The 115343-nt window shown below is 50.2% G+C and carries 120 protein-coding genes, 2 tRNA genes and 1 other RNA gene (2 of these 123 cut by a window edge); 84 read left to right on the top strand and 39 right to left on the bottom strand.

What is annotated here, in order from left to right:
* Positions 1-510, top strand: partial view of an endo-beta-N-acetylglucosaminidase gene (locus BN3279_RS23195; protein WP_059054385.1) — the 3' portion only. 2289 nt of this gene lie to the left of the window's left edge; the window shows 510 of its 2799 coding nt (coding positions 2290-2799); the start codon falls outside the window, past its left edge; the stop codon is at positions 508-510.
* 36 nt (positions 511-546) lie between these two features.
* On the opposite strand, the gene BN3279_RS23190 is transcribed toward BN3279_RS23195, so the two are convergent.
* The 5 genes from BN3279_RS23190 to BN3279_RS23170 are packed head-to-tail and all read right to left on the bottom strand — an operon-like array spanning position 547 to position 6724.
* Entirely contained in the window at positions 547-1656 is a 1110-nt protein-coding gene (locus BN3279_RS23190; RefSeq protein WP_059054383.1) for a YheC/YheD family endospore coat-associated protein, read from the bottom strand.
* Between the two features lie 53 nt (positions 1657-1709).
* Positions 1710-2834 carry a YheC/YheD family endospore coat-associated protein gene (locus BN3279_RS23185; RefSeq protein ID WP_059054381.1) on the bottom strand — a complete coding sequence of 375 codons (1125 nt, stop codon included), beginning with the start codon at positions 2832-2834 and terminating at the stop codon, positions 1710-1712.
* Positions 2831-4207, bottom strand: coding sequence for a YheC/YheD family endospore coat-associated protein (locus BN3279_RS23180; protein WP_059054380.1), 1377 nt, complete (start codon positions 4205-4207; stop codon positions 2831-2833). Before BN3279_RS23180 ends, BN3279_RS23185 begins: the two co-directional genes overlap by 4 nt.
* 23 nt (positions 4208-4230) lie before the next feature.
* On the bottom strand, positions 4231-5343 hold the full coding sequence (locus tag BN3279_RS23175; RefSeq protein ID WP_059054378.1) for a YheC/YheD family endospore coat-associated protein: 1113 nt from the start codon (positions 5341-5343) through the stop codon (positions 4231-4233).
* A gap of 13 nt (positions 5344-5356) precedes the next feature.
* Entirely contained in the window at positions 5357-6724 is a 1368-nt protein-coding gene (locus BN3279_RS23170) for a YheC/YheD family endospore coat-associated protein (RefSeq protein ID WP_059054376.1), read from the bottom strand.
* 186 nt (positions 6725-6910) lie between these two features.
* On the opposite strand from BN3279_RS23170, the gene BN3279_RS23165 reads away from it, so the two are divergent.
* The 3 genes from BN3279_RS23165 to BN3279_RS23155 all read left to right on the top strand — a co-directional run bounded on the left by BN3279_RS23165 (position 6911) and on the right by BN3279_RS23155 (position 8879).
* Positions 6911-8074: a DUF445 family protein gene (locus tag BN3279_RS23165; RefSeq protein WP_059054375.1), complete on the top strand. Its 1164-nt coding sequence runs from the start codon at positions 6911-6913 to the stop codon at positions 8072-8074.
* A gap of 38 nt (positions 8075-8112) precedes the next feature.
* Positions 8113-8457, top strand: coding sequence for a YlbF/YmcA family competence regulator (locus BN3279_RS23160; RefSeq protein ID WP_059054373.1), 345 nt, complete (start codon positions 8113-8115; stop codon positions 8455-8457).
* Positions 8458-8585: 128 nt separating this feature from the next.
* Positions 8586-8879 carry a hypothetical protein gene (locus tag BN3279_RS23155; RefSeq protein ID WP_059054371.1) on the top strand — a complete coding sequence of 98 codons (294 nt, stop codon included), beginning with the start codon at positions 8586-8588 and terminating at the stop codon, positions 8877-8879.
* A gap of 86 nt (positions 8880-8965) precedes the next feature.
* Here BN3279_RS23155 and BN3279_RS23150 read toward each other — a convergent pair whose 3' ends face one another.
* A complete protein-coding gene (locus BN3279_RS23150; RefSeq protein WP_059054369.1) occupies positions 8966-9301 on the bottom strand; it encodes a hypothetical protein in 336 nt (111 codons plus the stop codon).
* 18 nt (positions 9302-9319) lie between these two features.
* Positions 9320-9553, bottom strand: a complete 234-nt coding sequence (locus tag BN3279_RS23145; RefSeq protein ID WP_059054367.1) for a DUF2249 domain-containing protein — start codon at positions 9551-9553, stop codon at positions 9320-9322.
* Between the two features lie 235 nt (positions 9554-9788).
* Here BN3279_RS23145 and BN3279_RS23140 point away from each other — a divergent pair, with 235 nt between their 5' ends.
* Both BN3279_RS23140 and BN3279_RS23135 read left to right on the top strand, forming a co-directional pair.
* Positions 9789-10505: a YwiC-like family protein gene (locus tag BN3279_RS23140; RefSeq protein WP_232436935.1), complete on the top strand. Its 717-nt coding sequence runs from the start codon at positions 9789-9791 to the stop codon at positions 10503-10505.
* Positions 10506-10557: 52 nt separating this feature from the next.
* Positions 10558-11892, top strand: coding sequence for a DRTGG domain-containing protein (locus BN3279_RS23135; RefSeq protein ID WP_059054365.1), 1335 nt, complete (start codon positions 10558-10560; stop codon positions 11890-11892).
* A 103-nt stretch (positions 11893-11995) separates the two neighbouring features.
* Here BN3279_RS23135 and BN3279_RS23130 read toward each other — a convergent pair whose 3' ends face one another.
* The 3 genes from BN3279_RS23130 to BN3279_RS23120 all read right to left on the bottom strand — a co-directional run bounded on the left by BN3279_RS23130 (position 11996) and on the right by BN3279_RS23120 (position 13210).
* Positions 11996-12295: a YtpI family protein gene (locus tag BN3279_RS23130; RefSeq protein ID WP_059054363.1), complete on the bottom strand. Its 300-nt coding sequence runs from the start codon at positions 12293-12295 to the stop codon at positions 11996-11998.
* A gap of 91 nt (positions 12296-12386) precedes the next feature.
* Positions 12387-12884 carry a sporulation membrane protein YtrI gene (locus tag BN3279_RS23125; protein ID WP_059054362.1) on the bottom strand — a complete coding sequence of 166 codons (498 nt, stop codon included), beginning with the start codon at positions 12882-12884 and terminating at the stop codon, positions 12387-12389.
* The gene (locus tag BN3279_RS23120; RefSeq protein ID WP_059054360.1) at positions 12881-13210 is read right to left on the bottom strand and encodes a YtrH family sporulation protein; all 330 of its coding nucleotides are present in this window, start codon (positions 13208-13210) and stop codon (positions 12881-12883) included. Before BN3279_RS23120 ends, BN3279_RS23125 begins: the two co-directional genes overlap by 4 nt.
* Positions 13211-13374: 164 nt before the next feature.
* Here BN3279_RS23120 and BN3279_RS23115 point away from each other — a divergent pair, with 164 nt between their 5' ends.
* The 8 genes from BN3279_RS23115 (at position 13375) to BN3279_RS23080 (ending at position 22875) form a co-directional block, all read left to right on the top strand.
* Positions 13375-16902, top strand: coding sequence for a DNA polymerase III subunit alpha (locus BN3279_RS23115; RefSeq protein ID WP_059054358.1), 3528 nt, complete (start codon positions 13375-13377; stop codon positions 16900-16902).
* 149 nt (positions 16903-17051) lie between these two features.
* Positions 17052-17561, top strand: coding sequence for a phosphatidylglycerophosphatase A family protein (locus BN3279_RS23110; RefSeq protein WP_059054356.1), 510 nt, complete (start codon positions 17052-17054; stop codon positions 17559-17561).
* A 132-nt stretch (positions 17562-17693) separates the two neighbouring features.
* Positions 17694-17882 (top strand): hypothetical protein, encoded by a 189-nt coding sequence (locus BN3279_RS23105; protein ID WP_059054354.1) that lies wholly within the window; start codon positions 17694-17696, stop codon positions 17880-17882.
* A gap of 342 nt (positions 17883-18224) precedes the next feature.
* Positions 18225-19118 (top strand): acetyl-CoA carboxylase, carboxyltransferase subunit beta, encoded by an 894-nt coding sequence (gene accD, locus BN3279_RS23100; protein ID WP_059054352.1) that lies wholly within the window; start codon positions 18225-18227, stop codon positions 19116-19118.
* Positions 19119-20228, top strand: coding sequence for an acetyl-CoA carboxylase carboxyltransferase subunit alpha (locus BN3279_RS23095; RefSeq protein ID WP_059054349.1), 1110 nt, complete (start codon positions 19119-19121; stop codon positions 20226-20228).
* A 188-nt stretch (positions 20229-20416) separates the two neighbouring features.
* On the top strand, positions 20417-21838 hold the full coding sequence (pyk, locus tag BN3279_RS23090) for a pyruvate kinase (RefSeq protein ID WP_059054347.1): 1422 nt from the start codon (positions 20417-20419) through the stop codon (positions 21836-21838).
* A gap of 139 nt (positions 21839-21977) precedes the next feature.
* Positions 21978-22397 carry an acyl-CoA thioesterase gene (locus BN3279_RS23085; protein WP_059054345.1) on the top strand — a complete coding sequence of 140 codons (420 nt, stop codon included), beginning with the start codon at positions 21978-21980 and terminating at the stop codon, positions 22395-22397.
* 85 nt (positions 22398-22482) lie between these two features.
* A complete protein-coding gene (locus tag BN3279_RS23080; RefSeq protein WP_059054343.1) occupies positions 22483-22875 on the top strand; it encodes an FxsA family protein in 393 nt (130 codons plus the stop codon).
* Between the two features lie 365 nt (positions 22876-23240).
* Here BN3279_RS23080 and ytvI read toward each other — a convergent pair whose 3' ends face one another.
* The gene (gene ytvI, locus BN3279_RS23075; RefSeq protein WP_059054341.1) at positions 23241-24359 is read right to left on the bottom strand and encodes a sporulation integral membrane protein YtvI; all 1119 of its coding nucleotides are present in this window, start codon (positions 24357-24359) and stop codon (positions 23241-23243) included.
* 411 nt (positions 24360-24770) lie between these two features.
* On the opposite strand from ytvI, the gene BN3279_RS23070 reads away from it, so the two are divergent.
* The 3 genes from BN3279_RS23070 (at position 24771) to BN3279_RS23060 (ending at position 27839) form a co-directional block, all read left to right on the top strand.
* Positions 24771-25883 (top strand): citrate/2-methylcitrate synthase, encoded by a 1113-nt coding sequence (locus BN3279_RS23070; protein ID WP_059054339.1) that lies wholly within the window; start codon positions 24771-24773, stop codon positions 25881-25883.
* Positions 25884-25974: 91 nt separating this feature from the next.
* Entirely contained in the window at positions 25975-27270 is a 1296-nt protein-coding gene (gene icd, locus BN3279_RS23065; protein WP_059054337.1) for an NADP-dependent isocitrate dehydrogenase, read from the top strand.
* A gap of 143 nt (positions 27271-27413) precedes the next feature.
* Positions 27414-27839 carry a hypothetical protein gene (locus tag BN3279_RS23060; RefSeq protein WP_059054335.1) on the top strand — a complete coding sequence of 142 codons (426 nt, stop codon included), beginning with the start codon at positions 27414-27416 and terminating at the stop codon, positions 27837-27839.
* 90 nt (positions 27840-27929) lie between these two features.
* Here BN3279_RS23060 and BN3279_RS23055 read toward each other — a convergent pair whose 3' ends face one another.
* Positions 27930-28286, bottom strand: a complete 357-nt coding sequence (locus BN3279_RS23055) for a helix-turn-helix domain-containing protein (protein WP_059054333.1) — start codon at positions 28284-28286, stop codon at positions 27930-27932.
* Positions 28287-28449: 163 nt separating this feature from the next.
* Here BN3279_RS23055 and BN3279_RS23050 point away from each other — a divergent pair, with 163 nt between their 5' ends.
* A complete protein-coding gene (locus BN3279_RS23050; RefSeq protein ID WP_059054331.1) occupies positions 28450-29331 on the top strand; it encodes a glycosyltransferase family 2 protein in 882 nt (293 codons plus the stop codon).
* A 94-nt stretch (positions 29332-29425) separates the two neighbouring features.
* Positions 29426-30295 (top strand): SDR family oxidoreductase, encoded by an 870-nt coding sequence (locus tag BN3279_RS23045; RefSeq protein ID WP_059054329.1) that lies wholly within the window; start codon positions 29426-29428, stop codon positions 30293-30295.
* Between the two features lie 88 nt (positions 30296-30383).
* Here BN3279_RS23045 and yfbR read toward each other — a convergent pair whose 3' ends face one another.
* Positions 30384-31004 carry a 5'-deoxynucleotidase gene (gene yfbR / locus BN3279_RS23040; protein ID WP_059054327.1) on the bottom strand — a complete coding sequence of 207 codons (621 nt, stop codon included), beginning with the start codon at positions 31002-31004 and terminating at the stop codon, positions 30384-30386.
* A gap of 158 nt (positions 31005-31162) precedes the next feature.
* Here yfbR and BN3279_RS23035 point away from each other — a divergent pair, with 158 nt between their 5' ends.
* From BN3279_RS23035 to BN3279_RS22990, 10 genes are all read left to right on the top strand, one after another.
* Positions 31163-32728, top strand: a complete 1566-nt coding sequence (locus tag BN3279_RS23035) for a fumarate hydratase (RefSeq protein ID WP_059054683.1) — start codon at positions 31163-31165, stop codon at positions 32726-32728.
* A gap of 2 nt (positions 32729-32730) precedes the next feature.
* Positions 32731-34536, top strand: a complete 1806-nt coding sequence (gene pnpS / locus BN3279_RS23030; RefSeq protein WP_059054325.1) for a two-component system histidine kinase PnpS — start codon at positions 32731-32733, stop codon at positions 34534-34536.
* A 155-nt stretch (positions 34537-34691) separates the two neighbouring features.
* Positions 34692-35417 (top strand): response regulator transcription factor, encoded by a 726-nt coding sequence (locus BN3279_RS23025; protein ID WP_059054323.1) that lies wholly within the window; start codon positions 34692-34694, stop codon positions 35415-35417.
* 155 nt (positions 35418-35572) lie between these two features.
* Positions 35573-36769, top strand: coding sequence for a methyl-accepting chemotaxis protein (locus tag BN3279_RS23020; protein ID WP_059054321.1), 1197 nt, complete (start codon positions 35573-35575; stop codon positions 36767-36769).
* Positions 36770-37089: 320 nt separating this feature from the next.
* Positions 37090-37845 (top strand): phosphate ABC transporter ATP-binding protein PstB, encoded by a 756-nt coding sequence (gene pstB / locus BN3279_RS23015; RefSeq protein WP_059054319.1) that lies wholly within the window; start codon positions 37090-37092, stop codon positions 37843-37845.
* 18 nt (positions 37846-37863) lie between these two features.
* Entirely contained in the window at positions 37864-38523 is a 660-nt protein-coding gene (gene phoU / locus BN3279_RS23010) for a phosphate signaling complex protein PhoU (RefSeq protein WP_059054317.1), read from the top strand.
* 142 nt (positions 38524-38665) lie between these two features.
* A complete protein-coding gene (polA, locus tag BN3279_RS23005) occupies positions 38666-41323 on the top strand; it encodes a DNA polymerase I (RefSeq protein WP_059054315.1) in 2658 nt (885 codons plus the stop codon).
* A gap of 43 nt (positions 41324-41366) precedes the next feature.
* Positions 41367-42209: a DNA-formamidopyrimidine glycosylase gene (gene mutM / locus BN3279_RS23000; RefSeq protein ID WP_059054314.1), complete on the top strand. Its 843-nt coding sequence runs from the start codon at positions 41367-41369 to the stop codon at positions 42207-42209.
* 25 nt (positions 42210-42234) lie between these two features.
* The gene (coaE, locus tag BN3279_RS22995; protein WP_059054312.1) at positions 42235-42831 is read left to right on the top strand and encodes a dephospho-CoA kinase; all 597 of its coding nucleotides are present in this window, start codon (positions 42235-42237) and stop codon (positions 42829-42831) included.
* A complete protein-coding gene (locus BN3279_RS22990) occupies positions 42828-43391 on the top strand; it encodes a lytic transglycosylase domain-containing protein (RefSeq protein WP_059054310.1) in 564 nt (187 codons plus the stop codon). The genes coaE and BN3279_RS22990 overlap by 4 nt, the downstream gene beginning before the upstream one ends.
* Before the next feature lie 67 nt (positions 43392-43458).
* On the opposite strand, the gene BN3279_RS22985 is transcribed toward BN3279_RS22990, so the two are convergent.
* Entirely contained in the window at positions 43459-43677 is a 219-nt protein-coding gene (locus BN3279_RS22985) for an alpha/beta-type small acid-soluble spore protein (protein WP_059054308.1), read from the bottom strand.
* 136 nt (positions 43678-43813) lie between these two features.
* Between BN3279_RS22985 and nrdR the strand changes: the two genes are divergently transcribed.
* The 6 genes from nrdR (at position 43814) to BN3279_RS22955 (ending at position 48930) form a co-directional block, all read left to right on the top strand.
* Positions 43814-44281 (top strand): transcriptional regulator NrdR, encoded by a 468-nt coding sequence (nrdR, locus tag BN3279_RS22980; RefSeq protein ID WP_059054306.1) that lies wholly within the window; start codon positions 43814-43816, stop codon positions 44279-44281.
* Positions 44282-44490: 209 nt separating this feature from the next.
* Complete coding sequence (locus BN3279_RS22975; protein ID WP_059054305.1) at positions 44491-45444, top strand: phosphate ABC transporter substrate-binding protein; 954 nt, start codon at positions 44491-44493, stop codon at positions 45442-45444.
* Between the two features lie 83 nt (positions 45445-45527).
* On the top strand, positions 45528-46430 hold the full coding sequence (gene pstC, locus BN3279_RS22970) for a phosphate ABC transporter permease subunit PstC (protein ID WP_059054303.1): 903 nt from the start codon (positions 45528-45530) through the stop codon (positions 46428-46430).
* On the top strand, positions 46427-47314 hold the full coding sequence (gene pstA / locus BN3279_RS22965) for a phosphate ABC transporter permease PstA (RefSeq protein ID WP_059054301.1): 888 nt from the start codon (positions 46427-46429) through the stop codon (positions 47312-47314). Before pstC ends, pstA begins: the two co-directional genes overlap by 4 nt.
* A 12-nt stretch (positions 47315-47326) precedes the next feature.
* Complete coding sequence (gene pstB, locus BN3279_RS22960) at positions 47327-48085, top strand: phosphate ABC transporter ATP-binding protein PstB (RefSeq protein ID WP_059054299.1); 759 nt, start codon at positions 47327-47329, stop codon at positions 48083-48085.
* 221 nt (positions 48086-48306) lie between these two features.
* Positions 48307-48930 carry a DedA family protein gene (locus BN3279_RS22955; RefSeq protein ID WP_059054297.1) on the top strand — a complete coding sequence of 208 codons (624 nt, stop codon included), beginning with the start codon at positions 48307-48309 and terminating at the stop codon, positions 48928-48930.
* Positions 48931-48978: 48 nt separating this feature from the next.
* On the opposite strand, the gene BN3279_RS22950 is transcribed toward BN3279_RS22955, so the two are convergent.
* A complete protein-coding gene (locus BN3279_RS22950; protein ID WP_232436934.1) occupies positions 48979-49212 on the bottom strand; it encodes a hypothetical protein in 234 nt (77 codons plus the stop codon).
* Positions 49213-49401: 189 nt separating this feature from the next.
* Here BN3279_RS22950 and BN3279_RS24320 point away from each other — a divergent pair, with 189 nt between their 5' ends.
* Positions 49402-49530, top strand: coding sequence for a YjcZ family sporulation protein (locus BN3279_RS24320; protein ID WP_222860898.1), 129 nt, complete (start codon positions 49402-49404; stop codon positions 49528-49530).
* Between the two features lie 65 nt (positions 49531-49595).
* Here the strand turns inward: BN3279_RS24320 and BN3279_RS22945 are convergent, their stop codons facing one another.
* Positions 49596-50555 carry a radical SAM protein gene (locus BN3279_RS22945; protein WP_059054294.1) on the bottom strand — a complete coding sequence of 320 codons (960 nt, stop codon included), beginning with the start codon at positions 50553-50555 and terminating at the stop codon, positions 49596-49598.
* A 313-nt stretch (positions 50556-50868) separates the two neighbouring features.
* On the opposite strand from BN3279_RS22945, the gene BN3279_RS22940 reads away from it, so the two are divergent.
* Positions 50869-51849, top strand: coding sequence for a MerR family transcriptional regulator (locus BN3279_RS22940; RefSeq protein ID WP_059054292.1), 981 nt, complete (start codon positions 50869-50871; stop codon positions 51847-51849).
* Here the strand turns inward: BN3279_RS22940 and BN3279_RS22935 are convergent.
* On the bottom strand, positions 51844-53085 hold the full coding sequence (locus BN3279_RS22935) for an alpha/beta hydrolase family protein (protein ID WP_059054290.1): 1242 nt from the start codon (positions 53083-53085) through the stop codon (positions 51844-51846). The two genes, BN3279_RS22940 and BN3279_RS22935, sit on opposite strands and share 6 nt — an antisense overlap.
* A gap of 226 nt (positions 53086-53311) precedes the next feature.
* Here BN3279_RS22935 and BN3279_RS22930 point away from each other — a divergent pair.
* From BN3279_RS22930 to BN3279_RS22915, 4 genes are all read left to right on the top strand, one after another.
* Positions 53312-53387: transfer RNA gene (locus BN3279_RS22930), tRNA-Ala, on the top strand.
* A 6-nt stretch (positions 53388-53393) separates the two neighbouring features.
* Positions 53394-53466, top strand: a tRNA-Lys gene (locus BN3279_RS22925).
* A gap of 154 nt (positions 53467-53620) precedes the next feature.
* Positions 53621-54217: a TetR/AcrR family transcriptional regulator gene (locus BN3279_RS22920; protein ID WP_059054289.1), complete on the top strand. Its 597-nt coding sequence runs from the start codon at positions 53621-53623 to the stop codon at positions 54215-54217.
* A 24-nt stretch (positions 54218-54241) separates the two neighbouring features.
* Complete coding sequence (locus BN3279_RS22915) at positions 54242-54691, top strand: DoxX family protein (protein ID WP_059054287.1); 450 nt, start codon at positions 54242-54244, stop codon at positions 54689-54691.
* 123 nt (positions 54692-54814) lie between these two features.
* Here the strand turns inward: BN3279_RS22915 and BN3279_RS22910 are convergent, their stop codons facing one another.
* The gene (locus tag BN3279_RS22910; RefSeq protein ID WP_059054285.1) at positions 54815-55123 is read right to left on the bottom strand and encodes a hypothetical protein; all 309 of its coding nucleotides are present in this window, start codon (positions 55121-55123) and stop codon (positions 54815-54817) included.
* Between the two features lie 190 nt (positions 55124-55313).
* On the opposite strand from BN3279_RS22910, the gene BN3279_RS22905 reads away from it, so the two are divergent.
* The 8 genes from BN3279_RS22905 to BN3279_RS22870 all read left to right on the top strand — a co-directional run bounded on the left by BN3279_RS22905 (position 55314) and on the right by BN3279_RS22870 (position 59345).
* A complete protein-coding gene (locus tag BN3279_RS22905) occupies positions 55314-55601 on the top strand; it encodes a Dabb family protein (protein ID WP_059054282.1) in 288 nt (95 codons plus the stop codon).
* 88 nt (positions 55602-55689) lie between these two features.
* A complete protein-coding gene (locus BN3279_RS22900; RefSeq protein ID WP_059054279.1) occupies positions 55690-56124 on the top strand; it encodes a DUF86 domain-containing protein in 435 nt (144 codons plus the stop codon).
* Positions 56125-56227: 103 nt separating this feature from the next.
* Positions 56228-56644: a YtxH domain-containing protein gene (locus tag BN3279_RS22895; protein ID WP_059054277.1), complete on the top strand. Its 417-nt coding sequence runs from the start codon at positions 56228-56230 to the stop codon at positions 56642-56644.
* Between the two features lie 190 nt (positions 56645-56834).
* Positions 56835-57653, top strand: coding sequence for a glutamate racemase (gene racE, locus BN3279_RS22890; RefSeq protein WP_187377836.1), 819 nt, complete (start codon positions 56835-56837; stop codon positions 57651-57653).
* 97 nt (positions 57654-57750) lie between these two features.
* Positions 57751-58377, top strand: a complete 627-nt coding sequence (locus BN3279_RS22885) for a TraX family protein (protein WP_059054680.1) — start codon at positions 57751-57753, stop codon at positions 58375-58377.
* 61 nt (positions 58378-58438) lie between these two features.
* Positions 58439-58678: a hypothetical protein gene (locus tag BN3279_RS22880; RefSeq protein WP_059054275.1), complete on the top strand. Its 240-nt coding sequence runs from the start codon at positions 58439-58441 to the stop codon at positions 58676-58678.
* Positions 58679-58767: 89 nt separating this feature from the next.
* Positions 58768-59070, top strand: a complete 303-nt coding sequence (locus tag BN3279_RS22875) for a hypothetical protein (protein ID WP_059054274.1) — start codon at positions 58768-58770, stop codon at positions 59068-59070.
* A gap of 35 nt (positions 59071-59105) precedes the next feature.
* Positions 59106-59345: a YuzB family protein gene (locus BN3279_RS22870; protein ID WP_059054272.1), complete on the top strand. Its 240-nt coding sequence runs from the start codon at positions 59106-59108 to the stop codon at positions 59343-59345.
* Positions 59346-59390: 45 nt separating this feature from the next.
* Here the strand turns inward: BN3279_RS22870 and BN3279_RS22865 are convergent, their stop codons facing one another.
* On the bottom strand, positions 59391-61349 hold the full coding sequence (locus tag BN3279_RS22865; protein WP_059054270.1) for an LTA synthase family protein: 1959 nt from the start codon (positions 61347-61349) through the stop codon (positions 59391-59393).
* 54 nt (positions 61350-61403) lie between these two features.
* A complete protein-coding gene (locus tag BN3279_RS22860; RefSeq protein ID WP_059054268.1) occupies positions 61404-62549 on the bottom strand; it encodes a THUMP domain-containing class I SAM-dependent RNA methyltransferase in 1146 nt (381 codons plus the stop codon).
* A gap of 407 nt (positions 62550-62956) precedes the next feature.
* Here BN3279_RS22860 and BN3279_RS22855 point away from each other — a divergent pair, with 407 nt between their 5' ends.
* Positions 62957-63592, top strand: coding sequence for an O-methyltransferase (locus BN3279_RS22855; RefSeq protein ID WP_059054266.1), 636 nt, complete (start codon positions 62957-62959; stop codon positions 63590-63592).
* Positions 63593-63703: 111 nt separating this feature from the next.
* Here BN3279_RS22855 and BN3279_RS22850 read toward each other — a convergent pair whose 3' ends face one another.
* Positions 63704-64417, bottom strand: a complete 714-nt coding sequence (locus tag BN3279_RS22850; protein WP_059054264.1) for a cupin domain-containing protein — start codon at positions 64415-64417, stop codon at positions 63704-63706.
* Between the two features lie 189 nt (positions 64418-64606).
* On the opposite strand from BN3279_RS22850, the gene BN3279_RS22845 reads away from it, so the two are divergent.
* Positions 64607-65950 carry an APC family permease gene (locus BN3279_RS22845; RefSeq protein ID WP_082673208.1) on the top strand — a complete coding sequence of 448 codons (1344 nt, stop codon included), beginning with the start codon at positions 64607-64609 and terminating at the stop codon, positions 65948-65950.
* Positions 65951-65995: 45 nt separating this feature from the next.
* Positions 65996-67168: an alanyl-tRNA editing protein gene (locus BN3279_RS22840; protein WP_059054262.1), complete on the top strand. Its 1173-nt coding sequence runs from the start codon at positions 65996-65998 to the stop codon at positions 67166-67168.
* Here the strand turns inward: BN3279_RS22840 and BN3279_RS22835 are convergent.
* Positions 67165-68355 (bottom strand): MFS transporter, encoded by a 1191-nt coding sequence (locus BN3279_RS22835; RefSeq protein WP_059054675.1) that lies wholly within the window; start codon positions 68353-68355, stop codon positions 67165-67167. The two genes, BN3279_RS22840 and BN3279_RS22835, sit on opposite strands and share 4 nt — an antisense overlap.
* A gap of 272 nt (positions 68356-68627) precedes the next feature.
* Here BN3279_RS22835 and hemE point away from each other — a divergent pair, with 272 nt between their 5' ends.
* The 8 genes from hemE to BN3279_RS22795 all read left to right on the top strand — a co-directional run bounded on the left by hemE (position 68628) and on the right by BN3279_RS22795 (position 78984).
* On the top strand, positions 68628-69695 hold the full coding sequence (gene hemE / locus BN3279_RS22830; protein WP_059054260.1) for a uroporphyrinogen decarboxylase: 1068 nt from the start codon (positions 68628-68630) through the stop codon (positions 69693-69695).
* Between the two features lie 53 nt (positions 69696-69748).
* Complete coding sequence (hemH, locus tag BN3279_RS22825) at positions 69749-70705, top strand: ferrochelatase (RefSeq protein WP_059054258.1); 957 nt, start codon at positions 69749-69751, stop codon at positions 70703-70705.
* Positions 70702-72135: a protoporphyrinogen oxidase gene (hemG, locus tag BN3279_RS22820; protein ID WP_059054256.1), complete on the top strand. Its 1434-nt coding sequence runs from the start codon at positions 70702-70704 to the stop codon at positions 72133-72135. Before hemH ends, hemG begins: the two co-directional genes overlap by 4 nt.
* A gap of 139 nt (positions 72136-72274) precedes the next feature.
* A complete protein-coding gene (locus BN3279_RS22815; protein ID WP_059054254.1) occupies positions 72275-73606 on the top strand; it encodes a CapA family protein in 1332 nt (443 codons plus the stop codon).
* A 77-nt stretch (positions 73607-73683) separates the two neighbouring features.
* Entirely contained in the window at positions 73684-74325 is a 642-nt protein-coding gene (locus BN3279_RS22810) for a fumarylacetoacetate hydrolase family protein (RefSeq protein ID WP_059054673.1), read from the top strand.
* The gene (locus BN3279_RS22805) at positions 74322-75152 is read left to right on the top strand and encodes a DUF92 domain-containing protein (RefSeq protein ID WP_059054252.1); all 831 of its coding nucleotides are present in this window, start codon (positions 74322-74324) and stop codon (positions 75150-75152) included. Before BN3279_RS22810 ends, BN3279_RS22805 begins: the two co-directional genes overlap by 4 nt.
* A gap of 16 nt (positions 75153-75168) precedes the next feature.
* Positions 75169-77124, top strand: coding sequence for an ABC-F family ATP-binding cassette domain-containing protein (locus BN3279_RS22800; RefSeq protein ID WP_059054251.1), 1956 nt, complete (start codon positions 75169-75171; stop codon positions 77122-77124).
* Positions 77125-77589: 465 nt separating this feature from the next.
* On the top strand, positions 77590-78984 hold the full coding sequence (locus tag BN3279_RS22795) for an MATE family efflux transporter (RefSeq protein ID WP_059054249.1): 1395 nt from the start codon (positions 77590-77592) through the stop codon (positions 78982-78984).
* A gap of 92 nt (positions 78985-79076) precedes the next feature.
* Here BN3279_RS22795 and BN3279_RS22790 read toward each other — a convergent pair whose 3' ends face one another.
* The 5 genes from BN3279_RS22790 to BN3279_RS22770 form a co-directional block, all read right to left on the bottom strand.
* Positions 79077-80117, bottom strand: coding sequence for a M42 family metallopeptidase (locus tag BN3279_RS22790; RefSeq protein ID WP_059054247.1), 1041 nt, complete (start codon positions 80115-80117; stop codon positions 79077-79079).
* Positions 80118-80158: 41 nt separating this feature from the next.
* Positions 80159-80557, bottom strand: a complete 399-nt coding sequence (locus BN3279_RS22785; RefSeq protein ID WP_059054245.1) for a LapA family protein — start codon at positions 80555-80557, stop codon at positions 80159-80161.
* A gap of 89 nt (positions 80558-80646) precedes the next feature.
* Positions 80647-82437: an oligoendopeptidase F gene (gene pepF / locus BN3279_RS22780; RefSeq protein ID WP_059054243.1), complete on the bottom strand. Its 1791-nt coding sequence runs from the start codon at positions 82435-82437 to the stop codon at positions 80647-80649.
* A gap of 260 nt (positions 82438-82697) precedes the next feature.
* Positions 82698-82928 (bottom strand): hypothetical protein, encoded by a 231-nt coding sequence (locus BN3279_RS24110; RefSeq protein ID WP_187377854.1) that lies wholly within the window; start codon positions 82926-82928, stop codon positions 82698-82700.
* A gap of 2 nt (positions 82929-82930) precedes the next feature.
* Positions 82931-83164: a hypothetical protein gene (locus BN3279_RS22770; RefSeq protein ID WP_059054239.1), complete on the bottom strand. Its 234-nt coding sequence runs from the start codon at positions 83162-83164 to the stop codon at positions 82931-82933.
* A gap of 234 nt (positions 83165-83398) precedes the next feature.
* Here BN3279_RS22770 and BN3279_RS22765 point away from each other — a divergent pair, with 234 nt between their 5' ends.
* The gene (locus tag BN3279_RS22765) at positions 83399-83596 is read left to right on the top strand and encodes a cold shock domain-containing protein (protein ID WP_018750471.1); all 198 of its coding nucleotides are present in this window, start codon (positions 83399-83401) and stop codon (positions 83594-83596) included.
* 152 nt (positions 83597-83748) lie between these two features.
* Here BN3279_RS22765 and BN3279_RS22760 read toward each other — a convergent pair whose 3' ends face one another.
* Positions 83749-84396 carry a nitroreductase family protein gene (locus tag BN3279_RS22760; protein ID WP_059054672.1) on the bottom strand — a complete coding sequence of 216 codons (648 nt, stop codon included), beginning with the start codon at positions 84394-84396 and terminating at the stop codon, positions 83749-83751.
* Positions 84397-84497: 101 nt separating this feature from the next.
* Entirely contained in the window at positions 84498-85694 is a 1197-nt protein-coding gene (locus BN3279_RS22755) for an MFS transporter (protein WP_059054238.1), read from the bottom strand.
* A gap of 279 nt (positions 85695-85973) precedes the next feature.
* Here BN3279_RS22755 and BN3279_RS22750 point away from each other — a divergent pair, with 279 nt between their 5' ends.
* The 3 genes from BN3279_RS22750 to BN3279_RS22740 all read left to right on the top strand — a co-directional run bounded on the left by BN3279_RS22750 (position 85974) and on the right by BN3279_RS22740 (position 88400).
* A complete protein-coding gene (locus tag BN3279_RS22750; RefSeq protein WP_059054236.1) occupies positions 85974-87053 on the top strand; it encodes a tetraprenyl-beta-curcumene synthase family protein in 1080 nt (359 codons plus the stop codon).
* Between the two features lie 19 nt (positions 87054-87072).
* Positions 87073-88044, top strand: coding sequence for a 6-phosphofructokinase (gene pfkA / locus BN3279_RS22745; protein WP_059054234.1), 972 nt, complete (start codon positions 87073-87075; stop codon positions 88042-88044).
* Between the two features lie 149 nt (positions 88045-88193).
* A complete protein-coding gene (locus BN3279_RS22740) occupies positions 88194-88400 on the top strand; it encodes a DUF3906 family protein (protein ID WP_059054232.1) in 207 nt (68 codons plus the stop codon).
* On the opposite strand, the gene BN3279_RS22735 is transcribed toward BN3279_RS22740, so the two are convergent.
* The 4 genes from BN3279_RS22735 to BN3279_RS22720 form a co-directional block, all read right to left on the bottom strand.
* Positions 88397-89773: an MATE family efflux transporter gene (locus BN3279_RS22735; RefSeq protein WP_059054230.1), complete on the bottom strand. Its 1377-nt coding sequence runs from the start codon at positions 89771-89773 to the stop codon at positions 88397-88399. The genes BN3279_RS22740 and BN3279_RS22735 overlap by 4 nt on opposite strands.
* An 86-nt stretch (positions 89774-89859) precedes the next feature.
* On the bottom strand, positions 89860-91047 hold the full coding sequence (locus tag BN3279_RS22730) for a putative glycoside hydrolase (protein ID WP_059054228.1): 1188 nt from the start codon (positions 91045-91047) through the stop codon (positions 89860-89862).
* 195 nt (positions 91048-91242) lie between these two features.
* Positions 91243-91443 (bottom strand): hypothetical protein, encoded by a 201-nt coding sequence (locus BN3279_RS22725; protein ID WP_187377835.1) that lies wholly within the window; start codon positions 91441-91443, stop codon positions 91243-91245.
* A 174-nt stretch (positions 91444-91617) separates the two neighbouring features.
* Positions 91618-92445: a YitT family protein gene (locus tag BN3279_RS22720; protein ID WP_059054226.1), complete on the bottom strand. Its 828-nt coding sequence runs from the start codon at positions 92443-92445 to the stop codon at positions 91618-91620.
* 247 nt (positions 92446-92692) lie between these two features.
* On the opposite strand from BN3279_RS22720, the gene BN3279_RS22715 reads away from it, so the two are divergent.
* Positions 92693-94276 carry a degradosome RNA helicase CshA gene (locus BN3279_RS22715; RefSeq protein WP_059054224.1) on the top strand — a complete coding sequence of 528 codons (1584 nt, stop codon included), beginning with the start codon at positions 92693-92695 and terminating at the stop codon, positions 94274-94276.
* A gap of 68 nt (positions 94277-94344) precedes the next feature.
* Here the strand turns inward: BN3279_RS22715 and BN3279_RS23545 are convergent, their stop codons facing one another.
* Positions 94345-94452 (bottom strand): hypothetical protein, encoded by a 108-nt coding sequence (locus BN3279_RS23545; protein ID WP_018750481.1) that lies wholly within the window; start codon positions 94450-94452, stop codon positions 94345-94347.
* Between the two features lie 182 nt (positions 94453-94634).
* Between BN3279_RS23545 and BN3279_RS22710 the strand changes: the two genes are divergently transcribed.
* The 3 genes from BN3279_RS22710 (at position 94635) to BN3279_RS22705 (ending at position 96261) form a co-directional block, all read left to right on the top strand.
* Positions 94635-95438 (top strand): YesL family protein, encoded by an 804-nt coding sequence (locus tag BN3279_RS22710; RefSeq protein WP_059054222.1) that lies wholly within the window; start codon positions 94635-94637, stop codon positions 95436-95438.
* 56 nt (positions 95439-95494) lie between these two features.
* Positions 95495-95683: non-coding RNA, 6S RNA (ssrS, locus tag BN3279_RS23540), on the top strand.
* A gap of 179 nt (positions 95684-95862) precedes the next feature.
* Positions 95863-96261 (top strand): DUF1499 domain-containing protein, encoded by a 399-nt coding sequence (locus BN3279_RS22705; RefSeq protein ID WP_059054220.1) that lies wholly within the window; start codon positions 95863-95865, stop codon positions 96259-96261.
* 72 nt (positions 96262-96333) lie between these two features.
* On the opposite strand, the gene tpx is transcribed toward BN3279_RS22705, so the two are convergent.
* Positions 96334-96855: a thiol peroxidase gene (gene tpx, locus BN3279_RS22700; protein ID WP_059054218.1), complete on the bottom strand. Its 522-nt coding sequence runs from the start codon at positions 96853-96855 to the stop codon at positions 96334-96336.
* Positions 96856-96966: 111 nt separating this feature from the next.
* Between tpx and BN3279_RS22695 the strand changes: the two genes are divergently transcribed.
* Complete coding sequence (locus BN3279_RS22695; RefSeq protein ID WP_059054216.1) at positions 96967-97581, top strand: rhomboid family intramembrane serine protease; 615 nt, start codon at positions 96967-96969, stop codon at positions 97579-97581.
* A gap of 92 nt (positions 97582-97673) precedes the next feature.
* Positions 97674-98582 carry a glutamate biosynthesis transcriptional regulator GltC gene (locus BN3279_RS22690; RefSeq protein ID WP_059054214.1) on the top strand — a complete coding sequence of 303 codons (909 nt, stop codon included), beginning with the start codon at positions 97674-97676 and terminating at the stop codon, positions 98580-98582.
* Between the two features lie 136 nt (positions 98583-98718).
* Here BN3279_RS22690 and BN3279_RS22685 read toward each other — a convergent pair whose 3' ends face one another.
* A complete protein-coding gene (locus BN3279_RS22685; protein ID WP_059054213.1) occupies positions 98719-99399 on the bottom strand; it encodes a zinc metallopeptidase in 681 nt (226 codons plus the stop codon).
* 87 nt (positions 99400-99486) lie between these two features.
* Positions 99487-99927 carry a MerR family transcriptional regulator gene (locus tag BN3279_RS22680; RefSeq protein WP_059054211.1) on the bottom strand — a complete coding sequence of 147 codons (441 nt, stop codon included), beginning with the start codon at positions 99925-99927 and terminating at the stop codon, positions 99487-99489.
* Positions 99928-100203: 276 nt separating this feature from the next.
* On the opposite strand from BN3279_RS22680, the gene BN3279_RS22675 reads away from it, so the two are divergent.
* From BN3279_RS22675 to BN3279_RS22655, 5 genes are all read left to right on the top strand, one after another.
* Positions 100204-101595, top strand: a complete 1392-nt coding sequence (locus BN3279_RS22675) for an ammonium transporter (protein ID WP_059054209.1) — start codon at positions 100204-100206, stop codon at positions 101593-101595.
* Between the two features lie 64 nt (positions 101596-101659).
* The gene (locus BN3279_RS22670) at positions 101660-102751 is read left to right on the top strand and encodes a DUF294 nucleotidyltransferase-like domain-containing protein (protein ID WP_059054207.1); all 1092 of its coding nucleotides are present in this window, start codon (positions 101660-101662) and stop codon (positions 102749-102751) included.
* Positions 102748-103482, top strand: coding sequence for an exonuclease domain-containing protein (locus tag BN3279_RS22665; protein ID WP_059054205.1), 735 nt, complete (start codon positions 102748-102750; stop codon positions 103480-103482). The genes BN3279_RS22670 and BN3279_RS22665 overlap by 4 nt, the downstream gene beginning before the upstream one ends.
* A 175-nt stretch (positions 103483-103657) precedes the next feature.
* Positions 103658-104251, top strand: coding sequence for a TlpA family protein disulfide reductase (locus BN3279_RS22660; protein WP_059054203.1), 594 nt, complete (start codon positions 103658-103660; stop codon positions 104249-104251).
* A 178-nt stretch (positions 104252-104429) separates the two neighbouring features.
* Positions 104430-104765 (top strand): nuclear transport factor 2 family protein, encoded by a 336-nt coding sequence (locus tag BN3279_RS22655; RefSeq protein ID WP_059054201.1) that lies wholly within the window; start codon positions 104430-104432, stop codon positions 104763-104765.
* Between the two features lie 33 nt (positions 104766-104798).
* On the opposite strand, the gene cimA is transcribed toward BN3279_RS22655, so the two are convergent.
* Positions 104799-106418: a citramalate synthase gene (gene cimA / locus BN3279_RS22650; RefSeq protein WP_059054199.1), complete on the bottom strand. Its 1620-nt coding sequence runs from the start codon at positions 106416-106418 to the stop codon at positions 104799-104801.
* Between the two features lie 192 nt (positions 106419-106610).
* Between cimA and BN3279_RS22645 the strand changes: the two genes are divergently transcribed.
* From BN3279_RS22645 to BN3279_RS22635, 3 genes are all read left to right on the top strand, one after another.
* The gene (locus BN3279_RS22645) at positions 106611-107915 is read left to right on the top strand and encodes a DNA polymerase IV (protein WP_059054197.1); all 1305 of its coding nucleotides are present in this window, start codon (positions 106611-106613) and stop codon (positions 107913-107915) included.
* 120 nt (positions 107916-108035) lie between these two features.
* Positions 108036-108278, top strand: a complete 243-nt coding sequence (locus BN3279_RS22640; protein WP_059054195.1) for a ferredoxin — start codon at positions 108036-108038, stop codon at positions 108276-108278.
* A gap of 192 nt (positions 108279-108470) precedes the next feature.
* Entirely contained in the window at positions 108471-109931 is a 1461-nt protein-coding gene (locus tag BN3279_RS22635) for a L,D-transpeptidase (protein ID WP_232436912.1), read from the top strand.
* Between the two features lie 10 nt (positions 109932-109941).
* Here BN3279_RS22635 and BN3279_RS24400 read toward each other — a convergent pair whose 3' ends face one another.
* Positions 109942-110073, bottom strand: coding sequence for a hypothetical protein (locus BN3279_RS24400; protein ID WP_262362546.1), 132 nt, complete (start codon positions 110071-110073; stop codon positions 109942-109944).
* 203 nt (positions 110074-110276) lie between these two features.
* Here BN3279_RS24400 and BN3279_RS22630 point away from each other — a divergent pair, with 203 nt between their 5' ends.
* The 6 genes from BN3279_RS22630 to BN3279_RS22605 all read left to right on the top strand — a co-directional run.
* Positions 110277-111371 (top strand): quinone-dependent dihydroorotate dehydrogenase, encoded by a 1095-nt coding sequence (locus BN3279_RS22630; protein ID WP_059054190.1) that lies wholly within the window; start codon positions 110277-110279, stop codon positions 111369-111371.
* 41 nt (positions 111372-111412) lie between these two features.
* Positions 111413-112228 (top strand): GTP diphosphokinase, encoded by an 816-nt coding sequence (locus BN3279_RS22625; protein ID WP_059054188.1) that lies wholly within the window; start codon positions 111413-111415, stop codon positions 112226-112228.
* Positions 112218-112712, top strand: a complete 495-nt coding sequence (locus BN3279_RS22620; RefSeq protein WP_059054186.1) for a DUF309 domain-containing protein — start codon at positions 112218-112220, stop codon at positions 112710-112712. Before BN3279_RS22625 ends, BN3279_RS22620 begins: the two co-directional genes overlap by 11 nt.
* Before the next feature lie 123 nt (positions 112713-112835).
* Entirely contained in the window at positions 112836-114374 is a 1539-nt protein-coding gene (locus tag BN3279_RS22615) for an RsmB/NOP family class I SAM-dependent RNA methyltransferase (protein ID WP_059054184.1), read from the top strand.
* A 2-nt stretch (positions 114375-114376) separates the two neighbouring features.
* Positions 114377-115168 (top strand): pseudouridine synthase, encoded by a 792-nt coding sequence (locus tag BN3279_RS22610; protein WP_059054182.1) that lies wholly within the window; start codon positions 114377-114379, stop codon positions 115166-115168.
* A gap of 58 nt (positions 115169-115226) precedes the next feature.
* Positions 115227-115343: the start of a Cof-type HAD-IIB family hydrolase gene (locus BN3279_RS22605; protein ID WP_059054180.1), read on the top strand. It continues 699 nt past the right edge of the window; the window shows 117 of its 816 coding nt (coding positions 1-117); the start codon lies at positions 115227-115229; its stop codon lies off the right edge, out of view.

Here is a 115343-nt window from a genome sequence, read left to right as displayed (position 1 = left end):
TCTTGGACTCCGGCTTCATCGGGTAGTACGGACGTGAAGGTGAGTGTGCAATCGCTCGACTGGATTACGACTCCTCAGCCCGTATTCGAGCAAGCGACGGCTCCGGCGGGACAAGCCTCTGTCCTGTTCAGTGGGATGCCAACGAATGGTGACGACTATGTGGTCACTTTATCTTCTATAAGTGGTACCCCCGTCTCGGTAAGCGGCAACTTCATCGATAAAGTGGTGGAGCCTTATGCAGAAGCGTGGTCATGGGAAGGTAACCGATTGAATTTGCCTATGCCGGAAATACGGGATTGGCGTTATTTATACGTCTATGAGGACGGAGTGCTAAGATCGTTCCCGACTACCTACAGCGTTGGCAACAAGGATCGTATCATTCGCGGCAGAACAACCAAGGCTTCCTTAAGCTTTAATTCGACTGCGGCTAATGTCTACGTCATTATGGAGGATTATGCCGGGAACCAATCGGAACCGGTCTATCTAAAAGGTGGAGAGCCTACATCTTGACCGTTCCTTGAAGCACAAAGCAAAAGCCGCTTTCTCCTAAGAGGAGAGGGCGGCTTTTTGCTTATGCATCCATAAGGCGTATTCCAGCGGCTTGACGATGGACTGGCGATATACATCCGGATCGCCTGATCGGTTAAATACCTCTCGGGCTGGCTTCGGATTTACCTCTAACAAATAAATTTGCCCCTGCTTGTTGATGGCAAGGTCCAGCGCAAGCTCACAGAGTGCGCCGAAGGTATCCTCCAGATCGGCTGCAATCTCCAGACTAAGCTTCTCGGCACCCCGTCGGACCTCCTGGCGCCGTTCCTCGCTGGGAATCCATTGCTGGAGCAGCGTGTTCATCGCGACGGCATGCCCTCCCCCATGGAGGTTGGAGGTTACGCTACGCGGGGGACCCACCCGGCCTGCGCAGCCCGTGACCTCCCACTTGCCCTGACCATTCTTCTGGACCAACATGCGGTAGTCGTGTACTCTGCCGCTGGGAAGCATGATCTGAATCCCTTGCTGGGCAAGGAAGCGTCCTTGGCCTCCCTTCCATCCAAGCAGAAAGGCACCAAGCTGTGATTTATGGATTTTACGGGGAGAGACGATGCGGCGATTCTGCCGCCGTCCCTGAATCAGAAAGCGTTCCCGGTCCAGTTGCTCTACTCGCACAATACCGCGTCCCCCCGTGCCGTTAATGGGCTTGACGTACACGGTGGGGTGTTTCTTCAAGAGTCCAAATACATCGCTGCTGCTCTCAAATAGGACGGTATCGGGCAGATGTGGCCGGAAGCGGGCTCTACGGGCCAAGGTTTGATATATCGTCCACTTGTTGCGAAGCGGGCGATTAAGGAACGTGAGATGTCCGTATTTGGCGCGAAATCTCAGTAATTGATCAAATCGCTTGCTGCGTTGAATCCGGCAACGGTCAAAGATCATCTGTGGAAAGCTTCGCCAGCGCCGGTACCATTTTTTTTGCTTGGGGTCATACATGAGGGCGAATATCATTTTCTTCTGGTCGGATACATCCATGGGCGTAAAGACGAAAATATCCAGACCCAGCTTCTGCCCCTCCGTAATCATCTTCTGATAGATATGCCGTTCCTCAAGCTGTTTCTTGTCGTTGAGATACAAGGTCAAGATGCCTAGAACGGGTTGTGACAACAAGATCACCTTCTTTGCTGGGATGGCCGCTACTTTCATTCCAGATCACAGGCTCACGTTCTAACTTTAGGTTGACGGGACAAGAACTGGCTGTATTGAACGATGCGCTCCAATGATTTTTTACGGATATGCGGCTCATCGAATTTCATCGGCTTGGCATTGGCTTCAAAGAACCACAACCGTCCGTCCGTATCGACGCCAAGGTCCATCGACATTTCCCCCAACAAAAATCCGGATTCCTTTTCAATTTGCTTGGCGATGAGGACGGCATTCGATTTGACACGACCCAGCAGGAATTGAGTCATGTCAGAGCCGAAGGCCGGAATCAGCATCTTCTCCGGATCTTCAATACTGCCTCCTTGTGGCACATGGGTGGTAATCCGTTTGGGGCCAGCAAGCCGGGCTCCTGTTCCGGTAACCATCCAGACGCCCTTGCCTGTCTTCTGGACGAGCACGCGAAGGTCGAAATGGCGTCCTTGGAAGGAGGACAATTCAATACCCTCTTGCATGATATACGGCGTACTGCCGGTTTCTGCCTTGATCCGCTTCCAGAGCAACCGGAGCTTGGCGGTTTTGTATACGATATTTTTCCGTTTATCTCCCTGGATGGTCAGACGGTAAGGTTTGGCTTCGCCTTCGTCCAGTCGGACGAGCATAATTCCTTTGCCTGCCTTGCCGCTCTCCGGCTTCAGGTACAGACTGCTATACTGCTGAAGCATGGCTGACAGCGTTTTGGGGCCCAGCATTTTCCTTGTTCCAGGAACAAGCGTTTTGGTTGTTTTGTTCTTCTTCAGCCATTCAAACAAGCGGCGTTTATTGAAGAAGCACGGGTTGAACAGATGGATGGAATCGTGCCGGATGACCTCGTCGATTTTCCGCCTTACCTCGGGTCTTCTCTCATCCTCCCGCAGAGGAATCCGGTTATAAACAACATCAGGTAAGGGGAGCCAATGCTTCCGCCACGACTTATCTTCGGGGTGGAATAGATAGCCTTGCACCCGCTTGGCGCTGAGCTTTAAATCTCTGGCGGTCACGACATAAACGGGGCAATCAAGCTCCTGGCCAGTTTTGACGAGATCTCTAAAGTTGGCACGATTGCCGCGAAATTGTCTGGCCTCGTCATCCACCGTCAATACGGCGACGATAGGCTTCTTCTCGCTCAGGAGCAGAGTGCTCATGAGCCATCCCTCCTCCGAAATTTGCTCAAATAGAGGCAATGTTCAAGTATATGTTCCACGGAGGCCTTGCCCTCCGCCCGTAAGGACGGATGCTTGAAGATGGAGCGGCCTGGCTTGGCATTGGCTTCGAACATCCAGATGCGCTCTTCCCGATCGATCCCGATATCGAAGCCAATCTCCCCGATTAAATGCTGCTGATGGGACTCAATTGCCTCGGCTAGTGTAATGGCGATGGCTTTAGCATTACGAAGGACCTCGTCAGCCCGACTGCCGAAGGTACGGCTTAATGCCTGCTCCGGCGTCAGCAAGGAGCCACCGTTCTTAAGATGCGTGGTTACGCTGCCCTTGCCTGCTTTCTTCGCACCGATGCCAACGACGGCCCACTGATTTCTACCGTTCTTATGCATATGGAAGCGGAAGTCGATGGGGCAGCCGTCAATTTCAATGAGCCGTATGCCTTGCTGAGCGACATATCCGCGTAGCGAGCGGCCGTGGCGGGCCTGTAGTGTTCTCATCAGACTGGCGAAGGAAGAGAAGCGGATTAAGGCATTACGCCCGTTTTTCCGGTATCTGGCATAATATCCGCTCTTGGGGATGTAGGAAAGGCGGTAAATTCCGTTACCCAGACTTCCGCTATTCGGCTTGTAATAAATCAAAGAATGCTGTTCCAGCATCTCCTTGATCTGTTCAGAGGAAGGGCTCATGATGGACTCAGGTACGTAGCGGCCCACAGTGGCATCCTTCTCCAGCAGGCGATATATATCGGATTTATTGAAGAAACTCCAATTGAAGAAAGGAATTCTGCGCCTTACGAACCGTTCTCGCAATTGGTTGATCGGATTGGTCGTCTCGGCCCGGCGGCTGGGCAAACGGTTATACACCACATCAGGCAGCGGCACGCGCTTGCGGATGAATCTCCCCGCTTCGTTCAGGAAGTAGCCGTTAACGGTTTCGTCCTCCCAGTCAATATCCCTTGGAGTGAAAGCGAAAATGTAAGAGGTGCGGCTACCTTGCCGCAGAAGCTGCTTAATGAAGCCGGTGCGTGATCCGAACGGATTCGTTTGCGACGAGGTAGGTCCGTCGGATAGGACACCGATCAGTGGGCCAATTTGTACTTCTCCCTCTTGAAGGCTGCGAAGGTATACGCCACCTGGCTTGGGAATTTTGATGCCCTTGCGAACACCGCCTGCGAGATATAGGTGTTTTCCAGCTTTGTTAATGCGTTTAACCGTGGCGGGAACCCGTTCTCCGCCCAATCTGAGATGAACCGACTTCTTCCCCGACAGCTTGAGGTTTTTCATTAGAGCCCCTGACACGTAGACGACCCGTTCGGGAGCCTGCGTGAAATGGACGTTGCAAAAAGTCAAACTCATGGATTTTATCCTCCTAAACGTTTTCAGGGTTTGCTCTGCAGCAGGTAGCGGGCATAGAAAATGGGGTTTTCCAGCGACTTTCTGGCGCTTTCCGGGTCACCGATACGGAAGAACGAGGACCGCCCGGGCTTGGAGTTGACCTCCAGCACCCACACGCGACCCTGGCGGTCAACGCCAAAATCAAGGCCAAGTTCTGCCAGCCGACCGAAGCGGGTCTCTAGATACTCCGGGATCAAGAGAGACAACTTGCGGATGGCGGCGACGGCGGCTTTTCCTTCTGTCTCGCCGATCTCTCGAATCAGAAACGGCAAGGCTTGATGAGCGGTGCCTCCACCGTGCAGATTCGAGGTGAGGGAGTGTTTTTGGCCCGCGCGTACCGCCATTCCTGTAAGGCTCCAGGTCCCTGTGGCATTTTTCTGCATCAGCACCCTGACGTCAAACGGTTCGCCTCCGGTACTGTTGAGTTGCAGGTAGGGCTGAATTAAGAAAGGGCGTTTGCCGGTAAATCGGTCTACCCATTTCAAGCCTTCCTGCTGCGAAGAGAACCGTCGGCGGAATATCGAATTTCTCCCGCTGCGCCCAATGACCCTAAGTTCCCCGTTCGGATGCTGGAGCTTGGCGTACAAGGTTCGCTTTCCGTGAGTACCATTGCGGGGCTTCAGGAAGACCTCGCCATTATGGGCTTGAAGCCATTCGCTTAATTGAGCAGGGCCTTTGTAAATCTCGGTCTCCGGGAGATAAGGGGCTGCTTCCGGGCATTGGCGCAGGGCTTGGTGAACGGCCCATTTACCTGCGAGTCCCCGGGTCAGACAAATGAACGGATGCTCGTCGGCGAGCCGGGAGAGCAGCCGGTGCTTGCGTAATTGCTGCTTGCGGTCATGGATCAGGCAGCGGTCGTAGATGATATCGGGTCGTGGGAACCGCTTGCGGACCCAGGTTCCGCGCTGGGTGGTATAGCCTTGAATACCTCCCGCATTGCCATCTGTTATCCAGGCCGGACAGAAGACGTATACACATAGCCCCTGTCTTTCGCCGATGGTACATAACTTTCGGCAGAAGGCGGGCTCTGCGAACGGGAACGGGCCTTCGCTTTCGGCTACAAGTATTCCAACGGCACCTTGCGGATGCTTGATCATGAAGGTTCCCTCCTTAGAAGCCTGAGAGGTAGCGGGTATATTCGATCACTTGCTTGACCGAAGGACGAATTTTCCCTTCGCCCATCGGAGTGTTGTCGTTCTTGGACGGCTTGGAATTGACCTCAAGTAGCCATACCCGTCCACTGGTATCCACGGCTAAATCGATGCCGAACTCTCCGAAGTGAGCCGGGATGTGAGTGTCCACGCTTTGTGCAATATCGAGGGCTGCATTTTTTAGCTTCGTTCCGACTTTGCTCTTGACTCCAGCGGGTAGCATGCTGCGTGCAATGGCCTCCTTGACGGTGCTCAGGCTACCCCCGCGGGCCAGGTTAGATACAAAATGCTGACTTCCGGCGATTCGTGCCACGATGGAGGTCGTGTTCCACTTTCCAGACAGATTCTTCTGCACAAGCGCGCGAAAATCCACCGGCCGGTGATCCACTTCGATAAGGTGAAGCCCCTGCTGGATTTGGTAACGGGTAGTTTTCATTTTGCCAGACAACGATTGGAACAGCTTTGTGAGGTTGGGATATGTCTGTCGACGCGTGCCTCCAACTTGAGCGGTCAGGGTTTGGTAGGTGCCTCCCTCAAGCCGGGAGATGCGGATGATGCCTTTGCCCAGACTGCCTCTGATCGGTTTAAGAAAAATTATTGGATACTTGCTGCACATCATTTTCAACATGGCGTAGTTTCGAAACAGGTGAGATTCGGGCAGGTAGCGCTGAATGGAACCGTCCCGCTCGATGGCATCGAATACTTCGGTCTTGTCGAGATACTTCTCATTGAAGAAATGGCTGCCGTAGCGAGATTTTACTTCTTTCATAAAATGCTGTACGCTAGGTTTATTCTCCAGTTTCCGTGAATTCAGCCGGTTGTAGAATACATCTGCCGCCGGCAGTTGAGTCTGCTTCCATCCGTTGCCGTAGACCCAACCTGTCACTTGGCCCGAGCTTGTGCCGATATGCTTGGGGGTGAAGAAATATACGTACACCCCTTGGCGTGAGCAGGCATTGACAAGTTCCCGGCAAAACAGGGTCATCTGCCCGAAAGGTCGTTCCGGGTTGCCCGCAAAGTCCTGGCTGAGCAGGATGCCCAGCAGCGGCCCAAACTGAAGGGTCGAGGAATGGGGACGGTAGATCAGCCGCAGAGTGGCTTTCGGCTGAATGCCCATTTTCTTCGCGAGACCGGAGCTAAGCCGGATTCCATCGGAACGTGATAATGGAACAACCTTGACGCGTTGTCGGAATGATCCGAAGGTAAGCAGGAGCGGAAGATGAGTAGGTATTCTCCATTGCTTGATCAGAATGTCTCCGAGCACAAGAATGTCATCTTCTAGCAGGCCCGAACTCATGATCTGTATCGTTATTTTTCTGGAGGGCATGTAGCGGATCTCCTTCCAAGCTAAGCTGGGGTCCTGGATGCAAGTAAAGATCATCTGCGTAAAATGCATGTAATGTATCATATGAGGACATAGAATCCTTGGTGATTAACCTATGCCCGTTTTTCCCTTAGTCTGGGCGGGGGACGTCACTATTCTTCAGTGTACGAGACAGAAGGAGGAGGAAAGGTGCAGGACTGGCTATACATATTGGTGAGCATCCTGGTAGCGGCATTCGTTGGCGGAGTCACCAATCACTTTGCGATCAAGATGTTGTTCCACCCAAGGAATGCTGTACATATTGGTAAGGTTCATGTTCCGTTTACACCGGGGCTTATTCCCAAGCGGCGCGATGATATCGCTCTGTCGCTGGGGAGGGTGGTGTCTGAATATCTGGTTACGGTAGAAGGCTTGCAGGAGACCGTGCTGCGACCAGCGTTCCGCCAGCGGCTGGAGGACAGAGCGCAGGGGTGGTTCCTGGAGCTAAGCCGTGGTGACTTAACCGTAAAACAAGCGGCTTTGCGAATATGGAGTGAGGCGGAACTGGAAGCGCTGAAGGTCAAGCTGGCAGATGGTGCCCGGCAAGCCGCTTTGCGGGGCTTCCAGTCCTGGTGGGAGCAGTCGGATGCGAAGAGCGTTCCCCTCAAACAATTGGTCCCCGGCTGGTCCGAGGAGAACCGCAAGGTATGGAGTACGGTCTTAGCGGGGGAATTGCTGCGAGTTGCCGAGGAGGAACTTCTATCAGCCAGCGGACAGCGGATGCTCTCCAAGCTGGCAACCGGTATGATGGACAAGACCGGTGGTTTCCTTGGAACGATGGCTGCGATTTTTATGGATGAAGATAAGCTGGTACAGAAAATTACGCCTGGGGCTGTGCAAGCGCTACGGAGCAAGGCAACCTTGGACAAAACGGCACAGGCGATAGAAGCCAGAATGGAGCAGTACGGAGAATTGCCGGCGGCAGAATTGCTGTCCATCATAACGGGCCAGGAGGCCGGGGTATGGCTGGGTGAGCATATTGAGCAGTGGCCGATCTATGATTGGATCACGCGGGTAGAGCAGCTCCGGGTTGGGGCATTTGTTGAACCTTGGCGGGAGCAAGTGGTGGCCGGGATTCCAAGGCTGACCGAACGGGCGTTAACCGTTGCCGCTGGCGTTATTCCGGCGGTGATCCAAGCGGTGGAATTGCCTGTACTTGTTGAGGAACAGGTGAGGAGATTCCCGGTAGAGCGTCTGGAAGAGATTATTCTGGGGGTATCAGGCAGGGAGTTTCGCATGATTACGTGGTTTGGAGCCGTGATCGGCGGCATTATTGGACTGTTCCAGGCCATCTTTATGCTCTGGACCGGGTAGGATTTTTACAAAAAACTATTTATGATGGAGGAGATTACATGAACATTTACGACAAGGCACATGAATTGGCAGCAGCTCTGAAGGATAGCAAGGAGGTAACGGAGATTACGGCAGCCATGAAACTGGTGGATGCGGACCCTGAAAGCAAGCAAATGCTGGATAATTTCCGTACTCGTCAGGCGGAGGTACAGCAACGCATGATGTCCGGAGACATGCCTGCACAAGAGGAAATGGAGCAGATGGAGAAGCTGTTTGAAGTGCTTAGCCTCAATCTCAATATTCGTCGCTTGTTCGATGCTGAGCAGAAGCTTAGCGTCATTATTCAGGATGTTAACAAGATCATTACCGATAGCTTGCAGCATCTGTATGGAGGAGAAGCTTAAGCTGCCGAACCGAAATTCTGGAATAAGATCACAGCTTTCTCTCATATTCTTGCAGATTGGTTCATAGAGATAGAAGAGACAAGGTAACATGGAATCTTCTATTCTATGAAATGAGGGAGCTGTGAAAGATGAAGACCGTAAAGAGAGCAAGTAAATGGAAGAACGTCATTTATTTAATTCTGGCTTTGGCCATGCTGGTGTACGCGTTGCCGTTAATTTCCTTTGAGCCGGGGGCCGGGTTCGTATCCTGGTTTGGAGCCGTATGGGCGGGGTTTGCCTTTCTGGTGATCGGGGCACATCTATACTTCATTCTTGGCGTCAGCGAAGAGAAGCAGCGGGAATTGGATAAAATTCGGCGCGCCAAATACCGGGAATGGCAGCTTCAATGGCAGGAGCGCGGTGAGCAGCGTGAGAATGTGTGAGTCAGCGAGGCCAAAATAGCTGGACATAGCAAAAGCAGCAAGCAAGAGGACGTACCTCTCGCTTGCTGCTTTTTTTGCCACTTCGTCTACTCTGGGGTGAGTGCGCGGCATAGTCTGGCTGCACCGCTAAGCCCCTTCATGCCCCCATACAGCGTGTAGAAGAAGGAGTCGGGCGCATCTAGAGAGAAGGATAAATATTGCTTAGGGTCCATCTCAAGCATCTTCTCGAATAAGGTAGCAGTATCGTAGGCATAGAAGCAGAAGTACGTATACTGAAATTCGGGCATCTTTTTGGCAATCATCAAAATTTCATCGGCATACAGCTCCAAGTGATTTTCCGCTTCTTCCAGCATGGTCAGCGCATCTTCAAGCTGTACGGCAATCTTGATCGTTTTCTCGTCAATCACAGTAATTGTAGCCATAGCGTCGCAACTCCCCGCTTAGTTTTTGCCGATTTTTACTTGGAACATATCTGGTCCCTGCTCGATATATTCCCAAGTGAATGCGCCTGGATGCATGGCATCGAATTGAAAGCGCAGTGGCACCGGATCATGATCATTAACGAGCAGCATAGCCTCACCCGACTGCAACGAATTATAGGCGGCAAAAATCGTTTTATGTTTTAATTGCGGCGGATATTCCGTAGCATTGACAGTTACTTTGTATTGGCTCATATGAGTCCCTCCTGAATGGTTGTATTGGATGATTCGCACTCATTATATCAAGGGGATTAGGTACGAATGTGATACAAATCACAAGAAGGACTATGGCAATATATTTCTCTGCTATGTTTACTTAAGCCGTCAATAATCTAGTGACAGAAGTCACTGGACCGGGGAGGAAAGGCGATTATAATGTCGGTAATTTGTGCTTGCTAACATCTGGAAGGAGCGATCAACCGCTTTGAGAATGAAAGACTATATTCCCAATCAACACGGGGCTTGGGCGATGCTCGTTATTCCATTTCTATTCGGTATGCTGGCCTCGACTCCAGGAGTCGTTCATGTCTGGTTATTTACTTGCTGGCTACTCATTTACTTATTGATGTTTCCGCTTCTCCAATGGGTGCGTACAGGCAAATTTGGCCGCGTTAGGGGGCCTATAATCCTGTATAGCCTTCTGCTGGTTCCCGCAGCCGCAGGGCTGCTATGGATTCGTCCCGGTGTTATCTTAATGGCTCTCCTATTCCTGCCCTTATTTGCTGTTAACGTCTATTACGCCAAGCGAAAGCGGGAGCGTGCCTTGCTTAACGATATGGTAGCTATCGTGCAGTTTAGCTTGATGGTGTTCGTGTCGTATCGGCTAGGAGGTGGTAACGACTACTATCTGGCCTTCGAGCTGTTCCTGATTAGTACGATGTACTTCATCGGTACGGCTTTTTATGTAAAAACAATCATTCGCGAGCGCCATAACAGGCGTTTTTATGGATATTCGGTTAGTTATCATCTCTGTCTAGCATTATCGGCTCTCTGGCTCCCTTCGGCTTTGCTGTCGGTTGTAGCCGTTATTTTGCTGGGCCGTGCCATCGCTCTTCCCCGGACTGGAATCACCGCGAAACAGTCCGGGATGCTTGAAATCTTGTTCTCTCTACTAGTTCTGTCTACGGTCTGGCTGACTTACGCCTGAATGTGTATAATAGAAACAGAGTAGTACAGATTCGGGTAAGGGGGTATAACAGTTGGAGGGGCCGGAAGAGAGCGTAACTAAACACGAGCAGTTGCTACAGCATATCGAAGGATTGAAGATCGGAACGAAGATATCCGTACGTAAGCTGGCCAAGGCGCTGAGCGTCAGTGAAGGGACGGCCTACCGCGCGGTCAAGGAGGCGGAGAATCTCGGTATTGTTATCACGAAGGAACGGATTGGCACAGTTCGTGTAGAGAAGAAACCGAGAAATATTTCTGACCAATTGAGCTTCGGCGATGTCGTAGATATCGTAGAAGGACATGTGCTGGGCGGTGGGGAAGGCCTGGACAAGACCCTGCACAAATATGTTATCGGTGCGATGAAGATCGATGCAATGGCCAGGTACATCGATGCAGGCAGCCTGTTGATCGTCGGGAACCGCGACAATGCGCATTCCCTGGCCTTGGAGCAAGGCGCTGGGGTACTGATTACCGGCGGATTTGGGACAAGCCGTGAAGTCAAGGCGTTGGCCGATAAGCTGGCATTGCCCATTATCTCTTCAAGACACGATACATTTACCGTGGCCTCCATGATTAACCGGGCGTTATTTGACCGTCTGATCAAAAAGAAAATTATGCTTGTCGAGGATATTGTAGCCCGCAAGCCACGCGTCAATATGCTTAAGGCGACGAGCAATATTTCTGATTTTGACCAGCTCTCGCTGGAGACAGGTAGCCTGCATTTTCCGGTGGTGGACGAATGGAATCGGGTCATAGGTATCGTCAGCCGCAAAAATGTTGAAGAGCTGAACGGGGATCAGACTATTGAGAAGTGCATAACCCGTCATCCGATTACTGTCGGCTTGCAGACCTCGCTGGCGTCGGCAGCGCAAATTATGGTCTGGGAGGGGATTGATTTCCTGCCAGTGGTTGACCGTAATCGTAAGCTTGTCTCCTCCGTTACGCGCCGGGAGGTGCTGCATGCGATGCGGGATGTTCGCAACCAGCCGCAGCTTGGCGAGACGTTCGAGCATCTGATGTGGAACGGGTTTGCCGAAGAGCGGGATGCAGAAGGCAAGCTGTTCTTTCGTGGGATGATCACGCCGCAGATGTCCACGGATCTCGGGACCATTTCACACGGCGTTTTGACCTCATTGATGACCCAAGCGGGCTTAAGAGTGGCAAAGGATGCCAGCAGTGGCGATTTCGTAGTGGACAACATAACGACGTATTTCATTCGCCCGGTACAGATCGAGAACCCGGTAATTATCAGTGCGTTGGTGCTGGAAATGAGCCGCCGGGCCTGTAAGCTGGAGATCATGCTGACCTACCAGGAGATGTTAATCTCCAAGGCGGTTATGACCTTGCAATCCATTGACCATGCTTGATCCATAAAATAAGCCTAATTTACAATTAGCGCCCTGTCATTGGTCCCGGAAGGACCTGCTGGCAGGGCGCTTTAAAGTATGATAGCAGAGAGGATAAGCAGGCTTATCCCTGCTTCTGACGAGAATATACGCCATGATTGCGAATGCCGGCAAAGATATTAAACGCTCCGAGTACCATAAATAGCGCGCCGATGACCACGCGAAGGGATGAGCCGCTGAACAGAAACATTTGAATCAATGCCAGAATAATGAGCATAAGACCCATGCTGATGTTCATTTTCGCTCCGGCCAGGGCCCTGGTTACGGGTTCCAGAGATCGACGAGATTTGAAGCTGAAGAATAGAGAACTTAAGCAGGCGACAATTAAGAGACTGTACAATATGTATTGAATTGTATCTATCATTCTGACGACCTCCTTGCAGACTATCCATATTTGCCCTTATTCTAGCATGAAATGCCACGAAGGGACATCCATCAGATAGAACTGCGGGCGGTTAGGGTCGAATGTATGGCCTCATATCCACCCAAACTTGCAATACCCCCTCGCTAACGAGCATTGTTTTAATCTGGATGCTATATTCTTTTTCCCGTACGGTATAGATTTTACGATTAAGCAAGGTTCTCGCCATCTTGGCATCGGAGTCGATATCGAACATATTGCGCCCGCGAAGGACCTCAAGCTCCTCGTGAAGTTGCTTGGCAACCTCCTTGACCGCGAGGGAATCGAGCGGCGGATCACGTTCTTCCACCCGTACCTTAATTTCTTTGATAACGGTGGATTGATTGTTGTATTTCTTCAAGGTACGATTGTCTTCCTCCGCCTGGTGCAACTGGATCGTCAGATCTTTATTTTGAATCCATAGTAAATTGTAGCTGGTTTGGTAGATGACATTGTACGCAACGCTGCCCGCCACCATACCCAGAATAAACACAGAGGCTAATTGCATGAACCGGCGAAATCCGTTAGCCCCCGGCTGTTTGGGCGGCTTCATCCTTTGCCCCCTCCACACATCCAGCGGACCAATTCTGATCCGGAATGAGCGCCCAGAAAGGCGAAGAGCAGATACAATATTTGCTTGATAGCCGGAGATAAATTACCGTCGAAGAAGTTGCTCTCAATGACTCGCATCGGGTCGATGGTTCCGCCTACGGCTGCGGCCAGTGCCCATATTTTGATCCGGTCAGCGATATCGAGCATGGTATGCGTCGGCGGTTGCAGTGAAACGACGGCCCCGATGCCGCCAACCATAGCTCCTCCCACGACAATGCCGAAGGCGATGAAGAAATCCATCACGGATTTGGTCAAAAAGGTGCTCATGTGTCAGTTCCCCTTTCCAGCGGTTTGTCCGATTCCTTGAAGGTCGCATTTATAGAGATCGCACTTATACCATTGTATGGGCGCGTAGTGGACATGTATGATAAAATATTTAGATAGAAGTGCACCAGAAAACGAATTGATTAAAGAGAGGAGGGATCGTCCGTATGAACGGCTTTGTTCATCTGCATGTACACAGCGAATATAGCTTGCTGGATGGTGCGGCACGGCTTGAAGAGCTTGTAGCCAAAGCGGCTGCGTCCGGGATGAAGGCACTGGCGCTCACGGATCACGGGGTAATGTACGGCGCGGTTCCTTTTTATAAATTGTGCAAGAAGTACGGCATCAAGCCCATTATTGGCTGTGAGGCTTACTTTACCTCGGGTTCGCGCAAGGAGCGGGGCAGCCGTCAGGACCAGCCGATTCATCACTTGATTCTGCTCGCCAAGAACGAAGTGGGTTATCGTAATCTGATGAAGCTGTGTTCCATCGGTCATCTGGAAGGATTTCACTACAAGCCACGCATTGACTGGGAGGTGCTGAGCCAGCATAGCGAGGGTTTGATCTGTTTGAGTGCCTGTCTCGGCGGCGAGGTGCCATACCATCTGCTGCGTGGTCACAAAGAGGAAGCAAAGCGTGCGGCTTTGCGTTACCGTGAGGCCTTCGGGGATGATTTCTACCTTGAATTGCAGGACCACGGTCTGCCGGAGCAGAAGAAGGTTAATCCCATGCTTGCCCGGCTGGCCGAGGAGACAGGAATTCCGCTGGTCGTGACAAATGACGTGCATTATCTGGGCGCTGCCGATGCCGAGGTTCAAGACGTACTCATCTGTATCGGGACGGGCAAGACCGTGGATGATGAGCAGCGGCTCAAGATGAACACCAACCAGCTTTATCTCAAGAGCGCTGAGGAAATGGCGGCGTTATTTCCCCATTGGCCGAGTGCCTATGCCAATACGGAAGCTATTGCGGAAGATTGCAATCTGGAGCTTGCGTTTGACCACCATATCTTGCCGGCGTACCGTCCAATTCCCGAAGGCCTGAATGCCGAGAGCTATTTGCTGGAGCTGTGCCGGAAGGGATTGGCTGACCGTTACAGCCATCTGAGCACCTGGCAGGACCCGTCCGAGCGGGAACGTCTGGAGCAGCGGCTAAATTATGAGCTTGGCGTCATTGCGGGGATGGGCTTTTCCGATTATTTCCTGATCGTTTGGGATTTCATTGCCTTTGCCCACCGCAGCGGTATTGTCACCGGGCCGGGCCGGGGTTCGTCCGCAGGCAGCTTGGTGGCTTACGTGCTGCGAATTACCGATGTTGATCCAATGAAGTATAATCTCTTGTTCGAACGCTTCCTGAATCCCGAGCGGATTACGATGCCGGATATCGATATCGACTTCAGTGATGAACGGCGCGACGAGGTTATTGCTTATGTGGTTCAGAAATACGGGACTGAGCATGTGGCGCAGATCATTACCTTCGGGACGATGGCGGCGCGCGCGGCGGTTCGCGATGTAGGCCGTGCGCTAAATGTACCGTTTGGTGAAGTGGACAAGACCGCGAAGCTGATACCGGGAAATCTGGGGATGACCATCGAGCGTGCCTTGAAAGAAAGCCCTGACCTGAAAGCAATGTATGAGTCTTCTGAACGGGTAAAGGGACTGCTGGACATGGCGAAGAAGGTGGAGGGCATGCCGCGTCACGCCTCGACCCATGCCGCCGGCGTTGTAATCTCGCGTGACCCGCTCACGGATGCCGTTCCGCTTCAGGCCGGTGGTGAGCAGATCGCACTGACGCAATATTCAATGGAGCATCTGGAAGCGATCGGCTTGCTCAAAATGGATTTTCTCGGTTTGCGCACCTTGTCGATTATCGAGCGGTCCATGCACTGGATTCAGGAGCAGACGGGGGGAAAGCTGGACTTTCGGGATATTCCCGACAATGATCCGCTGACCTATGACATGCTGGGGCGCGGGGAGACGACAGGAGTATTCCAACTTGAGTCCGCAGGAATGCGCCGGGTATTGAAGGAAATGAAAATGTCGGTGTTTGAGGATCTGATCTCTCTGCTGGCCTTGTATCGTCCGGGGCCAATGGAGTTCATACCTAAATATATCGCAGGTAAGCATGGGCAGATCAGCGTGGAGTATCCACATCCCGATCTGGAACCAATTCTTAAGGATACCTACGGCATCATCGTCTATCAGGAGCAAATTATGCAGATTGCCTCCGGGATGGCGGGCTTCTCGCTGGGGGAAGCGGATCTGCTTCGGCGAGCCGTTTCCAAGAAGAAACGGGAAGTGCTTGATGAACAGCGCGGACACTTCGTTAGCGGCAGCAAGCAACAAGGATATACAGAGGCGGAGGCCGATGTAGTATACGATATGATTGTACGCTTTGCCGATTATGGCTTCCCACGGGCCCATGCTGCCGCTTATGGCGTGCTGGCGTTCCAGACCGCCTATCTCAAGGCACATTATCCCGTGCACTTCATGGCCTCCATGCTGACAGCCGTAATGGGCAGCCACCGGAAGGTGGCGGAATATATTGTAGAGTGCCGAAGAATGGGCATTGTCGTGCTACCGCCGGACGTTAATGAAAGCAAGGTGTTGTTCACGCCGCAAATGCAGGCGGGAGAAGGCTCTATGCCAGAGGGGGAAGCAGATGGCGTGAGCCGTCTAGGGGTCATTCGCTTTGGGCTGGCAGCGATCAAGAACGTGGGTACTCAAGCCATTGAGAGTATCCTCCGTGAACAGCAGGAGCGTCCGTTTGACAGCCTGCTCGACTTCTGCCGGCGGGTTGACTTAAGAACCTGCAACAAGCGGGTCATTGAATCGCTGATTCAGGGCGGGGCCTTCGACTCGCTTCCTGGGCACCGGGCCCAATTGCTGGCGATGCTGGATGAAACGGTGGATGCGGCTCTGAAATGGCGCAAGGAGCGGGATGATTTGCAAATTCATCTCTTTGATATTGTGGAGTCCCCCAATTGGGAGATCGAATATCCTGATATCCCGAAGTTTACCGCCGGAGAGCAGCTTGATTTGGAGCGGGAGCTACTTGGTCTGTATTTGTCCGGGCACCCATTGGACGATTTCAGCGAACTCCTGGAGGGAGAAGGCGTAGAACGGCTGATGGATCTGGCCGAGGCGGCAGACGAGAGCCGCACGGTGGTAGCGGGGATGGTCGTCTCCGTCAAGGCAATTACGACCAAGCAGGGCAAGGCGATGGCCTTCGTGGAACTGGAGGACCAGATCGAGCGCTGCGAGGTGGTGTTGTTCCCTGAGGTGTGGCGGCGCTCAGCCGCTCAGGTCCGCAAGGGGGCTTTGCTCGCGCTGCGCGCCACCGTCCAGTTGCAGGACGAGGGCTTCAAGCTGCTGGCCGACGAAGTGGCCCCGCTTAGCGAGCAAAGCCTGGCGCGGGCTGTACGCGCCGCAGCGACAGCATCCGGCGCGGGCAGTGCGCAGAAGACGCAGCAGCGCGTCTTCATCAAAATCACGGCCGCGGCGGAGAATGCGGGCCTGCTCGACCGGCTCAAGACGCTGCTGGAGCAGCATCACGGGCCGGTCGGGACGGTGCTCTTCTACGAGAGCACCGGCAAGCTGCTAGCCTTAACCGAGCGCTACAGCATCAAGCCTTCACCGGCGTTGTTCCGCGAGATGGAGCAGATGCTTGGCCCGGAAACGGTCAAGCTCAAATAAAGAGCATTCGCCTGTCCTTCCTTCTTCATCGGCAAGGACGGGCTTTTTCACGAACATTTTACCAGACATGCGCATACACTTAGGAACACGATAGAACAGAAGCTGATTATCGTGGGAAAATGTGGCTCCGCCAAGGGAGGAAGATGCGTATGTCATATCAATTAGCCGAAAGCTGGTTGCTTCGTCGGGGCGTAGAACTGGAGGAAATTGCCCGGATTGTGTATTCGCTGCAAATCCCGTATCATCAAGGTCTAACCATCGAGCAATGCCGGGAAAGCGTAAAGGCCATATTGCAAAAAAGAGAAGTTCAATATACATTGTTTACGGGTATCGCTCTGGATGAACTGGCGGAGCAGAGGTTGCTTCCTGAGCCGCTTCAGGCTATCATGGATGCCGATGAGCCGCTTTATGGCGTTGACGAGACGCTGGCTCTGGGTATTACGAATGTGTTTGGGATGATTGGACTGACGAGCTTTGGTTACTTGGACAAGGTCAAGCCGGGAATCATTGGCAGGCTAAATAATAAAGGGGAGCGGATTCACGTCTTCCTCGACGATCTGGTCGCAGGGCTTGCTGCGGCGGCTTCTGCCCGCATTGCCCATAAGAATGAGAATGCGACGGCTTACACTCCGGTTGATCCACCGAAGGCGGCGGATTAACCTGACGGGGCAATGATGTGCATTCTAAACCCATCAGGAAGAGGTTCCTTTGTTGCGGGAAATTTGAAAATTATGTTATCATTACTCTATTATACGGGCTCGAAGATGAGGTTAGGGGGCTTTGAAAAGGGCATGTGGACTGTCATATATATTGCGCCGACCGCTAAGGTTGCCGATATGATTAAAACGAAACTGACGGAAGAAGGATTTCTTGTCCAAACACGTCCTGTCAATTTATCCAAACAGCAGTTTGAGATTCTGGTTCCTTCCGGGGAACTGGAGGAAGTACAAGAAGTATTAAATTCGATATTACATCCTTAAAGAGGTTGTTCAAAAAGTCGTCTTCCCAGGACGGAGTTAATCAAGAAGTAGATTCGACATCGAATCTTGAATTCAGCCGGGCCTTCCGTTGCTCACGTAGATCTGTCTACGCTCCGCTACTCAGTCCCTGACTTCATCCAACCTTCTCGGTCCTGCTAACCCGACTTTTTGAACACGCACTTAAAGAGGCAGATGCATAAGCTTTGACGCTGAAAATCCGACTTTTTCAACAACTTTAAGGATGTAGTTAGGCAAGATACGTGAACGGCAGATTTCAGGAGGCCAAATGCATCCTGCTGCAACAGATGAGGCCTATAAATAAACGGCTGAAGAGGTGTAGTTGTGTTCAAAGATTTGTTCCAGAAAAAAAGAAAATACGCGACCATTCCTTCAGGGCGCACCGGCAGCGAAGACAATACGGCGCCTTCTGACCGTCCCAAACGCGAGGTTCCGGAAGGTCTGATGAATAAATGCAGCCATTGCGGCTCCATTCAATACAGCAAAGAGTTAGAGAAGAATTATAAGGTGTGCCCGGCTTGCGGACACCATATGCGCCTGAACGCACTGGAGCGGATACGATTTACGCTGGACGAGGGTAGCTTTCAGGAATATGATGCCGACCTGATCTCCATCGATCCCCTGGAATTCCCGGGCTATGCCAGTAAGCTGGAGCAGCAGACGCTGAAATCCGGCTTGCGGGAGGCTGTAGTGACCGGAGAGGGGACCATCGGAGGCTTCCCGGCCGTTGTGGCCGTCATGAGCTTCGACTTCTTCTCCGGCAGCATGGGCTCCGTGGTGGGAGAGAAGATTACCCGTGCGGTGGAAGCGGCTACGGAGAAGCGCCTGCCGATGATCATCTTCTCAACCTCAGGCGGAGCACGGATGCAGGAGAGCATTCTCAGCTTGATGCAGATGGCCAAGACAAGCGCTGCCTTGGCCCGTCTGAGTGAGCAGGGAGGGCTGTATATCTCGGTCATTACGGACCCTACCACGGGTGGCGTATCGGCCAGCTTTGCCATGCTTGGTGATATTATTGTGGCCGAGCCTGGGGCTGTCTTCGGGTTTGCCGGAAGAATCGTTATCGAGCAAACCATCCGTCAGAAGCTTCCGGACAATTTCCAGACGGCAGAATTTAATCTGGAGCATGGGCAGTTGGACCTTGTTGTTCATCGCAAGGAAATGAAAGCTACGCTGGCTAAATTACTAGATTTGCACGGCGTGAAGGGAGGGGAATAAATGGCGGGCGAATTGCCTTTTGAAACACCTCTTGTGAAACTGCGCGAGAAGATTCAGGAACTGGAGCAATTTGGCACTGAGAAGGGAATTGACTTCACGGATGAAATCGCGCGTTTGGAAGAGCGCTACCGGCAGTTGGAGGAAGAGATTTATAGCAATATAACGCCTTCCCAAAAGATGCATCTGGCCCGCGACCATCAACGCCCGACATCGCTGGATATGATTAGCCTGATCTTTGAAGGCTTCATTGAGCTTCATGGAGACCGGGTATTTGGCGATGATCTTGCTGTTGTTGGAGGATTGGCCAAGCTTGAGGGAATGCCAGTAACGGTGATTGGGCAACAGCGGGGGAAGGATACGAAGGAGAACATTGCCCGCTTCTTTGGAAGCGCCCATCCGGAGGGCTTCCGCAAGGCGCTGCGTCTGATGCAGCAGGCGGAGAAGTTCCGCCGTCCAATTATTACATTTATCGATACCAAGGGGGCATACCCGGGTATCACGGCCGAGGAGAGAGGGCAGTCGGAAGCGATCGCTCGCAATTTGCGAGATATGGCGATGCTTCGAGTGCCCGTCATTTGTGTTGTTCTTGGTGAAGGGGGCAGCGGTGGAGCGTTAGCTCTAGGCGTTGGCAACCGTGTCCTGATGATGGAGAATGCGATCTATTCCGTGATTTCGCCGAACGGAGCCGCTTCAATTTTGTGGAAGGATGCCTCCAAGGCTGATCAAGCTGCGGAAGCGATGAAGATTACGGCTCAGGACCTGCTCGAAATGGAAGTGATCGAGGAGATCGTTCCTGAACCTCGCGGTGGTGCAGGCCGGGATTACGAGGCTACGGCCGAGGCTATCAAGAGTGGACTGCTGCGGCATCTTGAGGAATTGTCTGTGATGAACCCGGACGAGCTGGTAGAGGACCGTTATCTTAAATTCCGCAAAATCGGTAAGTTTACGGTAGCCCCCAAAGCTGAACCCCCTGTTGCACGACAATCCGAGGAGATCGCTGAAGTGGCGGCCATGCCGGAGGAAGAAGCTGCGGGAGAATTGTCTGAAGCACCGGATGTGTCGAATGCTGCCGATCCTCGTTCGCAGGCTCCGGTTAGCACGGAGCATTGAGGGCTTCCCGGTTTATTTCTGCCCTTATTAGGATATAATGGAGTTCTGGGATAACCCTCGATAAGCAAAATCCACAGAATGTTCGTTAATTTATGATAAACTTCCTATACAAATCGACAAAACTATAGTAAATTTAGTTGTTGGAAAAGACTATACAGAGAGAACTATTTAAAACGGAGGAAACCCAAATGCGCAAAACAAAAATCGTATGTACTATCGGTCCTTCCAGTGAATCGTTAGAGAACATCAAGAAGCTGATTATGGCTGGAATGAACGTCGCTCGCCTGAACTTCTCCCATGGTGATTTTGAGGAGCATGGTAACCGGATCAAGACGATCCGCGAGGCGAGTGCAGAGCTGGGGAAATCAATCGCCATACTGTTGGACACGAAAGGTCCTGAAATCCGTACCGGCAAATTGAAGGAAGAAGCTATTGAGCTTGAGCAGGATGAATTCCTGACCTTGACCACTGAAGAAATTCTTGGCGACAAGGATCGCATTTCCATCACGTACAAGGAGCTTCCTAACGATGTGGAAGTGGGCTCGACCATTTTGATCGATGACGGATTGATTGGGCTGACGGTCGTTGATGTGCAAGGCACTGAAATTAAATGCCGCATTGTCAACGGCGGTACTGTCAAGAGCAAGAAAGGCGTTAACGTACCCGGCGTGAATATTTCCCTGCCAGGCATCACAGAGAAAGATGCTAACGATATTCAGTTTGGTATCGAGCAAGGCATCGATTTTATTGCGGCATCCTTCGTTCGTAAAGCGGCTGATGTGCTTGAAATTCGTCAATTGCTTGAGAAGCAAAACGCCACACAAATTCAAATTATCTCCAAGATCGAAAATCAACAAGGTGTTGATAACCTTGATGAAATCCTGGAAGTTTCCGACGGTTTGATGGTTGCCCGTGGTGACCTTGGCGTGGAAATTCCTGCTGAAGATGTACCTTTGGCTCAAAAACGCATGATCGAGAAATGTAATCGTGTGGGCAAACCGGTTATTACGGCCACACAAATGCTGGATTCCATGCAACGCAATCCTAGACCTACACGCGCTGAAGCCAGTGACGTAGCGAACGCAATCTTTGACGGTACAGACGCTATCATGTTGTCTGGTGAAACGGCTGCCGGGAAATATCCGGTAGAATCCGTATTGACGATGGCTCGCATCGCCGAAAAAGCGGAATCCGCACTGGAATATCGTGAAATCTTCATTAAGCAAAGTAATGCTCAACAAACGACGGTTACTGAAGCAATCAGCCAAGCTGTAGCTAACTCTGCACTGGAACTGAACGCCAAGGCAATCATTACTTCGACTGAAACCGGCTATACTGCTCGTATGGTATCCAAATACCGTCCGAAAGCGCCAATCATCGCGGTAACAACAGCAGATCAAACACTGCGTCGCTTGGCTCTGAACTGGGGAGTAACTCCAGTCAAGGGTGAAGTAGCTGCTACTACCGATGAAATGTTTGACAAGGCAATGAAGGGTGGCCTGGACTCCGGTCTGGTTAAGGAAGGCGACCTCGTTGTACTGTCCGCAGGTGTGCCGCTTGGAAGTTCCGGTTCGACGAACCTGATCAAAATCGGACAAATCCGCAAGTAGTCGATCATTAAGCATATATGACCATCGTCTATGACGATCATAAAAAGGCAATGGGATGCCCGGCGACGGGAACCATTGCTTTTTTTGCCTAAAGGCTGAATATGAGCAATGCGTATATTCCGGGAAGGGAGCGACATGAATGCAGGTCTGTGAAGTGGCCATTGAGCCGAGATATTTTGAATACGATATGATGGGAATCATTTATCACTCCCATTATCTGGAGTGGTTTGAGCTTGGCAGGCTATCGTTGATTCGCCAGCTAGGTTTTGACTATTTCGATATGGAGCAATCCGGTTACATCTCCCCTGTACACGAAATGAAGGTTGAATATAAGCGTGGTATAAGATACGGGGAGAGTGTCTTGCTCAAGACCCGAATCATAGACAACGGTGGAGTCAAGACGGTATACGGCTACGAGGTATACAATGGGGAAGGAACGTTATGTGTGGAGGGTTCTTCATCCCATTACGTAGTGCGGCGTGAAGACTTCAAGCCTGTTCAATTCAAGAAGGTCTTCCCGGAGTGGTATGCAGCATTTGCCGAGGCGGCTACACCATGAATTTTGATTATCCGGCGTTGAAGCGGTAAAATACAATTATCAGGAACAATCACATTCTATTGTTGCTTTCAAAAGGAGTCCTTATATGCGTAAATGGATAGCCGTTCTCATCGTCGTCATTCCAATTGTGGAATTTTGGGGATATACCTTCGTGGGTGAAATGCTGGGAGTTGGCAAAACAATTTTTCTGACGTTAGCGACCACCGTCATTGGCGGGTTAATGATGCAATTCGAAGGCCGTAAAGTGCTGGCAGATGCGAAAGCTCAGATGAGCAGTGGGCAAATTCCAGGACGTATGGTGCTGGATGGTCTTTGTGTATTTGCTGGTGGTCTGTTGCTGTTGATTCCCGGTTTTGTGACCGATATTATCGGTTTTACCATGGTGTTCCCGTTAACTCGCTTGCTATATCGTTTCCCACTCTTGAAGTGGGTGAACAAGAAAATGAAAGACGGAACCATCACTTATTTTCGCAGGTAAGTCTCTCTACTAGTGTGGAACATTCATCCTTGGGGTGCGATTAACTTAGCGGGGAAAAGTCCTGTTATTTATAGATAATCGTAGGATATCACAGATATAGCGGGAAATACTCCCTATAAAATGCTTGAAATCGGCAGTTATCCGTGAATTCAGTCAGATTAGCGGGAGGATTTCCAGCTAAGTGGTCAATTTGATGGGGAACAGCCCGAATATAGGGAGAATTTCCTGTTGATGTGAAAAGGGTGTATAGAGAGTGCTTTGCCCCACATGGGGTACGCGTCCATTCCGTATAAAAACAAGAAGAAGCAAGAGCAGAAAGGGTACGTTTATGCTCCTGCTTCTTTTTTATATAGAATTTGTTGAACTCATCGTAAGCGTCCATGAGTAATATAGTTCTTTAAATCTCTGACCACCCCGGCTCGCACGGCTGCACTCACCAGCACCAGTGTTACAGGGCCAACGATAAATCCAAGAACTCCAAGGAGCTTTAGACCAACGAACATGGCAATCAGGGTAGGGAGAGGCTCCAGGCCTACATTGCTGGCGAGTACCTTGGGTTCGATGATTTGCCGGGCAATTAGAACTACGCCGTACAAGATGGCAAGTCCGATGCCAAGCGTGATATCCCCCGATGCGAAGGCATAAATGAGCCAGGGAATCATGATGGTACCCAGTCCCAGGTAAGGTAGCAAATCGACCAGCCCGATGATTAGGGCATAGGTAAAGGCCGAGTCCACGCCCAGAATGATCAGTCCGATCAGCACGATAAAGGTCGTGATAGAGAGCATGATGAATTGAGCGTGCAAATAACCGGACAAAGCTCGCTGTAAATCTCGCCAGATTTCGCCTGCAGTTCTGCGAAAGGGGGCTGGAACAGCCCCGGCCAGTAAGCGCATATTCCGCTCCCAATGATTGCTGATGAAGAAGGTCGCGAGCAAGACGACCCCGACGATCATACCTAGATGGGGGAGGGAAGAGATCAAATTTACTACAAATTCAAGAATCTGATTCACCAGACGAGAGACGAAGACTCCTACTTTCTCGGCGGTATTATCAATATTTTTGTGAATGGTATTCTCATACCCCGGATTGTTCGCAATGAATCGGTTGATCTCGGCCATGATGGATTGAATGCTTTCGCTTTGGGTCCAGGAGATGAACAGGGCCCTCCATTCGGCAATTCGAAGGTCGAAGGATTCGGTGAGGTGGATAAGTTCCTTCACCAGACGGGTTAGGGCGGCGGAGAGCACGATGACGGCACTTCCAAAGCAGACGCACAGAGATACCGTCACAGCCAGCCATTTAGGCAATCTGGCGTGTTGCTGGAGCCAAAGAACAAAGGGGTTCATGGCGTAGGCTATAAGCCAGGCGATTAGAAAAGGATAAGTCAATGGGAGGAGCCAGTAGACGGCGGCGAAAGCTCCGGCTAGGACGACGCATATCCAACTGCTGCGCAGGACGCGCTTGACAATGACGTGATCCACAGAGCATTTCTCCTTTTTTTAGAGGTTGTTCAAAAAGCTTCGGTCCTATAAACCCGACTTTTTGAACTCGCACTTCTAGCGATACATGTCCTGTTTCTACGATATTACTTGTCCGCTGGGGGTATTCCATTCCTTACATTTTTTAAATAATGTGACATATTTCATTGCATATCCTATTTCTTTTAAAAAAATTCTTTATGATCGTGATAAAACATTTTGATGTAGCCGTCACCGCTCTAGCGGTTCCCATGCTTCTTCAAATCCAGTATGATGGGTAAGTAAGCAGTGATAGCCTTGCTTCCGTTTTCAGGAGCCTCGTGCAAGTGGGTTTTGAACCTTCTAATCCTTTAAATTGAAAATGTTTTCAAGGGTGTATTTGCTCACAAAATGTTAACAAAGGAGAGGTGTATCATGACAGCTACGAAAGGCCTGGAAGGCATTGTCGCGGCAAGCTCTTCGATCAGCTCCATTTATGATGGCGTACTCGCTTATCGTGGCATCAATATTGACGATTTGGCAGAACGTGCAAGCTTTGAAGAAACGGCCTATTTGCTGTGGTACGGTAAATTGCCCAATGTATCCGAGCTTGAGGAACTTCGTCAGCAACTGAGCGATTATGCTGCAGTTCCCGAGGCGGTACTTGAGCAAATGAAATTGTATCCGGCAGATGCTAACACCATGGCAGTGCTTCGTACGGCCGTATCTGCGCTTGCGTTGTACGATGAGAGCGCAAATGATAACTCCCCCGCAAGCAATCAACTGAAGGCCATTAAGCTTCAGACTCAAATCCCTACTCTGATTGCGGCGTTTGCCCGCATCCGTGAGGGGAAAGAACCTGTACACCCACTCTCTGGGGTGTCCCTTGCTCATAATTTCCTGTACATGTTAACCGGGGAGGAGCCCGACGAAATTGCTATCCGTGGTTTGGACCAAGCGCTTGTGCTTCATGCGGATCATGAGCTTAACGCTTCTACCTTCTCCGCCCGCGTAACGATTGCAACCTTATCAGATATATATTCGGGAATCACATCGGCGATTGGCACCTTGAAGGGGCCACTGCACGGAGGAGCGAACGAAGCGGTCATGAACATGCTCGCGGAAATTGGTACTCTGGAGCAAGCCGAGCCTTATATTAAGCAGAAGCTGGCTAACCGGGAGAAGATCATGGGCTTTGGTCACCGGGTTTATAAGCAGGGCGATCCAAGAGCGAAGCATTTGCAGAAGATGTCCCGCCAGTTGAGCTTGCTGAAGGGGGATACCACTCTTTATGATATTTCCGTTAAGGTGGAGCAACTTGTAACGAGCCAAAAGGGCCTCAAGCCTAATGTGGATTTCTATTCCGCATCAGTGTATACTTTGCTGGGTATTCCACGCGATCTGTTCACCCCTATCTTTGCCATCAGTCGCTTGTCGGGATGGACGGCACATATCCTGGAGCAATTGGAGGATAACCGTCTCATTCGTCCTCGTGCAGAGTACACCGGGGTTACCAATCAGCGATTTATTCCTATCGAACTTAGATAAGCAGCTATTTGCGGCATCTCCTAGGAACATTGTGTTAAAATGGAGACCGTGAGACGTAGTAAATTGTGTGAATGAGGAGGAAACCGCTAATATGTTGAAATTGGAAAAATTCTCCCTTCCTACGGAAGGCGAAAAGATTGAGATTCAGGACGGAAAATTGCAAGTGCCTAACCATCCGGTGATTCCTTTCATCGAGGGTGACGGTACCGGCCGTGATATTTGGAGAGCATCGAAGCGTGTATTGGACGCCGCCGTGGAGAAAGCCTACGGCGGTGAGAAGAAAATTGCCTGGTATGAAGTGTTTGCTGGTGAGAAGGCCTTCAATACATACGGGGAATGGCTGCCGGCAGATACACTGACGGCAATTCGCGAATATATTGTGGCCATTAAGGGCCCCCTCACTACGCCGATTGGCGGCGGTATTCGCTCGTTGAACGTGGCGCTTCGTCAGGAGTTGGATCTGTATGTATGCTTGCGTCCGGTCCGCTATTTTGATGGTGTACCTTCACCGGTGAAACGTCCTGAACTCGTGGATATGGTTATTTTCCGCGAGAATACAGAAGACATTTACGCTGGTATCGAATATAAGGAAGGCTCCGATGAAGTGAAGAAATTGCTGGCCTTCTTGCAAAATGAGCTGGGCGTTACGAAGATTCGCTTCCCTGAGACATCCGGTTTGGGCATTAAACCGGTATCGGAGGAAGGCTCCAAGCGTTTGGTTCGCGCAGCGGTGGAGTATGCTATTGAGCATGGTCGCAAGAGCGTCACACTCGTACACAAGGGAAATATCATGAAATTCACCGAAGGTGCCTTCAAGAACTGGGGTTACGAGGTTGCAGAAGCGGAATTCGGCGACAAGGTATTTACTTGGGCTGAGTATGATCGAATCAAGGAGCAATCCGGAGCCGATGCAGCTAATGAAGCACAGAAAGCGGCGGAAGCAGCCGGGAGAATTATCGTGAAGGATGCCATTGCGGATATTGCTTTGCAGCAAGTATTGACGCGTCCTACCGATTTTGAAGTCATCGCCACCCTGAATCTGAACGGGGACTACCTGTCTGACGCACTGGCTGCGCAAGTTGGGGGCATCGGAATTGCACCGGGAGCCAACATTAACTATGTCACCGGTCATGCGATCTTCGAGGCTACTCATGGCACAGCACCTAAATATGCCGACCTGGATGTGGTAAATCCGGGATCTGTCATCCTGTCTGGCGTTATGTTGCTTGAGCATTTGGGATGGCATGAAGCAGCCCAATTGATTTACAAAGGGTTGGAGGCTTCGATCAACAACAAAACGGTAACTTACGATTTTGCGCGCTTAATGGAAGGTGCGACCGAAGTGAAATGTTCGGAATTTGCCGATCAAGTCATTAAGAATATGTAAGTGCCTTAAGGGTTAAACTCCGTTTATATCGTTCCTCCCTGACTTGTCGGGGAGGATTTTTTCATTTGAATTTCTTTTATTTCCCTCTAAAGCTATAATAGATTATAATAAATCTAATTGACGTTGAAAGGGTGGCTATGTTAATGTACCAGGTCATGATTTTCTTGCACATCATCGGAGCTTTGGCATTAGGATTTTATTTGTTCCTCCCGTTCGTATTTGGACGTATTGGCAAATTGTCATTGGCTGCTCGGGAAGGAACCGTATCGGCTGTCAGTTCTTTGAACAGATACGCGCAAATCGGTCTGGTGGTTCAACTGCTGACCGGGGGATATCTGATTGGCAAAGGGGAATATTCGGTACCGTGGATGATTGTCATCGTGGTGTTGTTTCTGGCCATCGGAGCTTTTAGCGGAATCATGGGAAAGCCGCTGCGCTTAATACTGGAAGGTATTCGCCAGAATAAGTCGGTGACTGTAGAGGAAGGTAAGCTTCGTACGCTGAGCGCGTTGTTGTCTGTAACCGTCCTGTTGATTTCATTCTTTATGGTGTTTAGCACCATTATCTAAACTTAGAACAAGCTGATAAATGAACACGACCTGCAGGGCTATAAGCCTTGCAGGTCGTGTTTTTTGCCATGCTATCAAGCAAGCAAAGCCCTATGTAGCAGGGTCTTGTTCCACATTTTGCAATTCATCCAGGTGGGTGAACATGAGCTTCATGATGTCCAGCGCCAACTGTTTCTCTTTTGGCGAACGGTTTATCATAATTTGCTGAACCTGGTTTAAGAAATGGTCATCACTGATTTCAATAGAATCATGAAGCAAGTAATCAACGGTAACCCCTAACTGATTGGCCAACTTGATCAGCGTTTCTAGCGACAAGCTGCGTTCGCCACGCTCAATTTGTCCAATATAGGCGTCCGAAACCTCGATTCGTTCGGCCAGTTTTTCCTGGGTCAAGTGCATTTTATGTCGTTCTTGACGCAGTCTTTTTCCTAATGCCTCGTAGTCCATAACACCCCTCCTGTATTTACCTTAGTGAGAAGCGGAAGGAAAGATAATAAACTACAGGTTTTGTTTTTCTTTACTGAAAGTATGAATTGGGTTATTATGGAACCATATGATTTACTGTTTTGTCTTTGATTGATATTTATATCCAAATTTAAGGAGAACTATGATGCCTGCCGAATCTATTTACGTATCGATTATTATTGCTGTAAAAAATCATGGTATCGACTTGTACACTACGATGGAATCATTGAAGGTCTCTCAGGCTGTCTTATCTTATGAGGTCATCATCGTCGATGAGGGATCGGTGGACGGATGCTGTGACTTTCTTATGAATTATCGATTTGATCATCCGGTGAAGCGAATCAAGGGTGAGCCGGGAGTTTCGGCCCGTCATTTGGGGGCTGCTCATGCCTGTGGAAAGTATTTGATCTTCTGTGGTTCACATTTGTATTACGAGGATCACTGGATGGAGCGGCTGCTCGCGCCTGTGATATCGGGACAGTCCGATAGTGTATCTCCGTTATTTGTCCGAAGCGAGCATTCTCAGCATATCCCGCAGCAGGAGATTAAGGGACTGCTTGGGCGTATTCGCCGATATCCGGCACCGCAAGGGGAGCGGGGAGAGATTCCTTGGCTGTCCTGGGAATGCTTTGCGATCAGCCGGGATAAGTATCATGAGCTTGGAGGGCTGGAAGAGGACTTCTTTGGCAAGGAGATGGAGACGGCAGAGTTCTCTTTGAGAACCTGGCTGCTTGGGGGGAGCTGTTGCCTGGTTCCGGAAGTTACGCTGGTGCAGGTTCTCCGTAAGAATTTTCCCTATGATGATAGTCTGGAGAAATGGGGACGGGATTTGCTGACACTGGCTTATTTGCATTTCGGGTCCTCGCTAATTTCTGCATGTGAGACATTGGTGCAAGAAGTCCCTTCCGCTTGGGCTAGTGAAATTCACGAGCTGAAGGAGCGAACCAGAACACATCGGGAGAATTATTCTGACAGAAGAATTTATGATGATGCCTGGTTTTATGAACGATTTGGGATTGAAGCGTAGCGTTGAGGGATAAGGTGATGGGGTCAGGTCATCCTATTATGGGTAAGGTTGTTTTGAGACGACCGATACCTTAATTGTAAGGAGGATGACTCGCATGACCCAAAGTAAACAAAGCAAACAGACGATGCCTCCCCAGCACCAGAATCAGCAGCCCGGCATTGAGTCTGATATGAATCCGAGGCCGGTGTTTGAAGGCTCCTACAAGGCCGCAGGCAAACTGAAGGACAAAGTGGCGCTGATTACCGGCGGTGATAGTGGAATTGGCCGGGCCGTAGCAGTAGCTTATGCCAAAGAGGGGGCAGATGTATCTATCGTCTACTTGAGCGAGCATAGTGACGCTGAGGTGGTTAAACGGGAAGTTGAGGAGGAAGGGCGGAAATGTTTGCTCATCAGCGGGGATATTGGAGATGAGAGCTTCGCAGCCCAGGCCGTGGAACAAACCGTGAAGGAGCTGGGTGGCCTTGATATTTTGGTGAATAATGCAGCGGAGCAACATCCGCAGAAGGATATAACGGCAATAACATCAGAGCAGCTAGAGAAGACGTTCCGTACCAACATCTTCTCGATGTTCTACCTGACTCAAGCGGCGATGCCTCATCTCAAGAAGGGCAATGTAATCATTAATACCGCTTCTGTCACCGCTTATAGAGGGCACGAGGAACTGCTGGACTATTCAGCAACCAAAGGCGCTATTGTAAGCTTCACCCGCTCGTTGTCCATGAATTTGGTCGGGAGTAAGGGGATTCGCGTGAACGCAGTCGCCCCGGGTCCAATCTGGACCCCGCTAATTCCGTCCACATTCGATAAGCAGCAAGTCGCCGAGTTTGGCGGAAATAGCCCGATGCAGCGTCCAGGGCAACCGGAAGAACTTGCTCCGGCATATGTGTACCTGGCTTGCGAGGATTCCTCCTACATGAGCGGCCAAGTGCTGCATATCAATGGCGGGGAAATCATCAACGGTTAGTGGACCTGCGCACTATCTAGCCCTATAAGAAGAACCCCCTGCACATGAGTTGTTTGGTGCCGGGGGTTCTTGTCGTTTGGCAGCAGTATTACCCGCCAAGGGGTGGTTCTGTCTCCGACAGTTCATCCAGGGTCATCTCGAAGCTTGGAGCCAGATGCTCCAGAAAATAAGCAACCTCGGGAAGAGCGAACTGATTGAGCTTGGCAAGAAGTTGTGTCTTGGCTACGGCGAATTCCCGATTGCCAGCAGCGAGCTCCCACGCGCATTTTAGATAGGTGTCAAGGCTGTCCGCTGCCTTGACGTATAACATCAGTCCGGCATCTCCAGAAGCTGCCGAAGGCTCATTTGGCGATAGCAAAGGTGCATAAGCCTCATGCAGACCAGGAGGGACCATGGACAACAGCCGATCGGCGGCAATTTGTTCCATCTCGCGGAAATTGGCCAAGAGCCGGGGGTTATGATGCTTCACCGGTGTTGGAATATCCCCGGTGAATACCTCCGTAGCATCATGGAACAGAGCCAGGGTTACCGCCCGCTCCGCACTTAACTGCCGGTCGAACAGGGAGTTGCCGATCTCGCACAGGAGATGAGAGAGCAGCGCTACGTGGTAGGAGTGTTCGGCTACATTATCGGGAGCGGTACTGCGCATCAGGCTCCAACGTGAGATGGAGCGCAGGCGGTACATGTATGCTGAGAAGTGATAGCTCATAAGAGATTAACCTCGCTTTTGCACTCATTTGAATAGAAGGGGTCAACGCCCATTGCTTCTTATGTTATTATAAATCTGTCAAAGACGATATGGCTATTTTATCAAGAGCAGATGCTTATAGCATGGAAGATAAACAAAGAGAGGGGATTGTTTGGATGATGCAGCAATTCGAGGAAAGCGCGTACCAATTAATTGTGGAAACTTCGACTCACTTGCCGGGAGACGTACGCCGCGCGGTTAATCGGGGGCAGGCGCTGGAGAACCAAGCAACGCGAGCCGGACTGGCCATGTCGACGATCGCACGGAATATCAAGATGGCAGAAGATCAAGTATCACCGATATGCCAGGATACAGGAATGCCCACCTTTATCCTCCATACTCCGGTAGGCGTGAATCAACTTGAACTCAAGAAGGGAATTCATGCGGCTATCCAGAGAGCCACTAAGGAAGGGAAGCTGCGGCCTAACTCCGTAGATTCCTTGACAGGCGAGAATAGCGGAGATAATTTGGGGCTCGGCTCACCGGTGATTCATTTCGAACAGTGGGAACAGGACTACGTGGAGATGCGCCTCATTCTTAAAGGTGGCGGCTGCGAGAACAAGAATATTCAATATAGTTTACCTGCTGAGCTAGAAGGACTGGGCCGAGCGGGGCGAGACCTGGACGGAATTCGCAAGTGCATTTTGCATGCGGTCTATCAGGCACAGGGTCAAGGCTGCAGCGCCGGATTTTTAGGAGTTGGCATCGGCGGTGATCGGACCACGGGGTATGAACTGGCCAAGCAACAATTATTTCGCAAGGTGGATGATACGAACCCAAATCCCGATCTGAACCGCCTAGAGAAGTATGTGCTGGAAGCAGCCAATCAGCTCGGCATCGGAACGATGGGCTTTGGTGGCAAGGTGACCTTGCTCGGCTGTAAAATAGGGGTTATGCACCGGCTCCCGGCCAGCTTCTTCGTGTCTGTCGCATACAACTGCTGGGCTTTCCGTCGTCAAGGAGTAACTGTGGACGCATCGACCGGAGAAATTCAGGAGTGGTTATATGAGCGGGGCAGTGACGTCCCTATCGATTTGGTAGCGACAGATGGGCAAGCTGCGAAGGTGGATGCTTCAAGCTACCAAGACCAGACCTCCTCTTCCAGCCGGGAGATTGTTCTGCAAGCGCCGGTGAGCGAGGAGCAGATTCGCCAGTTGCGCGTGGGCGATGTCGTCATTATTAAGGGTGAAATGCACACGGGCCGTGATGCCCTTCATAAACACTTGATGGAGCACGATTCCCCGGTGGATTTGAACGGAGCGATTATTTATCATTGCGGCCCCGTTATGCTGAAGGATGAGGAAGGCTGGCATGTGAAGGCCGCAGGGCCTACGACCAGTATTCGTGAGGAGCCTTACCAAGGCGATATCATGAAGAAATTCGGTATTCGTGCCGTGATTGGCAAAGGCGGGATGGGGCTCAAGACACTTGCTGCGCTCGAGGAGCATGGCGGTGTATATCTGAATGCAATCGGTGGAGCAGCGCAATATTATGCCGAGTGCATCAAGCAGGTGAACGGTGTCGACTTTATGGAATTTGGTGTTCCGGAGGCAATGTGGCATTTAGAAGTTGATGGATTTGCAGCAATCGTAACCATGGATTCCCATGGAGATAGCTTGCATGAGGGCATAGAGAAGGATTCGCTGGGCAAGCTAGCCACATTTAAGGAAGCGGTGTTCAAATAAAGATGAAGACTTTTCGTACCCGGCTTACCCTGATTCTGATGGGACTATTGGGCGTATCGATGCTGGCGGCCGGCATCATCATGGCTCAGATGTTTAAGGATTCGCATATTCAGGCACTGGAAGAGAACATGGCCCGTGAGATCAATCTGCTGGAGGCGACATTCGCATTCGTCCCGGTGGAAGGGAACCCGGGCGCGTACTCCTATTATGAGGAGCAGGCTACCAAGCTGGAGGAATTAACCGATTCCCGCGTGACGTTCATTACACTCGAGGGCACGGTGCTGGGAGATTCCGGAGTGGATTCCGAGCGGATGGATAACCATGCGCACCGACAAGAGGTGGAGTCAGCCAAGGACGGAGTGATCGGCAGTGCTATCCGTTATAGCGACACCATCGGTGAGAACATGCTGTATGTGGCTGGCCGGGTAACCTCAGACCAGGGCTTTGACGGATACATCCGGCTCTCCATGAGCCTGGCTGCGGTCGAACAAGGACTGGCCAAGGGTTGGGTCTGGATGTCCGGCGGACTGCTGGTACTGTTCCTGATTGCGGGTCTGGTCAGCTACCGGGTGGCGGCCGGCTTGACACGTCCTCTTGAGCAAATTACCCGTGTAGCCCACCGCATATCCAAATTTGATTATGATGCCCGGGTCAAGCTTAACCGCAATGATGAGATCGGTCAGCTTGGACTAGTCATTAATGGCATGGCTGACAGCTTGCAGCAACAGCTCAAACGCATCAGGGATAATGAGGGCTTGATGCAGAGTGTGCTAGCCAACATGACCGGGGGAATCTTGATGCTCGATGAATCGGGCAAGATTGCCTTGATCAACCGGGAAGCGGAGCGGATCTTGCATATGCGCGGACGTCAGCTCCTGGGAAAACCATATCAAGAGATTAAGCGCAACTATGAATTCACCAAATTCATGGAGGATGGGATTGGACACAAGGAAGCCGTTCAGGAGGAACGCGCCGTATATGACCCTGAGGAGAAAATATTGCTGTTCGACAGCGTGCCGATGTTCGAGGATAATGGCGACTACCGGGGGATGCTGTTCCTGCTCCAGGATGTAACGGAAATCCGCAAGCTGGAACGGATGCGTAGCGAATTTGTTGCCAATGTCTCCCATGAACTCAAGACACCGATTGCGGCGGTCAAGGGCTTTGCCGAGACTTTGCTGGCCGGTGGGGTCAAGGATGAGGAAACGGCCCGTTCGTTCCTGCAAATTATTTATGATGAGGGTGATCGCCTTAACCGCTTAATCGGTGATATTCTCGATCTCTCCAAGATTGAATCCAAGCGAACGCCGCTGGAATATGCACCGGTGCAGCTTAAGGAATTGTTCGACAGTGTATATGAGGTGCTGCTACCCGCAGCGAAGAAGAAGCTGATTAGCATGTCCCATGATGTGCCGGAGCATTTGTTCATTGAAGGGGACGAGGACAGGCTGCGTCAAATCTTCATGAATCTGTTGTCCAATGCGATCAGTTACTCGCTCGAAGGTGGAAAGATACAGGTGCAAGCGGGAATTATAAGTGATGGGGACGAGGAGAAGGTGCGCTTTGTCGTCAGCGATACAGGAATTGGTATTCCGAAGAAGGATTTGCCAAGAATCTTTGAACGATTTTACCGGGTGGATAAGGCAAGGTCCAGAGGGTCGGGCGGGACAGGGCTTGGTTTATCCATCGTCAAGCACCTAGTAGAGCTGCATCGGGGAACGATTCGGGTCGAGAGCAAAGTGGGAGAGGGAACGACATTTGTATTGGAACTCCCCTTGATGCATACTTTAGATGATGATCATGAATAGGTGTTTATACAAACTTTGGGATACGTACGAACATGTGTAAAATGATTTTTAAAAAATTTTACACCGGGTTAACAATGCCGTGATATGCTGAGCTTGTCATCAAGTGATATTGGTTCATGAATATGAACTTGTACCGCAAACAAATGGGGGGTACTATGACACAGCGTTTACTGGTTATAGAAGATGAACCGACGTTATCCAGACTTTTGTCGTACAATTTGACGGGCGAAGGTTACGAAGTTGTCGTAGAAGATCATGGACAAACGGGCTATGAGACTGCGCTGCATCAGGAGTTTGATTTGATCTTGCTCGATTTGATGCTGCCGGGGATGAATGGTTTCGAAATTATGTCCAAGCTGAGAAGTGAGGGAGTAAGTACACCGGTCATTATTCTGACGGCCAAAAATGCCGAGGAAGAGGTTGTACAGGGACTGAAATCCGGTGCGGACGATTATATTACCAAGCCGTTTGGCGTTGCTGAACTGTTGGCACGGGTAGCTGCGGTGCTTCGCCGCTCTAACGGACAGGAAGAACGGGAGAAGCCGGTCAGTCAGGAGAACTCGCAGATTGCGCTTGGAGCCTTGACTATATTTCCGGAGAAATATGAGGTCACTCTAAACGGTGAAGCCATTACGCTAAGACCGAAGGAATTTGAAGTGTTGTTGTATTTGGCCCGGAAGCCGGGGGTAGTCATGACCCGGGACGATTTAATGAATGCTGTATGGGGATTTGACTATATCGGCGGGCAGCGGACAGTTGATGTGCATGTCAGTTCGTTGCGGAAGAAGCTGGAGCTTGATCCGCAGTCGGTTCACATTGATTCTATTCGCGGTGTCGGCTACAAACTGGTTGTTAACAAGAAAAAAGCGCCCATCATTTAGCATTAATGATGGACGCTTTTTTCTATATAGAAGACGAAACATGAATAAACAGTTCATTTTACATAGGACTAAAGTACCGAAAACATTACCCGAATATTTCCCCACTATGATTCTAGTATATAGGCTAACGTATAGATATGGGGGAGTGGTCAGAATTGGATAGTCAGGCCATAGCGTTGCTGGAACGTTCTGTAGAGGAAGAAAATGAGACCTCGCCGGGGAATGGGGACAGCGGCGTGTTACAGGGGACTATTGCCGATGCGGCGGTATTTCAAGCCGGGGGTTCTAATATCGACGTAAGGGCTTTCTGCCGCGAAGTACCGGTGATTGCGCCGGAGGATTCTTGCCGAAGTGTACTGCAATTGTTCAAGAAAGATCACGATTTGCCGTGTATTGTCACTTGTGATGATAATTACAATCCTGTGGGCCTGTTGATGCGGGATCAATTCTTCCGCAATCTGGCGGGGAGATTTGCCGCTGATTTATTTTATGACCGTTCTTCTGAACATTTCGCCGTACAAAATCCGTTGGTATGTGAATTGGACACGCCCGCTGGAGACTTGCTGGATGCGGCATTGAACCGGGAGGGCACGCGATTCTATGACTGCTTGATTATTGTGGACCAAGGGCGTTATTACGGAATTATGACGGTTCAGGATTTAATGCTATTATCCCGGGAATTACAGCGTGAAGCGGATGAATCGCGCCGTATGACCGTTCGGGAGAGCCGTGAGCGCGTCGTGGAAATTGAACAGTCTATTGTTCAAGTGTCTGAGTCGGCCCAGCGGAGCCTGGATGAATCGGGAAGAATGAATGGTTTGTCGGCAGAAGGCAGAGCCGAGCTTGAAGCAGTGAAGGCTTCCTTCGCCCGTGTGCTGGAGATGACCCGATACCAAGAGACGCAAATGGGGCAACTGCTGGAGCGCATGAAGGAAATATCTTCTGTAGCATCACGAATCCATGGACTTGCCGATCAAAGCGGGATGCTGGCGATGAATGCTTCCATCGAGGCGGCTCATGCCGGAGAGCATGGGAGAGGATTTGCCGTGGTGGCTTCCGAGGTTCGCAAGCTGTCGCTTCAGACCAAGAATTTCTCCGAGGATATCGGTACGACCCTGGATGTTGTTGAGAAGTTAATTCAGGAAACGGCGGGGACGGCATCCTCCACGGCTGGGGAGATGGAGCAAAGTCATCATCGCGTCGGACGTGCGGATGCGACCTTCGAAGCGCTGGTTGGATCGGCCCGAGCCGTAGAGTCGAGAGGACAGGAAATGTGTCAGTCCTCAGAGGAAGCCGCGAAGCGAACGAAGACAGTGTTGCATGAATTGCAACTGTTGGAACAAACGGAATGATATTTTACATGCAGTTTACATTTTCACTCATTTTGTTTTACACAAGTGGGCTAAAATAAACATTATATTTCTTCTTTTGAGTGGCTGTTTTGGAGCATACTAATTTTAAAGTGCGAGTTCAAAAAGTTGAATTTACTCCTCGAACAGCTACGTTCTGGGAAGACTACTTTTTGAACAACCTCTTATAGCTGAAGCGCTGGCACGGGCTCGCTTGGAATAGCGAGTACCGTGCTTGAAGTTTGTTAGCGCTCTCCATGTCACTTCATGCGCCTCAAGAATTGAAGCACGCCAAGGATGCTTATTTGTGAAGGAGAACTGAGATGAGCAACATTATCCAGATTAAGAAGCTGAATTTGTATTATGGACAATTCCATGCGTTAAAGGATGTTTTTTTGGATATTCCGGAGAAGGAAATCACGGCATTTATCGGTCCCTCCGGCTGTGGGAAGTCTACACTCCTGCGTACCTTGAACCGGATGAACGATATGATTCCGGGTACACAGATCGATGGATCTGTAGAAATTGCCGGTTCGGATATTTATGGCGAGGAAGTACAAGTCGAATCGTTGCGCAAGCGCGTTGGCATGGTATTTCAACAGCCGAATCCTTTTCCGAAGTCCATCTATGATAATGTGGCTTATGGTCCTCGCTTGCATGGAGTCAAGAATAAAGCGGTCCTGGATGAGCTCGTTGAGAAAAGCCTTCGTCAGGCGGTATTATGGGACGAAGTCAAGGATTTTCTGAAACGTTCGGCACTTAGCTTGTCGGGCGGACAGCAACAACGCCTATGTATCGCACGTGCTATTGCGGTGCAACCGGATATTTTGCTGATGGATGAAGCAACTTCAGCGCTGGACCCTATCTCCACCTTGAAAATTGAAGAATTGGTGCAGCAATTAAAAGATAGTTATACGATCGTCATGGTTACGCATAACATGCATCAGGCGGCTCGTATTTCGGGACGGACCGTTTTCTTCCTCAACGGGGAGATCGTGGAGGCTGATCATACGCAAAGGCTGTTCTCTACGCCGCGGGATTCACGCACTGAAGATTACATTTCCGGTCGTTTCGGATAACGAGGAGGTTGCTGTTGTATGATTCAACGTAAGGAATTTGATGATAATCTGGAAGAACTTCGCCGTTTGCTCAGACAAATGGGAACGCATGTCGAGGAAGCTTTGACGGGGGCCATTGAGGCTTTGCAGACGCTGGATTCGACCAAGGCCAAGGAAATTACGGCCCGTGACATTGAACTGAACCGGTTGGAGGAGCAAGTAATGGATATCGGTTCACGTCTGATTGTGACGCAGCAACCTGTAGCCAAGGATTTGCGCCGAATTATCGTGGCTTTCAAGATTTCCAGTGATTTGGAGCGTATGGGAGATCTGGCGATTGATATCGCCAAGGTGACCACGCGCCTGCAAGGCGAAACCTTGATCAAGCCGCTGATTGATATTCCCAAGATGACCGAATTGGTTATTCTGATGCTGCGCGAGTCCTTACAATCTTATCTGGATGAGAATACCGATCTGGCTTATAAGATGGCGAAGGACGACGATGAGGTGGATCATTTGTACAGCCAGATGATTCATGAGTTGTACTCGTTCATGTCCAGCAATAAGGATTCCTTGCAGCAGGCGATGTTGCTTACTTTAGTGGGTCGTTATATTGAACGAATCGCCGATCATGCGACCAATATTGGAGAGTGTGCTGTTTACTTGGTAACCGGACATCGTCCTGATTTGAACCAATAGTTACCACTTGGGCTACATAACGGCCGCCGCTTGCAAAACTGCAAGCGGCGGCCGTTTTTTGTGCTGAAGCGTATCCGGTGTTTTTGACAGGGGGCTTTGTGTTATCATAAGACAAGGTACAAATTTGTGGACGAGGTGTCGTATGGAAAAATTGATACTTATAGATGGCAACAGCATCATTTATCGGGCGTTCTTTGCGATGCCGCCGCTGACCAATTCAAGCGGAATGCATACGAATGCCGTATATGGGTTTACTAACATGCTGCTGCGGCTGATTCAAGAGGAACAGCCTACACATATCCTTGTCGCTTTTGATGCGGGCAAGGCAACGTTCCGACATGAGTCGTATCAGGATTATAAAGGTGGACGTGACAAGACTCCGCCCGAATTGGCAGAGCAATTTCCCATGCTGCGCGAACTGCTGGAGAGCTTTGGGATCTCTTGGTTTGAATTAGCCGGTTATGAGGCGGACGATATTATCGGGACGCTGAGCAAGCAAGGGGAAGAAGCCGGATATGATGTACTGGTTGTCACCGGGGATAAGGATATGCTGCAAGTCGTGAGCGACAAGGTCAAGGTTGCCCTTACCCGTAAGGGGGTTAGTGAGATTGAACCTTACGGTCCTAAGGAAATTGAAGATCGTTACCAGCTTAAGCCGCTGCAAATTATCGACCTGAAGGGCTTGATGGGAGATACTTCGGATAATATTCCTGGCGTACCTGGAATTGGAGAGAAGACAGCACTTAAGCTGCTGCATCAATATGGCTCCGTCGAGGAAGTGTTGTCCCATCTGGATGAACTCAAGGGCAAGATGAAGGAAAATCTGGTCAATCATGCCGAAGACGCGCGCCTGAGTAAGCAACTCGCGACGATCTTCCGTGAGGTTCCCGTTGAACGTTCGTGGGACGATATGATCTTTGCCGGGATTACCGAAGAAAAGGCTGTCCCCTTGTTGCGTAAGCTGGAATTCAAATCTCTGATGGATCGGTTGTCCTTTGCAGCCGGTGCGGGAGAGATGGAGGGTACGGCACAGGAACTGGCGGATATTTCCGTGATCATGGTAGACGAAGCTAACCTATCGGAGCTTATTGTCAACCTGCCGAACGTTGAGGGGATGATTGTGGAATCCCATGGAGAGAATCCACATCACGCCGAGTTAATGGGAATCGTATTGTCTACTGCGGATCAACAATATTTCTTGTCATTTGACGTGCTTAAGCTTGAGGGAGCTAAGGAAGTGCTGACCTGGCTGGCGGACGAAGAAATTCCCAAACGTGGATACGATCTACACCGGGCAGATCTTGTATTGTTCTGGCAAGGCATTGCCTTCGGCGGCGCTGAGCATGATATCCAACTTGCTGCTTATCTGCTTGATCCGACGGAGAACGATCAGACGATTAATGGTTTGGCTACCAAATACCGCTTGCCCACGGTGCCTGCCGATGATGAGATCTATGGCAAGGGAGCAAAATTCAAGGTGCCGGATACGGAAGAACTCAGCAGGCATTTAGCCCGCAAAGGGGATGCGCTGCTGCGAATCTTGCCGCTTCAACGAGAAGAGCTTGAGAAGAATGAGATGCATCGGCTATTCTATGAAATGGAAATGCCGTTATCCCGGATATTAGCCGATATGGAGAAGCAAGGTGTGGCTGTCAATCGGGATGATCTCAAAGAGCTTGGTGTTGAATTTGAAGCGCAGATTGGCAAGCTCGTTGCTCGAATTTATGACATTGCGGGACTGGAATTCAACATCAATTCGACCAAGCAGCTGGGTGAAATCCTGTTTGATAAGCTGGGTCTGCCAGTAGTCAAAAAGACCAAAACGGGGTATTCGACCGATGCCGAGGTGTTGGACAAACTTGCCCCTTATCATGAGATCGTTCAATTTATTTTGGAATATCGCCAACTGGCTAAGCTCCAGTCCACCTATGTGGAGGGGTTATTGAAGGAGATTTCGACGAAGACGGGTAAGGTGCATACCTATTTCCGGCAGACAATTGCCGCGACCGGTCGCTTAAGCAGCCAATTCCCTAACCTGCAGAATATTCCGATTCGATTGGAAGAAGGCCGTAAAATTCGCAAGGTATTTGTCCCTTCTGAGTCAGGCTGGTCCATTCTGGCAGCAGACTATTCACAAATTGAGCTGCGGGTGCTCGCCCATATTTCAGGGGATGAGGGTTTAAGGGAAGCGTTCTTGCATGATATGGACATTCATACGAAGACAGCCATGGACGTCTTCGGGGTAGGTCCGGATGAGGTCGATAGCAACATGCGTCGCTCCGCTAAGGCAGTTAACTTCGGTATTGTGTATGGCATTAGTGATTATGGGTTATCACAGAATTTGAACATTACCCGTAAGGAAGCTGCACGCTTTATTGGTCAGTATTTTGATGCTTTCCAGGGGGTTCGTCGCTATATGGACGAGATCGTGAAGGAAGCCAAACGGGATGGATACGTCAAGACGCTGCTGGAGCGCCGCCGTTATTTGCCAGAGATTAACGCCTCCAATTTTAACCTGCGTTCCTTCGCTGAACGTACGGCGATGAACACGCCGATTCAGGGTAGTGCGGCTGATATCATCAAGCTGGCCATGGTACGTATGGACGAGACGATGCGCAAGCACAACCTGAAGAGCCGTATGTTGCTTCAGGTGCATGATGAATTGGTATTTGAAGTGCCACCGGAGGAATTGGATTTAATGAAGCAACTTGTACCGGAAACGATGGAGAAAGCCTTGCCGCTATCCGTCCCGCTCAAAGCTGAGGTATCCTGTGGCTTGAATTGGTACGAAGCCAAGTAAATTTTCCTTTCAATAAATATTACAGTATTAGAGGTGTCAAACCATGCCGGAATTGCCGGAAGTCGAGACAGTCAGAAGAACGCTGACCCAGTTAGTGGTCGGCAAAACCATAGAAGCCGTGCAGGTATTGCTGCCGCGAATTATTCAGCGTCCGGATGATATCCGGCGCTTCGAAACCGAGTTGACCGGACATACCATTACGGAGATTGGACGGAGAGGCAAGTTCCTACGCATTATTATGGATGGCGTGGTGCTTGTCTCCCATCTGCGGATGGAGGGCCGTTATGGCGTGTATCCGGCCGATGAACAGGTGGAGAAGCATACTCATGTTATCTTCACCTTCACGGATGGGACTCAGCTTCGCTATAAGGATGTCCGCCAATTTGGAACCATGCATCTGTTTGCGGGCGGAGAAGAGCTGAAGGAGAAGCCCCTGTCCAAGCTTGGCCTGGAGCCGCTAGACGGAGATTTCACTTTAGAAGCATTTAGCCAAGTTATCTCCCGGCGAACTACCAAGATCAAGCCTGCACTACTTAATCAAGAATATATCGTTGGTTTGGGTAATATTTATGTAGACGAAGCCTTGTTTCGGGCGAAGATTCATCCCGAGCGGCCAGCCAGTGGGCTCACCCCTGAAGAACTGGAGGTTCTCCATGCGGCTATTGTGTCCACACTGGAAGAAGCGGTAGCGGCTGGTGGCTCGTCCATCAAGTCCTATGTCAATGGACAAGGGGAGATGGGCATGTTCCAGCATTCCCTGCAAATTTATGGACGAAAGGGAGAGGAATGCCGGCGCTGTGGTCATCCGGTGGAGAAATCGGTGGTCGGAGGCCGGGGAACTCATTATTGTCCGGCATGCCAGACCCTCGCTTCTCTGACAAGCTAATACAAAGTGTGAGGTGTAATCCGGGATGAATATTGGATTGACCGGAGGAATCGCTACCGGTAAAAGCACGGTGTCCCGAATGCTGGCCCAGCGAGGCGCGGTAATCATTGATGCTGATGTCATCGCCAGAGAAGTTATGGAGCCCGGGCATCCGGTGCTGGCTGCTGTGGCTGAACGGTTCGGACAAGCTATTCTGCAACCGGACGGTACACTCCACCGGAAGAAGCTGGGGGAGATTATTTTCTCACAGCCAGAAGAACGGAAAGCGCTGGAGGGCTTGACTCATCCTGCCATTCGGGCCGAGATGAAGAGGCGGATATCGGAATGCGAAGCTGCCGATCCAAGACAACTGGTTGTTGCCGATATACCGCTACTGTACGAATCGGGGCTGGAGTCTTTATATGAAGAAATTATGGTCGTGTATGTACCCAGAGAAGTACAGAAGTCTCGATTAATGTCTAGAGATGGGCTGACAGAATGGCAAGCCGAGCAAAGGTTGAACGCCCAGATGGATATCGAATTGAAGAAGGAGAGGGCGCATATTTTGATTGATAATAGTCAAGGGTTAGCAGAAACAGAGCAGCAGATTGAGCGTTTTTGGCGGGACAAGGTTGAAATATGAGTTGGCTTCGCAAGAAAAGGGTGCTGCTTTTATTGTTTCTCGGGTTTACCATTCTGCTGTTTTTTAATTCTACGTGGTTGTCGCTGTTTTACCCGATTTATTATAAGAGCGAAATTCGCCAACATGCCCAGGTGAACGAGCTCGACCCTTTCATTGTGGCGGCTATCATCAAGGTGGAGAGCAACTATAAGCCGGGAGCCGAGTCGCGGAAGGGTGCGCTGGGTATTATGCAAATCATGCCGGATACGGCGAACTGGGTCATTGAAATGGCCAAGCTCCCGGAAGCTTCACTGGAGGAAATACGCAATGAGACAGAGACGAACATAGCTATAGGCAGTTGGTACTTGAGATCGCTGTCTGATCAGTTTGAGGGCAATCAGATTGCTATGATTGCAGCCTACAATGCGGGACCAACCAATGTGAAGAACTGGCTGAAGAGCGGAAGATGGGATGGCCGGCTGGAGACGTCAAAGGATATTCCGTTTGGTGAGACGAGGCACTACGTGCAGCGGGTTACTCATTATTACAAACAGTATTCTGATATCTACGACGATTTCTAAGACTTCATGAATAAGAAAAAAGCATCAACAGCGAATGAACGCTATCGATGCTCTTCCCATACCGGCATTATTTGTATTGACCTGCCAGTTGTTGTTCGGCGATAGTTACCAGACGTTTCGTAATGTAACCACCGATCGAACCGTTTTCGTAAGAAGTCAGGTTGCCGGCATATCCGTCTTGTGGGAAGGAGATGCCCAGTTCCTGAGCGATTTCATATTTCATTTGATCCAACGCTCCGGAAGCTTGTTTAACCACCAGATTGTTCGAAGAGTTGTTTTGGGCCACGATTGTTCACCTCCTTGCGGTTGGTAACAGTATTATGTGCCTGGACTATCAACTTCATTACGAAATTGTGCAGTAATTTATTGGTATTATTTTATAATAGGTGTGAGCATTGCATTTTGAAAGGAGGAAGGGTAGCTTGAGATGTCCGTATTGCGACTATTTTGGCACGAAGGTTCTTGATTCAAGACCCGCTAATGAGAACCGTTCCATTCGCCGCCGTCGGGAATGTGAGAAATGTAGCCGCCGCTTTACCACCTTTGAAATGGTCGAGGAGATGCCCTTGATCGTCATCAAGAAGGATGGCAGTCGTGAGGAATTCAGCAGGGAGAAGATGTTGCGTGGTTTAATCCGTGCTTGTGAGAAGCGTCCTGTGTCGGTAGAGCAATTAGAATCCATCGTATCCGAGGTGGAGCGCTCAATGCATTCTGCCAATGCTGAGGTGGAGAGCCGGGAGATTGGTGAGTTCGTCATGGAACAGCTATACCCTGTGGACGAGGTGGCTTATGTCCGCTTTGCTTCAGTATATCGGCAATTTAAAGACATCAACATGTTTATGAAGGAACTTAAGGGGTTATTGTCCAAAAACACGGAGACGGATAATTAGTACAACGTATCTGTCCGTAGTTATAGAAGCAAACTGTAAACACTTCTCGCGAAAATGCGAAGGAGTGTTTATTTTTTTGCGATAATGCGAAAGTTACATGATATAAATCTGTTTATCATTTTACACAAAGTTTACAAAACGAAAACACGGGATTGATCTTTGATCCCTATAATCAAGTTGTAAAACAAATAAGGGGGATACCTAAGACAATGAAAAAGAGTATGCTTTTGGTTTTGACTTTGGTACTGAGCTTGACACTGGCCGCATGTGGTCAAAACACTGCAGCACCAAACAACACTTCCGGATCAAACGGCGGATCCACGAATGAAGCTGCGCCAAACAACGCAGGCGGTGAAGAACAGACATCATCTGATCTGTCGGGATCTCTTCTGGCAGTAGGCTCTTCGGCCCTTCAACCATTGGTAGATGAAGCTTCAAAGAAATTTATGGATGCAAACCCTAACGTTTCTATACAAGTCCAAGGCGGCGGTAGCGGTACTGGCTTGACGCAAGTATCTGGCGGACAAGCTGATATCGGTAACTCCGACGTATTTGCTGAAGAGAAGCTCGATGAAGCTGCTGCGGCTGAACTGGTTGACCATCAAGTTGCCGTTGTAGCTATGGCTGCTGTTATCAACCCGGACATCACGGTTGACGACCTGACTAAAGATCAATTGGTACAAATCTTCACGGGTAAAGTAACGAACTGGAAAGATCTTGGTGGCCCGGATCAAGCGATCCAAATCATCAACCGTCCTTCTAGCTCCGGTACTCGCGCTACATTTGAGAAATACGCATTGGGTACTAAGACAGAAGACCTTCCTGGTTCGATCCAAGAGGATTCATCCGGTACAGTTAAGAAGCTCGTTGGCGAAACACCAGGAGCTATTGGATACCTTGCTTTGTCCTACTTGGACGATAGCGTTAAGGTTGTCAAATACGAAGGCGTAGAAGCCAACGAAGAGAATGTAACCAATGGTAGCTATCCAGTATGGGCTTACCAGCATATGTACACGAAGGGTGAGCCGAACGAAGTAGCTAAGGCATTCCTGGAGTTCATGATCTCCCCTGAAGTACAAGACAACGATGTAGTAGAACTCGGCTACATTCCAGCTAGCAAAATGCAAGTTCAACGTGATGTGGACGGCAACATTACGAAGTAAAATTACGCGATAAACATCATATTAGCAGGATAAGAGGCGGACCATTCTGCCTCTTTCTGTGCTGCTGCAAAGGGAGAGGTTTCATGGCTCAGTCCGGCGGAAGAAAAAAAGTACAGCCGCATATCATAGAGGAATGGACCGGTAAAATATACGCTTCATTATGTATCGTATTTCTGGTTGTGACAATCTTCTCGATGGTTTATTTTGTCGCAACCAAAGGGTTAAGCACCTTTTTTCAAGACGGGATCGCATTTGGTGAAATTTTTGGGAGCGCGAATTGGAAACCGGGGGGAGAGCCGCCGATTTATGGGGCTTTGCCGTTTATCATCGGTTCCTTTAGCACTTCCTTGCTTGCAGCCTTGATTGCTGCTCCGCTAGGCATTTGCGCAGCCTTGTTCATGGTTGAAATTATGCCGAAATTCGGTAAGAAATATTTGCAACCGGTAATTGAACTGTTAGCAGGTATTCCTTCGGTTGTTTACGGCTTTGTTGGCCTCAGTGTAATCGTTCCTTTTTACCGGGATATCTTCCCGGGACAAGGTTTGGGTATCATGGCCGGGGCAACTGTATTGTCAATCATGATTCTGCCGACCATTACATCGATCGCGACGGATGCGCTTGCCGCATTGCCTCCCGGTTTGAAAGAAGGCTCTTACGCTTTGGGAGCCACCCGTTGGCAAACTTTATCTCGTACAGTAATTCCTACAACCTTGCCGGCATTGATGACTGGCGTTGTGCTAGGCATGGCCCGCGCATTTGGCGAGGCCCTTGCGGTACAGATGGTCATCGGTAACGCTCCGCACATTCCTAGCTCACTCTTCGAATCCACTTCGACGCTGACCAGTGTTATTACGCTGAGCATGGGGAACACGGTTATGGGCACCACGCCTAATAATGTGCTCTGGACACTAGCGTTGATTCTGATGATGATGACATTTGTCTTTGTCTTTGTCGTCCGTTGGCTTGAAAGGAGAGCGAAGTCATGAGTGCAAGAACAGTAGACAAAATCGCAACGACCGTTATCGTCCTGTTAGCCAGTGTGATTGTACTCGTTATGGCAGGCTTGCTCGGATTTATCCTGTACCGGGGACTGGGTCATATCAGCTTTGAGTTCCTGACTTCTCCGCCACAAACCATCAAGGCTGGCGGCGGGATTGGTCCGCAATTATTTAACTCCTTATTCCTGCTGGTTCTTACGTTGATTATCACCATTCCGCTTGGATTAGGCGCAGGAATTTATATGAGTGAATACGCCAAGCCGGGCAGAGTAACAGACTTTATTCGATTAATCGTCGAAGTGTTGTCCTCCTTCCCATCCATTGTCGTGGGCTTGTTCGGTTTGCTCGTCATCGTTAACTTATTTGGATTTGGCTTCTCCTTGTTCTCTGGTGCCTTGGCATTGACCGTATTTAATCTACCGTTGATGGTTCGGATTACAGAACAGGGGCTGGCCAGTGTGCCGCAGGCCCAGAAGGAAGCAAGTCTGGCGCTTGGCCTCTCGAAGTGGAAGACGATCAACTCAATTATGCTTCCAATTGCTATGCCGATCATCCTGACGGGAACGATTCTGGCAGCGGGCCGTGTATTCGGCGAAGCAGCCGCCCTGTTGTTCACAGCGGGTATGAGTAGCCCAAGGCTTGACTTCGGAAACTGGAACCCGTTCAGCCCGACGTCACCGCTTAATCCGTTCCGTCCGGCAGAGACGCTGGCCGTGCATATTTGGAAGATCAATTCTGAGGGGCTGGCTCCGGACGCTCCGGAAATTGCTGCCGGCGCTTCGGCCGTTCTGATCATCACCGTACTGCTGTTCAACTTGCTGGCACGCTGGCTTGGACGCATGATGTTCAAGAAATTTACGGCTACGAAATAGGAGGACGAAGCAGTGCAAAATATCGGATTGGCCACAAAAGACTTAAGTGTATTTTACGGCGATAAGCAAGCCGTTAAGAATATATCGCTTGATTTCGCTACTCGTCAGGTAACTGCTTTGATTGGACCCTCCGGATGCGGTAAATCGACCTTCTTGCGAAGCTTGAACCGCATGAACGATCTAATCAGCGGTGCACGCATCACGGGTGAGGTCTGGATCGGGGATGACAACATCCTGGACCCCAAGACCGACGTCGTGCTGTTACGCCAAAAAATCGGTATGGTCTGGCAACGTCCCAATCCGTTCCATAAATCGATTTATGAGAATATTGCATTTGGTCCCCGTTATCACGGTATCCGCAACAAGAAACAGTTGGATCAAATCGTGGAGGAGGCCTTGACGAAGGCGGCGCTTTGGGAAGAAACCAAGGACCGGTTGCATAAGTCTGCGCTAGCCTTATCCGGGGGACAGCAACAGCGGCTATGTATCGCCAGATCCATTGCCGTCAATCCAGGTATCATTCTGATGGATGAACCTGCTTCTGCCCTTGACCCGGTGTCTAGTGCCAAAATCGAAGAGCTGATTGCTGAACTCAAGCAGGATTACTGCATTATCATCGTTACGCACAACATGCATCAAGCGGCCCGGGTATCGGAGAAGACGGCGTTCTTCTTGATGGGGGAAGTGGTGGAGTTTGATGATACGAGCAAAATTTTCACCAATCCATCGGAGAAACGTACGGATGACTATATATCCGGAAGATTTGGCTGAGCCTACGTTTTTGTTGAAATGGAAATTAACAAATTGCAAATTGGACACGCCAGGCCGGGCAGGAGATTTCATCTCTGCGCTCGGCCTTTTGCGTATAAGGCCATAGCGGCACTTCCCCACCTAAGGGCTATTTAAGTTTTGGGCAACTCGTATATACTAGTAACATAATAGGTAAAAACAAGACATCAGATGTGCCTGGAATGATCAAAGGAGATCGAATCATGAACGTGCTGGATTGGATTGAGCGGATGTTCGAGCAATACGGCTATCTTGTCCTGTTGCTTGGACTGCCTGTCGACTTTATTGCCTTGCCGTTGCCTCCGGGGCAAACGACATTAACCTATACGGGCTATTTGGCTTACGAAAGGATTCTCAGCCTGCCGTGGGCCTTGCTCGCCGCATATGCGGGCTCTTTTATCGGTGTAACGGCGACTTATTTTATCGGCTACCGGGTTGGGGCGCCGCTCGCTGAACGCTATGGGAGATGGATTTTCCTACGGCCCGCCTATCTGCAGCGTACGCGGAAGGTCTACGAGAAATATGGAAATAAGATGCTGTTAATCAGCTTCTTCATCCCTGGGGTAAGACAATTCTTTGGTTATTTCGTGGGCATGATTCGTGTTCCGTTCCGAACATTCGCTCTGTATGCCAGTGTGGGTGCGGCTCTTTGGGTCAGTTTGTTTGTAGGTATCGGCTACATATTCGGTGAACAATGGCAGGTTGCCATCCATTGGGTGGAGAAGTACATGATCTATTTCTTTATCGGCGTTGGGGTATTAGCGTCCACGCTGATCTATGTAAAGTGGCGCAAGTGGAGGCTGAAGGTGGCCAAGCTCTCGCGCTGATGGAAAAAGGCGCGAAGGCTTGCTTCCGCGCCTTTTTGCTATATGAGGTTACTTCTTGTTTCGTAAAAGCAAAAATTCATCGATCAAGGTTTCTTCGGCTTCTTCTCCGGGAGTGGCTTTGCCGTTCTCCGCTGTTTCTTCCCTCAGCTTCATTAGGGAAAGCAAATCGAATATGTCTCCAAGGACAGTGAAACCGGCGCCGATGATAGCCAGATCGTCCGAAGAGATGTCATTGTTTATGCGCCTTTTATATTGGCGTCTCTTTTTTCCTCCCAAGAGCACCACCTGCTTTTAAATATTGACTTGCTGTATTATATGCAAGGCCATGCACGGTTGATTAGGCAATAGGTACAGCTTCCCTGGGGACGGGTGGGGATAACGGGCTATTTTTTGCCTTCTCCGCGAATATGCCGTGTCTTTCGGTAACCGCTCTTAATATGATGTTCTATAATCGTAGAAGGAGGGAAAACGATGTCGGGATATGAAAATGGCGTAGGCAATATCGGTTGTGGCGGCGTTGGTGGATTTTGGACTTCAACGGGGACAATCCTTGTATTGTTTATCTTGCTGGTTATTATCTCCAAAGCGTTCGTACTGTAAATTATTGAAATGATAATAAGAAAGGCCCTGCCGAAGCAGGGCCTTTCTTGCGTTTGATGAATTGTCTATCTTGCCTGGCTGCCTTGAGGGAATAAAGCATCCAGCGCCGGACAAGGCTCGGTATCGAGGAAATGCTTCAAGGCTGTCGGCATATTGTTGAAAATATCCTTCAGCGAGGTCCCCTGATAAATATTGCCGATGATCACCGGGTAGCAAAGCTCGGAGATCAAGATGTCGCCATTGCCGTGTAGGTGCAGTTGCTTCTTGCCTTCGATACAATGGGAGAAATGAATGCCCGGCTGGTCGGCGAAGCCAAGCTCGGCCGCAAAGCGATCCATACAAGTGAAGTAGATGATGCCATCCTCGCGTTTTGCGTCGATCAGCTCTTGCACGGCTCGTTTGAGCTGGTCGCGAGCGGAAATGGCTTTCCATCCGGTATGTTCCATCCGGATGCTGTTCTGAATTTCATGCGTACGGACACCAAGCTGATAAACGTGATCCCCAATTTCACCCAAGTGATGTTCAGTTTCCTCAAACAGCAGCGTTTCCAGAACCGTATCAATTGAACTGGCCGCTGAGTAAGCGATATTCTCTCTGATTTTGTGATACACCGATTCCGGCATACCGTAATAGCGAGAGAAGTTGGCAGCATCCGTGAAGTTGAATGAGACATGTAGCGTAGTGAGTCCGGCTGCCTCTAACTGATCAATACGCGCAGGATTCAGCAGGCTGGCATTGGAGTTCAATTGAGTCTCTATGCCGTTCTCTGAACAGTAGTTAACGATCTCCAGGCAATCCTGAAATTTTAAAGTAACCTCTCCACCGGAAAGGCGAACCCGGCGAATGGTGCCGATTTCTTCTAACAAACGGGTTACTTCTTTGCCGCTGATACTGTTACCATCATTTCTTTCGTACGCGCAGCAGTAATCGCACTTAAAATTACAGCTTGAGGTAACGCCAACCTCGAGGGCTTCCAGCCCGTATACAGCAGGCTTTTGCAACTCAAGAAATTTATACTTTTGCATTCGTTTAATCCTCCTGATTATTTCCAAAGATCCTTTTTGGTCCTTAGTGATTATAAGGCTTATGCATAGCGGAGCTTTATGACTTTTTTAACGTACGTTATAATAACAGTGCGTGTTCAAAAAGTCGAATTTTCAGGACCGAGAAGGTTGGATGAAGCTAGGGACTGAGTAGCGGAGCGTACGTAGTGGGTACGTGAGCAACGGAAGACCCGGGTGAATTCAAGATTCGATGTCGAGTTCACTCCTTGAACAACTTCGTTCTGGGAAGGTGACTTTTTGAACAACCTCTAACAGTCTAATGAGGTGAATCCCAATGACCACTGACAAGCATCAACCAGCCTATACAATTGGACAAGCGGCCTCCATGGCTAACACAACTGTGAAGACGCTCCATTACTACGATGATATTGGACTGTTGCGGCCATCCAAACGAACGGAGGGAGGGCACCGGTTATACTCTGCTGCGGATTTATGGACATTAGAGCTGATCGGAACTTTGCGTTACGTTAATTTCAGCCTTGCGGATATTGGCAGAATGATTTCAGGAGATCTCAGTATGACAGAGGCTTTGAATCTACAGATTGATGTCTTGGAGGTAGAACTTGGTGCGATTTCCTCAATGCTCACTATTTTAAAGCAAGCGAGACAACCTACGAAGCATATTAGCTCCGAGGATTCCATGCAGTATATTGCCGATCTGGTTGCTTCACGATCTGTTCATACTGTAAATCGCCAGCAGTTTATTGATCACAAGATGGAGGAGACGCGGCTGTTAGAGATGCTGCCAGAGGATTGGCAAGCATCGTTTATGCATTTTTTCAATAAATACATCATGAAGGCATCCAAGCTCACCGCCCGCCAGACCCAGGCCTGGACTGAGCTGCAGAAATTACTGAACGACCCGGCTTATATTAAGGAACTGGCCCATAGTGAGCTGCCATTCTTCCGGATGGCACTTCATCCCGGGCACGAGCCAGGGGAGTGGATCAGGCAAATGGAGCAAATTCGTCTTCGCACCCAGGAAGCCATTCAACAACAATGGGCGGCAAGCAGTCAGGCCGTCCAGGCCCTCACACGTGACTTTCTTTTACTGTATGCCAATGTGGAGGAACTTGAACAGCCTGAAGAGTTTCTTCCAAGACAGGCCCAGCATTTATTGGATTCCGTAACAGAACGGACCTTGCGGTTCAACAAGCTGTGTACCCTGGTAAACCCGGAGTGGCAGGAGATTTCCAGCGGTATGGAACTACTTATGCAAGGCATGCAGGAATTATTGGCCAGGAATTCGTCATAGCAACCGCTGTAGAGGCTGACCCTTTAAATAATGATTGAAAAATTCAAGAGTCAGCTCATTCACCAATCGTTGAGTTTCTCTTGCATCCACACCCTCCATCCATTCTAGCAAGGGAGAAAACAAATACAGATCAGAGAAGCTAAGGTGAGTGGTATTGTCCAGCGTAATCCAGTAATTCCCTCCTGCTGTTACCGGTTCATATCTGGCGTATACTTCCTTATAATAGGCTTCTGCCTCGGAACGGGTTGTTCCCATTGCCGCAATCTGATCATCGCTCATCACGCTGGTTCCGGCGGTAGTGCTGTCCGCACTTAGCATGAGAAACGGCTTGCCTACGCCTGCTGCGGGAATACGCTTCTCCCCAAACAGCACGCCATCCATATTTAAGCCTGCTTGTATTCGGGAATCACTGAGCAGCATTTGTAGAGTGGTTGCACCGCCAAAGGAATGTCCGAACATCCCCATGCGCTCCAGATCGAGATGTCCCGTGAACCGGCCATCCGTATCGTTATCGTTAAGAGCTTCCAGCTTATCAAGAACAAATTTAACATCCTCTACCCAAATTTCATTAAGCTTGTCCATAAAATCGAACTGCAGCACTTCAAATCCTTTCTTGCCTTGGGAATCGAACAAAGCGACTCGGCCATCAGGAAATACTGATGCCAAGCTGCTGTAGGTGTGATTAATACCCACCACGATGTAGCCCTCGCTTACCAGTTGCTCTGTCTGAAACGTATTTTGACTCTCATATCCATGTAGCCCATGAGAGAAAATAAGCACAGGGTAAGAAGCTTCCGCTGGGGATAATGCAGCTTGCTCTACGGCATGCGTCCGCACATACTTTAGGCTGCTGAACAGCATTTGGGGCAGACCCAGGATCTCATGAAATGCCTTGGTATAAACCTCGGAGTCAGGCAAATAGGCAGAAGTTGTACCGCCAGCTTCCTTATCTGCAGGATACCAGATTTGTATTCTTAGCTCGCGCTTGGTGCCTCTTCCGGCAACAAAGGTTTCCTCTCTGTCTTCATCCATCCAAGAAAATGCTACAGTCCCTATACCAAAGGCCCCTTCCGGCTTAGCAAAGGTGAATACAGGAAATAATAGCGGCACAGCTACACTAATGGCTGCATAGCTTGTCAGTCCGAGCCAAATCACCATACGAGCAAGCCTGCGAGGTTTGGTTGCTTCACTGCTTTGCCGAACACCTCTGGCATCTCTTGCAACTGAAAATCTCATATTCTGACCCCCAATAATTATTTCTACAGATTAGAATTACCGCAAATCAACAATAAAACCTCCCGTAGCAGGAGGATCAAGGGCAAGAGCTAAGTACAGAAGGAACGGCAGAGGCTGACAAGTATGTTTGCTAAAGTTGTTACCAAAAAAAGTGTTGCAATCATGTTTCTAACGATGTATAATCTATTCTTGTCAGCAAGTTTTCAAACCAACTGAAATACCTTTTGGGGCCTTAGCTCAGCTGGGAGAGCGCATCGCTGGCAGCGATGAGGTCAGGGGTTCGATCCCCCTAGGCTCCACCATATTATGGACCCTTAGCTCAGTTGGTAGAGCAGTAGACTCTTAATCTATTTGTCCAGGGTTCGAGTCCCTGAGGGTCCATCCAGGAGGAACGGTAGCGATACCGTTCTTTTTTGCTGTCTTAAGCACCCGATCCCTGAATAATTTAGTTGTTCCACCTACTTTACAAACCGATGGTCGGTTTATATAATCATAATAACTTATATTCAAAGCTTGGTGGAAGAGGAGGGTGGCTATGAAGAACTCAGATCGTCGAAAGAATACCATCCGGCAACTATTGGATGCAACCAAGGAGTTGCTCCGTGACAAAAGCTGCCATGCTATCACCTTAAAGGATATTATGGAACAATCGCGCTTATCCAAGGGGGCGATATTCCACTATGTAAAGAGCAAGGATGAAATCTTTGCCTGGGTGCTGGAGGAGCGTCTTGAAGCTGTTAATGAACATTTCGAGGAAGAAGTGGCCAGCAGCCTTGATAAAACATTTGATGGGCCCATGCTGGCTATCTCCAACAGTATGGCGGGGTTGGAGGACAGTCATGAGGTGACCAATAAAGTTCTTCTATATATGCTGGGCAAGGAGAATGAACCCGAGATAGCGAAAGTGCTTGGACACTTTCACGAGCGGTCTGTCTCTGTCTCCAGACAGTGGATTATTACGGGTCAGAAGTACGGGGTGATCCAGGAAACCGTAAACCCTGATGAAACGGCCGAGTTGTTCGTTTTGCTATCGTTGGGTCTGCGTGTACGGGCATCCCTGACCGCATCACCTGGGGCTCTTTCAGCGAAAGGTGTATCGGACTTTATGGCCGGAATCCTGAAAAAGCAATAATTAAGATTTGAGGGAGGGTTCAACATGGTTCCTTTTATTGCACTTATCGTATCCTTTTTGCTGTTTCGGGGGCTTGGTTTTCTGGGCTTGAATTATTTGAATGATTGGCATACCTCCCTGCAATGGGCAGTAGTCATAATGTTGCTATTGAGCGCATCTGCACACTGGGGAAGGCGGCGGCCTGATCTGGTAAAGATGGTGCCCCCTGCTTTTCCACAGAAAGAATGGATCATAACGGTTACTGGAATTTTGGAAATTGCCGGAGCTTTGGGTATCCTGGTGCCTGCGCTCTCACTTATTGCTTCAGTGTGCCTTGTTTTACTTCTTATCGCCATGCTTCCTGCCAATATCTATGCAGCTCGTAACAAGCTGACCATCGGCGGTAAGCCGGTGCCGAAATTACCAGTTCGCATCGGGATTCAGCTCATTTTTATCACTGCCGTATTACTTGCCTCCCCGTTGTTTACTGGATGAATCAGCTTATCTAACAGAATGAATGTACCATCAAGGAGAAATAGCCGTGCCAGGGAGTTGTCCCAACACGGCTACTTCTTGCCCTCCCCAGTTGGTTTTCACGGGGAAAGGCTGTCAGAAAGCTTACTGCCGGATGAGCAAGATTCTTGCTGCGGGTACAACGACATGCTGGCCTTGTTCATCCATCAATTCCAGAGAATCCTGATGCATGTTGACCAGGATGCCATGTAGGCTATGCTCTTGGGTCTCCACGGTGATGCATTGGCCGGCAGTTGCATTCATGCGTTCCACGGTGCCGGCATCGGGAAAAGAGGTCGCTGCAAAGGCCTGCTCCAGTTGCTCTATACGGCCTGTTAACAGCTCCAGCTTGGCCTGTAGCAACCGGATGCGCCTGCGCAGCGGACCATTGAGCAGAAAGCGCAGAACACTCATAAGGTACACCCCCTTCCCTAGATAGTTATCTCTGGAAGGAAGGACCTGCTTACTCGACCCTCCTATTGCAGAAGACATTATATCTTATGTTGCTAGATTGATAGAGTTCGGGTGGGTCCGCTTTTCTGGGGCTATTCGTTATGTTATGCTGGAAGCAAGCGACGAATCAAAGCATAGAGGAGCTGATGACATGATCAAACATATCGTATTGTTTAAACTGAAGGATGCTGCTCCGTCAAGCATTGAGCGGACGGTTCAGGTCCTACGGGGACTGGAAGGCAAGGTAGAGCAATTGCGGAGCCTGGAGGTAGGAACCGATGTCATACGCTCTGAGCGTTCTTATGACATCGCATTGATTGCTACTTTTGATTCCCTGGATGATCTTGAGGGGTATCAGGTTCATCCCGAACACAAGAAGGTTATTGAGCACATGAGCGAAGTACGTGAAAGCCAAGTTGCGGTCGATTTTGAATTTTAAGATTCACTTTTGATAAATTGGCGTATTATACATGTAAGGGACATTGGCATAGAGGGACATGCCTCACCGTTTTCAGGAGGTAATTGCTATGTATTATGTGAATCGGGAACAAATCGAACGCAGACTCGAAATTATTCCGGAATTGCTTCAGGTACTTGGTCAGTCGTCCCGGAGAGAACGCCCCCTCGTTGAACGGTATGCCGCGGAGCGTGCGTTGCATTTAGCTGTGGAGATCGTGACGGATGTAGGCAGCTATCTCATTGATGGCTTCATTATGCGTGATGCAAGCAGTTACGAGGATATCGTGGACATTATGCTGGACGAGAAGGTCATCGACAGTGACATGCATGCTATCTTGGTTAAGCTGGTGCGGCTTCGGAAGCCGCTAGTACAGGATTATTTCCTGAGCCATCCAGAGCCTGAGGAGTGGGCGCAGAATTTACCAGCGGTACTTAAGACTTTCTCAACAAAGGTATTCACGTATTTGGAACAGGAAGGTGTTTATAGCCCATTGGCTAAATAAAAATGCCTGTCCATGTGTGACCAGTCGGATTGTTGTTGCTTATAATACATTAAGATATGGGCATTCGCCCTGATACGGGGATGCTAAAAAGGAGAGATGAGCTATGAGTAAAGGGAATAAAGGTTGGTTGTTAGGTGCAGCAATTGGTACGATCGTCGGTTCGGTGACAGCATTGTTGTTTGCGCCGAAGCCAGGCAAGGCACTTCGTAAGGACATCGCAGACGGGGCTCGCCAGGTTGGAGAGAAGACCCAAGAGGTTGCCGGGAAGGTAACGGAGCAGGGTGCTATTCTGGTGGATAAAGTGAAAGAAACAGCCGGGGACCTTATTACGGATATTCGCCAGGTCACTAAGGAAAAAGTAGAGCAAGTATCCGAGATCGTGGAAGACACGGTCGAAACCGTAAAGGACGTCAAGACAGTGGTACTGGGTGTAGTCGACTCTGAGGTGGATGGTAAGGATGCCGAAGCTGCTGCGCTTGAAGCTGCGGTTACTGCGGAAGAGGACAAAGACGCTAAATAAGTTAGTCTTGCTGACAAGACGGCATTGCCTGACGGGGACCCTGGAAGCAGGGTCCTTTTTCGTGGCATAAGAGGGCGGGCTTTCTTGTCCGATGCTACAAATTAAGTTAATATTTAGGTACGCTTTATGATCCCAGGTCATACAGTAACGAGAGAGACTCCAATTAAAATTTGATGATAAAGGAAGCGGTATGTTCGTGCAGCAAGCTATTGCCATCTTAGACTCGGGAGTGGGAGGTCTCACGGTTTGCAAGGAAGTGATGAGACAGCTTCCCAGAGAGAAGATTATTTATTTCGGAGATACGGCCCGAGCTCCTTATGGTCCAAGGTCCCCTGAGGAGGTTCGCTTGTTTACCGAGCAAATCGTTGATTATTTGATTCAATTTGACCCTAAACTGATTGTCATTGCCTGCAATACAGCTACTGCGGCAGCGCTGGATTACATTAAGGACAAAGTGAATATTCCAGTCATCGGTGTTATACATCCGGGGGCAAGGGCGGCGATCAGCACCACTAAGAGTGGAAAAGTAGGGGTCATCGGTACGGTTGGTACAATCCGTAGTGAAGCCTATACTACGGCTTTACGCGAGCTGAATCCTCAAATCGAGATCGTTAGCCAGGCATGCCCCGAACTCGTACCGTTAGTAGAACGGGGGTTGTATGAGACCGACGAAGCCTTATTCGTTGTACAGAATAGCCTGCAAGGACTGAAGGATTATCCAATGGATTGTCTGATTCTTGGCTGTACACATTATCCCTTTCTGAAGAATTCAATTCAGCAGGTGATGGGGGAGCAGGTTACGTTAATTAGCTCAGCCGATGAGACGGCCCGGGAGATCAGCACCGTGCTGCACCAGAAGGAGGGCTTGGCCCGGGGGAACGCGATTCCGGTGCATCAATTTTTCTGTAGCGGGGATGCGGACATGTTCCGTAAGATTGCCCGTCAATGGCTAGGGGAGCAGATCGAATTGACCCCGATTGTTTGGCAAGTATCCAGCCCTGTGGGCTAGCATGAGAACCTTTGGAGGGAAATCCCTGGCCAAAGGTTCTTTTAGAAAGAAGGACAAGCCTTTAAATGACCTTTTTAAGGAGAAGGGAGTGCGGCTCATGCAACTGATTGCCATGCTGACGATGCTAATTGATCATGTTGGACTTATATTTTTTCCAGGGGAAATGGGATGGAGAATTATTGGGAGGATTGCCTTTCCCATCTATGCGTATGCGCTGGTTCAAGGTCATGTGCACACTTCGAATTACCGAAGGTATGCGGTGAGGCTGGGGATCATAGCCCTGCTCTCGCAAGTTCCTTATCAACTGGCCTTTAACACCACAGGCTTGAACGTAGTAGCTACCCTGTTAGTTTCATCGCTCGTCCTTCGGTTGCTGGAGAAGGTAAAGCATAGCGTAGGGTCCGGCATCATCGTTGTTGTCGCTTGCGTACTGATGGAGGTTGTGTCGTTCGATTATGGAGCTTATGGACTGCTGCTCGTGTTAATCTTTAGATACGGGGGAGCGGCTAGCATGGTGCTTATGCATATGCTGCTGAATATCGTTTATTTGTTCGCCTTCGGCTGGATCGTCCAGTTAGCGAGCATCATCCCGACGATGGTGATCGCCTATGGCCCGCAGGTCTGGAGAAGGCTGGAGAACTGGCGACTCCCGCGCTGGGTATGGCGGAGCTTCTATCCGTTGCACTTGGCTGTGCTGGTTATACTGGCGTATACACTGCGTTGATTAGCAGGATGGGCAAGAGCAGACGAGGTGCATCTGAACACATCAAAGAGGAGGAAACGTCATGAAATGGAGAAGAATTTGGTCGTTTCGGCATTGGTCCCATATTTTTCGCCGTACATGGCCTTTGCTGGGGTCCCGCAAGGTGCCGTGGTTCGATAAGCTATTGTTGACTGTACCGGCACTGGCTTATTGGGTTCTACCTGATGTCATGCCGATGATTCCTATTGACGATATGGCTGTAACGATGCTGCTCATGAACTGGTTCGTGACCCGGGCAGAGCGGAAATACCCCGGTGTATAGCAGGATTTGCCCCTTGCTCTTGCTTGTTTGACATTGTTTCTTTACAATTAGGAATGTTAGGTAAGCCAATTGAAGATAGGAGAGATCTCATGAACGTCAAAATTACCCGCAATGCGGCGAAGGTGATAAAGCAGGAACTGGAGAAAGAAGAGAACCAAGGGTTTGCACTGAAGGTATTCATTACGCACTCCCATGGAGATCACGCTCATTATGGTCTGGATTTGGCCAAGCCAGAGAGCGATGCCCAAGTGATTAAGACGGATAAGGAAATTGATGTCATCGTGGAAGGAACCGACCCGCTGCTGGATGGCGTAAAGATCGATTATTTGTATTTTCCGGAGGAAGGATTCGTCATTACTAATCCGTCCAAAGGAAATCATGGCGACCACTAAGTTTTAGCTGAACCATACAAAGAAGGGACCCACGCATGGCTAACGATATCCGCATTTGCGACAAATGCAATCATATCCGAATGAAGACTTTTATACCGAAATTGCAAAAGCTCGCGCCGGACGCCGAGATCAAAGTCGGCTGCAAGTCCTATTGCGGTCCGTGCGGCAAAAGAGCGTTCGTATATATTAACGGCCGGTACGTCAGTGCCCCAACGGAAGACGAGGTACTGGCCAAGGCTGCTCCATTCGTCAAGAAACCCAAGACAGATGCTTAAATAGCAAATCCCCCGCTCCTGAGAAGGAAGTGGGGGATTTATTTTTTATTTATTACTATCCATTGAATTGAGCAGGTTGTTGGTAATGAGCGTATCAGATATGTCCAAGCGGTTCATCGCTTCCTCCTGCGGAACGCGGCAGGGTTCAATATCGGTGCGCTCCCTACTTGAGAGGTCATAACATTGTCCGTCTTCGAACAAATGGCTGGCCGATGGAATATAGTAGACTTGTCCGTCGGTAAAGGCACCCGTGCGAAGCACCACTAAACGTTCATCTGTTGCACTGCTAAACAAGTTATTGCCCATAAAATAGTACGGCTCTGCGGAGATGCCGAGTAGATGCAGCAGCGATGGGGTCATATCTAACTGTCCGGATGGTTCCGGATAGACCCCGGCATACTTGCTATCTGGCAAATGAATTAGCAGGGGTACCTGATTCATGATCTGATGCATATCCAGTTCGCTCAGCTTGCGGCCTAGAAACCGTTCATAATCTTCCCGCACCGTAACGGAATTATCATGGTCGCCGTAAACATACAAAATGGTATGATCCCATAAGCCTTCCTGCTTCAAGCCTGCTACCAATTGACCTAATGCCTCATCCATATAGTGAATGGACTGCAGGTAATTGCCGAAGATGGTTCCTTCGAACTCCCCGGTATCGAGCGTTCGCGTTTCGGCAGGCAGTGAATAGGGATGGTGGCTGGATAACGTAATCATGAAGGAGTAGAAGGGCTCTTGAGTTTGCGTCATAAAGTCTAATGATTGGCGGAAGAAAGACTTATCACCCAGCGACCATCCCAGCGGCTCATCCATCACGTAATCTTTCTTGCTGTAGAAGCGGTCATAGCCCATCTTCGGATACATTTGATTACGATTCCAGAAGCTGCCTTCGTAAGCATGGAAGGCGGAAGTCGCATAACCGGCCTGCGTCTTCAGAATTTGCGGCAGCATATCAAAGTGATGATCCGGGTAACGGACTGCCACCGAGCCTGTAGGTAACGGATGAAGCGAGCTGTTGGAGGAGAAGTCCGCGTCGGAGGTTCGCCCTTGACCCGTCTGGTGATAATAGTTCGGGAAGTACAGGCTTTCTTTCATTAATTCATTGAAGTGTGGGGTGATCTCCTGGCCGGCGATTTCCTGACCAATCATAAAGTTCATGAAGGCCTCCGTCTGGATTACTACCACATTGCTTCCCGCATAAGCGCCAAAGGTTTCATTTGGCTCTACTTGGCGCCGTTTCGCTTCCCGAAACCAACTTTCAATAGCCTCTTGTTCCTCGGACTCGACAGACATGGCTGCTCCAAAATGCTCCTGCACGTAACGGTTGGCATCATAATAATGAAAGCCCAGTAGACCGGTAACATTGTAGAGGGATACATTCCACCAATTGTTCTCGAATAGTTCGGTGGCCCATGTACGGGCGTAGAACTGAATCGGTCCTACAGATAACATGAAGCCCAGGATAAATACGGCAAGGCCGGGGAATAGGCGTCCCAGTCCGCGACGTCCCTTTCCCTTGTAGTTGGTGCTCGCCCGGTAGACCGGGCCAAGGTTGCCAATGGTGTGAGAGGACGTCTGGAGCTTTCTGCGCCACACCTGAGCGAAGAGAGCAGCAGCCAGCCAGAGGGCCCAGTCGGCGATAAGCCATAAATCACGAGGATGAATAAGTTCCTCGATGCTTTCCCCAAGGGCTCCAACTTGTCCCGCCTGCATCAGAACCGGTACCGTGATGAAATCGGCAAAATACCGGTAATAAACCAGGTCGGCGAAGATGAGTGCGGTGAGCAGTACATTCAGACTGCCCAGCCCCCATTTGAACACTCGGGCAGGAAGCCATAATGTCCAGAATGAAGCCAGCATAATAGAGCCGATGGCAATAAGGTTATCCAGCAGGCTCATGTCAATATAACGGGCCTTCAATTGCCCATGAAATAACACAAGCTTGATGAAGATAGCCATGACAAATAGGAGATAGGCAAAATATCGGGACTTCCTTAGCATGACAATCAGCCAGCTCCTTTCTTGCTCCGAAAAGGGAGAAACCCTCCCACCACGTTAATGACGTGGGGGAAGGGGTCCGAGATACTGCAAATATTGGCATTCAATGCGTCCGTTAAACAGCTTGCGCCGCTTATCTGCTTTACGCGTAAAGTCGCGCTCAAACGTCTTGGTAGGTGTTAGAGCGAAGAAAGACCAGGTCGGCATGCCTGCGGTAACTCTGCCGAGTTGCGATATCAGCTTGCGCACTTCCTTCTCCTCACCGATCCGTTCCCCGTAAGGGGGATTGGTAATCATGCAGCCATAATCGCCCTGGGGCTCAATCTTGACGGCCGGGAGGCACTCGAAGCGAATCTCATCGGCTAGTCCTGCGCTCTTGGCTGCGGCTTTGGCAATCTCGATGGCATCCGGATCGATATCACTGCCCACAATGTTCAGTGGAATATCGTCTCGTACGGCATCGATGGCTTCCTCGCGTGCCTGGGCCCAGAGCTCTTCAGGTATAGCCGGCCAGCTCTCTGAATTAAAGGTGCGGCGTAGTCCCGGCGCGATGTTCCAGCCGATCATCGCGGCTTCAATCGGCAACGTTCCCGAGCCGCAGCAGGGATCGTAGAACGGTCGTGTTGGATTCTGATTCCAGCGGCTAAGAAGAATCATGGCGGCGGCCATCGTCTCCTTCAGCGGTGCTTCTGTGGCTTGCTTGCGGTAGCCACGCTTGTGCAGAGCGGACCCCGTAGTATCGAGGGTGAGCAGAGCCCGATCATTCAGGAGATGAATCTCGATCACGTAACGCGGCCCGTATTCCTCGAACCATTCAATATCATAGGATTGCTTCAACTTCTCAACTATGGCCTTCTTCACGATTCCCTGGCAGGCGGGAACGCTGCTGAGCTGCGATTTGTGCGAACGGCCCTCAACGGGGAATTCTCCATCTGCAGGAATCCAGTCCTCCCAAGGCAAAGCCTTGGTCCCTTCAAACAGTTCGTCAAACGTGAAGGCGTTGAATTCGCCCATATTGATCAGAACCCGGTCAGAGGTTCTCAGCCACAAATTGCAGTGGCAGATATCGATCAGATCTCCGGTAAAATGGACGCGTCCGTTATCCACAGACGTATCATGATAGCCCAATTCTTTCAACTCGCGTACGACTACGGCCTCCAGGCCCATCGGTGCGGTTGCGATTAATTTTAAAGGTCCAGACATGCTAGATAATCACTCCAACTTCAGCTTTGTACTTGTGAGAATAAACGAAAAACCATACAATTTAGTATAGGCTAATGTCCTGTAAGTTACAAACGCTTCTTGAGGAGGTTGTTCAAAAAGTCGTCTTCCCAGAACGGAGTTAATCAAGGAGTAGATTCGACATCGAATCTTGAATTCAGCCGGGCCAAGCGTAGGCTTCCGTAGTATGTTTCTTGCAGAAACATTTCAGTTGCTCACGTACCTATGCTTACGAAGTCGTTTTCTCTGAAAACGTGTAGCTCCGCTACTCAGTCCCTGACTTCATCCAACTCAAGCGTTTTGAAAAAACGCACATCGGAAGCATAAGCTTCGGTCCTGCTAACCCGACTTTTTGAACACGCACTTTAAGTAGATAGGAAGGGAAGATTATGATGTTAACGCCTGAACAATACGGGGATGAATTATATGCGAAGGATGAGGTATTGGAGCGTGTAACGCGGTCCATTGCCGACAGCGGGCTTCAGGATGTATCTATTGCGCCGGGATATGGACGGCTTCTGACGCTCCTGGTGAAGCTGGCCGGGGCCAGATCGGTGCTGGAGATCGGTGCACTGGGTGGCTATAGTGGCATCTGTCTGGCCAGGGGCCTGCCGACTCAAGGAGGAAAATTGCTGTCGCTGGAGCTAAAGGAAGAGAATGCTGAGTTGGCCCGCAGAAATTTGCAAGAGGCGGGCTTCGGGCATATGGCGGACTATAGAATTGCTCCAGCGCTTAGCAGCCTGGAGGAGCTGGTGGAGGAAGGGGAACGGTTCGATTTCTTCTTCATCGACGCGGACAAAGAGAATTATCCCAATTACCTGGAGTATGCCATCAAGCTGGCAAATCCGGGAGCTTTGATAGCCGGGGATAATATTTTGTTAAGGGGCCGTACGCTCAATACGGACAAGAACGGACCCTCGGTGCAGGCGATGCGCCGTTTCAATGAAACCATAGCCCGGGATGATCGGTTAATAAGCACTTTGCTGCCGGCGTATGATGGTCTGGCATTGGCTATGGTCAAATAATCATAAAGATCATCAATAATGCAAGGCACACAAACAAGCAGCGCGGCCCATTCAGGCGGCGCTGCTTGTTTGTGTGCAGGTTAAAAGGGTGAAGAACGAAAGTCACGGACTTCAAGGTCCGTTATGGTACAGATGTGCCCAGCCATTGCCGATGACTTGTGGCCGGCGGGGGTTTCCGTCGCTTTGCTCGTTCGATCTTAGCCCGTATCCTTGATTATAAGGCGGTTGAGCAGGATGGGCGTGGTGGCTTTGGGGTCCTTGATTGGCCAAGTGAGCGTTTGGCTGGCCCTGATGGCAGCCTTTTGGTGGACCGATGAGCACCGATTGATTGAGTGGGGCGAAGGTGTCCTTGACTTTAGCCGGGTCGAGGCAATAGGCATAGGCCAATACCTCAGGAGGGGTCAGCCGCAGCATATTCGAGGCCAGAATCACTTCAGGAATCGGAGCATCGAAGATGGCCAGGAAATGCGTGCCGTCCACAGTGGCGGTATCATAGTGCCACCATCCTTGAGGAACGTTCGTCACTTGCCCCGGACGGTTAGGATAGTTGTGCAACTCATTGGTAAACGGGTTGATGATGGATACAACGACTTCCCCGGAAATGCAGTAGACCAGCTCCGAGGCGTTCTGATGGATATGAGGCTCAACAATATTGTTTTTATCGAGATAGACATCAAGGAGCGATACATTGCCTAACGTATTTAATTGCTGGATAGACACCTCATTGATAAAATTCCGATCGTCTTTCTTGAAGGTGGTATTGCGATTCACATCAAACGTGAATTGCGCTGAGGGTGAGGCGAAATTCATGTATGAAACCGCCATGCTTTTTCCCTACCTTTCTCTTAGGCTTACAGAGCCGTTCTTCCTAAGATATTTATGATTCTATTGGGTGATAAATACGCTATTTTTTAGCAAATGTTAATTGCTTAAGGAAAGCAGGCTACAGTATAATAGTGCGGTAATTCAGGATAAGCTATCCGATTTACGGAAGACATCTTACTAATGAAGGATATGAGAACAACGATGAAGCCTATTGCCCATGTACAGCAAGAACCGCACTCTACTCCCAAGCAGATTACTTTTGTCCAAGCCCTGTCGATTGTGGTTGGCATGATTATCGGATCGGGTATATTTCTGAAGCCCGGGATTGTCCTCAGCCATGCCGGATCACCTTGGATGAGCATTATGGCCTGGACGCTCGGAGGTATCATTACTTTGGCTTCGGCCTTATCAGTTGCGGAGATCGCCGCAGCCATTCCCAAATCCGGAGGGTTATACACCTATTTGGGTGAGCTATATGGCGATGTTGTTGGTTTTCTGCTGGGTTGGGTGCAGACGGTCATCTCCTATCCCGCTTCGGTAGCAGCCCTGGCCATTGCCTTTGCTTCGTATTCCGCTTATTTCATTCCTATGAACAGCTGGGTTCAGAAGCTGGTGGCGATCGGAATTCTCGCCTTTATCTTAGTCATGAACGTTATAGCTACGAAATACGGCGGAATTATTCAGACTCTGGCTACGGTTGGCAAGCTGGTACCGGTGGTGGGTATTGTTGGCTTTGGTTTGTTCAGCGGTACGGCCCCTGGATTGGCTGGTATGCCTGCTGCCGTAACCGGGGCTGGCTTTGGCATGGCTGTGCTGGGTACATTATGGGCCTATGATGGCTGGATTGGCGTGACCAATATGGCTGGTGAAATTCCTAATCCTGCTCGAACGATGCCCAGGGTGATCTCGATTGGCGTTGTTTTTGTCATTATTGTATATGTATTGTTTAATTTAGCTATTTTTAAAATTTTGCCTTATGAGGCGATCGTAAGCTCCAAGGCACCTGGAGCGGATGCGGCAGAGGCTCTACTTGGCAGTGGTGGTGCGATGTTGATTACGGCGGGAATTATCGTATCTGTGTTGGGGGCGCTTAACGGTTACCTCATGACGGCAGCCAGAGTTCCGCAGGTCATGGGCGAGAAAGGGCAGATTCCATTCTCCCGCTTGCTTCGCAAGCAGCACGTCAAATTCGGAACGCCAGCGAATGCTTTAATTTTGCAAAGTCTACTCGCCGTAATTTACATTTTCTCAGGGACCTTTAATACGCTAACCGATTTGCTTGTTTTCGTATTATGGATTTTCTTTACGATGGGCGTATTCGGTGTGTTTCTGCTGCGGAGAAGAAAGCCTGTACCTTCAGGGGAGCGAGGTAGATACCGTGTGCCGTTATATCCAATCACTCCGTTGATCGGTATTCTGGGCGGCATTTACATCCTCGGCAGCACAATCATCAGCAATCCGCTACAGTCCTTGACGGGGATTGGAATTACGCTCATTGGCCTGCCTGTATACTTCTATATGCAGCGCCGCTAGGGGCAACTTGAAGCATGAGAATCAATTCATGAGAGGAGCATCACGATGACGAGAAGGCTGTATTTTGAAGATGCCTATCTGACCTGCTGGGTGACGCAGGTGAAGAATAAGCTGGAGCGTGATGAAGGTAAATTTGTCGTGCTGGAAGAGAGTGCTTTTTATCCCGATGGTGGGGGACAACCCCATGATACGGGTATGCTTGGTGGAATTCAGGTGCTGGACGTCATTAGCGAGGAAGACGAGGTATTGCATCGTGTGGAGCGCTTTCCAGAGACGAAAGAGGTTGCTTGCGAGATTAATTGGCCGCGCAGGTTCGATCATATGCAGCAACATAGCGGGCAACATCTGTTATCTGCGGTTTGCCGCGATTTGTATGACGCCACCACGACGAGCTTCCATCTGGGAGCCGATTATTGCACGATTGATGTGGATAAGCCGGAGCTGTCGCCTGAACAGCTTGCTGCTATTGAGCAGGAGGTGAACTGTCACATCTATCTGAATCATCGGATTGTCAGCTATTTCGTGTCCGCTGAGGAAGCAGAGCGATTACCGCTGGTCAAGCCACCCAAAGTGACGGAGCATGTTCGTATTGTGGAGATGGAAGACGTTGAATACAACGGGTGCGGCGGGACTCATGTTGCTTCTACCGGATCGATTGGTATGATCAAGCTACTGAAGAGCGAGAAGCAGAAGGGATGCACTCGAATCACCTTCAAGAGCGGTTACCGTGCTTTAACTGAGTTTCAGGAGCAACAGCGCGTATTAAGCCAACTTACAGCCAGGCTGAAAACAGGCAGAAATGAGCTCATCGATCGTCTGGATCGCTGGGAGGAAGAACAGAAGCGGCTGCAAGCCGAGGTGTCCGAATTGAAGCAGAGGGAAGATAGGCATGAAGCCAGAGAATTGCTCACCAAGCAAGAGAGCGGGATGATCGCAGCACGCTATACGGACAAGTCCCTCACGCAATTGCAAAATTTGGCGAACGAGGTAGTCGCTCAAGGTGAGGTTATGGTGCTGCTGGCGTCCGAGCTTGAGAACAAGCTCATATTCGCTCATAGTGGCAGCTTCCCGGTATCCTGCGGAGCGTTCTTCAAGGAGCATCTTCCTGCTTACCAGGGAAAAGGTGGGGGAAGCAACAAGCAAGCCCAGGCAGGCTTTGCGAACACGGAAGATTTGCTGGCCTTCTTCGAGCATACCAGACAAGCCCATTTAGGCTAAGCTCGTCCGGTATGCACTTTGGCCTTGCCGTACAGCTTCAGGCGGACCCACAGCGTATTCATGAGCAACAGGACGCCGGAGATGATGAACAGGCCTTCAATGCCGATATAACCGGAAAGAAATCCGCCGATCAGCGAGCCGAGCATATTGCCAAGGGCCAGGGTGCTGCTATTGAAGCCGAAAGCCCGGCTCTCCATGCCGTCCGGGGTATAGTGACGGATTAAGGCGTTGACGCTGGGCAGCAATCCGCCCATAAATACACCCATCATAAAGCGGATGGTAATCAACTGCCAGACGGATTGAACGAATGCTTGCGGGATGAGTGTAGCCGCCGCTCCCACCAGACAGAAGGTGAGCACACGATGTGCACCAAGCCTGTCGCTGACCCTTCCGAGCACCGGTGAGGTGATCATATTGGAGATTCCCGTGGCGGCACTAACGAATCCCGCCCAGAAGGCTACGTCTGCAGTCTGTCCATGCAGCTTCTCAACATATAACGGCAGCAGCGACATCGGGCTTAGCATGGCGAATTGCAGCAAGAAGGTCACGGCGAACAAGGCGGTCAATTGCGGGGTTTTGTTCAACTCCAGCAATCCTTGCCATACCGAAGGCTGCGGCGTATGAGCTGCTTCTTCACGGTCGAAGTTCTCGCGTACGAACAACAACGCGAGCATGGAGGCGAAGAATAGCAGGGAGCCCGTAATATAGAAGATGGGGCGAAATCCAACCCATCCTGCCAGTAATCCGCCGATTAAGGGTCCCAGGATGGTACCGGCAACAAGTCCGGATTGCGTAATGCCCATGGCAAAGCCCATCCTGTCCTTCGGCGCCGTTCCCGACACCAGAGCCACGGAGGCTGGGTTGAAGCCCGAGATGGTTCCGTTCAGCAGCCGGAGTGCCAGCAGATGCCAGGGCTCGGTGGCAAAACCCATCAGCGTGACGACAATCGCCATTCCAAAGCCGGAGCGCAGCAGCATGATCTTGCGTCCGTATTTATCGGCCAGCTTGCCCCAAAGGGGCTGGAAGATGAACGAAGTAGCAAAATTGGCAGCAAAGATTGATCCAGCCCATATTCCAATGGCTTGCTCCCCCTGAACATGCAAATCTCTCGCCAGATATAGCGAGAGAAAGGGAGTGATCATCGTCATGCCCGCATTTGCAAAAAATTGTCCGATCCAAAGCACCATGAGATTGACCTTCCACGTCTTCAAAGTGCCCTCACTTCCTTTCACAGAGATCTGGTCGTCCAAACAAAGTCTTTCCAGTATATCACAACCGGGAAGCCCCGGTCTGAGGCAAACTTCATGTGCTCTTCATCCGATTGTCAAAGGTTTGCCACTCGTTTTCCCGTTGTGAGAGTTGTTACTTACTTTTAAAAAGGGCATAATGTAAATTAGAATGTTTATAGTAATGAACAACTTTATAATATCTTAATGATAAGTTTCAGGAGGCGTAGGGTTTGGTTTATAATGATCGCTTGATCCGGGCTTTGCGACAGCAAGAAGTGGATGAACTTCCGGTTTGGTACATGCGCCAGGCGGGAAGATATGACCCCGATTATCGAAAAATCAAAGAAAAGTACAGTTTGCTTGAAATTTGCCGGCAACCCGAATTGGCGGCCGAAGTGACGATGATGCCAGTCCGCAAGCTTGGCGTGGACGCGGCTATTTTGTATTCCGATATTATGAATCCGGTTGCTTCGCTAGGCATTAAATTTGATATCGTCAAGAATGTAGGGCCGGTGATCGAGCAGCCCATTCGTACGGAGGCAGATGTTGAACGCCTGCAGCCGATTGACGTGGAGAAGGACTTATCCCATATTTTGCAAACCATCTCTATTTTGGACCGGGAGCTTGAGGTTCCCCTGATTACCTTTGCTGGAGCGCCATTTACGATTGCCTCCTACTTGATTGAAGGTCGTCCCTCCAAGAGCTATATTCACACCAAGGCTATGATGTATGGTCAGCCAAAGCTGTGGTTCAAGCTGATGGACAAACTGGGCGACATGGTTATTACCTATTTGCAGGCCCATGTCTTGCATGGCGGCAAGGCGCTTCAGTTGTTTGATAGCTGGGTGGGCGCTTTGGCCCCAAGAGACTTCGAGACTTATGTGCTTCCGACGATTACACGTATTTTTGCCGAACTTCGCCATTTGGATGTACCGAAAATTTATTTTCCAGGCGTAAGCTCCGGGGAACTGCTCCCAACGCTGACAGGACTTGAGGTGGAGGCGATCGGACTTGATTGGCGTGTATCCATCACGGAGGGACGTCGGCGCCTGGGTCATAACTTTGCCGTACAGGGTAATCTGGACCCTTATCTGTTGACTGCACCAATGGATGTGATCAAGGAACAGGCTGCGCGGATTATTGATGAAGGAGTATTGAAGCCAGGTTATGTCTTCAATCTTGGACATGGCTTGTTCCCTGAGGCTTCGCTTGAGAAGCTGCGAGAACTGACAGAGTTCGTACATGAGTATTCCCGGAAGGCGCTGATGCGGCACAATGCACCCGCCCAACAAGGCTGAACAATCAAGTGGGACGAAGTAAACCAACTATCGACCAGAGGTGAACAGGAATCGTGAAAGCAAAGATCGGAGTATTGGTGATGTCCTACGGCACACCACAAAGTTTGGATCAGGTCGAGGCCTACTATACGCATATCCGGCGCGGACATCCACCGACCCCAGAGCAGCTTCAGGAGCTGGTTGGCCGGTATGAAGCCATCGTGGGCGGGGTGTTCCCCTTGCGGGCGAATACGGACAAGCAGGTGGCTGCCTTGCAGGACACCTTGAATCAACTGACCGCGGACAAAGATGTGGAATTTGTCTGCTATCAAGGATTGAAGCATGCATATCCGTTCATTGAGGACGGCGTAAACGCCATGGCAGCAGACGGCATTCGTGAGGGGGTCGGTATTGTATTGGCCCCGCATTACTCTGTCATGAGCATCGGCGGTTATATCAAGCGGGCAGAGGCCCAGGCGCAAGAAGCCGGAGTGGCCATGAAGTTCGTGGAGAGCTATCACCTCCATCCGAAATTAATTGACGCTCTTGCGGCGAGAGTAGCGAAGAAATTGGATGAATTTGAGGAAGCGGGTGCGCTGCGTGATCAGGTACAGGTATTGTTCAGCGCACATAGCTTGCCTGAACGGACAGTGCAAATGGGTGATCCCTACCGTGACCAATTGCTAGAGACTTCGGAGGCTGTAGCCAGTAAGGCCAAGGTGGGCTCCTGGCAATTCACATGGCAAAGTGCGGGCAGAACGGCTGAGCCATGGCTAGGCCCGGATATTCTCGACACCTTGAAGGAACTAAGCCGTAAGCAAGTAGAGGATGTGCTCGTTGCTCCGGTTGGTTTTGTCTCCGATCATCTCGAGGTACTCTACGATCTGGACATTGAAGCGAAGACAGTGGCGAAGGAACTGGACATGCGCCTGGAGCGTATCGAATCCTTAAATACGGAGCCGCTATATATGGAGACATTGAGCGACATGGTTATAAGAACTTCGCAATGGGAAAGAGATGAAGACGAATGAGTGAAGCTTCCTGTAATGTGGTCATTATCGGTGGAGGACTGACCGGACTGTCCGCAGCGTTTTATGTCCGCAAATTTTACAGAGAACAGGGCATCACGCCACAGATCACCATCGTGGAGAAAGAAAGCGTTTTGGGTGGCAAAATCGAAACGTTGCGTAAGGACGAGTTCGTGATTGAGAAGGGGCCGGATTCTTTTCTTGCTCGAAAGACGGCTATGATCGATCTGGCGAGAGAGCTTGGTCTGGAGCAGGAGCTTGTCTCCATGAATCCAGAGGCCAAGAAGACGTATATCGTTAGCGGTGGCAAGCTGCATCCAATGCCGTCCGGCCTTGTATTGGGAATTCCTACGGAGCTAAGTCCATTTCTACGCAGCGGGCTCCTGAGTTGGAGTGGCAAGGCGAGAGCGATGTTGGATCTGGTGATGCCGGCCAGACAAAGTAAGGAAGATGAATCGCTTGGAGCTTTCATTGAACGGCGGCTGGGCGCGGAGGTCCTGCAAAATATTACTGAACCACTGCTAGCTGGTATTTATGCCGGGGACACCTATAAGCTAAGCTTACAGTCAACCTTCCCGCAGTTCGGAGAAGCCGAGCGGGCTGGTGGCAGCCTGATCAAGGGAATGATGGGCGGTAAGAAACCGGCGGAGACGCATACGGGGACTAAACGCAGTGCTTTCCTGACGTTTCGCAAGGGTCTGCAAACCCTGATCGATGGCTTAACCGCTTCGCTATCAGATGTTCATTTGCGTCTTGAGAGCGAGGTCACGGAGATTCGCCGTGTCTCAGGGGAAGAAGAAGGCCGTTATCAAGTATTGCTGAATACGGGAGAATCGCTGAAGGCTGACGAGGTCATCGTGACTGTACAGGCCTTTGCCGCAGCCGGGCTGTTGCGTCCCCATGTGGACGTAACCGCGCTGGACGCAATTAATTATGTTTCTGTTGCTAATGTGGTGATGGCCTTCGACAAGAAGGATGTTGCAGGGGTATTCGACGGCTCTGGTTTCCTTGTACCTCGCAGGGAAGGCATGAACATCACCGCATGCACCTGGACCGGCGTCAAATGGTTGCATACGAGTCCGGACGATAAAATCCTGCTGCGTTGTTATGTCGGGCGCTCCGGGGATGAAGAGAAGGTGTTCTTGTCCGACGAGGAGCTGACAGAGCTTGTGCTTAGCGACTTGAACAAGCTGATGGAGCTTAAGGCTCGCCCGCTGTTCACGGAGATTACCCGGCTGCCAAAATCAATGCCGCAATATCCCGTAGGTCACTTGGAGCAGTTGGATGATCTTCGCCAGCGGCTGGAAGGGCAATTGCCTGGTGTGTATGCGACAGGAGCGGCCTTCTACGGGGTTGGCTTGCCTGATTGCATCAAGCAGGCTAAGGAATTGGCCGAACGCATGGCGTCAGGGCTGAAGGTAGCACAACCGTAACATTGGGAAAGGTCCCGGGTCGAGTCCTGGGACGATAGAACCCCTTGCCTGCAAATTAGGTGAGGGGTTCTATTTATTTCTCGATACCTGATATAATAAAATCAATACGGTTTGAAATATGGTTTCAAAGGAGTCCGTAATGTATCCACCAAGATCACAGAAGAACAAGCAAAAGCAGCAGGAGAACCGGCGGATTCAGAACCGGATATGGCTCCTGCTTAATTTAACTCTACTCACTTTGATTTTTGTACTTGGGGCCTATTTCTATGTCGAGGTGCGTACCCAGCAGAGAGGAGTGGAGACGGGAGCTACCGAGTCTTTGCCACCCCTGGAATATGTGGATGATGGCTTGGCCTACCTTGGAGGAGAGACCGGAGAAGAGGAGAGCACGGGGCACGTAGAAGAGCAGAAGGCTAATGAGCCCAATAGGGAAGAAGAGGCTTCGGCTGGAAACGAGGGTGAGGAAGGCTCTGAGCCCGTAGCTCCCTATGAGCCGCCTGCTGATGCACCTAAGAACAGTGCAGAAGCCGGGGAGCATCTGCTGATTCATTTTGTCGGGGATACGATGTTCTCAGGTAAAGTACAGGAGCGTTTGGAGAAGAAGGGGTATGATTTCCCTTATGAATATATCCGGGAGCTGTTTGAACAGGATGATTTGACCCTGTTAAATCTGGAGACGCCAGTGACGGAGGGGGGGCAGCCCGCTGAGAACAAGACCTATGTATTCAAGTCTCCAACCAGGGCGCTCGCGCCCATGGCCAAGGCGGGCGTAGATGCGGTGGGCCTGGCTAATAACCATATTCTTGATCAAGGCATTTCGGGCCTTAAGGATACTTTGAAGGCGTTGAAGGAACACGATATAGCCTATGCCGGAGCAGGACATGATGCCAAGGATGCCTATGCGCCTGTATATCTGGAGCGTAAGGGAATCAAGGTTGCGCTGCTGTCATTTAGCCGGGTTGTGCCAGAATCCACCTGGGTTGCTGGGGCTAATCACGCAGGAGTAGCCTCGGCATATACGCCTAAGCGCGCGTTGGAGGAGATCCGTACTGCTAAAGAGAATGCCGATCTTGTGCTGGTCATGAGCCATTGGGGCAAAGAGCGGACAACGGTCCTGGAGGACCATCAGCAGGAGTTGGCCCACGCCTACATTGATGCCGGAGCGGATTTGGTAATTGGCAGCCATCCTCACGTGATGCAGGGGCTGGAGCAGTACCAGGGTAAATGGATTGTTTACAGTACAGGCAATTTTATTTTCACCAAATCCAAGGACCCGAAGACGTGGGAGACTGCCGTATTCTCGGCAGTGTTCACGAAGGAGGGAGAATGCAGCCTGCGCCTGATTCCGTACCGAACTGAATTGGGCCAGCCCGTGCTGATGAATGCGGAGGATGGAGGCAAGCTGCTGCGGGAGATCGCGGAGATGTCTCCCGGCGTGAGAATTGCAGATACCGGCGAAGTATTCGGGTAGCGTTTCAACTAACTTATACAATTGGCGGTGATTCCCGAAGAATCGGGAACAACGTACATAGGGAGGACGAGAAGATGATGAACAAGATGATCGCGAACGTATATTGCGTAGGCCGGAACTACAAGGCTCATGCTGAGGAACTGGGTAATGACGTGCCAACTGAGCCGATGATATTTCTGAAGCCGTCCCATGCGGTCACGACGATGAATGAGACCGGGGTTCAGCTTCCGGCTAACCGGGGCTCGGTACACTACGAGGTGGAATTGGTTTTGCGTATTGCCAGAGATTACAAGCCGGGGATGACCGTGGATGAATTGGTGGATGTCATGGCTTTTGGTATCGACTTTACCTTGCGGGATGTGCAGAATATCGTGAGGGAGCAAGGAAACCCGTGGACCCCGGCGAAGGGCTTCCTTCAGTCTGCGCCGATCACTCCTTTTCTGGCTTTCCCTGGAGCCGTGGAGACAGCAGGTGACGACTTTGTGCTGCGCAAGAACGGGGAGACAGTCCAGCAGGGCAACATTAACCGAATGATTTTCCCTTTGCAGCAAATCGTTGATTATATCGCAGCGAATTACGGATTAGGTGAAGGGGATCTGATCTTCACTGGTACACCGGAGGGCGTGGGTCCCGTTTATCAGGGAGACAAGCTGGAGATTTCGTATGGTTCCCGCGTGCTCGGCAGTTGTATCGTGGAGTCCGGCCCGTCTGCTTCATGATGACGGATTGGATTATCGGGGCCGTGTGCGCTTTGATCGTCTCGGGTGCCGCTTACGCCAGAAAGTCGCTTTCCTTATCCGGGATGCTTGCGGCGCTGGTTATGGGGACGGTGTATTATGGCGCAGGCAACCTGTTCTGGTTCGGTATTTTACTGCTCTTCTTCGTAAGTTCGTCTGTATTTTCCCATCTTCGCGGCGAGCGTAAGCAGGAACTGGAGAAGTCCTATGCCAAGAGCGGTCGTCGGGATGCCGCACAAGTATTGGCTAACGGTGGGCTGGGGATGCTGGCTTGCTTGGGCAACTTTTACTGGCCGTGGCCGGGCTGGGCATATTTCTTTGTTGGTACGATGGCGGCGGTTACGGCGGACACCTGGGCCACGGAGTGGGGCGGCTTGAGCAAGACGCCACCCCGCTCCATCAGGAACGGCCGGGTTATACCGCCAGGAACCTCGGGCGGAGTCACATGGCTTGGGAGTATGGCGGCTCTAGCCGGAGCTGTGTGTATCGGCGGAGCTGCCTGGCTGTTGTTACTATGGACAGGCGGTATAGCAGAGAGAAGCATCGGAGTTATTTTGCTGGCCTTGGTTAAATGGGTTATCATTGGAGGACTTTCCGGAATGTTTGGCGCCTTCGCCGATTCCTGGCTGGGAGCGACCCTCCAGCGTATGCACCGCTGCGCGGTTTGCGGCAAGGAAGTGGAGGTAGCCTCACACTGCGGTCAAGCTACAGTACCCTCCAGGGGCCTAAGCTGGATGAGCAATGACATGGTGAATTTACTCAGTTCTCTTGGGGCGGGATTGCTGGCCTGGGGAATCGGGATGATATGATAAAGTAGGGATTAACATGAATATACTGACGATAGAGAACTTAACGAAGACATATGGGGAGAAAGTATTGTTCCAAGATGCTTCCTTCGGGATGGACGAGAACGACAAAATCGGGATTATCGGCGTGAATGGCACGGGGAAATCAACCTTCCTCAAAGTCATCGCTGGCCTGGATCAGCCTGATGCGGGCAGGGTGGCGATCAATCGGGATGTGAGAGTGACTTTCCTGGCTCAAAATCCGCAATATGAACCGGATATCACGGTCTTGCGTGGTGTATTCCAGAGCGGAGGCCCCGAATTGCAGGTGGTGTCGGCATATATGGAGGCGGAGGAAGCCCTTCAACAGCAGCCCGATGATGAAGCACGGCAAGCGGAAGTCTTACGCTTATCTCAGGAGATGGACCGCCTGCAAGCCTGGACCTTGGTCAGCGATGCCAAGAGCGTGTTGTCCCGCTTGGGGATTGCGGATTTTACCCAGTCTATGGGCCAACTATCCGGGGGGCAGCGCAAGCGTGTAGCATTAGCTTCGGCGTTGATCATCCCTTCGGAGCTGCTGATTCTGGACGAGCCTACCAACCATATTGATAATGATTCAGTCGCTTGGCTGGAGACGTACTTGCAGAAGCGGCGTGGCGCATTGCTGTTAATTACGCATGACCGCTACTTTCTGGATCGGGTCTGCAACGTCATGCTGGAGCTTGATCATGGACGTTTGTTCCGCTATGAGGCCAACTATAGCCGATTCCTGGAGCTTAAGAGTGAGCGCGAGGAGCGCGAGGCGGCCTCGGAGCAGAAGAGAAAAAATCTGCTGCGTACGGAGCTGGCCTGGATTCGCCGGGGAGCCCAAGCGCGCTCGACCAAGCAGAAGGCCAGGATCGAACGCTTTGAGCAACTGCAAGCAGCGGGGCCGGAGTCCAGAAATGATCATTTGGATATCTCAGTTGCATCTACTAGACTGGGTCGCAAAATTGTGGAAATCGAAGGCTTGAGTAAATCTATTCCAGACCGTGTGCTGATCAAGGAGCTGACCTACACGGCTGTTCCAGGCGATCGCGTAGGCATCGTGGGGCCTAACGGAAGTGGCAAATCGACATTGCTAAACATGATTGCCGGGCGTATAGAGCCTGATGCTGGTGAGATTGCAATTGGTCAAACCGTCAATCTGGGTTATTTTACCCAGGAACATCAGGAGATGGATGGGGCTCAGCGGGTTATTGAGTATGTGAAAGAAGCCGCCGAGGTTGTCACTACCGCAGATGGCTCGCGTATCACCGCATCGCAGATGCTGGAGCGCTTCCTGTTCTCGTCAGATATGCAGTGGACGCCAATCAGTAAGTTGTCGGGAGGAGAGAAGCGGCGGCTATACTTGCTGCGAGTGCTGATGGGTGCCCCAAACGTATTGTTGCTGGATGAACCTACCAATGATCTGGATATTCAAACGTTGTCCGTATTGGAAGCCTATCTCGATGAATTTCCCGGTGCGGTATTCGTTGTATCTCATGATCGTTATTTTCTGGACCGGACTGTGGATAAAATTATGGCCTTTGAGGGCGACGGAATCGTTGCGGTTCATGTGGGCGACTATAGCGATTATGAGGAACGGGTACAGGCGGGGGGCAATGCCAAGGGAGCGACGGCTTCCAGCCTCCGGGCTAATGGGGCTACTCCTGCTGCGAGCAAGGCACAAGGTCAGCCGGATACCGGAGGTCGTGAGGTTTCGCGTGGGGAGAAGCTGAAATTCAGCTATAACGAGCAGCGAGAATATGACACCATTGACGCTACCATTGAAGCCGCAGAGCAGCGCTTGACTTCTATCGCGGAAGACATGGAGGCCTCGGCCAGCGACGCCATGCGATTACAGGAACTGATGCAGGCTCAGCAGGAAGCCGAGGCTGAATTGGAGCGTTTGATGGAGCGCTGGACTTATCTGAATGAGTTGGCTGAGAAGATAGAAGCGGGACGCCATTCTTAATCGGGCTAGCTAAAACAGAGCAGCAAAGAGGAAAGCCGGGAACCCTTCGGCTTTCCTCTTCTTTTTTGCCCAATAAGCGGTGAAATGCTTATTTTCAGAGCAAGCCACCTGCCAGCCAAGGTGGTATAATACACGTTGGAGCTACTGCTGCCTTGTGTGGTGTGCGTGTAAATATCACAACAATTTGTAAACTCTTCGTTAACGAAGGGTCTTTTCTTTGTTGTAGCATTGCAGAAAATTTTTAGATCGAGCTTCAATAAAAGTTCAAAAAGTCAACTTTTCAGCACCGAGAAGGTTGGATGAAGCTAGGGACTGAGAAGCGGAGCGTACGTAGTGGGTACGTGAGCATCGGAAGGCCCAGGTGAATTCAAGATTCGACGCCGAAACTACTTCCTGAATGACTTCGTGATCAAAAGATGACTTTTTGAACTACCTCTATAAACTTCATGAAAAAGATGTGATTACGTGCTTAGTGCAGCTATTCGAACTAGAACGCATCAATTTGCGGACAAGCATTTCTCTGGCAAGTCCATTGATTATCGGCAAATTATTGCTCTTATCATCCCGATTCTGATTGACCAGGCATTTATTATTGGTCTGAATCTGGTAAACACGGCGATGATTAGCTCCTCGGGAGTAGCGGCAGTGAGCGCCGTCAATATGGTAGATTCGCTTAATATTTTCCTGATTAACGTGTTCGTGGGGGTAGCCACCGGGGGGACAGTGGTGGTAGCGCAGTATAAGGGCAGCCGCAATCCCGAGATGGTATCCAAGTCCTCATCGGGATCGGTAGCCTCGGTGTTCCTGCTGGCTTTGGCTATCAGCTTGCTGATCATTGTGTTTCACAATCCCGCCTTGAATTTGTTATTTGGCTCGGCCGCACCGGACGTATTTCAGAATGCCAGATCTTACTTGATCGGTAGCAGCCTTTCCTTCTGCGGAATTGCTGTGGTTGAAGCAGTATGCGGTGTGCTGCGTGGGATCGGTAAATCACGGGCTTCCCTGATGTTATCCTTGATCATGAACTTAACCTACGTATTGCTTAACTTTCTGCTGATTAATTTAGCCGATCTGGGCATCATGGGGATGAACATTGCCGTGAATGTCTCGCGCTATTTGGCGGCGGCTTGTGCGATCTATTATCTGGTGAAATTGGATGCTTCCTTGCATATTCGTCTAAGGGATATGGTTCGGGTCAACCTGACCATGCTCAAGAAAATTATGTCCATCGGGATGCCATTTGCGGCCGAGCAGATGTTCTTCAACGGTGGGAAAATCTTGACGCAAATCTTCATCGTCAGTCTGGGCACCTATGCTATTGCTGCCAACGCTATCAGTTCTTCGCTTGCTATGGTCATTCAAATTCCAGCCAACGCCTTATCCATTGCCATTGTCACCGTGGTAGGGCAATGTATTGGCAGTAAAAACATCGACGATGCTCGCAAGCTCACGCGTTCATTTATTTGGTTATCTTCTTCAACCTTCATCTTCATGGGCTTGATAGTATTGCCGTTATTCAAGCCACTGGTCTCGTTGTTCCATCCACCGGCTGAGATTGTAGATGATATCTTTATCATTGTACTGATGAACACCCTGATGCAGATTCCGCTGTGGTCGATCAGCTTCATCACTCCATCGGCGCTGCGGGCAGCGGGGGATGCGAAATATACCTCCGTTGTCTCCATGTTATCCATGTGGCTGTTCCGTGTGGTGCTTGGTTATATTCTGGGAATTGTCTTGCCTTTCGGTGTAATTGGGGTATGGCTAGCTATGGATATTGAATGGGGAATCCGCGGGCTAATCTTCCTGAGGCGATTCCGCGGCCATAAATGGTACCGTCATCGATTGGTGGAGGACTGACTGGACTTGTGATATTAAAAAAACCTTGAGGCTCCTTGCGCCTAAGTTACGCAGGAACTTCAAGGTTTTTTTAGATTAGAGAACGGTTTGAGCTAGTCAGCAACGTAGGCAGCCAGCAACCGGGCTGTGTTAAGCACTGCTTGCTTGTGCGTCCGTTCCATGGCGTGGGAGGCATGGACTCCTGGGCCGATCAACGCGGCGCGGATATTGTTACCACCTCGTAAGGCAGCCGATGCATCCGAGCCGTAGTAGGGGTAAATATCGACGGCATGAGGAATATCAAGATGCTTGGCCAATTCAATCAACCGACTGGTCATTTCATAATCGTATGGACCGGAGGAGTCTTTGGCACAAATCGATACCTCTGTCTCCTTGCAGCTTAGATCATCGCCGAGAGCGCCCATGTCTACGGCAATCATTTCATGGATACCCTCCGGAATCCAGGCGGTACCATGACCTACTTCTTCATAGTTGGAGATAAGGAATACCAGATCATGCTTGGGCGCCCAGCCTTCTCGCCGGCTAGCCTCAAGCACACCGAACAGAGCAGCCACACTGGCCTTATCATCGAGATGGCGAGATTTGATGTACCCGCTTGGTGTGATGACAGGGCGGGCATCAAAGGAGATGAAGTCCCCAACCGAGATGCCGAGCTTGAGGACATCGTCTTTATTTTCCACGAGCTCGTCAATTCGAACCTCCATATTCTTCTCCTCACGCTTGAAGTCGCGGGCATCGCTGTATACATGCACGGAAGGGTGAATGGACAGAATCGTTCCGGTATAGACCTTGCCACTGCGAGTGTGAATTTGACAATATTCGTTCTCGATGGCATTCATCATGAAGCCGCCAACGGAGGTCAAGGCCAGGGTTCCGTTCGGGCGTATGGCACGTACCATAGCTCCGAGTGTGTCCACATGGGCGCTCAAGGCGATACGCCGAGAAGCATCCTTGCCTGCCAGGGTGAGAATCGCGCCGCCCTTCTCGTTGAAGGAGCAAGGAATCCCGAGTGCATCAGCTTCCCGCTGAATCAGCGACATGATATGGCGCGTAAAGCCGCTGGGGCTTGGTGTGTCGAGTAGTTCTTTCAGTAAATTCAACATGTAATCTTCATTGGGTTGTATAGAGTTCATCGTTATTCTCCTTTACGTTCATGCAACACGTTCGTGCAACGTTAGCGATCTTCTTCAACGCTGCCTGCCATAGCATCGTTCTCGCCAGCCACGGCTTCATCATCGCCTTGTTGAACCGTCGCGTCGTTGTCTGCGGCTTTCTTCCTTTTGCGTTCATGCTTCTCCGGTTCCGGGAGCACATAGCCGGTGGCATCCTGAATATGTACAAGCTTGGCCTGCAGGCTCTTGACTTCCCGCTGCAACCGATATCCACGGTAAATGCCAAAGGAGCCAACGATGATGCCGCCGAGCAGCGTACTGCCCAGGATGAGCAGAATCAAGGGTAGGCTAACCGATCCGAACAACAGATTGACCTGAACCGGGTCTACGTTAATGACAGCAAACACCGCCGTAATCAGGGCGAATACGAGGGTCATAATTAAGGACCATTGAATTTTCATGAGGAACACCTCCTTCTAGGACAGTATAAAATCCCTTGTCCGTTTGGAGCAAGGGATTTTATGGAATCGGGTCCAAAGCCCCGTTAAGCTTATTGGGTCAGCTCTTCGATTTGCTTAATGACGTCTTCAAATACACTCATCGCTTCACGAATCGGTTCCGGTGAGGACATGTCAACACCGGCTTTCTTCAGAATGTTGATCGAATAATCGCTGCCGCCGCTCTTCAAGAAGCCAAGGTAGCGGTCTACGGCAGGTTGGCCTTCCTCCAGAATTTGCTTGGAGAAGCTGGTTGCTGCAGAGAAGCCGGTGGCATATTTGTAGACATAGAAGCTGGTGTAGAAGTGAGGAATTCGTGCCCATTCCATTTCAATATCCTGGTCTACGACCATGCTCTTGCCGTGATATTTCACATTCAAATCATAATAAATCTTTGAAAGCTCCTGCGGGGTTAAGGATTCGCCGGCTTCAGCCCGCTCATGAATGATCTTCTCAAATTCGGCGAACATCGTTTGCCGGAACACGGTCGTCCGGAATTGATCCGCATAGTAGGTGAGCAGGTACAGCTTCTGCTTCGGATCGGTCGATTTTTTGAGCAAATAATCCATTAACAGCGCTTCGTTGGTCGTGGAGGCAACCTCGGCCAGGAAGATAGTGTACTGGGCATCCCGATATTTCAGTGCTTCGTCGGAGAAATAGGAATGCAGGGCATGACCCATCTCATGAGCGAGCGTAAACATACTGTTTAGATTATCGTTATGGTTCAGCAATACATACGGATGGGTGCCGTAAGCGCCCCAGCTATAGGCTCCTGTGCGTTTGCCTTCGTTCTCGTAAACGTCAATCCAACGATCCTCGAAGCCGGAACGAAGTACGTTTAAATAGTTCTCGCCCAAAGGCTCCAGACCTTCGACGACCATTTTCTTCGCCTCATCGTAAGTGATGTCCCATTTATATTCCTCAACCAGAGGAGCGAACAAATCGTACATGTGCAGCTCATCGACGCTGAGCAGCTTCTTGCGCAGCTCCATATAACGTTGCAAGAGCGGCAGGCTTTCATGAATGGTATCAATCAGATTGGTGTAGACTTCCTTCGGAATGTTATCGCCATAGAGTGACATTTCAAGTACGGACGGGTATTTGCGCACCCGTGAGTAGAACATGTTTTTGTTCACGTTGGCACTTAACGTAGAGGCGATCGTATTTTTTTGCTTACCGTATGTCTCGTAAACAGCCTTGAAAGCCCGCTCACGCACTTCACGGTTTGGATTCTCAAGGAATTGGATGTAGCTGCCGTGAGTCAAATCCACCTCTTGGCCGTTCTCATCCTTAATCTTGGGAAATTTCATATCGGCATTGTTAATCATGCCAAAAATTTGTTGTGGTGCTTGAGACAGATTGCCTACCTGCGCGAGTAAGGCTTCTTCCGTCTTGCTCAGCACATGGGCTTTTTCCCGTTTGATCTCTTGTAATGTGAAACGGTATGCCGCCAGAGTGGGATCATCAATGAATTGATCTAATTGCTGATCCGGCAACGCCAGAATTTCCGGTGTAATAAAGGACAAGGCTTCGCTAAGTTCAACGCTTAACTTCCGTGCCTTCTGCACTAGCGCTTGATATGTAGGGTTGGTAGTATCCTGATCATGATTCAGATGGGCATATACGTACAGGCGCTCGATATTCAGAGACAACTCATCCTCAAGTTCAAAAACAGCTTTGATGTTGCTCGCCTGATCTAGTTTGCCCTCAAATTCGCCAGCCTTGTCTTTTAACTTCTTCAACTCATCATATGATTTGTCCCACGCTGCCTGATCGGCAAACAGGTCCTGCAGCTTCCATGTGTTATCTTCAGGGACTTCGGAACGTTTCAATACTTTGCTCATGGGAATCCTCCTTTGATTTGCTTCATTCAAATAATGGGGTTCATGGGAATCTGTTATTATCGGCCGCTCCGCAGCCGCGCTGCGAGGGAGCGGAACTACCAGCAAGCAACCGCATAGCAGGAGCAGGCTGGCTCGTTTACTTGTCGCACTTGTCATACTAGAAAACCTCCTGATCGGACATTTCTCTAGTATGGCCGCAGACGACAGGGAATATTTGTTGCCGCTGACGTGCGCTTGCTGCTGTCGCGAACAGGCCGCAACTAGGCGAGGAAACTATAAATGATCAGCCCAAAGGCTAAGGTAATCATCACGATGCTGGTGATGGCAAGCCCGCGCCTGAACCGGGGATCAATTCGGTCTTTGCTCATAATAAGCACCACACCCATGGCAAAAGCGCAGATAACAAAGATAAGAAGGCTGGAATTGAACATATAAATAGCTCCGTTTCGAATTAATTGTAGATATGGACCACAGAAGCGGTCCCTGTCCACGGTTATACTTGCTTGAACGCCGCCATGATGCCTTCCCACTCGGCTTCGTTATCCGTATATTCCTCCTTGGGGAAGCGACGCTTGACCCAATCCATCAAGGCTGGACGGCTGAGGAACGTGTGCGTTTCCTCTCCCCATTGGTCGGAAATTTCGCGGAGAACGATGTATTTGCCCTGGACCTCGACGGTCATCATGTTCCATTTGTCTTTTTTGTATATTTCGTGTTTTTTGATCATCGTTTATTGCTCCAATCTTTGACTTCGCGTACTTGCGCGAGGACCCGAATAATAGGTCATATTTGTATGTAAAATGATAACTCACACCCCCCAGGAAAGCAAATGAAACCGTGCGTTTAAGCGCCTTCCGAACCAGTAAATCTTTAGGTTAAAGTCACGTTGCATTGTCTGCAGGCATAGAGTATAATATGGTTATTCGCCAATGATGGCGATTATTTTTAGGAGGTTGTTCATTTGAAAGGTACAGTTAAATGGTTTAACGCAGAAAAAGGCTATGGCTTTATCCAAGTTGAAGGTGGCGAAGATGTATTTGTACACTTCTCCGCAATCCAAGGCGACGGTTTCAAGACATTAGAAGAAGGCCAAGCCGTAGAATTCGAAATCACTGACGGCAACCGTGGTCCTCAAGCTGCTAACGTAATCAAATTATAAGATCACTTCCGGTAACGGATCACTTATAAAGTTTGGTTTCAGGCGCGATATTGAAAGGCACAGCCCTGCAAGGGCTGTGTTTTTTTGTGTTAATCTGGGTAACTGACTAGTGCCCAGGCCTATCTTCTACTACATAGAAGCAAAGGGCCGTCTTAATCGACGACCCTTAAGATATCTGCAATTTCTTTCCGGGCAGGGGCCTTAGGTGTAACGGCCGGATGTCCCAGAGCGATGACCATGTTAACTCCCCGATCCGCGGGAATGTCCAGATATTCACGCAGCCGGTCTTCAGCCAGCAGTACGGGTCCGGTCATGGGGCAAGTAGCAAGACCCTTGGCATGAGCGGCCAGCATCAGGTTCTCAGCGGCCAGGCAACTGCTCTTCATTCCTTCTTCCTCCCAAACCTCCGGAGCGGCAAAGTTGAGGGGATCAAAGATTCTCTCCCGGAATTTAGAAGTGTATGGGGTAGAGAGGCAGATAACCAAGGCAGGGGCTTTGGAGAAGGCAGTAGCATATGGGCCGAAGGACTTGAGCAGTAACTTGCCTTCCCGTTCCAGTCCCTGTTCGGTGGCGAGTGCAGCTCTCTTATGCAACTGCTCCCAGGTGAAATCCTCAATATATTTAATCTTTGCGGTGTTTGTGACAACAATAAACTCCCAGGTTTGCGAGTTGGTATCACTTGGCGCATACCGCGCACAATCGATCAATTCCTCAATATCGGCGAGGCTAACGGGCTCTTCCGTAAAATCACGTACACTTCTACGGCTTGTCAGCATGTCGCGAAACCGTGCAAATTCCATCCAGTTCACCTGCTTCATTATTATTGTTACCAGGTACTATCATCTGATATTAATCATTATAAAGGATGTGTAGTGCTTTGAACAGCCGCAGTGCCTATGTACTAAGATTTGCGGGTTATTCCCGTAGATTTGGCTGCATCCGGCTGGCGGATGAAATAGCGGCTGGCAAAGCCAATAAAGGCGAACAACGCGGAGGCCATGGCTACCAGATAGAAGGTGGTGCGGCCGAATTGTTCGAATACGAAACCGCCGAAGGTGCCGCTAATCAGTCCGGATAGACTGGACCACATAATCGTATACAAAGCCATGCCAGTGGCGCGGAATTGATCCGGAATCAACCGGGTCAACATCCGGATCGCCGTCACATAGAAGATGCCAAAGGTAATTCCGTGCATCGCCTGAATCGCCAGAATGCCGTACACCGAATCTGTCAGGCCCATGAGTAAGAAGCGGACCGCGAAGAGCAGGCTGGAGAACAGCAGTAGTGGTAATTCCTTATACTTCTCGCCATGGAAACTGAGATAAATGAAAATCGGAATCTCTGACAATGCCGAAGCTAACATGGCCCAGCCGATAATACTCTCTTCCGCTCCCAGTTCCTTTAGCGTAATGGACAGGAAGGGTTCGTTCATCCTCATGCCAATGGCCAGGAAGAAGATGCACCCCAGGAACCATAGAAGCTCCTTCTGCCGCAAAAGTGCCCAGATGCCGGATAAATCGACTTTGGCTACGGGGGCGGAAGGGTCGTCCTTCACAAATAGCACCAGCGTCAGCGCCAAGGTGGCAACGGCAATAGAAACCCACATCATGTTCGAGATTCCCACCCAGGCGAGAACATATCCAATCAGCAGGGCAAAGGCGGCGAAGCCGAAGGAGCCAAACACCCGGATAGAGATGAAGTTCCGATTCTGCCTCTTTGCTGTTGAAATAACGATGGTGTCGGATAAAGGGAAGACCGGGTAGAAGAAAAAATAAAATAAAGTAATGACTGCCATGATTGCGGAAAAGGTGGTGGAGACCGATAATATAAACGTCAGGCTGATTTGACCGATAAGTAGAATAAGGAGAATCTTCTTAATGGTGCGGAACCGGTCACTGGCTAGGCTCCATAGTAAATTGGAGATTAAAGAAATCATCGGCCCCAGCGCGTATAGCAAGCCGATCTGGCTGTTGGAGAAACCAAGCTGGGCGTAGTAGAGCGGAAAATAGGACGTTACAAGGACAATCGTTCCGTATATAGTGAAGGTAAAGGCACGGAGCCATTGAACGTCCCGGCTCATCGTCGGTTTTGATTTCATGTAGAATCCATAACTCCATTCTTAAGTAGAAAGTCTTTGCTGCCAAGGCCTAAGTAATTGATGGGTACGCAGAGGTCAGCTATGATTGCTAGTATACCAGAAATTTCAGCCAGGGCGGGGCAGAGTTTTACGGTCTGTTGACGAATGGACGTTATACTGAGGTTAGGAGAATTTCAACGGGTTTTGTGATTTTGTTTATTTGTACAAAAAGTTGGATCATATTATAATATAGAATGGTTTTCAGTTAAGGATATTTAACAACGTAGTGGAGGCAAGCCATTGATTGAACTTGAGCAAAGCCGAAACCAGTTTCCGAAAGAGCCAATCAGGCTCATGAGCCGGGTTTACAAATTTATATTGCCAGATGTGCGTCAGGCATTGAATGGTTGGAGGAAGGATGCCGAGGCGATTCCCGATCCGGAGCTGCGAAAGCAGGCGCTTGCCAGCATTGCGACGAAGGAATTCCACTGTCAGGGCGGGGCTGTTTATGCAGCCGCGAATCTGCCAATGCGCCACGTTCTAATTCCCCTTATCGTTGCGTTCCAAACCATTAGCGATTATCTGGACAATTTATGTGACCGGAGCACCTCCAAGGATGCGGAGGATTTCCGTTTGCTGCATCAAAGCATGCTGGATGCGGTGAATGCTTCAGCGGAATTGCGCAATTATTACGCTCTGCGTGAGGAGCAGGATGATGGAGGTTATCTGCATCGCCTGGTGATGACCTGCCGTCATCAAATTACACGGTTGCAGGGCTACCCGGCGGCCATGTCACACATCGTTGATTTGGTAGGGCTGTATACCGACTTACAAGTGTATAAGCATATTGATCCCAAACAACGTGAAGCCAAGCTGTTGGAATGGTGGACTCGCCATGAACACCGTGCGCCTCATCTGAAATGGAATGAATTCGCAGCGGCAACAGGCTCTACGCTAGGCGTGTTCATGTTATTTCTGGCTGCGAGTCATGCTGATCTGGATGGAAAGAGCGCAAAGATTATCCATGGCGCCTATTTTCCTCATGTCTGCGGACTACATATTATGCTGGATTACTTGATCGACCAAGAGGAAGACGAATTAGGCGGGGATTTGAACTTTTGCAGCTACTACGACAGCAAGGAAACGATGCTGGGAAGAATCACGTTGATTGTCGAAGGAGCGCGGCGCGATATTCGAAAGCTGCCTGCCTCCTCATTTCATAGGATGATCATTGAGGGCTTGCTGGCTTTGTATTTATCCGACCCCAAGGTCAGTCAGCAGGAAGAAATTCGCGAGGTATCCAAGCGGCTAATGCGGAGAAGCCCGTTGATGCGGTTATTCTTCTTCGCAAACAGCCGTTGGATTCGCAAGCATCTTTAAATTTATAGGAGGAATTATCATGTCAGCAGTGAAAAAAATTGCAGTTCTTACAAGTGGGGGAGACTCCCAGGGCATGAATGCCGCCGTTCGTGCGGTTGTGCGCAGCGGTTTGTTTTATGGCGTAGAAGTCTACGGTATTCAACGGGGGTATCAAGGGCTGCTTAATAACGATATTTTCTCGATGGACATTCGTAGTGTAGGAGATATTATTCAACGTGGGGGTACGATTCTTCAATCCGCCCGTTGTTTGGAATTCAAGACACCGGAAGGCCAGCAGCAGGGAGCGCAAATATTGCGTGACCGCGGTATCGATGGCCTGGTCGTTATTGGTGGCGACGGCTCCTACCAAGGCGCTGAGAAGCTGAGCAAGCTGGGCATCAAGACAATGGGTTTGCCAGGAACCATTGATAACGATATTTCGTTCACCGACTATACCATTGGATTCGATACGGCAGTTGGCATTGTTGTCGACGCCGTCAATAAACTGCGGGATACCATGTCCTCCCATGAACGGGCTTCGGTTGTAGAGGTTATGGGTCGCCATGCCGGTGATATCGCCCTTCATGCCGGTTTGGCTGCTGGAGCAGAGACCATTCTGATTCCGGAAGTTCCGTTTGACCTGAACGAAGTAGCTGACCGGATGCGTCAAAATTTTGATAAAGGTAAACGCCATAGCATCGTCATTGTAGCCGAAGGCGTAGGCCGTGGTGAGGATGTCGTACAGGCTATCAAGCAACGCCAGCCTTCGTTGGAGCCTCGCGCGACGGTATTGGGTCATATTCAACGTGGTGGTTCCCCAACACCATTTGACCGTAATTTGGCTAGCCGTCTTGGCGACTTCGCTGTACGCAGCTTGATTGCTGGGGAATCTAACAAGGCATGCGGCATGATCGGTGGAGAAATGGTATTGACCGATATTGAGCAGGTTGTATCCACCAAAAAGACGTTTGATATGGATATGTACAACCTGGCATTGCGTTTATCTCAATAAAAGCTGTCACTAACAACAACGAACCGGATCAGATAAGGGAGGTTTCCCTTGCCTGATCCGGTTTTTATTTTGATATATCAGAAGGAATATGGCCGGGTGTGCTCGAATTTGCTACAATTCAATACAAAGTAAACAAAGGGGGAAACCATATGTATCTATACCGTCTTGAGGCGGAAACATCGGCAGGGCTGCTGGCTATCGTCATTGCTGCAGAAGGGGAGGAGCAGGCCTTCGCTGCAGCAGAGGAGCATATGCAGCGGCATTTCCTGCCCGCACCTGAAGTGCTGGAGTTAATAATTGTGGAGAAGAAGCGAATAACTCCCGGTGCGGGTTATGTCATTCAGCCCGGCAATTAAGAAGAAGCCGGGGCTGATGTGTCCTGTGATTTGACCAGTCTGCGTTGAATAATGACCAGGCGGTGCAGCAGCAGTACAGCAGCGATAGCGAGCCCTGTGATGAGTCCGATCCAGTAGCCGTAAGGACCTTGATCGGTATAGTTAGCCAGAACAAACCCCAGTGGAAGGCCAATAATCCAGTAGGCTAGCAGAGATATCCAGAAGCCGGGATTCACATCCTTATAGCCACGTAATACGCCTTGCGTCGGGGTGGCGATGGCATCGGAAATTTGAAAGAAGATGGCGTAGATCAGAAAATGCTTGATCAAGGCGACAACATCGGGCTCGCTGGAGTATAACCCTGCCACGCCTTCCCGAAACACCATTAGCAAGAGAGCGCTGACCAGCGATAGAATAGCTGCGCCACTTACGCCCATCACAGCATATTGGCGGGCGTCCTTCAGTCGTCCGGCCCCGGTCTCGAAGCCAACGAGAATAGTCAAAGCCAGACAGATGCTTAAGGGAATCATGTACAAGGTTGAGGCGAAGTTATTGGCTGCCTGATGGGCGGCAATCGTGACCGTATCAAAGCGGCTCATCAGCAAGGTGACGGCGGCGAAGACGGCGGTTTCGAAGAAGATGGCAAAGCCGATAGGCACTCCAATATGCATCAGTTCTCGCCATTTAGTCCAAGAGATGCGATGCCACTTGTGGAAGATGCCGTAGGAGGCAAACGGCTCGCTGCGATGTACAATCCATAAAGCAATCAGAAAGATGACCCAGTAGGTAAAGGCAGTGGCGATACCCGAGCCGATGCCGCCCAGCCTTGGAAAGCCGAAACGCCCAAAGATCAGCAGATACCCTACGCCTACGTTCACTGGTAGCGAGACTAAGGTAATAAGCATGGACATCCGGGTTTGTCCCAACGCGTCGATAAAGGAGCGTAGCACGATATAGCCAAAGAGGGGAACGATGCCGGTAGAAATGGCTACAAGAAAATAGTGAGCAACGTGATGCACCTTGGGCTCCAGACTCATGGTATTCAGCAAAGGGGTAATCGTTAATGCTCCTATTATTAATACAGCTACGCTAACGGCGACAGACAGCCAAAGCGCTTGAACGACATGGTAGCGGACCTTGTCCTTCTGCCCTCCTCCGACCAATTGAGAGACAATGGGCGTAATGCCCATAAGAATTCCGCTTAGCCCGGTTTGCACGGGAATCCAGAGGCTGGCCCCGATGGCTGCACCAGCCAGATCGGCCGGGCTGGCGTGGCCCGACATCATGGTATCGAAGAAGGTCATTAATGACATCGTGACCTGTGTAATTAGTATAGGAATGAGGATGCGCAGAAATTGTCCGTATTTTTGCTTGCGTGAATAGGTTTCTTTCATAATAACTAAGCTCCGATCCTGAATTGAAAGTTAATGACACACCAAACCCGGGCCTCATAGCCCGGGTTGGACGGCTGTATGATCTATTATTCGTAAGAGACGCCGGGAGTATAGCGGTTGGTCGCGTTCCATAGCAGAAACTCTTCGACCTGCATGTCCCGGAGCGCCCGAATTTGCTCTTCAATCTCGTGCTTGCCGTATTTAACATAATTGCCTTTGCCTAGCCAGCTTGCTGTGAAATCCTGAATCCATGGCCGGATAATCGGTTGCTCCTCACCGAGTTCTTCAAGCTTGGTCTGAGTGTCCTGAACGGCGCCCTTAATGGTCTGGTAAGGCGTTTTGTCCGGCACCTTGGACCCAAACCATCCGGTGGTGTAGTGGCTGGGATAAATCATGGGACAGATGACATCAACATGATCTGAGATCTTCACGAAATCCTGGCCGATGCCTTCCGCAGCGGGAACGGATGCCGCATAACCAAAAATATCGACGGAGATACGAACACCCAGCGGCTCCAGTTCTTCCTTGGCTATCTTCACGAACTCGGAAACGGCATCGACTCGGCTCGTATTATCGCTTGTATATTTTAACGAATCAGCCCGCTTCTCAAAGCCTTCAGGGAAACGCACATAGTCAAATTGAATCTCCTTGAAACCTAGGCTAGCGGCTTCCTTCGCCAGTTCAATGTTGTAGTCTCGCACTTCTGGACTATAGGGATTGACGAACTTGTCTCCATTGTTGTTGCTCCATACGGAACCATCTTGTTTGCGGAAGGAATATTCAGGATGCTTCTCGGCCAGGATGGTATCCTTGAAGACGACGATCCGGGCAATAGGATAAATATCATGTTTCTCTAGTCGAGCCATCAACGCCTGAATATCGCGGATGAACGGTTGAGGTTTGCCAAGCTCTATCAGAGTAGGATTTTCCGTCTTGTAGGTGATATAACCCAAATCATCTTTAATATCAATGACCATGGCATTAAGCTCTGTTTGATCAATAAGCTCGACGAGCTGGTTCATACGTGAGCCGCCAGCGCTATAGGCCGTGACATAGATTCCTTTGACCTTGGGTGCGTCTTGCTGCAAGCTGCCCTTCAGGTCCGTAGGTAATATAGGATGCTCGGAATCTCCTTGGGCCAAATTGGCAGTAATAGTCTGATAGATAGAAGGCCATATAGAAACCGCCGATTCTTCTTGGGCCGCTGGCTCCTGTGCCGGGGTTCCATTGCCCAGAGTCAAGGCCAGAAGAAGTAAGGTCCAAACGATGTTCATGTTATCCGCTCCCTCGTATGCATTCGCTACTGATTATATCGAAAGACAGGCATGTAGAAAGAACAGGAATGTCACAATTATCCTAGAATGACATCATTTCATAGTTTCATAGAAACGCAGCAAAAAAGTCGTTCCTTTTACGTGAAGTAAAAGAAACGACTGGGTACTGCAAACCACGCCACCGTCTTACTCCTCTTAATGAAGAAAGGCGGAATCTTGATGCTCGCATATGCTGTAATGGATAATCTCCAGCGCATCCTGCGGTTCCAAGATGGTAAAGCCATCCCGAAGGATGATTGTTGAATCAAGCTCCTTTTGATTCAGGAAGGGCAGCATATCCGGGAACCATTTGAGTACGATTTGTTCTAGTGTTACTGTTTCCATCTCCACATCCATCACCCTTTCCTTTCAGAATAATTCGCCTTCGAATCCATCCTAAATCGGAAAAGCATAAAGCCTGTGAAATACGGGAAGCTGAGCCCTATTAGATTGTCATGAAGCTAAGGAACCGCTGTGATTATTATAACAGAGAAGCAGCCGCTTGAAAACGCCAGCTCCTGCGGAAAATGGCTAGCGGCGGCGGAAAGCACCCATTACGCCCACGGTTTCCACAATATTGACAAACGCGTTAGCATCCGTCTTCTTAATAATTTCACGTAATTCAGCCAATTCATAGCGGGTGGTGACCGTCATGAGCATGTCCTTCTCCTTGTGGGAGAAGGCGCCCTGCGTCTTGATAAGTGTTACGCCCCGAGGCAAGGTGAGCAGACGATCAAGCATGTCCTCTGTCTGGTTAGTGATGATGAATAGCGTGACCTTGATGTGGCTGATGTGAATGAGGTCCACCACTTTACCTGTAATATAAATGGACACCATGGATGCAAGTACCAGGTCCCAGTTGCCGTTCAGGTAACCCATGGCGAGAATGACGATGGCATTAAGCCCGACCAGCACGTTGCCGACAGGAAAGTCGCGAAAGCGGGTGACGATGGAGCCGATGATATCAAAGCCGCCTGAGGAGCCGCCGACCCGGAAGGAAATCCCGCTGCCAATGCCGACCAGGACTCCGCCGAATACAGCAGACAAGAGCGTATCCGCCGACAAGAGCTTCTCAGGCGTAGGAATAATCGCGATAAACCAGGTTGTGCCAACAACGGACAGGATGCTGAGCCCGATAAATCGCTTGCCGAGCATAAACAATCCCGCAATCAGAAGCGGGATGTTATAGGCCAGATACATGGTACTGATGCTAAGCGGGGAGAAGTAGGCAGTAAGCATGGCCAGACCAGAGACGCCGCCGCTGAGCAATTGGAGTGGAACGAGGAACAAATTGAAGCCTGAGGCGATCAGGGCTGCTCCAAGCAAAATGACTGCGCCTCTTCTAATTTCTTTGTACATAGTGATTCACCTCGGGCTAAAAGTAGGAATTGGGGCCTTGAGCGGCTGGTATTCTATTTAAGTTTTGTGCTATACTATTTGAGATATTCTTGAGTAGGTACTCATTTCCAGGTTCAACGCTAGAACCTATGTAAAATTTGCAGGCTTATGGGACAGTCTATAAACGTCTAGAAAACGTCTAAAATTCTACTTAAGAATACAGTGAAGCTGGTGGAATTGTCCACTAAATAGAAGGAGTATGAATATATTGAACACATTTACAGAATTCGGCCTAGAGCCTAAAGTGCTACAAGCCATTACGGAGCTCGGTTTTGAAGAGGCAACTCCAATTCAAACCAAATCCATTCCGATTGCTTTGGAAGGGCGAGATTTAATCGGACAAGCCCAGACAGGTACAGGGAAAACCGCCGCCTTTGGTCTTCCACTAATCAACAAAATACCGCGGGAAGAAGATCGCATCGTTGCATTGATCATGACGCCAACCCGTGAACTCGCCATTCAGGTAGCTGAGGAGATCGGCAGATTGTCTCGCTTCAAGGGAACCCGCTCACTTCCAATCTACGGCGGACAAGATATCGTACGCCAAATTCGTGCCTTGAAGAAAAAACCCCAAATTATCATCGGTACGCCGGGCCGCTTGCTTGACCACATCAACCGGAAAACGATCAAATTGGACGATGTACAAACTGTTGTATTGGATGAAGCGGATGAAATGCTTGACATGGGCTTCATGGAGGATATTCAATCCATCTTGAAGCTGGTGCCGGAAGAGCGCCAAACGATGTTATTTTCTGCTACAATGCCAGGGAATATCCAGCGTCTTGCCCAACAGTTCCTGAAAAATCCTGAGCATGTGTCTGTGATTCCAAAGCAGGTCAGCGCTCCATTGATTGATCAGGCTTATATTGAAATTCACGAACGCCAGAAATTTGACGGGTTGACTCGCTTGCTGGACATGGAATCTCCAGAACTTGCTATCGTATTTGGCCGGACGAAACGCCGGGTAGACGAGCTGTCCGAAGCATTGCAAAAACGTGGTTATTCCGCGGACGGTTTGCACGGAGACTTGTCGCAGAACCAACGCGATAATGTTATGCGCAAATTCCGTGACGGCAGTATCGACGTACTTGTAGCGACAGACGTTGCTGCTCGGGGTCTGGACGTTTCCGGTGTGACGCATGTAGTTAACTTTGACCTTCCACAGGACCCGGAAAGTTATGTACACCGTATTGGTCGTACGGGTCGTGCAGGGAAAGAAGGGGCGGCATGGTCCTTCGTAACGCCTCGTGAAATTGATCATTTGCATTTTATTGAACGGATTACTCGTCATAAGATTGCTCGCAAGCCACTGCCTAGTATTGCTGAAGCGATCGAAGGCAAGCAACGCATCACTGCAGAGCGTTTGCTTGAGCTTGTGGAGAACGGGGAATTGAACGAGTATAAAGGCATTGCCATTCAAATGCTGGAGCAATATGACTCGGTGAATCTGCTTGCTGCTGCATTCAAGCTGATTACAGGCGAGAAGAACGACAAGACTAACATTGAATTGACACCGGAAGAACCTATCCGTGTTAAACGCCGCAACCCGGACATTCGTTCCAGCGGACGTAAACCTTCAGGTTATGGCAACAGAGGCGGTAGTGGATACCGTCGTGATTCTCAAGGTGGTAGCCGTGGTGGTAGCTATGGTGGTAACAAGGGCGGATATAATCGGGATAGCGGAAGCCGCGACTCCAACCGTTCTTCCTACGATCGCAAACCGCGTTCTAGTTCAGGCGGCGGGGAACGTAGACCTTCCAAATTCAATGATAATCAGTCTTTCGATAAATAAGCGAGGGGCACATAGCGACTGAAACCAAAAGAAGACGGAGCTTGCTCCGTCTTCTTCGTTTTTGTCCATTACACGAAAATTGTGCGGCTAATGATAACAAGTAAAATGAACAATACCAGAATCGTACCTGTGGAAGTCCAGAAACCTCCGCCATATCCTACACCTACACCGGACATGAGATAACCTCCTTTAAATGTTGTTAAGGTTTTGGAGTTACGGTATATACTATGGCACATCGGCCCTTGAAGATTAGACACACACCTAGGATGCTGCAAATTAGGCGCTGGAACGTGGTGGACGAATCATGTATAGTTAAAGATAGGCAGAAATATCACTTTGCTCGAGAGGAGATTTTTACTTGGAATACAAAGGTTTTATGGGCGGATTTTATAGAATTACCGAATGGATTATGAGGATTTCCGGAAGCAACTTACTATGGCTGCTATGCTCGTCGCCATTTATGCTGGTTCTGGCAATGAAGGTGCTCTTGTTGCTGCAGACACCAACACCTCCGCCAGAAACGTTGTCCATCTGGATCATGGGCATTTTGGCACCGTTTACACTATTTCCTGCTACGGCAGCGCTGTTCTCTGTAACCCGTAAATGGGTGATGGGGGAAGGTGACCTTAGCATCATCAAGGTTTATTTCAAGGGCTATAAGGAAAATTACAAGCAAAGCATGATTGGCGGTATCTTCTATACCTTGCTATTTGTCATTATGTATGTGGATTACCGGGTATACATGACGCAGATGGATAATCTGCAAATCATCGGGATGGTGATGTTGTTCTTCCTGTTGTTGCTGTCCTTGTCCTTGTTCAATTTCTTCTCCCTTGTGGCTCACTACCATCTGGGGGCGTTTCAGTTGATCAAGAATGCTATTCTGTTCACAATCCTTCGTCCATTCCGGACGATATCCACGCTGCTATGCGCTGGGTTTCTGGGCTTCCTGACCATGCGTTACGGCTGGCTCATTTTCTTTGGGTTCGGCAGCTTGACATCGGTGGTAGCTTTCTACAACTTCTACATCGCCTATAACAAGATTCAGGAGAAAGTGGAAAGAATGCGTCAGTCCGAAGAGGATTCGGCTAATAGCCAAGCCGAGGAAGACGAGGATATGGCCCTGGATTTGCCAGCGGATGAACAGAAAGAAAAAGATTGACCAATTGACCTGTGTAGCTAAGTTTACATTTACTTAACAAAGTCTTATAATGGGTTTACGTCCTGCGATGTACGTTTCGGTTCTATGTTGTTTTGAACCAATGACGATGTCTCGGGAGACCTAATCGCCTCGTAGCTGAACTGCCCTATCCAAGTGATGTGGGGACTTCAAAAGCGTCGCTGCGGTCACCCACCTGCTAATGCAGGTTCGAGACAATGTAACCGGACGGCATAGGCGGGTCTTTATCCAAGTTTCTCAAGTAGCGCCCTGTATTTCTTTGGCAGCCCCAAGGAAGGACAAGGCGCTTTTTGTTTATGTGTATACTAACGCTCGCTTTTGTTTGTGTGATAACAATGGTAAACTAGAACTAGGAAAACGCATACCGTTATACTGACGCTTGAAGGACATGAAGGAGGAAGAATCGTTGTCACTGAAGAGAACGTTAGCTGGCATTTTTCGTAGCCAGGAGGGGACCAGCGACCGTGCGAAGCTGCCCGAATTGAAGACAAGGTATTATCAATTATCCCGTGAGAAGCTATGGGAGGAAGTATCCTCTACTTTGAAGAAAATTCCCGGTTACAAGGTGCTGCATGAGGTGGCTTCGGTAGGGGAGATTACGTTGGAGAAGCGGACCAGCCTGGGACGCGTTATGGATATTACGGTGTCCATTGTATCTACGGGACCTGTTCGCAGCGCAGTGGACATCTACTCGGCCACGCGGGGCTCTATGGGCGATCTGGGAGCCAATTACCGTAATATTCAGCAATTGTTTGCGGTTCTGGACAAGAAGCTGGCCGCTCACAAGACATCGTCCAACATGTAGGTAATGCAACGACAAAAAAAGCGAGCAGGGAGAAAATTCTCCCACTCGCTTTTCGCTTTCAGGCTGTGACTGTTAGCCAATTAGTGCTTTTACGGCTGCAACTGGCTTGTCGTAATCCGGATGCTCGGTCATTTCCTTGAGCACTTCGACATATTGAATTTTGTTGTCCTTATCAATAACAAAGACGGCTCGCATGTCGAGGGCGAATTCCTTGATCAGGACGCCGTAGGCTTTGCCGAAGGCGTTGTCTTTATAATCGGACAAGGTGATCACCCGGTCAACACCGGCGGCTCCACACCAGCGGGCCTGGGCGAATGGAAGATCAGCACTGACGGTCAGCACGACGACGTCTTCGCCAAGAGCAGAGGCTTCTTGATTGAAGCGGCGGGTCTGAGCATCGCAGACCCCGGTGTCCAATGAAGGCACTACACTGATCAATTTGATCTTGTCACTATAATCCTGGAGAGTTGCCTCTTCCAGCAGATTTTTATGCAGGTGGAATTCGGGTGCCGTGTCGCCAACCTTAAGCTCCGGACCAATCAGGGTAAGCGGATTGCCTTTGAATGTAGCTACATTTGTGCGTTCTTGCGACATGTACATATCCTCCTAATTTGATAGATTTATTATTGGTTCAAAATTAATTATAATCGTTTTAAAAAGAAAATGTCCAATACAAGGAAAAAACGTGGGTAAAGGAAGGGTAAAATGATTTTTCTACGATATGAGAATTGGAGGAGTTACCTCCGGTATTATCCCGTAACCTGTTTGATTCTGGCCGCAAACATTGCCATGTTTATCGTCTTGTGGCTGAATGGGGGGTCCACGAACCCGGAGACTTTAGTGAAATACGGAGCTATGGTTGATTTTGGTCCATTCGCCGCGGAGCAGTGGCGGTTATTCACCGCGATGTTCCTCCATAACGGATTCAACCATTTGTTCTCCAACTCTTTTGCCATTTTGGTGTTTGCTCCGCCGCTTGAGCGGATGCTTGGTCACTGGCGGTATGCGCTGCTCTATTTGGGTAGCGGTCTGGTGGGGAACGCAATCAGCATGGGGGTATATCGGCTTGACTCGACTTTACATATCTCTGTGGGAGCCTCAGGGGCTGTCTACGGTGTCTATGGAGCGTTTCTCTACATTGCTCTATTCCAGCGTCAACTCATGGATACGAGCTCGCGCAAGACGTTATACAGCCTGCTGATGGTCGGTGGAGTCTATTCTCTGCTCATCCCGCAAATTAACCTCGCTGCCCACCTTGGCGGCTTGGTCGGAGGGTTCTTCATTTACGGCTTAATCATTCGCTTGTTAAAACGGCGTTGAACCCAGAGATTGTAAATGGTACATTAAATTTATAGTAATGCCAGCCCTAATTCCAAGGCTCGTAGCAAAAGCGAAATGGAGCGATCAGACTCGTGGAATTGAGACAACTGCAATACTTTGTGAAAGTGGCGAGGAAAGAGCATGTCACACAGGCCGCCGAGGAGCTGCATGTTGCGCAATCGGCGGTGAGCCGGCAAATTCACCAGCTTGAACAGGAGCTGGGGGTGAGCCTGTTTATGCAGAAGGGCAGAAATCTTCAGTTGACTGCTGTAGGACAGTTGTTCTGCGGCCGAGTAGAGTCGGTCCTGAAGGATTTGGACCGGGCCGTTAATGAGGTGCACGAATTTCTGGACCCCGAGCGGGGAGAAATCAGGCTCGGGTTCCCCAATAGTCTTGGCATTCATATGATTCCTAGTGTAGTGGCGGAGTTCCGCAAGCTGTATCCGAATGTGAAGTTTCGCTTCAAGCAGGGCACTTATCCTACGCTGATTCGGGATACTGTGGCCGGAGAGATCGATTTGGCTTTTATTTCCCCTTTTCCGGAAAATCATGATCAGGTTACGGGGAATGTGATGCTGACCGAGGATCTGGTGGCGATCTTGCCGCCGGGCCATCCTTTGGCCGAAGAGCAGAGCATCAAGCTCAGCCAGTTGAAGGATGAGAAATTCATTTTGTTCAGCAAGGGGTATTCCTTGCGTCCCATTGTTTGGCAGGCTTGTCTTGAGGCGGGCTTCACGCCCAAGATTGCCTTCGAAGGGGAGGAGACGGATACGATCCGTGGCTTGGTGGCTGCGGGAATGGGGGTAAGTCTTCTTCCGGAGATGGCTTTGTTTCAGAGCTTTACATTACAGCCGGTTCGAGTGCGAGTATATGAACCGAAGGTAACGCGGACGATCGGTCTGATTCACCGCTCGGATGAGAAGTTACCGTTAGTAGCGCAATCATTTCGGGTGTTCCTGCTGGAGTATTTCGGTCTTCAGGTGGATACGCCGCCGCACTAGATCAGTATTCTTTTTTGTAAACGCTATCTTACATTTGATGATGTATCTTTGGAGTAACAAAAAAGCTGCCAGGCCCTCGAATTCGGGGAGCCTGGCAGCTTTGTGTTTCTTCCGACTTTACGTGATTTTAGCTTAATTAATCGCGATTCCCTGCAAAAATCAGGATGTAGCGAAGCAGTTCCAGCAGGGAGATCAGAGCAGCCGCTACATAAGTTAATGCAGCCGCATTAAGCACTTTACCTACCCCGCGGGATTCATCATGAGTGACAAATCCTTGGGAGACCATAATTTTGCGGGCTCTGCTGCTGGCGTTAAACTCTACCGGCAGAGTAACCAGTTGGAACAGCACAGCGGCTGAGAAGAAGATAATACCTAATCCAATCAGGTTGAACGCATTAAATATAAAGCCGGCAATCAACAGGAAAGGGGCGATACCGGAAGCGAAATTGACAACCGGGAACATCCGGTGACGCATGACCAGCATCGGGTATTTCTCCTTATGCTGAATGGCATGACCAACCTCATGGCAGGCTACAGCTACAGCAGAGATGGAGCTTTCATAATAAACAGGTTCTGATAAACGGACGACGCGATGAATCGGGTCGTAGTGGTCCGACAATGTGCCGCGTACCGGTTCAATCGGCACATCGTACAGGCCGTGGGCATCCAGCATCCGCCGTGCAGCATCGTGGCCGGTTAAGCCGTACATATTTTGTACTTTCGCCCATTTGTTAAAAGTACCCTTGACCCGGAACTGAGCCCACAGGGAAAGCCCGAAGGCCAGTAAAATCGGGATTAACATGACGTCTGAATACATGAATCATTCCTCCAAGTTATCAATTGAATTGAAATCGTGCCTGCATTATGATCGACAGCAACCAAGCTAAAGGCCAGTTACGCCAGTCTATGAGAAGGGACTATTGTTCATGAGCACGCGGATCGCTTCCACACAAGCCAAGCTCTTGGGCAGCAAGTGAGCAAAAGCCCGCTGGGCCTGCTTAGGCTGCATATTGGAAATAAGGGGCTCGAGCTCCTTCACTTCCCGTTCTAGTTGCTGCATGTGGAGCTCTAGCGAACTCAATCTTTCAGAGACTTGTTCCTCCGGCGTCACTCGTTTCCACAAGTCTAACTTCTCGCGGATCTCATCCAACGTATATTTCTCTTGTTTCCATTGATTAATACGTTGCAGCCGGTTCAAGGTTTCAGCGCTGTACAGACGGTAGTTCTTCTGGGTCCGCTTCTCGGGAGAGACAAGCCCTAGCTTGGTATAGTAGTCTATCGTACGTTCACTGACGGCGGCGGCTTTGGCCAATTCTCCAATCCGGTACAGTTTCGTTACTCCAATGACATCACCTCTCCTGCTTGCTAAGAGTCCAATTACTTATATTTATATTCTGTTCTTTTATGATACTGAACAATAAGTGTACAGTCAAACGTTACGCTTTACTTTTATTAGTAACTATAAAGGTTTTGTGTTTAAATATTACATACAATGTTACAATAAGTGCAAATAATCACTTTTTTTCAAAAAAAGTATTGTCATATCGCTTATTTTCGTCTTATAATCACCTTAACAATTCATTTTGTGTTAGGTAACTTAACATTAGGGGAGTGTTAAAGGATGAAGAAAAAGTGGCTCTACGGTTTAGTGGTGTTTCTAGCAACATTCTCGTTTCCGGTATCGGCTTTTGCCGCTGAAGGTGAGATCAGCAGCTCGGTACTGGAACTGGGACTTAACTCCTTGTTCGTGTTCGTAGCAGCAATGCTCGTCTTCTTTATGCAAGCGGGGTTCGCCTTGCTGGAGGCAGGGACGGTTCGGATGAAAAATGCGGGTCATGTAGCTGGTAAAACGGTATTGACCTTGGGTATTTCAATTCTTGCTTGGTGGCTGTTTGGCTTCGGCTTCGCCTTTGGCGACGGTAACAGCTTTCTGGGGACAACAGGATTCCTCTTCGGGGGAGAGGGCGACATTGGTTCGTTCAGCGTCTTTGCCGAAATTGGCGTACCGCTTAATCTGATGTTCCTGTTCCAAATGGCTTTTGCCGCTGTATCACTGGCGATTGCCTGCGGGGGGATGGCTGAGCGGGCGAAGCTTAGCGTTTATATCGTATTCGGAATCATCTTCGTCGTTATTATTTATCCAATCGTAGCTCACTGGGTATGGGGCGGCGGATGGCTTGGCAACCTTGGTATGCAGGATTACGCGGGTTCCACGGTGGTTCACTTAACAGGTGCAACTGCAGCTCTGGCGGCGACGCTTCTGCTCAAGCCTCGTCTTGGTAAATACAATAAGGATGGAAAGCCTAACAGTATTCCGGGTCATAACCAAGTGTTGACGGTACTGGGTGTAATTATCCTGTGGATCGGTTGGTTTGGCTTTAACCCAGGTAGTGCCTTGACACCGCTTGGTGATGGATTCTTCGGCTACGTGCTGATGACGACGAATCTGGCCGCAGCCGCTGGTGCAGTTGCCGCCTTGCTGATCTCTTGGGCTGTCATGGGCAAGTCGGACATTCCAAGTATGCTGAACGGTGTACTGGCCGCTCTCGTAGCCATTACTGGCTCCTGCGCATTCGTTGATGCATGGGCTGCTGTTATTATCGGTGCGGTTGCCGGTATCTTAACCTTCTTCACAGCAAGATGGTTTGAGCGTGCTGGTGTGGATGATCCGATCTACGCCTTCTCTGTACACGGGATTGCCGGTGTATGGGGCGCGATTTCTACAGGCTTGTTCGCAGCACCTCGTCTGGTAGAGACGACTGGAGTTGGGGCGCCGGGCTTGTTCTATGGTGGTGGATTTGGACAATTGGGCGTGCAATTGCTTGGTGTTATCGGAACCTTCGCCTTCGTACTGGTGCTGTCCTTCCTGATCCTTGGCGGCATGAAGTGGCTGATGGGTCTGCGCGTCACGGAAGAGGAAGAAACCATGGGTCTGGATATCAGCGAACACGGTACCTATGGCTACCCTGAGCAAATGAATCTCTTGAACAAGAACGGGGTCTCCGCTGATTAAGGGAATCGCAGGGTAGAGAAACATTTCCGGGCGCTCATCCGGGAATAAGAAAGGAAGTTGGGACATGAGTCACGATACGGCCATGAATAACGAGCGTTTGTCAGCGGTCCGCTTGGCTTCTTCTCCCGCATTGCTCAGGACGGCCAGGATCGATGAGCAGAACCGCCTGTACGCCAAGCTGACCTCCACGCCCATCCGGGCATGGAACATGGAAGCTTCGGAACTGCATGATGCGGTCATGACCCAAGCGTGTCAACTCGGTGAAGATGCAATGATTCAGGAGGGCCTCGGCCCTCCTCCTTCTTATTATGCTTTCATTGCCTTTGGTAGCGCAGGACGGGCGGAGCCAACCTTGTGGAGCGACCAGGATAATGGCTTGATTTATGGTGGGGATAATACCGAGCAGATTACCTCCTATTTTGAACAGTTCGGCATCAAGCTCTCGGCCATTTTGGAACATGTCGGATATCCCTTATGCTCGGGAAATGTGATGGTATCCAATCCGCTATGGCGAGGCAATCTGCAGACTTGGGCGAGACGGTTCATGGGCTGGCGCGACATACTGGCCTGGGAACAAGTCCGTTACTTGATGATCGCTTCGGATATGCGTCATATCTGCGGAGATGTAAGCTTGTATTCGTCCCTGCGACGGACGCTCAAGGAAATTATGGAGCTGGATCAAGGTATTCAGCAGGATATGAATGCAGCGATTTTGCGCAATACCGTGCGTCATAAGGCCGCGTTGAATATTTTGGGGCAGGTCATTACAGAGCCTACCGGTGAACATGCCGGAGATTTTGATGTGAAGTACGGGATGTACATTCCCATAGTTAATGCGGTGCGTTATCTGGCCCTGCAATACGGCATAGAGTCGTCCTCAACCTGGGAACGAATCTCTCAGCTCTACCAGCTCGAAGCGGTACCACCCCGGTGGATGGAGTCTTGCCGGCGCGCCTTTGATACGGCGGTCAAGTTAAGGTCAATGGTTCCGCCGACCCTCGAAGACGGCATGCTGACGGGAACCCACTATTTGCCGCAGGAAATGCTGAAGCAGAAAGAGATACGGCGAGAACTGCGGGAATCTCTCAGTACCGTAAGGTTAATGTATCGGACGCTTCAAAGGCAGCATCGGTATGCGGAAAGGAAAGGACTATGAAAGAGCCAATGAAGGGAAATGGTGGGTTTTGGGATGTCTTGAGAGGGGGAGGGATGTCTCCGAGAATTGCATCCATGCTAGGTGCTCCCAGCGCGCAGCAAATCGCGTTCGTTCGGTCCTTGACCAAAGGACAACGACGTCCGGAGACACTCCATGTTCCATTGACCCAACTAAAAACGGCAGTCTTCGATTTGGAGACGACAGGGTTTCATTACCACTATGGTGATGAAATTTTGTCCTTTGGAGCGGTGAAGGTAGAAGGAGTAGCTCCTAGCGAAGAGACCTATTACTCATTGGTGAAACCGGTCTGCTCTATCCCTGAACGCATCGTAGAGCTTACGGGCATTACGGAGGAAATGACCGAGTCTGCTCCTCCGCTGTTGCAAGCCTTACGTGAATTCATGGCATTTGTTGACGACCGGGTGCTGGTGGCACATGGAAGTGCCCACGACAAGGCGTTCCTGGACGTGGCCCTTTGGAAAACGACCAAAGCGCATCTCGGACACCGTGTTCTGGATACGATGATGATTGCCCGTAAGCTGGAGCCGGATCGGAAGATCGCGGGGCTGGACGATTGGCTGGAGGTCTATGGCATTCCAGTTACCCAACGTCACCATGCCCTGGAGGATTCCAAAATGACAGCATCTTTATGGACGGCCCTGGTTGCTCGTTTAACTGATTGCGGCGTCATTACGCTGGGTGATCTCTACACCTTCTTAAGCAAAACGTAAAAAAGCAGAAATAATACGCTTAAATATTACAAGCCGTCCGGACTAAGGGCGGCTTGTTGTTTGCTTGTGGTTTGAATCTTCAGTCTGATTGTAAAAATTCGTTAAAAAAGGGTACAATAATAGACGTAAAGCGAGAAGTTCAGGAAAATACAACGGACATAAGAGGGACAACACAATGAAGCGAAACCGATGGATTTGGGCCGCATTGCTCATATTGCTGGGCGTGGCAATCATGGACCGGGGGGTTCAGGAGGGCTGGTGGGCCGGATTCGGCGAGAAGGATAGCTCGAAGACGGAAAGCGAAGGCACCTCACTTGCAGCTTTGGCTGCTGCCGAAGGCACACCTAAGCCGGGGACCGAAGTTCCCTCATTTAGCCTGACTGGTATGGACGGAAGTGAGTATAAGGTTGGAGGTAAGCGGGATAAGGTGCTGCTCTTGAACTTTTGGGCATCCTGGTGTGGACCTTGTAAAGACGAGGCACCTGATCTGGTCTCGCTTGCCGGGAAATACAAGGATTCACTGGATATCTATGCGATCAATGTGACGCAATACGACCAGTTGGAGGATGCCAAGAAGTTTGTAGAAGATTACAGCCTTACGTTCCCTGTGTTGATGGACCGGGGTGAAGAGGTGTTCCAGGGATTTGGCGGAAGGGCCTTCCCCACCAATGTGCTCATCGACAGGGAAGGAGTCATCAGGGAAGTAATTCTTGGTGCGCTGCCTGCGAAGGAACTTGAAGCTAAGCTCAAGCAGATTATAGAATCGTAAGAACAGGGATGTTCCGCCGGGCTCACGATAAGCCTGAAGGAACATCCCTGTTTTTATTATGCAAGTTTTTAAAAAAATAAAATGATAACTTGACCCGATGCTGTCAGGTTATAGTCAGTACAATTAGAACAATGCAGTAATCAAATAACTTAAATCTTAATAAGAGAAGGAGAATAATATGAATTTACAAATACCAGAAGTTGTTAAAAAATACTTCGAGGCATCCAACTCCTATGATCGAAATCTGCTTGCCAAGTGCTTCGCAGAAGAAGCCATACTCTATGACGAAGGACAGACTTATCATGGCCAGGCTGCCATAGAGACACATATAGTAGAGACAAACAACAAGTTATTGGTTAAAACTGATGTTACAAATGTTGTAGAAAAGAATGGAGAGACCATTGTCACTGCTACAGTTTCCGGCAACTTTGACGGAAGCCCGGTCCCGCTTGATTTTTATTTTACTTTGAACAGTCAGAAGATCTCCTTGTTGAGAATCGTCTCAGCAGGGTAGTTACATTAGTCTTTGTACTTGGCAAAGTTCAAGTCAGTGATTCATCAAGCCCCGGCCAGCAGAAGGGATTTCTTCGTAATCAGCCCGTTTGGTCTGCCCCAGCAGGGCATAGCGGATACTGTCGACGAGAGCCTCCCAACTGGCTTCAATTACGTTACTTGATACACCTACTGTGTTCCATGAATTCTCGATATTCTGAGATTCAATGAGTACCCGAACCTTGGAGGCGGTGGCGTCCTTATCATCAAGCACACGCACCTTATAATCGGACAGATGCATATCCTTTAATCCCGGGTAATAAGTGATGAGAGCTTTGCGCAGTGCATTGTCAAGTGCGTTAACCGGTCCGTTGCCCTCGGCGGCAGTGTAGATACTGTTGCCGTCGATGTTCAGCTTGACGAAAGCTTCGGAAACGACCGGACGGTCTGCTGCCTTCTCCACCAGCATTTTAAAGGATTCGAACACAAACAATTCTTTCAATTCGCCATTAGCCTGACGAAGCAGCAGTTCCAAAGAGGCATCAGCACCTTCGAACTGATAGCCCTGATGCTCCAACTCCTTGATCTTGGAGATGACCTCACGCGTGTTCTCGTTAGCAGGATCAAAATGAATGCCCATATCCTGTGCCTTGGAAAGTACATTGCTTTGCCCGGCCAGTTCGGACACGAGCACTCGCTGACGATTTCCCACCAGTTCTGGTGCGATATGCTCATACGTTCGCGAGTCGCGTCGGATGGCGGAGACGTGAATGCCGCCTTTGTGGGCAAAAGCTGCTGTGCCTACATAAGGCTGGTTGACAGGCATGTGGACATTCGCGATCTCGCTAATGTAACGCGCTGTGTTGGTCAGTTGTTTAAGGCCTTCAGGTTCAAGCACTTCATAGCCTAGCTTCAATTGCAGACTAGGGATGATGGAGCACAAGTTGGCATTGCCGCAACGCTCGCCATAACCGTTCATCGTTCCCTGAATCTGGCGGGCACCCGCCCGAACGGCACTAATTGAGTTGGCCACCGCAAGTTCGCAGTCATTATGCGTATGGATGCCAAGTTCCGAGGTGGTGACGATTCCGGCCAGCACGCTTACGATGTCATGTACTTCATGGGGCAAAGTGCCTCCGTTCGTATCACACATGACCAGCCAGTCAGCTCCGGCTTCTTCCGCCTTGCGCATGACGGCCAACGCATATTCCGGATTATGCTTGTAGCCGTCGAAGAAGTGCTCAGCATCGAAGATGACTTCAAGCCCTTGATGCTTCAAGTAAGCGATGGAATCGTATATCATGGCCAGGTTCTCTTCCAGCGTGGTTTGCAACGCGGTGTGCACATGGAAGTCCCATGATTTGCCGACCAAAGTCGCCGCTTGCACTCCGGCTTCCAGCATCCGGTTCAGGTTGGCATCGTGTTCGGCCACACTGTCTTTCCGGCGGGTACTGCCGAAGGCCGTGAGCTTGGCTTGCAAATTCAGTTCCTTGACCCGCTTGAAGAATTCTATATCCTTCCCGTTGCTGCCCGGAATTCCGCCTTCAATATAATGGACACCAAGCTGGTCCAGCTTCTTGGCGATCTTGAGCTTGTCGTCCGCGGACAAGCTGATTCCCTCGCCTTGAGTGCCGTCACGCAAGGTAGTATCGAAGATGGATAAAGCTTTTGACATGATCAAAGCGTCCCCCTTTGGTTGTTCTCAGCATTAAAGCACCGTTTTGTATAATTTCTTATTATAGCATCTGCCGCTTAAATGTCACACGCTTTTTGCAAGCGCAAGCAAGACCGGGCTTTATGTTGACCGGATATGTGGAGAAAGGTATGCTGAAGGGAACAGTAACCTATCATAAATGAGGGGAAGCCATTGACGAATCCTGCGGATTATTACCCCGCCCGGGGAAGGGTCATCCTGCATGTCGATATGAATGCTTTCTATTGCTCGGTGCATGAAGCAGAAGAACCGGCAAAGTACCGCAACCAACCTACGGCCGTCGCTGGCAGTGTGGAGCTGCGCAAAGGCGTGATTGTAACCTCTTCTTATACCGCCCGAAAAATGGGGATAACCACCGGAATGACCGTTACCCAAGGGTTGAAGCGTTGCCCTGGACTTATCATTATTCAGCCGGATTTCCATCTATACCGTAAATATTCACGGGCATTCATGGATATCGCCTACGAATATACGCCAACCCTGCAGGCCGTGTCCATTGATGAGTGCTATCTGGACATTACCGGCTCCAAGCAGTTTGGTACTCCTCCGCAAATTGCTAGCCAAATCCAGCAACGTATTCATGATGAACTGGGTCTACCGTGCTCCATCGGCATCGCCCCGAACAAACTGCTAGCGAAGATGGCTTCTGATATGAAGAAGCCAAATGGCATTACCGTGCTGCGGATTCGTGATGTGCCGGGACTGCTCTGGGACAAGCCGTGCCAAGATTTATTTGGAATCGGGAGAAAGACAGCCGAGAAGCTGAAGAAAATGAAAATTTATACGATTGGCCATCTGGCTGCAGCGGACGAACGCAAGCTGATTGAGAGGTTCGGGGTGGCGGGCTCCTGGATGAAGCGAGCGGCCAACGGATTGGACGATTCCCCGGTTAGCGATGAGCGGGAGAAGAATAAGTCGATTGGACACACCACAACGTTGCCTGCTGATATCAGTAAGATGGAGGATGTGCAGCGCGTTATGCTGAACCTGGCAGATCAGGTCGCTAGGCGGCTCAGACGACAGGAGCTGATGGCCCAAACGGTGCAGATTACAATACGAACTCCCGATATGAAGACCATCACCCGTTCCCAAAGCCTGGACACGGTAACCGAGCAAGCTGAGGACATCTACCGGGAGGCCTGCGAATTGTACCGGCGTCATTGGCGTGAGGACAAGCCCGTGCGGCTGCTGGGGATCACACTGCAAAATCTGGTCTCCAAAGAAGATTCCGCGCTTCAACTGGATCTATTCGACTATGAGCAGCAGCCAAAGAAGGAATCTCTCACTCGCACGATGGATATGCTAAGGGATCGGTTTGGAGAACACGCAGTGTTGACGGCTGGTATGCTGACGGATGATCCATCGGCCTTGATCCGAAATCATCGGCGACGCGGAACCTCGCTGCAAACCGACTTTCTTCATGAAGACCGGGACAAGAACGAGCAGGAACCGGATTGATGCAGTTTAGGAATTGGAATAATACGGAAAACGCATTGAAATTGTAAACTATTTATATTATATTGGTCATGGTGACATACGCACCGGACTCGTATTGTTTATTCAGGAGGCAGATAAGAAATGGCAAAATATACTTGGGTTGAGAAAGATACTTGCATCGCTTGTGGTGCATGCGGCGCAACCGCACCAGATATCTATGACTATGATGATGAAGGTTTGGCTGAAGTGATTTTCGGAGAAGACGGCAACCGTGGGGTTACCGATATTCCTGACGACTTGCATGATGATCTTCAAGATGCTTGCGATGGCTGCCCAACTGATTCCATCAAGATTGCAGACGCTCCATTTAACAAAGAAGGCTAATCCTACGGCATGACCGGATATAGAAGCCGCCCCTCACACCAAAGTGAGGGGCGGCTTCTTTGCGGTAAGTAGACCCTGCCTGACAATTAGGTCATAAGTAGCAAAATGGGCAATTCCTAGCGATTTAGGTCAGCAACGCTCCTTGATTTGCCGATATAATAGCTAACGAAGTTCATTTTGCATAGCGTTGTGATGGAGGGAATTATGGGGGATTTGGCTTACCTTAAAAAATATGTGGAGGACCATCCTAACAATAAAATGGCCTGGTATCTGCTAGGCAAGGAATATGAAGCAAGTGGTCAGGAAGGGAAGGCGCATTATTGCTATATTCAAGCCGGCAATATCTATGAAGCCTTTGAAGCCAGCAAGATGCCCTCGCCGGAAGAAGTCTTGCCGGGATATGAGGCGGGACTGGCGGAGGAGAAGCATCGGCGGCAGAAGCGTAGCGGGTTTGTGCGCAAGCTGGCTTTAGCCCTCCTCTTGCTGTTGCTGATACACATCCCGTCTGCACATGCGCCGGGAGATGGGCAGGTAGTCCAGGCTCCGGTCCCTCCTCCGGCGGCAGAAGTTCCAGTCGAGGTGCCGCCGAACGTAGAGGACCCGCCTGAACCGGACGAGCCGCCTGCTCCACCGGTCGTAATCCGTGGGCCGGTATTCACCGCCACGGGATATGGAGGAGGCAGTGACCAGCGGCAACAGGCTGGATTGTCCAGCTTGCTGGCTTTGCAGCAGCAAATCGGTACGAGCTTACCTTATGCGGTGGTGCTTGGCATGGAGCCGCTAGAGAACTACCTGGTATGGACCAAGGAGATGCCGGTTGTCGTCGCTTTGGAGGAGGATGCGGGAAGTGGTCAGACGACGCTTCAGTCCTATGACCGGGAGGCTTGTCTCTGTACGCCGCCAGACCCTTCCGAGCTACAGGCTGCTGCATCGGCATGGATTCCGGAGCAGGAATCGCTTGGCGTGCTAAGCTCGGCCATGCTTCATTACAAGCAGGCGAAGGGGCAGTGGCCGGAAAGTCTGAAGACCTTGGCCGGTTCTTATCCTAATAATTGGATTGCCGGCACAGATGAAGTGATGGAGCAAGCCTTCGAGCCGCTGCTAGCCCAGCTTGGGGGTTCAGCCTCTGGGGAAGGACAACCTGGGGAAGAAGGAGAAGCTTCAGCGATATTGGCAAGCGGTATGGCTCCCGGGCAGCCCCCGTATTTTAGTGAGCCCCTTGAGATTATCATCGACACGGACAATTATAAATTAGCCCTCGTCAGCGGTGATAAGCTAATTCGCAGCTATACGGTGGGCTTGGGCGGAGAACGGACACCGGAGGGGACCTATGCGATCTCGGAGAAGGTAGTGAATCCGAACGGAAGAGATAATGGGGAATTTGGCAGCCGGGGCATGCAACTGTCGGATACCAATTATGCGATACATGGGACCAATGAGCCGGATAGTATCGGCAAGGATGAGTCGCTGGGATGCATACGGATGACCAAGAAGGATGTGGAGGAGTTATTTGATCTGGTGACGAAAGGAACGAAGGTGACGATCGGGAAGGGGATTTTACCGACGCTGGAGAGCGTCCCGAAGGAGCGTTTTGCCCTGGGGCACAGACAGGATCAGACCAATCCCCACCGTACTTACCGTTGGTTGGATTAGCTAGCGGATCTTAGGTGACAAGCAGAAGGACGACGGTTGCAACAATCAGGACGCCGATAATGGACATGGACCAGATTAGCGCCCTTTTGTTGACCTCGTCCTTTTTGTGCTGGAGTGAAGGCGGTTTACGTTTTGTCGACATATTGCATTCCCCTCTCTAACGATCTGCAAAATCCAAATAGAGATATCTTTCCTTATATTGTAACTGCTTTCATTTTGGAATACCATCCCTGGATTTGGTGATTTACTTTGCCTTGAGGTTAAACTTTTCTTTTGAAGCAGAAACGGCTAAACTGGTAATAGTAAAATAAGGCAAGTGCAGGGAACGGAGTTGAACGAGAAGACGTGTTATATCGCTTATTAGGAAAGCCGCTATTCTTCCGGATGGACCCGGAAAAAGCGCATCATCTGGTTATTGACGGATTACATACTGCTGGCCGCATTCCTGGTGGAGTGTCCCTGTTGCGCGGAATGTATGGCGTGCAGGAAACGCCGGAACTGGCTATGGACTTATTTGGACTACACTTTCCTTCTCCGGTGGGCCTGGCTGCCGGTCTAGATAAAAATGCTGATGCGGTACCCGGCTTTTCAGCGGTAGGGTTTGGCTTCATGGAGGTTGGCACAGTGACCCCGGTAGGTCAACCCGGCAATGAGCAGCCCCGGCTGTTCAGACTTCCGCCTGATGAGGCACTGATCAATCGAATGGGATTCAATAATCAGGGAGCGGAGGCGATGGCGGGGCGGCTTCAAGCTCTAAGGTCACGTCCGATCCCGATTGCGGCTAACATCGGCAAGAACAAGGTTACGCCAAATGAGCAAGCTTTTCAGGATTATGAAAAGTGTATCTCCGCCTTGTATCCTTACGCGGACTTCTTCGTCGTGAACATCAGTTCACCGAATACGCCGGATTTGCGTAAATTGCAGCATGGCAGCGAACTGGGGACGTTGCTTGCGGCGGTGGTCCGTCAGATGGATGAGGAAGCGAAGCGCCATGGCGGAGCGAAGGCGGTGCTGGTCAAGATTGCTCCCGATGTGAGCGATGGTGAATTGGAATTCATGGTCGATACCATTCAACGCAGCGGAGTATCCGGATTAATTGCTACCAATACGACGCTGTCCCGCGAAGGCATAAGTCATCAGAATGCTAAAGAGACCGGGGGACTGAGCGGACGTCCGCTGGCGGCTAGATCAACGGAGATCATCTCCAGGGTCTACGCGCAAACGGGCGGCAACTTGCCGATTATCGGCTCCGGCGGGATTTTTACTGCTGAGGACGCCTACGAGAAAATTCGCGCCGGCGCAAGCCTGGTAGAAATATATACAGCGATGATTTATGAAGGACCGGAAATTAATCGCAAGCTTCATCGCGGGCTTCAAGAGCTGCTGCGGCGCGACGGGTTCAAGCATATCTCCGAGGCGATAGGAGCATCGCACCGTTAACGGGCTTTTTTAGCCTGCGTATAATGACAGGAGGCACAAGGATGGACAGTAGGGATTGGAAAACATTTTTGCTTCCGTACGAACAAGCCGTTGAAGAGTTGAAGGTTAAATTTAAAACGATGCGCTCCGAGTTGAAGAAACGGGAAGAGTACGCCCCAATAGAGTTCGTGACCGGCAGGGTTAAGAAAATATCCAGCATTCTTGATAAGGCAAAGCGGCTGGATGTATCGCTTGATGACCTGGAGACCGGGATCGAGGATATCGCGGGCATTCGCATCATGTGCCAATTTGTGGAGGATATTCGCAGGGTAGCGGAATATATTCGCATGCGCAAGGACCTCAATGTGTTGTACGAGAAGGACTATATTACGAATTTCAAGGAGAGCGGTTATCGCAGCTTCCATATGATTGTCGAGTATCCGGTACAAACCGCGCTCGGACAAAAGGTTGTTCTGGCCGAAATCCAAATTCGCACGCTGGCGATGAATTTCTGGGCTACCATTGAGCATTCCCTGAACTATAAATATCGGGAGAGCTTGCCGGACGAAATGCGCAAACGGCTGAAAAAGGCGGGAGAAGCTGCTTTTGTACTCGATAATGAAATGTCCAGCATCCGCCAGGAAATCTTGATTGCGCAGAAGAGCTTCGAGGACGATGCCAACATTGTGTCGTCGCTGCTTGCGGCCATTCACCAGCTTTATTTCTACCACCTGGTCTCGGAGGCCATCGATGCCCAGCGCCGATTCAATGAATTGTGGGAAGTGAAGGACTTTGAAGGCATCAAGGATTTGCTGGTGGGCGTTAAGGGGCTAATCAAGCAATACAAGAAGGTGGAGGAGCCCGGCGATGAGCTATGAGCCGCTCTATGTGGCGTATCTCGTATATTTCAATCGGGACCGGGATTACTTCGAATGCCATGAGGTGCTTGAAGAGCTGTGGCTGGAACAGAACTACGATCCGCTATATAAAGGGTTGCTTCAAGTGGCTGTGGGCTTGTTCCATGCGCGGCGAGGCAATCGGCTTGGTGCCAGGAAGATGTTAGTATCGGCCTTGGAGCGTCTTGGGCCCTATCCCGAACATGTGCTTGGCATCGACCTGGGTCAATTGCGCCAGGATACGGAGCTGTATGTGCAGCAGCTTGCGGATGGGGCGGACTCGCCTTTCAAATATTATGACTTAACGATTAGGGTGCTGGATGCAGAGCTGGCCGAAGCTGTGAATCAAGCTGCTACGGAAATTGCTCCTAACCATCCGCAGCAGCAGAAGCCTCAGCGCGGGCCCAAGCATGCGGAGCGGCTCTACAAGCTGGAGCAAAGAAAAGCAGGACCACTAAGCGAATAATGACTCGTCTTTCCTGACTCGGGGAGGCGGGTTTTTTCATGAAAATCACAAATGCCTTGCAGGGGCTGCTATGGTACAATAGCATTGTTTTTATTTAGTCTGCACAGATTGGATGGTACAAATATGGCGATACAACTGCCGATAGTCTTTATAGAGCGAATGCGGGAGCTGCTCGGGGAGGAATTTGCTGCCTTCCTGGCCTCTTACGAGGAGCCGCGCTACGCCGGAATACGCATAAACACGCTTAAGATTGGAGAGGCGGCATTCCGGGAGCGAATCCCTTATGAATTAAAGGGAATTCCTTGGTGTGAAACGGGCTACTATGTGGATGAGGCAATCAAGCCCGGGAAGCATCCTTATTACCATGCGGGACTGTATTATATACAAGAACCAAGCGCCATGGCGCCGGTGGAGCTATTGGAGGTCACAAGCGGAGATCGGGTACTGGATCTGTGTGCGGCTCCGGGTGGGAAATCCACGCAAATCGCCGGTAAGCTACAAGGAACGGGCTTGCTTGTAACGAATGATATCCATGCGGAGCGCACGAAAGCGTTAGCCAAAAATATTGAGCTCTGCGGGGTACGGAATGCGGTCGTGCTAAATGAGTCCCCAGAGCGAATTGCCGAATCCTTCCCCTATTACTTCGATAAAATTCTGATCGATGCTCCTTGCTCGGGAGAAGGGATGTTCCGCAAGGATGAGGATATGGCTCGCTTGTGGGAGCCGGCCTGGACCTTGAAGTATGCCGCCATGCAGCGGGAAATTCTAAGCTCGGCGGCTGCGATGCTGGCTCCGGGTGGCCGAATCGTCTATTCCACTTGTACGTTCGCCCCGGAAGAGGACGAGATGATGATCGCGGAATTCTTGCTCTCCCATCCGGAGTTCCAAGTGGTTCCTCTGGCCAGAGACAACGGGATTGCGCCAGGACGGCCGGAGTGGCTGGGAAGACAGGAGAATGGACAAGCCTTCCCGCCTGATGTGGTCAGGCAGACTGCAGGCTGCGGTCGGCTTTGGCCACATCAAGTAGCAGGCGAGGGACATTTCTTCGCGGTGCTGGAGCGGATAGAAGGCGGAGAATGGCCGATTACGGCTGAGAAGATGATGAATACCTCGGAAGAGGTACCGGTAAGCACGCGGGGGAGAAGAACGCCCCGTCCTGTGCGCCGGTCGCGGCATGCGGCCGGCGCACAGGACGGGAGCGATCGCCACCAAGTGGATGAACAGGAAGTGCTGGAGAGTTGGTACAGGTTTGCCCGGGAGCAGCTTGCTGCACCGTTCATGGGGGAACCCTTATTATATGGAGGAAATGTGTATCTGTCCCCGCTGACCAAGGAACGTCTTGAAGTGCTGAAGGTAGTCAGACCAGGCTGGTATGTTGGTACGGCGAAGAATGGGCGCTTTATCCCGGGCCATCCACTGGCTACGGCATTACGTCCGGAGGAAGCGTTGCGGGTTCTCCATCTCTCGGGAGAGACTGGCGAGGCTATACGCTACTTGAAGGGGGAGACGCTCACGGTGGAGGCGGAACGTCTTCAATGCCGTGAGGGAGCTAACCTTAAGGGTTATACCTTGGTTGCTGTGGACGGATACTCGCTGGGTTGGAGTAAATGGCAGGATGGACTGCTTAAGAATGAATATCCTGCCGGGTGGAGGTGGACGTAAGCATGAGTGGCGGTAAGAAGACGCAACGATTGGATAAAATATTGGCGCACCTTGGTTACGGTACCAGGTCGGAGCTTAAGAAGCTGGTCAAGCAAGGCAGAGTCACTTGCGGTGGCAAGGTAGTAAAGGATAGTGGACTGCAATGTGATCCTATTGCGGATGTCATTGAACTGGACGGAGAGCGGATCTTCTACCGTGAATTTGTCTATCTGATGCTGCACAAGCCGCCGGGAGTAATCTCGGCTACAGAAGATGCGCGGGACCGCACGGTGCTGGACTTGCTACCAGTGGACTTTCAAGTGTTCTCTCCTTTTCCCGTCGGACGGCTTGACAAGGATACGGAAGGGTTATTGTTATTAACGAATGATGGGCAATTGGCCCATGATCTGTTATCTCCCCGCAAGCATGTACCCAAAACGTATGAGGCTCACGTGCTCGGACATGTTGGGGACTTAGAGGCGATACGCTTTCGTCAAGGCGTTACGCTGGACGATGGCTATATGACTTTGCCTGCCGAACTGGAAGTATTGGACCATAGTATATCCGAGGAGGGCGTACGGAGTTCGCTAATCCGGCTTACCATCTCCGAGGGGAAATTCCATCAGGTCAAGCGAATGTTCGAAGCGGTAGGCTCACAGGTAACTTATTTGAAGCGCTTGTCGATGGGACCGCTTGTGCTGGATGAGACCTTGCCCCTCGGAGAATTTCGGGAATTAACCGCGGAGGAAATCGAGGCGCTGCGTACTTACAAAAGGGTTGCGAAGGATATCCTTGCGGGAAATGAGCGGCTTTGATAGGGTTGTAGTAAGACATATAAAAGATTATCCAAATACACCTAAGGAGACCGTGGAGATGAAATACAAACTGATCGCTTTGGATGTAGACGGAACGCTGATTAATGATGACCACGAGTTATCACCAGGCACCGTGGAGACCATACGGGCCATTGCTGCCCAAGGTACGGAATTT

Source organism: Paenibacillus senegalimassiliensis (genome assembly GCF_001486585.1).
GTDB classification, from domain to species: domain Bacteria; phylum Bacillota; class Bacilli; order Paenibacillales; family Paenibacillaceae; genus Fontibacillus; species Fontibacillus senegalimassiliensis.
This window is presented reverse-complemented; position numbering and strand designations above follow the sequence as displayed.

Bases quoted from the DNA above. Each gene is read 5' to 3' on its own strand.
- BN3279_RS23185 (WP_059054381.1), bottom strand. From the start codon at position 2,834: ATGAGCACTCTGCTCCTGAGCGAGAAGAAGCCTATCGTCGCCGTATTG.
- BN3279_RS23180 (WP_059054380.1), bottom strand. From the start codon at position 4,207: ATGAGTTTGACTTTTTGCAACGTCCATTTCACGCAGGCTCCCGAACGG.
- BN3279_RS23175 (WP_059054378.1), bottom strand. From the start codon at position 5,343: ATGATCAAGCATCCGCAAGGTGCCGTTGGAATACTTGTAGCCGAAAGC.
- BN3279_RS23170 (WP_059054376.1), bottom strand. From the start codon at position 6,724: ATGCCCTCCAGAAAAATAACGATACAGATCATGAGTTCGGGCCTGCTA.
- BN3279_RS23160 (WP_059054373.1), top strand. From the start codon at position 8,113: ATGAACATTTACGACAAGGCACATGAATTGGCAGCAGCTCTGAAGGAT.
- BN3279_RS23155 (WP_059054371.1), top strand. From the start codon at position 8,586: ATGAAGACCGTAAAGAGAGCAAGTAAATGGAAGAACGTCATTTATTTA.
- BN3279_RS23150 (WP_059054369.1), bottom strand. From the start codon at position 9,301: ATGGCTACAATTACTGTGATTGACGAGAAAACGATCAAGATTGCCGTA.
- BN3279_RS23145 (WP_059054367.1), bottom strand. From the start codon at position 9,553: ATGAGCCAATACAAAGTAACTGTCAATGCTACGGAATATCCGCCGCAA.
- BN3279_RS23140 (WP_232436935.1), top strand. From the start codon at position 9,789: ATGAAAGACTATATTCCCAATCAACACGGGGCTTGGGCGATGCTCGTT.
- BN3279_RS23130 (WP_059054363.1), bottom strand. From the start codon at position 12,295: ATGATAGATACAATTCAATACATATTGTACAGTCTCTTAATTGTCGCC.
- BN3279_RS23125 (WP_059054362.1), bottom strand. From the start codon at position 12,884: ATGAAGCCGCCCAAACAGCCGGGGGCTAACGGATTTCGCCGGTTCATG.
- BN3279_RS23120 (WP_059054360.1), bottom strand. From the start codon at position 13,210: ATGAGCACCTTTTTGACCAAATCCGTGATGGATTTCTTCATCGCCTTC.
- BN3279_RS23115 (WP_059054358.1), top strand. From the start codon at position 13,375: ATGAACGGCTTTGTTCATCTGCATGTACACAGCGAATATAGCTTGCTG.
- BN3279_RS23110 (WP_059054356.1), top strand. From the start codon at position 17,052: ATGTCATATCAATTAGCCGAAAGCTGGTTGCTTCGTCGGGGCGTAGAA.
- BN3279_RS23105 (WP_059054354.1), top strand. From the start codon at position 17,694: ATGTGGACTGTCATATATATTGCGCCGACCGCTAAGGTTGCCGATATG.
- BN3279_RS23095 (WP_059054349.1), top strand. From the start codon at position 19,119: ATGGCGGGCGAATTGCCTTTTGAAACACCTCTTGTGAAACTGCGCGAG.
- pyk (WP_059054347.1), top strand. From the start codon at position 20,417: ATGCGCAAAACAAAAATCGTATGTACTATCGGTCCTTCCAGTGAATCG.
- BN3279_RS23085 (WP_059054345.1), top strand. From the start codon at position 21,978: ATGCAGGTCTGTGAAGTGGCCATTGAGCCGAGATATTTTGAATACGAT.
- BN3279_RS23080 (WP_059054343.1), top strand. From the start codon at position 22,483: ATGCGTAAATGGATAGCCGTTCTCATCGTCGTCATTCCAATTGTGGAA.
- BN3279_RS23070 (WP_059054339.1), top strand. From the start codon at position 24,771: ATGACAGCTACGAAAGGCCTGGAAGGCATTGTCGCGGCAAGCTCTTCG.
- icd (WP_059054337.1), top strand. From the start codon at position 25,975: ATGTTGAAATTGGAAAAATTCTCCCTTCCTACGGAAGGCGAAAAGATT.
- BN3279_RS23060 (WP_059054335.1), top strand. From the start codon at position 27,414: ATGTACCAGGTCATGATTTTCTTGCACATCATCGGAGCTTTGGCATTA.
- BN3279_RS23055 (WP_059054333.1), bottom strand. From the start codon at position 28,286: ATGGACTACGAGGCATTAGGAAAAAGACTGCGTCAAGAACGACATAAA.
- BN3279_RS23050 (WP_059054331.1), top strand. From the start codon at position 28,450: ATGCCTGCCGAATCTATTTACGTATCGATTATTATTGCTGTAAAAAAT.
- BN3279_RS23045 (WP_059054329.1), top strand. From the start codon at position 29,426: ATGACCCAAAGTAAACAAAGCAAACAGACGATGCCTCCCCAGCACCAG.
- yfbR (WP_059054327.1), bottom strand. From the start codon at position 31,004: ATGAGCTATCACTTCTCAGCATACATGTACCGCCTGCGCTCCATCTCA.
- BN3279_RS23035 (WP_059054683.1), top strand. From the start codon at position 31,163: ATGCAGCAATTCGAGGAAAGCGCGTACCAATTAATTGTGGAAACTTCG.
- pnpS (WP_059054325.1), top strand. From the start codon at position 32,731: ATGAAGACTTTTCGTACCCGGCTTACCCTGATTCTGATGGGACTATTG.
- BN3279_RS23025 (WP_059054323.1), top strand. From the start codon at position 34,692: ATGACACAGCGTTTACTGGTTATAGAAGATGAACCGACGTTATCCAGA.
- pstB (WP_059054319.1), top strand. From the start codon at position 37,090: ATGAGCAACATTATCCAGATTAAGAAGCTGAATTTGTATTATGGACAA.
- phoU (WP_059054317.1), top strand. From the start codon at position 37,864: ATGATTCAACGTAAGGAATTTGATGATAATCTGGAAGAACTTCGCCGT.
- polA (WP_059054315.1), top strand. From the start codon at position 38,666: ATGGAAAAATTGATACTTATAGATGGCAACAGCATCATTTATCGGGCG.
- mutM (WP_059054314.1), top strand. From the start codon at position 41,367: ATGCCGGAATTGCCGGAAGTCGAGACAGTCAGAAGAACGCTGACCCAG.
- coaE (WP_059054312.1), top strand. From the start codon at position 42,235: ATGAATATTGGATTGACCGGAGGAATCGCTACCGGTAAAAGCACGGTG.
- BN3279_RS22990 (WP_059054310.1), top strand. From the start codon at position 42,828: ATGAGTTGGCTTCGCAAGAAAAGGGTGCTGCTTTTATTGTTTCTCGGG.
- BN3279_RS22975 (WP_059054305.1), top strand. From the start codon at position 44,491: ATGAAAAAGAGTATGCTTTTGGTTTTGACTTTGGTACTGAGCTTGACA.
- pstC (WP_059054303.1), top strand. From the start codon at position 45,528: ATGGCTCAGTCCGGCGGAAGAAAAAAAGTACAGCCGCATATCATAGAG.
- pstA (WP_059054301.1), top strand. From the start codon at position 46,427: ATGAGTGCAAGAACAGTAGACAAAATCGCAACGACCGTTATCGTCCTG.
- BN3279_RS22955 (WP_059054297.1), top strand. From the start codon at position 48,307: ATGAACGTGCTGGATTGGATTGAGCGGATGTTCGAGCAATACGGCTAT.
- BN3279_RS24320 (WP_222860898.1), top strand. From the start codon at position 49,402: ATGTCGGGATATGAAAATGGCGTAGGCAATATCGGTTGTGGCGGCGTT.
- BN3279_RS22945 (WP_059054294.1), bottom strand. From the start codon at position 50,555: ATGCAAAAGTATAAATTTCTTGAGTTGCAAAAGCCTGCTGTATACGGG.
- BN3279_RS22940 (WP_059054292.1), top strand. From the start codon at position 50,869: ATGACCACTGACAAGCATCAACCAGCCTATACAATTGGACAAGCGGCC.
- BN3279_RS22935 (WP_059054290.1), bottom strand. From the start codon at position 53,085: ATGAGATTTTCAGTTGCAAGAGATGCCAGAGGTGTTCGGCAAAGCAGT.
- BN3279_RS22920 (WP_059054289.1), top strand. From the start codon at position 53,621: ATGAAGAACTCAGATCGTCGAAAGAATACCATCCGGCAACTATTGGAT.
- BN3279_RS22915 (WP_059054287.1), top strand. From the start codon at position 54,242: ATGGTTCCTTTTATTGCACTTATCGTATCCTTTTTGCTGTTTCGGGGG.
- BN3279_RS22910 (WP_059054285.1), bottom strand. From the start codon at position 55,123: ATGAGTGTTCTGCGCTTTCTGCTCAATGGTCCGCTGCGCAGGCGCATC.
- BN3279_RS22905 (WP_059054282.1), top strand. From the start codon at position 55,314: ATGATCAAACATATCGTATTGTTTAAACTGAAGGATGCTGCTCCGTCA.
- BN3279_RS22900 (WP_059054279.1), top strand. From the start codon at position 55,690: ATGTATTATGTGAATCGGGAACAAATCGAACGCAGACTCGAAATTATT.
- BN3279_RS22895 (WP_059054277.1), top strand. From the start codon at position 56,228: ATGAGTAAAGGGAATAAAGGTTGGTTGTTAGGTGCAGCAATTGGTACG.
- racE (WP_187377836.1), top strand. From the start codon at position 56,835: ATGTTCGTGCAGCAAGCTATTGCCATCTTAGACTCGGGAGTGGGAGGT.
- BN3279_RS22885 (WP_059054680.1), top strand. From the start codon at position 57,751: ATGCAACTGATTGCCATGCTGACGATGCTAATTGATCATGTTGGACTT.
- BN3279_RS22880 (WP_059054275.1), top strand. From the start codon at position 58,439: ATGAAATGGAGAAGAATTTGGTCGTTTCGGCATTGGTCCCATATTTTT.
- BN3279_RS22875 (WP_059054274.1), top strand. From the start codon at position 58,768: ATGAACGTCAAAATTACCCGCAATGCGGCGAAGGTGATAAAGCAGGAA.
- BN3279_RS22870 (WP_059054272.1), top strand. From the start codon at position 59,106: ATGGCTAACGATATCCGCATTTGCGACAAATGCAATCATATCCGAATG.
- BN3279_RS22865 (WP_059054270.1), bottom strand. From the start codon at position 61,349: ATGCTAAGGAAGTCCCGATATTTTGCCTATCTCCTATTTGTCATGGCT.
- BN3279_RS22860 (WP_059054268.1), bottom strand. From the start codon at position 62,549: ATGTCTGGACCTTTAAAATTAATCGCAACCGCACCGATGGGCCTGGAG.
- BN3279_RS22855 (WP_059054266.1), top strand. From the start codon at position 62,957: ATGATGTTAACGCCTGAACAATACGGGGATGAATTATATGCGAAGGAT.
- BN3279_RS22850 (WP_059054264.1), bottom strand. From the start codon at position 64,417: ATGGCGGTTTCATACATGAATTTCGCCTCACCCTCAGCGCAATTCACG.
- BN3279_RS22845 (WP_082673208.1), top strand. From the start codon at position 64,607: ATGAGAACAACGATGAAGCCTATTGCCCATGTACAGCAAGAACCGCAC.
- BN3279_RS22840 (WP_059054262.1), top strand. From the start codon at position 65,996: ATGACGAGAAGGCTGTATTTTGAAGATGCCTATCTGACCTGCTGGGTG.
- BN3279_RS22835 (WP_059054675.1), bottom strand. From the start codon at position 68,355: ATGGTGCTTTGGATCGGACAATTTTTTGCAAATGCGGGCATGACGATG.
- hemG (WP_059054256.1), top strand. From the start codon at position 70,702: ATGAGTGAAGCTTCCTGTAATGTGGTCATTATCGGTGGAGGACTGACC.
- BN3279_RS22815 (WP_059054254.1), top strand. From the start codon at position 72,275: ATGTATCCACCAAGATCACAGAAGAACAAGCAAAAGCAGCAGGAGAAC.
- BN3279_RS22810 (WP_059054673.1), top strand. From the start codon at position 73,684: ATGAACAAGATGATCGCGAACGTATATTGCGTAGGCCGGAACTACAAG.
- BN3279_RS22805 (WP_059054252.1), top strand. From the start codon at position 74,322: ATGATGACGGATTGGATTATCGGGGCCGTGTGCGCTTTGATCGTCTCG.
- BN3279_RS22800 (WP_059054251.1), top strand. From the start codon at position 75,169: ATGAATATACTGACGATAGAGAACTTAACGAAGACATATGGGGAGAAA.
- BN3279_RS22790 (WP_059054247.1), bottom strand. From the start codon at position 80,117: ATGAACTCTATACAACCCAATGAAGATTACATGTTGAATTTACTGAAA.
- BN3279_RS22785 (WP_059054245.1), bottom strand. From the start codon at position 80,557: ATGAAAATTCAATGGTCCTTAATTATGACCCTCGTATTCGCCCTGATT.
- pepF (WP_059054243.1), bottom strand. From the start codon at position 82,437: ATGAGCAAAGTATTGAAACGTTCCGAAGTCCCTGAAGATAACACATGG.
- BN3279_RS22770 (WP_059054239.1), bottom strand. From the start codon at position 83,164: ATGATCAAAAAACACGAAATATACAAAAAAGACAAATGGAACATGATG.
- BN3279_RS22760 (WP_059054672.1), bottom strand. From the start codon at position 84,396: ATGGAATTTGCACGGTTTCGCGACATGCTGACAAGCCGTAGAAGTGTA.
- BN3279_RS22755 (WP_059054238.1), bottom strand. From the start codon at position 85,694: ATGAAATCAAAACCGACGATGAGCCGGGACGTTCAATGGCTCCGTGCC.
- pfkA (WP_059054234.1), top strand. From the start codon at position 87,073: ATGTCAGCAGTGAAAAAAATTGCAGTTCTTACAAGTGGGGGAGACTCC.
- BN3279_RS22740 (WP_059054232.1), top strand. From the start codon at position 88,194: ATGTATCTATACCGTCTTGAGGCGGAAACATCGGCAGGGCTGCTGGCT.
- BN3279_RS22735 (WP_059054230.1), bottom strand. From the start codon at position 89,773: ATGAAAGAAACCTATTCACGCAAGCAAAAATACGGACAATTTCTGCGC.
- BN3279_RS22730 (WP_059054228.1), bottom strand. From the start codon at position 91,047: ATGAACATCGTTTGGACCTTACTTCTTCTGGCCTTGACTCTGGGCAAT.
- BN3279_RS22725 (WP_187377835.1), bottom strand. From the start codon at position 91,443: ATGGATGTGGAGATGGAAACAGTAACACTAGAACAAATCGTACTCAAA.
- BN3279_RS22720 (WP_059054226.1), bottom strand. From the start codon at position 92,445: ATGTACAAAGAAATTAGAAGAGGCGCAGTCATTTTGCTTGGAGCAGCC.
- BN3279_RS23545 (WP_018750481.1), bottom strand. From the start codon at position 94,452: ATGTCCGGTGTAGGTGTAGGATATGGCGGAGGTTTCTGGACTTCCACA.
- tpx (WP_059054218.1), bottom strand. From the start codon at position 96,855: ATGTCGCAAGAACGCACAAATGTAGCTACATTCAAAGGCAATCCGCTT.
- BN3279_RS22695 (WP_059054216.1), top strand. From the start codon at position 96,967: ATGATTTTTCTACGATATGAGAATTGGAGGAGTTACCTCCGGTATTAT.
- BN3279_RS22685 (WP_059054213.1), bottom strand. From the start codon at position 99,399: ATGTATTCAGACGTCATGTTAATCCCGATTTTACTGGCCTTCGGGCTT.
- BN3279_RS22675 (WP_059054209.1), top strand. From the start codon at position 100,204: ATGAAGAAAAAGTGGCTCTACGGTTTAGTGGTGTTTCTAGCAACATTC.
- BN3279_RS22670 (WP_059054207.1), top strand. From the start codon at position 101,660: ATGAGTCACGATACGGCCATGAATAACGAGCGTTTGTCAGCGGTCCGC.
- BN3279_RS22665 (WP_059054205.1), top strand. From the start codon at position 102,748: ATGAAAGAGCCAATGAAGGGAAATGGTGGGTTTTGGGATGTCTTGAGA.
- BN3279_RS22660 (WP_059054203.1), top strand. From the start codon at position 103,658: ATGAAGCGAAACCGATGGATTTGGGCCGCATTGCTCATATTGCTGGGC.
- BN3279_RS22655 (WP_059054201.1), top strand. From the start codon at position 104,430: ATGAATTTACAAATACCAGAAGTTGTTAAAAAATACTTCGAGGCATCC.
- cimA (WP_059054199.1), bottom strand. From the start codon at position 106,418: ATGTCAAAAGCTTTATCCATCTTCGATACTACCTTGCGTGACGGCACT.
- BN3279_RS22640 (WP_059054195.1), top strand. From the start codon at position 108,036: ATGGCAAAATATACTTGGGTTGAGAAAGATACTTGCATCGCTTGTGGT.
- BN3279_RS22635 (WP_232436912.1), top strand. From the start codon at position 108,471: ATGGAGGGAATTATGGGGGATTTGGCTTACCTTAAAAAATATGTGGAG.
- BN3279_RS24400 (WP_262362546.1), bottom strand. From the start codon at position 110,073: ATGTCGACAAAACGTAAACCGCCTTCACTCCAGCACAAAAAGGACGAG.
- BN3279_RS22625 (WP_059054188.1), top strand. From the start codon at position 111,413: ATGGACAGTAGGGATTGGAAAACATTTTTGCTTCCGTACGAACAAGCC.
- BN3279_RS22620 (WP_059054186.1), top strand. From the start codon at position 112,218: ATGAGCTATGAGCCGCTCTATGTGGCGTATCTCGTATATTTCAATCGG.
- BN3279_RS22615 (WP_059054184.1), top strand. From the start codon at position 112,836: ATGGCGATACAACTGCCGATAGTCTTTATAGAGCGAATGCGGGAGCTG.
- BN3279_RS22610 (WP_059054182.1), top strand. From the start codon at position 114,377: ATGAGTGGCGGTAAGAAGACGCAACGATTGGATAAAATATTGGCGCAC.